Source organism: Rhodopseudomonas sp. BR0M22 (assembly GCF_010907035.1).
In the GTDB taxonomy this organism is placed as follows: domain Bacteria; phylum Pseudomonadota; class Alphaproteobacteria; order Rhizobiales; family Xanthobacteraceae; genus Rhodopseudomonas.
In genome coordinates this window covers 1-101048 of the sequence record NZ_QUMK01000006.1, presented here as the reverse complement: position 1 = coordinate 101048, position 101048 = coordinate 1, and the positions used below count along the sequence as shown (strand labels likewise).

The following is a 101048-nucleotide window of genomic DNA, read 5'->3' as shown; positions in this document are numbered from 1 at the left end:
ACAGGGTCGGCATCGACCGCGTGCCACATCTCCTCGGCGGCCTGATCGTTCGGGCCCTTGATGTCGGCTTGCAGAAGTTCGGTCATGTGATGTCTCGGCGTCGAAGACTCGGAAGGAATTCTGCGGCCGGAGACAGGACACCCAGCTCGGGCGTCGATGGCCTCGGCTTTTCGTCCGATCTAGATCTGATCGGGCTCACAGCGCGGTGTGTCGGGAATCGAGCGAAGCCGGAGCTTCGTCTGGCGCACGGCGATCAGGCGGGGCGCATCACGGCGCCTTGTGCCGCCGGTCGACGGCTCGCACGTTGGGTGATCACGGCGGCAGACGAGATCGCGGCCGACTAGGCGGCGATCGGTGGCCGAAGCTGCGGAGGCTCGCTGCGATCGAGCATCGGTTCGGCCAGCGGCAGGCGCACGCGGGTCGACGGATGACAATCGGCAGTTCTGAACGACAACGGCATCAGCGCACTGGCGCTGTCCGTGGTCATGATCTCCGGATCGTCGCTGAGATTCAGCGGCGGCACCGGCAGCGGCGTCTTGACGAATACGAGCTGCGCATGCGGCCCAGTGTCGGCCGAAGCGACCGGCGCGCTGCCGAGAACGAGCACCGCGAACGCGCAGGCGCAAATCAACGCTCCGAGCCACAGGCGTAGTGCTGCGGAGTGCGTCCGGCCGTCGCTGTTTCGTTCACAACGCATCGTCGCGCAGCGTACCCCATCTGGATCGAGACTGACAAAGGGTAGCTGCCGGCGTCCGACCGTCACATTGACCTCTATCAAGGGGGTAGCCGTTTGGCTGCGGCGGGTCGTCACAGCCGGCGCAAGGTCGCAGCGACGGCAACCAGGCACCAAGGGACTGCGCGGCAACAGCCCTCAGCACACGCTGGCGCTTGACCGCAACCGCAGGGGCGCGCAGTACGGCGACTTCCGCAAAGGCAAATCCATGACCGACTCCCCTCACCTCTCGCGGCCGACGCCGACACGGGCGCAATTGCTCGACGCCGTGCGCTTTCTGACAATCCTGCCGGTGCCGAGCGCCGACCGCGCGCCGGAGCCCGACTGGCTGATGCGGGCGATGACGTTCTTTCCGGTGGTCGGAGTCGGCATCGGCGTGGTGTCGGCGGCGGCGATGATTGTCGGCACCTCGCTGTTCGGGGCGACACTCGGCGCGCTGTTCGCGGTCACCGCCTCGATCGCACTGACCGGCGCCTTCCACGAGGACGGGCTCGCCGACACCTTCGACGCGTTTGGCGGCGGCTGGACCGTGGAACGCCGGCTCGATATCATGAAGGACAGCCGGATCGGCACCTATGGCGCGCTCGCGCTCGGCATCGGGGTCGCGCTGCGGGTCGCGGCGCTGGCGCTATTGCCGCTGTGGGCGGCGCTGGCCGCTTTGGTCGCCTGCCACGCCGCGTCGCGCGGCGCGTCCTGCCTGGTGGCGCATCTCATGAGCTACGCTGGCAACACCGCGGCGATGAAGGCGAGCTACGCCGACACCACACTGCGCAAGGACGAGCTGGTGCTCGGCGCAGTCGCGGTCGCGCTCGGCGCGCTGCCGCTGCTGTTGGTCTCGCCGATCGCGGTCGTGCTCGGCCTTGCGGCCGGCAGTGCGCTTGCCGCCGCGATGGCCGGATGGGCCAAGCGCCTGATCGGCGGCTACACCGGCGACGTGCTCGGCGCCAGCGAGCAGTTGTTCGAGATCGGCTTTCTGCTCGGCGTTGCGGCCGTGGTCGCCGGATAGGCGGTCGCCACGCGCGCCCCACCGCTTCGAGCGCCGGAACAGAACTACCCGACGATCCCCTCGCGCAGCAACCGGATCGCCGTCTTCGCCTCGGTTCGGTCGAGCGCGGCGAAACCGAGGCGAAGCCCCCTGTTGGCCGAGCCGTCCCCGAAACAGCGCGACGGCAGAAACTGCAGGCGGTTGCCGTTTCGTTCGAGCCGATCGAGCTTCCGCAGATCGCGAAACCCGAGCCAGAAAGCGAGCCCCCCGTCGGGCGGCCTGAATGTGAGTTCGTCGCCCAATTCCGCCTGCAGGCACTCTGCGAAATGCGTGCGCCGCTCGCGATAGATCCCGAGCGCCTTGCGAGCGAAACGCCTGATCTCGCCGGCGGACATCAGCGCGGCGACCGCTGCTTCAGTCACCTGATCGCCCTGGCGATCGATCAGCAGCACTTCCTGCGCGGCGCGGTCGATCACCTTGGCCGGCGCAACGATGTAGCCGAGCCGCAAGGTCGGCGCGAGCAGCTTGGACATCGATCCGATATAGAACGTCTTGTCGGGTGCCACGCTGGCGAGCGGAAACAGCGGACGATGACGGAAATGGAATTCGTGATCGTAGTCGTCCTCCACAATCGCGAAACCGAACTGATCCGACAGGCTCAACAGGCGTAACCGCCGCTCTGGCTTCATCAGCACCGTGGTGGGAAATTGATGATTGGGCGTGAGATAGATCGCACGGATCTTGTTACGCCGACACAACTGCTTGAGATGCTCGACATCAACGCCGTCCTCATCCAGCCGGACGCTCAGGATCTCGGCGCCGGCAGAGCGAAACGCCTCTCTGGCAGGCGGGTAGGTCAGTTCCTCCACCACCACCTTGTCGCCGGGTGAGGTGATGATGCGTGCGATGACGAACAAAGCCATCTGACTGCCGCGCGTGAGACAGATGTTTTCGGCCGCACTTACCAGACCGCGTTCGGCATTGAGCATCTGGGCGATCTGTGCGCGAAGCATCTCCAGCCCGCGAGGATCGCCATAGCCGAGACTGCCACGTCGGCCGCCGAACAACAGCGCCTGACGATACGCGCGCGCATAGGATTGAGCTGGAAACAGCCTGGTATCAGGAATGCCGTCGTCCAGGCAGACCGACGACGGGGTCGGATACACCGCGGGAATCTCGACGCCGGGGCGGAGCCGGCCGGCAAAGCGCGCCGGATCGCGCGACGACCTCGGCGCGGAGGAAGGCCCCGGGTCTTCGGCTATGACTGGTAGCCGGGTGGCCACGAACGTCCCCCGCGTGCCGCTGGTCGAGAGCCAACCTTGCGTTTCCAGCTCCTGATACGCGGCGATCACGGTCTTGCGGTTGATCGCGAGACTCGTAGCGAGTTCGCGGCTGCTCGGGAGAACATCCTGCGGCGCCAGCCGACCGCGCCGGATCTCTTCGATCACCGTCTGGGCGATCTGCAGATAAACCGGGGTCGCACCGTTCAGCGAAATCCGCGGTGCCAGCAGGGCTTTCCAGTCGTTCGCCACGCCGCCTCACACCGCCCCCTTGGACCATACAACAACAAAAAATTGGACCATTCACTGGTCCTAGCGTCGGGCTTAGGGTTTGGCAACGTCACGAGACAACGCATCGATGCAAGTCGTCCTGATCCCAAGCGGAAAGTCATTCTCCTGCAAGAGCGGCGAGACCATTCTGGCAGCGGCCAAGCGCCAGGCCATCAACCTGGCGAGCGCCTGCGAGAACGGGACATGCGGGGCCTGTAAAAGCGAGGTCGTGGCCGGCGTGGTCGACCACGACGACCGCGCCAGCGCCCTCACCCGGACCGATCTGGCGCTCGGCAAGGCGCTGCTGTGCTGCGCCTATGCGCGCTCGGATCTGACCATCAAGGCCACCCAGATCGCGCAGCGAAACGATCAACCGGCCGCGACGGTGCCGGCCCGTGTGGTGAGACTGCAGAGATTGTCTCCGAGCGTCTCCGGGCTGACGCTCCGGTTTCCGCCGGGCCTATCTCCGGCCTTCAGACCCGGGCAATTCGTCGGCATCGAATGGGAGGGACGCCTACGCTCGTTCTCGATCGCCAACGCGCCCCGCGCTGACGGCACGATCGACCTGCATATCGGCCGCGTCCAGAACGGCCAATTCACGGGTCACGTGTTCGAGGCGCTGACGGAAGGGGAGATCCTGAGACTGGCGGGGCCGTTCGGCGATTTCGGCATCGCCGACGACCAGCGCCCGATGCTGTTCGTAGCAGGCGGCACCGGCATGGCGCCGATCGTCGGCATGCTGCAGGCGCTGGCGCCGGCGGCTCCGCGCCAGCCGATCCGCCTGTATTGGGGCTGCAGGAACGCACGCGAGTTCTACGCGAGCAACCAGGTCGACGAAGTCGCGCCGGCATTCGCCGACTTCCGCTGCGTGCAGGTGGTGTCCGACGACGACCCGCAGTGGCGCGGACGATCCGGCTTCGTTCACGACATCGTCCGGAGCGACGTGCCGGACCTGTGCCAGTTCGACGTCTATGCCTGCGGCAACCCCTTGCTGGTCCGCGCCATGGAAGATGTCGCGATCGAAGGTGGCGTTCCGCCCGCGCGCTTCTTCGCCGACAGCTTCAACCTCGTCCCACCGCCGGCCGTAGACGCTCAGGTCCTCAACAAAGGCGCAACAGCATGACGACTATTTCGGACATCTACATCTACCCGGTGAAATCCTGTGGCGGCGCGCGGGTGACGGGCGCCGCGATCGCACCGACCGGCCTAGCGCTGGACCGGCATTGGATGATCGTCGACGGCGATGGGATGTTCGTCACCCAGCGCGAGCAGCCGCGGCTCGCTCTATTGCGCCCGACGCTGCACGACGGCGGCGTCACGCTCGCCGCGGAAGGTTACGCGTCGCTCGACCTGTCGACCGGCGAGGTCGCGGCCAACGTCGATGTGGTGATCTTCGGAGAAACCATTCCGGCGCGCGGCGTCGGCCGCGCCGCGGACACCTGGATCAGCGACTATCTCGGGGCGCCGCACCGCTTTGTCGCCCAGGAGCCGAGCTTCCTGCGCAAAGGCGGCGTGCAGTATCCCAGCCGCGACGACGCGCCGACGAGCTTCGTCGACAATTTCGGCGTCCTCGTCGTGTCGCAGGCCTCGCTCGACGACCTCAATCGTCGCCTGGACAAACCACTTCCGGTCAATCGTTTCCGGCCGAACATCGTGGTATCGGGCGTCGCCGCCTACGACGAAGACTTCTTCGCGACCGCCAGCGCCGGCGGCGTCGAACTGCGCTTCGTCGACCTGTGCTATCGCTGCAACCTCACCACCATCGATCAGGACGCCGCCGAGTTCGGCACCGAGCCGCTGGCGACGCTGACGGCCTATCGCAAGACCGAGCCAGGGGTAAAGTTCGGCAACTACGCCGCCATTGCCAAGGGCTTCGGCCATCGGCTCGAGGTCGGGCAGCAACTGAATGTGACGCTCAACTTCTGACGCCGCCCGGCTCCCGGCGCGGTCTCAGTGGCTGATCATCCAAGGCCGCGCGGTGGGGAAGCCTTTGGCGCCGCTCTTGGTGCGGGTCTGCAGCCGGGCAGGCTTCTTCAGGCCGGAGCAGCAGCCGCAGCCAGGGGCGTGCTTGGCCTTGTATTCGCCGACGCTCATCGGCGCGTTGCGGCTCTTCTCGTTGGTGGCGTGAGCGGCGCGCTGCGACGCCGGCATGCAGGAGAAGTTCGGCGCGGTCAGGATGACGCGCGGCGACGAGGTCTCGCAGCTCGGGCAGAGCTGCGGGTCGTCGCATTCGGCCATCGGCCGCAGATCGGTGAACGGCCCGCAGGCGTCGCACATGTATTCGTAGACAGGCATCGTCGTTTCCCTTGCGCTGACGATCTTGGCTCCTGCGCTGGGGCGGGGCGGCAGATACGCACCGTCCCGCCCCCGTCGCGCAGGGAAGTCTGAGAGCCCGATTGAAGACTCTCCCCGTCATTGCGAGCGAAGCGAAGCAATCCAAGTTGGTGCACTGGGCTTCTGGATTGCTTCGTCGCTTCGCTCCTCGCAATGACGTGGACGGGCCTCGGATCGGACTCTTTTCGCTTACTTGTCCGGCGAGATCGGCATGTCGATGCCGCCCTTGATCGCCTTCACCGGGCCGGCCGAGGTCGGCATCATGTCGAAGTCGAAGATCTCGGTCGGCAGCCACAGCGTGGCGCAGGCGTTCGGGACGTCGACGACGCCCGAGATATGGCCCTGCACCGGCGCGGTGCCGAGGATCGAATAGGCCTGGGCGCCCGAGTAGCCGAATTTCTTCAGATACTCGATGGCGTTGAGGCAGGCCTGACGATACGCCACGGTGACGTCGAGGTAGTGCTGCTGGCCGGCTTCGTCGACCGAGATGCCCTCGAAGATCAGGTAGTCCTTGTAGTTCGGCGTCACCGGCGACGGCTTGAAGATCGGATTCTTGATGCCGTATTTCGAGACGCCGTCCTTGATGATGTCGACCTTGATGTGCAGCCAGCCGGCCATCTCGATCGCGCCGCAGAAGGTGATCTCGCCGTCGCCCTGGCTGAAGTGCAGATCGCCCATCGACAGGCCGCCACCCGGCACATAGACCGGGAAGTAGATCTTCGAACCGCGCGACAGATCCTTGATGTCGCAGTTGCCGCCGTGCTCGCGCGGCGGCACGGTGCGGGCGCCTTCGGCCGCAGCCTTGGCCTTGTCGTCACCCTTGAGCTTACCCATGTGGGCGGTCGGCCCGAACGGCGGATTGGCGAGGCCAGGGACGCGGGTCGGGTTGGTGGCGATCAGCGCGGTCTCACGATCATTCCAGGTCGCCAACAGCTTCGGATCGGGCAGACAGCCGATCAGGCCGGGATGGATCAGGCCGGCGAAGTTCACGCCCGGGATGTGGCGCGACGAGGTATACATGCCCTTGAAGTCCCAGATCGACTTCTGTGCCAGCGGGAAGTGATCGGTGAGGAATCCGCCGCCGTTCTGCTTGGAGAAGAAGCCGTTGAAGCCCCACAGGCTCTCCTTCATCGGGCCGACGTCGAGCAGATCGACGACCAGCAGGTCGCCGGGCTCGGCGCCCTTGACGCCGATCGGGCCGGACAGGAAGTGCACGATCGACAGGTCGATGTCGCGAACGTCGTCGGCGCTGTCGTTGTTTTTGATGAAGCCTCCGGTCCAATCATAGGTCTCGACGATGAAGTCGTCGCCGGGATTGACCCACGCCGCCATCGGAATGTCCGGATGCCAGCGATTGTGGACCATCTCGTTGTCGTAAGCGGATTGCGTGAGATCGACCTTGATCAGTGTCTCTGGCATCGGAAGCTCCCTTTTGACCAGTGGACGGTGGAGAATTAAACGGACAGATATTTCGCGACCTGCGCCTCATCGACGCCAGCGCGCGGCTCGTCGCGAACGATTTCGCCGTTTTCGATCACCAGCACCCGATCGGCGACGTCGAGCGCGAAGCTCAGCACCTGTTCGGAGACGATGATCGACAGGCCGCGGCTGTCGCGGATACGCTTCAAGGTGCGCGCCATCTCGCGAATGATCGACGGCTGAATGCCTTCGGTCGGCTCATCGAGCAGCAGCACCTTCGGCCTGGTGGCGAGCGCACGCGCGATCGCCAGTTGCTGTTGCTGGCCACCCGACAGATTGCCGCCGCGACGCCCCTTCATTTCGAGCAGCACCGGGAACAGCTCGTAGATGTCGGCCGGCACTTCACTGTCGCCGGAGGCTGCAAGCCCGGTTTCGATGTTCTCCTTCACCGTCATGGTGGAGAAGATCATCCGGCCCTGCGGCACGTAGGCGAGCCCCTTGGCGACGCGCTCGTAGCTCTTCAGGCCCCCGAGTTCGGTGCCGTTCATCGCGATCGAGCCCTTGCGCTGCGGGATGATGCCCATCAGCGACTTCATCAGCGTGGTCTTGCCCATGCCGTTGCGGCCCATGATCGCGACGATCTCGTTCGGCGCGACATCGATATTGAGCCCGTGCAACACCTCGCTCTGGCCGTAGGCGACGTGCAGATCGTTGATAGCGAGCATGTCCGCCTCCTTTAGTGACCCAGATACACTTCGATGACCTTGGGGTCGTTCTTGACCGTCTCCATCGTGCCTTCTGACAGGATCTGCCCCTGGTGCAGCACGGTGACTTTGTGGGCGATGTCTTCGACGAACTTCATGTCGTGCTCGATCACCAGCACCGAGCGGTCCTTGATGATGGTGTGCAGCAGCTCTGCGGTCTTGATCCGCTCCGACACGCTCATGCCGGCGACCGGCTCGTCGAGCATCAACAGATCGGGATCCTGGATCAGCAGCATGCCGATCTCGAGCCACTGCTTCTGGCCGTGACTGAGCAGATCAGCGCTCATGCCGAGCTTGTCCTTCAGGAAGATCGCTTCGGCGACTTCCTCGACGCGCTCCCGCACCGCCGGCGTGCGCTGGAACGACAGCGCGCCGAACACCGAGCGCCCCTGCGGATAGGAGATCTCCAGATTCTCGAACACCGTGAGGTCTTCGTAGATCGACGGCGTCTGGAACTTGCGCCCCACCCCGGCCTGAACGATCTGGTTCTCCTTCATCTTGGTGAGATCCTTGCCGCGGAAGTGGATCGCACCGGCGGTCGCTTTGGTCTTGCCGCAGATCAGATCCAGCACCGTGGTCTTGCCGGCGCCGTTGGGACCGATGATCACGCGGATCTCGTTCTCTTCGACGTAGAACGACAGGTCGTTCACCGCCTTGAAGCCGTCGAACGAGACGGTGAGTCCTTCCACCGCCAGCAGGAAGTCGGGTTGTTGATGGCCGATCAGCATGGTCCCCTCCTCATTCTGCCGGTGCGCCGTCGGCGACCGGGCCGAGCGTGCCGCCATTGTGACCCGGTCCGGGCTTGCGCCTGTCGAGCAGCTTGGCGAACAACGGCTGGACGTAGTCGCGCCAGATCCCCGCCAGACCGTTCGGGAAGATCAGCACCACCGCGATGAACAAGGCGCCGAGGCCGAACAGCCAGAGCTGGGGGAACGATTCCGACAAGCTGGTCTTGGCGAAGTTGACCAGCAGCGCGCCGTAGACGGCGCCGAAAATCGACAGCCGGCCGCCGACCGCGGTGTAGATCACCATCTCGATCGACGGCACGATGCCGACGAACGACGGCGACATGAACCCAACATTGAGGGTGAACATCGCGCCGCCGACCGCCGCGAACATCGCCGCGAGGCAGAACGCGAAGATCTTGAAGTTGGCGACGCTGTAGCCGGAGAACCGCACCCGGTCCTCCTTCTCGCGCATCGCCACCAGGATGCGGCCGAGCTTGGAATGCCGCACGAACAGCGCCAGCAGGATGCAGCCGAACAGGAACGCGACCTCGACGAAGTACAACACCACCTTGGCGTGGTCGGGACGGATGTCCCAACCCTTCAGCGTGCGCAGATCGGTGATGCCGTTGATGCCGCCGGTGTAGCCCTGCTGTCCGATGATCAGGATGGTCATGATCGCGGCGATCGCCTGGGTGATGATCGCGAAGTAGACGCCGCCGACCCGGCGCTTGAACATCGCCGCGCCGATCAGGAAGGCGAACACCGCGGGCACCACCAGAATGGCGATCACCGTCAGAGTGAGGCTGTGGAACGGCTGCCAGAACCACGGGATGTGGGTGATCTGATTCCAGTCCATAAAATCCGGGATGCCCGGGGTCGATTGGATCTTGGTGTTCTCGACGCTGGAGGCCTCCAGCTTGAGATACATCGCCATGCAGTAGCCGCCGAGACCGAAGAACACCCCCTGGCCCAGGCTGAGGATGCCGCCGAAGCCCCAGCACAGCACCAGTCCGAGCGCGACGAAGGCGTAGGTCAGATACTTCGCGACCAGGTTGAGGCGGAACACGTCCAAGGACAGCGGCAGGATGACCACCAGCAGCAGGGCGAGCACGGCGAGACCGAGCAGATCGGTGCGACTGAGAAAGCGTGGGCTTTCCATGACGGTGGCTCCTGTTACTTGCGGACCTTGAGGGCGAACAGACCTTGCGGCCGCACCATCAGGATCGCGACGATGGCGAGCAGGGTCAGCACCTTGGCCATCGAGCCGGACATGAAGAACTCCATGGTCGACTGGGCCTGCGAGATACTGAAAGCGGACGCGATGGTGCCGAACAGGCTGGCGGCGCCGCCGAACACCACGACCAGGAAGGTGTCGACGATGTAGAGCTGGCCGGAGGTCGGCCCGGTCGAGCCGATCATGGTGAAGGCCGAGCCTGCGATGCCGGCGATGCCGCAGCCGAGGCCGAACGTGTAGCGGTCGACCTTCTCGGTGTTGATGCCGACAGCGCCGGCCATCACCCGGTTCTGCACCACCGCGCGCACCTGACGGCCCCAGCGCGACCAGAACAACACGTAGGACACGGCGAGAGTGATCAGCACGGTGAGCGCCATCACGAACATGCCGTTGATCGGAATTTCGATGGTGTCGGTGACCTGCTTGGAGCCGAGCATCCATTGCGGCAGCTCGACGCCGACCTCGCGCGCGCCGAAGATCGACCGATAGGCCTGCTGCAGGATCAGAGACAGGCCCCAGGTCGCCAGCAGGGTGTCGAGCGGGCGCTTGTAGAGGTGGCGGATCAACGCCCACTCCACCAGCATCCCCAGCGCCCCGGAGGCGAGAAACGCCAGGATCATCGCGATGAAGAAGTAGCCGGCGAACAGCGACGGCAGGTAGGATTGGAAGAAGTTCGACGTCATCCAGGTGACGTAGGCGCCCAGGATCATGAACTCGCCGTGCGCCATGTTGATGACGCCCATCTGGCCGAAGATGATCGCCAGCCCGAGCGCCATCAGCACGTAGACGGAAAACAGAATGAGTCCCGCGAAGCCCTGCATCGCGAAGATCGCGCCGAGATCGCTTAACGAGTAATCGCCGAACATGATTCGCTTCCCTGAGATTGAATTGATCCGGACGCTGTGAAGTCGCCGGCGCCCCTCGACACCCCCAGCGTCATCGCCGGGCTTGCCCCGGCGATCCATCTTCTCGAGAAGGAGATGGATGCGCGGGTCGAGCCCGCGCATGACGCAGTGTGCGGAGGCGGCGCCTGCCGACGCTTACTGGTAGCCCTTCGGGAACGGGTTGGGTTCGACCAGATCGGCGGTCTCATAGACCAGTTCGTACTGACCATCCGCCTTGGCGCGGCCGACGCGGGTCTTGGACCAGAGGTGATGGTTCTCGTGGATCCGCACGTAGCCTTCCGGCGCGCCCTTGAATTCGACCCCCGGAGACGCCGCCGCGATCTTGTCGACGTCGAACGAGCCGGCCTTCTCGACGGTCAATTTCCACAGCCACGGGCCGAGATAGGCAGCCTGGGTGACGTCTCCGATCACCGTCTTCGGCCCCCACATCTTGTGGAACGCCTCGACGAACGCCTTGTTGTTCGGATTATCGAGCGACTGGAAGTACTTCATGCAGGCGTAGGCGCCCGCGATGTTCTCGCCGCCGATGCCGTCGATTTCGTCCTCGGTCACCGAGATGGTCAGCAGCGTCTGCTTCGACAGGTCGATGCCGGCCGCCTTGAGCTGCTTGTAGAAGGCCACGTTCGAGCCGCCGACGATGATCGCGTAGATCACGTCCGGCTTGGTGAGCTTGATCTTGTTGATCACCGAGTTGAACTGGGTGTGGCCGAGCGGGAAGTACTCCTCGCCGACGACCTTGCAGCCCGTCAGATGGTTCTCGATGTGCTTGCGGGCGATCTTGTTCGAGGTGCGCGGCCAGATATAGTCGGAGCCGAGCAGATAGAAGCTCTTGGCGTTCTTGGTCTTGTTGACCCAGTCCAGACCGGCGATGATCTGCTGGGTGGCTTCCTGACCGGTGTAGATCACGTTCTTGGACTGCTCGAGACCTTCGTAGAAGGTCGGGTAGTACAGCATGCCGTTGTATTGTTCGAACACCGGCAGCACCGCCTTGCGCGAGGCCGACGTCCAGCAGCCCATCACGGCGGCGCATTTGTCGTTGACCAGCAGCTTCTTGGCCTTCTCGGCGAAGGTCGGCCAGTCGGAGGCACCGTCTTCCTGCACGAACTTGATCTTGCGGCCAAGCACGCCGCCGGCGGCGTTGATCTGCTCGATCGCCAGCTTCTCGGCCTGCACCGAGCCGGTCTCGGAGATCGCCATGGTGCCGGTGACCGAGTGCAGGATACCGACCGTGACCTCAGTATCCGTCACCGCGAGTCCCGTCGTATTGACCGCAGAAGTTGCAGGCACATCGGCGAACGAGGTCCGCGGCAGCATCGTGAGGGCGGGGATCGCCGCCATCCCCATCAGCAGTTTACGCCGAAGCGGCGAGTTCAGGCCCGTCTTGGTTTCGTCTGACATTAACTACCCCTTCGTGGTTCGTGGACGCGAGTACAGTCGGGGAAACGATCGACGAATTCGGCGGCTGGACCGATACGCAAGATCACGTATGTTGCATCGCAAGATCGCGACGTAGGTTTTTTGGCAAGCGCCGGGGCTTAGTCCGGTGACGCAACAACGAGCTTGAGGCCGACAAATTACGCGCGCCGTGACGGCAAAACCGGCAGTGTCGCCGGCGGATTGGCGCTAGGGTCGAGCAGAGACGAGGAGAAGCGCGTGGCGGGGCGGCAGCGCATAGATCGCGTCCGGCGCCAGTACAATCAGTGGGTCGCCAACCAGACCCTGGAGGACTACGCGCTTCGCTTCACCGCAAAGAGCTCGCGCCGGTGGTCGGCGGCGCGCGTCGCCAACACCGCGCTCGGCGCGATCTCGTTCCTGGCACTGGAAGCGATCGGCGGCACCATCACGTTGAACTACGGCGTCACCAACGCCACGGCGGCGATCCTGGTGTGCGGCGTGATCATCTTCTGCTGCGGCCTGCCGATCGCCTATCACGCGGCCAAATGCGGCGTCGACATCGACCTTCTGACCCGCGGTGCCGGCTTCGGCTACATCGGCTCAACCGTCACGTCGTTGATCTACGCCTCGTTCACCTTCATCTTCTTCGCCATCGAGGCAGTGATCCTCGCCAACGCGCTGGAACTGTGTTTCGGCCTGCCGCTGCCGGTCGGCTACTTCTTCAGCGCGGTGGTGATCATTCCGGTGGTGACCTACGGGATCACGCTGATCAGCCGGTTCCAGCTCTGGACCCAGCCGTTCTGGGTGCTGCTGCATATCCTCCCGTTCGCGGCGATCGCGATCAAGAGCCCGGAATCCTTTGTCGGCTGGACCCAATTCGCCGGTCAGCACGGCAGCCCGGACGGCAAGCTCGACCTGGTGCTGTTCGGCACTGCGGCCTCGGTGGTGTTCGCGCTGGTGGCGCAGATCGGCGAGCAGGTCGACTTTCTGCGGTTCCTGCCGCGCGATCGTCGCGCCTCGCGCGGCGCCTGGTGGATCGCGATGATCAGCGCCGGCCCCGGCTGGATCGTGCCTGGCGCCCTCAAGCTGTTGGCCGGATCGTTCCTGGCTTATTTCGCACTCAGCCGCGGTGCGCCGCCGGATCAAGCGGCCGAGCCGGCCCACATGTATCTCGAAGCGTTTCGCACGGTGCTGGATCAGCCCGGCCTGGTGCTGGCGTTGACCGGCGCGTTCGTGATCCTGTCGCAGATCAAGATCAACGTCACCAACGCCTATGCAGGCTCGATCGCCTGGTCCAACTTCTTCTCGCGGCTGACCCACAGCCATCCCGGGCGCGTCGTCTGGCTGGTGTTCAACGTGCTGGTGGCGCTGCTGCTGATGGAGATCGGCGTCTACAAGGCGCTGGAGCATACCTTGGCGCTGTACTCGAACGTGGCGATCGCCTGGGTCGGCGCGCTGGTGTCGGATCTCGTGGTCAACCGGCCGCTCGGGCTGCGCCCGCGCCACATGGAGTTCAAGCGCGCGCATCTGTACGACATCAATCCGGTCGGCGTCGGCTCGATGACGATCGCGACCGTCGTGTCGATCAGCGCGTTCTACGGCGTCTTCGGGCCGACCGCCAATGCGCTGGCACCGTTCGTGGCTCTCACGGTCGCCTTCGTCACCGCCCCGGTGATCGCTTATGCGACCGGCGGCCGGTTCTACCTGGCGCGCAATCCGAAGCGCGCCTGGCAGGGCATGGAGGCGATCAAGTGCTGCATCTGCGAGCATTCGTTCGAGCCGGAGGACATGGCCTCCTGCCCGGCCTATGCCGGGCCGATCTGCTCACTGTGCTGCTCGCTGGATGCCCGCTGCCACGACTTGTGCAAACCTCACGCACGGATCGACGCACAATTGACCGACGCGCTCGGCAAGGTCCTGCCGCAGCGCGCCTACGCGCTGCTGAATTCGCAGGTGGGGCACTATCTCACTGTATTCGCCGTTTCGACCGGACTGATCGGCTTATCGCTGCTGCTGATCTATCTGCAGGTCGGAACCGCCAACGAGGCGCAGCGGATCGAGCTGGCCGAAATTCTCTGGAAGCTGTTCTTCGCGCTCACCATCATCGTCGGTGTGGTGAGCTGGTTGTTCGTGCTGGCGCGGCTGAGCCGGCAGGCGGCGGAGGCCGAGACGCGGCGGCAAACGCAATTGCTGATGCAGGAAATCGACGCTCACCGCCAGACCGATGCCGAACTGCAGCGCGCCAAGGAGGCGGCCGAATCCGCCAACCTCGCCAAGAGCCGCTACGTCGTCGGCCTCAGCCACGAGCTGCGCTCGCCGCTCAACGCGATCAGCGGCTACGCGCAACTGCTCGAGCAGGACAACAGCCTGCCGCCGCGGCCGCGTGATCAGATCCGTCTGATGCGGCGCAGCGCCGATCATCTGTCCGGCCTGATCGACGGCCTGCTGGATATCTCGAAGATCGAGGCCGGACGGCTGTATCTGTCGCGCGACGAGGTGCGCTTCGGCGAGTTCCTGGATCAGCTCGTCGGCATGTTCCGGCTGCAGGCCGCCGCCAAGGACGTCGAGTTCGTGTTCAAGCGGCCGCAATATCTGCCGCCGATGGTCTATGCCGACGAGAAGCGGCTGCGCCAGGTGCTGATCAACCTGCTGTCCAACGCCATCAAGTTCACGCAGGAAGGCAGCGTGCATTTCATCGTGCACTACCGCAACCCGGTCGCCGAACTCGAAGTGCGCGACACCGGACCCGGCATCCACGCCGACGATCTCGAGCGGATCTTCGCACCCTTCGAGCGCGGTGCGCTCGGCGCCGCACAGCCGCACAGCGGCACCGGCCTCGGCCTCACCATCAGCAAGCTGCTCGCCGGCGTGATGGGCGGCGATCTCACCGTCGCATCGACGCCCGGCAAGGGCTCGGTGTTCCGCGTCAAGCTGCTGCTGTCGGAGGTGACCAACCCGACCCGCACCCGCTCGATCCGCGCTCCGGTGTTCGGCTATCACGGCCCGCGCAAGACCATCCTGGTCACCGACGACGATCCGGCGCAGCGTGGCCTGTTGCAGGACACGCTGGCTCCGCTCGGCTTCATCGTGCTGGTGGCGACCGACGGTTATTCCTGCATCGATCTTGCCGAACACTGCCAACCCGATTTGTTCCTGCTCGACATCTCGATGCCGGGGATGGACGGCTGGACGGTTGCGGAAACGCTGCGTACCCAAGGCCACCATCACGCGCGAATCCTGATGCTGTCGGCGAGCGCGCTGGAGGCGCACGGCACGCTGTTGTCGCAATCGTTCCACGACGCCTATCTGATGAAGCCGGTCGACATTCCACGGCTGCTCGAACTGATCGGCCAGCTCCTCAAGATCGACTGGATCTACAAGGGCGAAGCCACTGCGGCAGCGGAGAACTCCGGCGAGATTCAACACCCGCCGATGCAGCACGTCGAGGAATTGATCGAGCTCGGCAAGATCGGCTACATCCGCGGCATCGAGTCGAAGCTCGATCAGATCCACACCGATTATCCGGAGACCTGGGCGTTCGTATCTCGGATGCGAACGATGGTGGAGCAATTCGACCTCGATACCTACATGAAGACGCTGAACACGCTGTATCGCCATGAACAATGATATGAAGAAGCGCGATATCGCTCTGATCGTCGACGACTCTCCAGAGACGTTGCGGATGCTGACCGACGCGCTCGACGGCGCCGGGATGACGGTGATGGTCGCGCTCGACGGCGCTGCGGCGATGCGGATCGTCGAGCAGATCACGCCCGACATCATTCTGCTCGACGCGGTGATGCCCGGCATGGACGGATTCGAAACCTGCCGGCGATTGAAGCGCAGCCCGGGACTGTCCGACGTGCCGGTGATCTTCATGACCGGCCTGTCGGAGTCCGAGCACATCGTTCGCGGGCTGGAGGCCGGCGGCGTCGACTACGTCACCAAACCGATTGCGATCGTCGAGATGCTGGCGCGGATCCGTGTGCACCTCAACAACGCGCGGGTCAGCCAGAGCGCCCGCGCCGCCCTCGACGTATCGGGGCGCTTCCTGCTCGCGGTCGACCGTCTCGGCAAGGTGCTGTGGGCGACCCCGCAGGCACAGAAGCTGATCGCCGTCGACGATACGGCGGATGACGGCATCCGGCTCGACCTGCCTAAGCCGTGGCTGGAATGGCTGGAGCAACTGCACACCGGCCTCGCCCAGCCGAAGACGCCGATGAAGTCCTCGATGCTGCGCAACGACGAACTGCGGCTCCAATACATGGGCAAGCTCGGCCCCAACGAATTCCTGCTGCGGCTGGCGCGCGACACCGCCACCGATGCGCCGGCGCAATTCTCCGCGGAGTTCGGCTTGACAAGTCGCGAAAGCGAAGTGCTGGCGTGGCTGTCCAAAGGCAAGACCAACCGCGACATCGCGCAGATTCTGGGCCTCAGCCCGCGCACCGTCGACAAGCATCTCGAGCAGATCTACGCCAAGCTCGGCGTCGAGAACCGCACTGCCGCAGCCGCGATCGCCACCAGCGCCAGCCGTCGGGATTGAGGCTGCCATCGAACCATCGAATGGCTATTGCAGCACACGCCGCCTTTTGAGCGGTTCATCATTTGATTGAAACGATCCGACCTTTCCGAAGGCACTGAGTCCTCATCCTGACGAGACCGGCGAAGCCGGGCGTCTCGAAGGATGGGCAACGCATTCCCTGCGTCATATGGTTCGAGACGGCGCTACGCGCCTCCTCACCATGAGGTTGTGCGTGTGGCAGGCGATGCGGACCAACTCTGGTTCTATGAAAAACAGTACTGCTCTAAGAGCTGGCCGACGCGTCGTCGGCACGGCCGAGGCGGCCGGCGCAGGCTTCGATCGCGGCGTTGAACTCGCCTCCGACCAACACCACGATCGCCGTCATCCACATCCAGATCATCAGACCGATCGCCGCGCCGAGCGACCCGTAGGTCGCGTTATAGTCGGCGAAGTTGGCCAGATAATAGGACAGCACCGCCGAGCCTCCTAGCCAACTCAGCGTCGCCACTAGGCTGCCCGGCACGACCCAGCGCCACGGTGGGGACGGACGATTCGCGGCTGTTCGATACAACAGTGCAAGTCCGCAAAACGTCAAAGCCGCCAGCGCCGGCCAACGGCCGTAGTCGACCGTCACCGCCACGAGACTGCCGAGCCCGATTTGCGACAGCACGATCGGGGCCGCGATCACCAGGCCGATCGACGCCAGCACCGCGAACAGCGCTCCGCAGGTGAGCAGCAGAGAGAACGCGTTGAGCTTGATGAAGCCGCGCTGTTCCTCGACATCGTAAACCGCATTCAGCGCGTCGATGATCGCCTTGACGCCGCCATTTGCGCTCCACAGCGCTAGCGACAGGCTGATCAGGAAAGCGAAGCCGAGCCTGGTCTGGCCATTGGCGAGCACACGTCCGACCTGGTCCTCGATCACCGAATAGGTGCCTGCCGGCACGACGCCCGATAATTGTGCGAGGTGTCCGCTGATCGTGCCGGCGTCGGCGAACAGCGCATAGGAAGACACTAGCGCAGTGATCGCCGGAAACAGACCGAGCAGCCAATAGAACACCACGCCGGCAGCGACCAAGAACAGCCGATCGTCGTTGATACGCGCGTAGGTGCCGGTCGCGACTGCCTTCCACTCTCCGCTCAGGACCTGCCACGGCGAGTCGGATTGCCGCCGCGCCTCTTTCGGGCGACGACGTTCAGATGCGCGCCATGCTCGGCGCGCGGCAATGCTCGGCTCCGCAGCGGTCATTTGATCCCGACTGTTGGATGGATGTCGACTTTTAGTGCGTCTCGGAGTTCTGCCAGCGTTCCAGATCCGGCTTGTCGGGCGGATTCTGGTCATCGACCTGCGAGCTTTGTCCCGGCTTCTTCCAGGGCTCGCGCGTCCCGCTCTTCATCGCATCGTCGGGGCGATCGTCGGGTGCCTTGTCGTTTGCCATCGATCACTCCAGCCGAACGTTGTCTTCGGCCGCCTCGGCGACCCGCTTGGCCTTGGTCGCAATGTCGCGCGCCGCCGCCATCGCGGCCTCGGGCGTCAGTCCCTGGCGGCGGGCTTCTTCGGCCGCGGCATCGGCGACATCGCGCGCCATTTCGCTGGCACGCGCCGCCTGCTGCCGCGCGTATTCGCGCGCTTGAGCCTTCACCGCCTCACTGGTGTCGCCGAACAATTCGCGTTCGGTTTCGGTGGCCGGCAGCGAGGCGGCGATGCCGGCGCCGATCGCGACGCCGATCGCGCCGAGCAGCAGCGGCTGATCCTCGAACAGATCGCCGAGCTTGGTCTTGACGCTTTCGAACACATCCGCACCGGTCTCGGGAATTGCCCGCCCGAATTCAGACGCACGATCGAACGCCTCGGCGCCGCGCTCGCGCGCCAGCCGCACCGTTTCGGTCGCCGCAGTCGCGGCATTGTCGCGCACGTCCGACAACTTGTCGCCGACATCCGCGAAGCGTTCGCCGACGCGCTCGATCGCGTCGCTGGCGACGTCCGGTACGCGATCGAGGCCGCTGCCGTGCACCAGACGGGACGCGCCCGCCTTAGCGCGGTCGCCGGTGAATAGCCACAACAGCCCCATGCCGATCAGCGCGGTGGAGACCGGATTGCGTCGCATCGCGCCGCCGAGATCGGCGATCAAGGGCAAGCCATTCTTCTTGGTCATCGGATCATCTCCCCGGCCGCTTCCTTGTCGCGCTGCAACTGCTCGATCGTCATTTCGGGCTTCAGCGCCTCGGGCGACAACCTGTTGGCACCAAATCCGATCAGCAACGCCGCGAGGCCGGTGGTGCAGCCGCCGACGATCAGATACGCGATCGACGAACTGAACCCGTGCTCGACCAGCGCTGCCGCGCCCGCCATCAGCAGCACCACCAGGCCTGGAATCAAAATCACCGCGCCGGCACCGATCAGCGCGACAGCCCGACCGATCTGACCGAACTTGTCGGAGATCTCGGCGCGAGCCAGCTCGAACTCGTTGCTCACCAGCTTGGCGAACTGGGTGAAGGCGTCGCCGACCAGATCTGGGATCGAGCGATTATTCGGCGGTGTCATCGTCGAACCTCCGATTGGTATCGGCAGCGGAGACGCGATCGTCCTGCGAGGGCCGCGAACTCTTCAAGAAGCGCACCGCGCCGAAGCCGGCGAGAACTGCAAGGCCGAGAAACACCGTCGGCTGCCGGCGCGCGAAATCCTGCACGCCGTGGACCAGGTCGGACAGGTCACCGCGCTGCACGGTGTCCGAGATGTCCTCGACCTTCGCGGCCGCCTTGCGCATGTAGACACCCGCGATCGGCAGATCATCGTCGAATTCGCGCGAGGCGCGCCGGATCGCATCGGCGATGTTGGCGACGTAGTCAGCGCCGGCCTGCTTCTCTTCGTAGGCGCGGTGTTTCAGGGATTCGCCGGCCTCTGCCGCGAAGTCCTTCGCGGTTTCGGCGAACTCCTCGGCCTTGGCGCGGGCCGCTTCTGCCGAATGGCTCACAATACCCACGATCCGCTCCTTGATGTCCTGCTCGGCTTCGACGGCGCGGGACAAGACGGACCGATCCGCAGGGTCCTTCTTGGCCGGCTTCGGCGGCTGCTCGCGTCCGATACTGCCGCCGCCGCTCCCGCTGGAAGTCTTGACGATCTGCTCAGCCATCTGAGGTGTCTCCGATCAATGCTTATTGTGCGAGGGCGACGGCGCCTCGAACGAGGTGGCGGCGGCTTCGGCCACCTTGCGAACACGCTGACCGAGCTCACGGACGTTCGCGGCCAGATCCTCGCCGGTCAATCCCTGCTGCTCCGCTTCGCGCGCCGCGCCTTCGTAAGCAGCACGGCCCTTATCGACCCCGCGCGCGACCACATCCTTGGCCCGCTCGCCGACCTGCCGACCGACGCGCTTACCACCGGCGCGGACACGCGGAAAGGCGCTGGCGATCAATCCGCCGACCAGCAGACCGGCGCCGGCCACCAGCAGCGGATGATCGGTGAAGGTCTGTTTCGCCGTCTTGCCGGCCCGATCGCCGAAGTCGATCGCCTGATCGCGCAGCCGCGCCGCGGCATCGACGCCGGCATCGCGGGTGTCGGAGATGGTCTCCCGCAACCGGCTTGCCGCGTCACCGGCACGTTCCCGGACTTGATCGGCCGCATCCCGCACGGTGCCCGACACCGCACCGGCGAGCCCGGCCCCGCGCACGGCGAGCTGCTCGGCCTCGCCCGCAATCTCCGCGCCGGCAAGGCTGGCACGGCGACGCAGCTCGTCGCTACCTTGGGCCACGCTGCGGCTGAGATCCTCTCCCTTACGCTTCAGATCGACGGCGGTCTCGGTCGCAGTCTGGCGGAATTGCTCGGCGCGGCTCGCCACCACCTCACCCGCGGCATCGATCGCGCCGGACGCGTATTCCCGCGCTGCGGCAGCCGTATCGGCGGCATCGGCCGAGAAGTCGCGCGCGCGGCGTTCGAGGTCGCCGGCGAGATCTCGGGCCTTATCGGATGCGCGCTGCGTCAGCTCGTTGCCCGACCGAGTGCCGGCCAGATACAGCCCGGCACCGATCATCAGCACCGGGGTCGGGATCGCACGGACGATCTTCCACAGCGGATAGGCCAGCGTCGCTCCGACAGCCACCGCCTGCACCGGATTGTTGCGGATCGAGTCGCGGACGCCGTCGGCGATCTCTTCGCCGCGGGACTTGATGTAGCTGTTGACCTCGGCCTTGATCGCCGTCGGCGAGTATTTCTCCCGCACGTCGTTGGCGGTGTGAGTGACCGTGGCCCGCAATTGGCCTACGGTCTCGGTCAGGCCGGCCCGGGTACGCTCGGTGTCACGGCGAATTTCATCCAGGCTGCGCGTGTCGTTGGCCATAAAAGCCTCCAATTCTTGTCTGCGTCCCCAACTCGACAGTGTCGGCTATGTTCCTTGCCAGCAATCCATTCATAAAGATGGGGATTTGGGAACAGCAGGGGAAGCGGCCGGCGCACGCCGACAGCCGAAATACACCGCGCCGCCAGCACCGGCCGCCGGATCGAGCGGTAACGAGGTCGGAATACGGCCGCCGACGCGCGATCATGCTTTCAGCCTCCTCACGATGTTCGCTACAAAGCGAAGCGCGAATGCCGGCCAACCGGCGGCGCGACAATCCGGGCTCGCCGCAAACCCGCGGTCGTGACCCGTCCAGGGGGGACATGATGGCGCTTCACGACTTCACGCTGGCCGACGTCTATCGCCGCAACGCGGTGCTGTTTCCGGACCGCACGGCCTTCGTCATCGACGGCGTCCGCCTGACCCACCGCGACTATCTGGCGCGGGCCGAGCGGCTGGCGAGCGGCCTGCTGCGCGACGGCGTGCGGCCGGGCGACCGGGTGGCGATCCTGTCGCAGAATTGCATCGAGATGGTCGAACTGATCGGCGCGGTGGCGCTGATCGGCGCGATCCTGCTGCCGGTGAACTATCGATTGAATGCCGACGAGATCGCCTTCGTGCTCGGCGACGGCGCGCCCAGCGTGGTGATCGCCGGCTCCGACTATCGCGACATCGTCGCCGGAATGCTGCCCTCGCTGGGCAGCGTGCAGACCGCCTACGCGATCGGGGGCGGCAGCGGACCGTTCGCGCCGTTCACCGAGCTGTCGTCGGAGGCTCCCTTCGCCCCGGCCGAGTTCGGCGCCGCCGACGGCTTCGTCATCATCCACACTGCGGCGGTCGGCGGCCGGCCGCGCGGCGCGCTGATCTCGCAGGGCAATCTGTTGATCGGGCAAAGCTCGCTGGTCGAGGCGTGGCGTCTGACCGAAGTCGACGTCAATCTCGGCATGCTGCCGCTGTTTCATGTCACCGGGCTCGGCCTGATGCTGACGCTGCAGCAGGCGGGCGGCGCGAGCGTGATCGCCGCGAAGTTCGACCCGGCGCAGGCGGCGCGCGACATCGAAGCTCACAAAGTGACGGTGATGGCCGAGTTCGCCCCGATGCTCGGCAACATTCTCGATCAGGCGCAACCGGCGCAGCTCAAAAGCCTGCGTGCCGTGACCGGCCTCGACACGCCGGAGACGATCGAGCGGTTCGAAGCCGCCTGCCCCGACGCGACGTTCTGGGCGACGTTCGGCCAATCCGAAACCTCGGGCCTCTCGACGTTTGCGCCGTATCGCGACCGGCCGAAATCCGCCGGACGGCCGCTGTTCTGGCGCACTGTCGCGGTGGTCGATGCCGAAGACCGGCCGCTGCCGCCGGGCGAAGTCGGCGAGATCGTGCTGCGCGGCCCGACCGTATTCAAAGGCTATTGGAATAACGCCGCCGCCACCCAGCACGCGTTCCGCAACGGCTGGCACCACACCGGCGACATGGGCCGGTTCGATGCCGACGGCTATCTGTTCTACGCCGGCCGCGCGCCGGAAAAGGAGCTGATCAAGACCGGCGGCGAGAACGTCTATCCGGCCGAGGTCGAAGGCGCGCTGAAGCAGCATCCGGCGATCGCGGAGGCGGTAGTAATCGGCGTCCCCGATCCGCAATGGAGCGAAGCGATCAAGGCGGTGTGCATCTGCAAGCCGGACCAGAGCATCGACGCCGAGACGCTCGCCGAATTCGTGGCTTCGCTGATCGCGCGCTACAAGAAGCCGAAGCACGTCGTGTTCGTCGAAGCCCTGCCGAAAGACGCCAAGGGCGCGATCGACCGCGCGGCAGTGAAGGCGGCGCACGGACAGGTGTGACGCCGATCGGCCCCACGCTTCACTGCAGCGAAAACCGCACCGGCACGGTGAAGCTCAGCGACGACTGCGTGATCTCGCTCGGGAACGGCGGCAACGGCTGGGCGCGGCGGATCATTGCCAGGGTCTCGGCATCGAGCGCGGCGTGACCGGAGCTGCGGGCGAGCCGGCTGCCGAGCACCTGGCCGCTGCGGCCGACGGTGAACGACAGCATCGCGGTGCCCTGCTCGCGCGTCGCTCGCGACTCAGCCGGATATTGCTTGTAGCGCGCAAGATGCGCAGCCAGCCGATCGCGATACGACGGCAGTGCCGCGGCGGCAGCAGCCTGCCCGGCGCTCGCGGCAGCGGCGAGCGCCGCCTGCCGCTCGGCCTTCGGCGCGCCGGTGGTGCGCGGCGCCGGCGGATGTGGATGCGGTTTCGATTTTGCCGCGTCGCGCTTGATCCGCTCGCGCTTGACCTCCTCGCGCTTCGGCTTGGGCTCTTCGCGCTCCGCACGCTCGATGGCAGCGGGCGGCTGCGGCAGCACAACGTCCGGCGTTGGCAGCAGAGGCGCTGGCGGCGCGGGCTGGTCCGACGCGAATTGCTGCGGCGCTTCAGGGGCCGGTGCCGGCGGCGGCTGTTTCGCCTCCTGCTGTGAAGGCGGAGCTTCCTGCATCTGCGGCCCCGGCGCCAAATCCTGCGGCTGCAGCGCTGGTGCGGCCGAGACCGGCGCCATGTCGACCAGGATCGCTGGCATCTCGACGCCCGGCGCTGGGGCCTGCTGATACCACGCGACCGCCGCGGCGATCAGTCCAAAATGCGCCGCCACAATCGCAGCCGCCGACAGCAGCCATTGGCTGCGGCCGCGGCCCGTCGCCTCGTGCAGCACGTAGTTGTTCATGGCTGGTCCCGGCCGTCGAGCCCGACCAGCGCGACCTTCAAATAACCGGCATCGCGCAGCAGGTTCATCACCGCCATCAGCTCGCCGTAGCTGACCACCTTGTCGGCGCGCAGGAAGATCCGCTCGTCCTTGTTGCCGTTCGTTGCGCTCTGCAGCGCCGAGCCGAGTGCGTCGCGCGCCACGATGGTCTCGCCGAGCGCCAGCGTCAGGTCGGGCTGCACCGACAGATACACCGGCTTGTCCGGGCGCGGCTGCGGCGCTGCGGTCGAGGCCGGTAGATCGACGCCGATATCCACGGTGGCGAGCGGGGCCGCGACCATGAAGATGATCAGCAGCACCAGCATTACGTCGATGAACGGCGTGACGTTGATCTCGTGGGCGACCTCGAGATCGTCCTCGGTCGCTGGCCGCCGTCCGCCGAGCCGCACGCCCATCGCCTCAGCCTGCCCGCATCTGCCGCGCCGAGCGGCCGCGGTCGCGGCTCACCAGCAGCAGCACCTGCGCCGAGGCATCCCCGAGCAGCGACCGATAGCCGGCGATGGCGCGGACCAGATAGTTGTAGATCACCACCGCCGGGACCGCGGCGACGAGGCCGAGCGCGGTGGCGAGCAGCGCCTCGGCGATGCCCGGCGCCACGACCGCCAGATTGGTGGTGTGCGCTTCGGAGATGCCGATGAAGGCGTTCATGATGCCCCACACCGTGCCGAACAGGCCGACGAACGGCGCCACCGCACCGATGGTGGCGAGAATGCCGGTGCCGCTGGCGATCTTGCGCGCCATCGCCGCTTCTGCACGCTCCAGCCGTAGCGCGACGCGGTCCTTGAAGTCGGCATCGAACGTCCAGCCCGACAGGCTGCCTTCGCGCGCCGCAGTCTGAATCAGTTGCGACACCGCGTCGTGCGCGCCCTCGGCGTCGCGGCCGAGCTCGGCCAGCGTGGTATCGGTCTCGAGCTTGGCAAGGCCGTCGCGGGCACGCGCGGTCTCGCGGCGCAGCTCGATGGTCTTCGACAGCCACACCGTCCAGGTCGCGAGCGACGCCAGCGCGAGGCCGGCCATCACCACCTTCACGACGATGTCGGCATTCCGGAACATGCCCCAGGGTGACAGGTCGCGGGGCAGGCTGGCCATGTCGGCGGCGGCGTGCGCGGCGGTGGCGTGCAGCAGCGCAATCGCAGCGCCAAACACGCCGGCATGGACAAAATTGCGGATTATCGACGGGACGCGAAACGGCGGCATCATCCACTTTCGACAGACAAGACGTTCGGCGCGGGGCCGCGAGCTATCGCACGGATCGCCGGCCACTCGAAGTCAATTCTGGCGCCGCCGAACCGGTGCCAAACCGCCATCGCACAATCGCGGCGGACGTGGATTGTCCTGGCTCAAAGCGGCTCGTTTCCGGAACCGCGGTGCAATCGCCGACAATGTCTTGCCGGTGCGCTCCATGGCGCGGAATTCCCCGGCAGGTGCGGCAGAGAAGCCGTTTGCAGTCGTGCGCACGACCTGCCACACTCTGCGGAACACAACCGGCGCGATAAGCCGAGACAACAAGAAACGGGAGGATGGATGAGCTCCTACGAGACGATCCTGGTCGAGCGGCCGGATCCGGCGGTCGCACGCATCGTGATGAACCGGCCAGACGCGCGCAACGCGCAAAATCTGCAGATGACCTACGACCTCAACGCCGCGTTCGACAACGCGGTGCAGGACGACACTGTCAAGGTGATCATCCTGGCGGGCGCGGGTCCGCACTTCTCCGCCGGCCACGATCTGCGCGCCACCACCAAGAACGAAGCCGGCATCGACTTTCCGCCGGTCGGCGCCTGGGGCGGCTTTCGCGAACCGGGTGCGCACGGCCGGATGGCGCGCGAGCAAGAAATCTATCTGCAGATCACAAGGCGTTGGCGCAATCTCGCCAAGCCGATGATCGCCGAAGTGCACGGCAAGTGCATCGCCGGCGGGCTGATGCTGGCCTGGGCCTGCGATCTGATCGTCGCCGCCGACTCGGCCGAGTTCTGCGATCCCGTCGTGACCATGGGCGTGTGCGGCGTCGAATGGTTCGTGCATCCCTGGGAGCTCGGCCCGCGCAAGGCGAAGGAGCTCTTGTTCACCGCCGACAGCTGGAGCGCGCAAGAAGCCCACCAACTCGGCATGGTCAATCACGTGGTGCCCGCCGCCGAACTATCCGCCTTCACCATGGCGCTCGCGCAGCGGATCGCCGCCAAGCCGAGCTTTGCTCTGAAGATGACCAAGGAAGCGGTGAATCGCTCGGTGGACATTCAAGGGCAGCCGGCCGCGATCGATCAGGCGTTCGCGCTGCATCAGCTTTGTCACGCTCACAATCTGCAGGAGTTTGGAATGATCGTCGATCCGTCGGGACTGCATCCGTCGGTGCGTAAACAGGTGAAGGTGTAAGCGATGGATCTCACGCCGAGTGACGAACAGCGGCTGCTGCGCGAGAGCGCCGACCGCTTCATCGCCGAGACCTACACCACGAAGCTGCGCGAACAGAACGCCAAGGAGTCGTTCGGCTTCAGCGAAGCGATCTGGAAGCAGTTCGCCGATCTCGGCTGGCTGGCGCTGCCGCTGCCGGAGGCTCATGGCGGCATCGGCGGCGGCGCGATCGAAGTCGGCATCCTGATGGAAGCGTTCGGACGCGGCCTCGTCAGCGAGCCGTATCTGTCGACCGTGGTGCTCGGCGCCGGCCTCGTCGCCGAGCATGGCCGCGACGAGCAGAAGGCGGCGCTGCTGCCGAAGGTCGCCGACGGCACGCTGCGGCTCGCCTTCGCCCACGCCGAACGCGCAGCCCGCGCAGATCTCGCCCGCGTCGACACCACCTCGCGCAAAGACGGCGATCAATATGTGCTCGATGGCGCGAAGGTCGCGGTGCTGGACGGCGCGTCGGCCGATCAGTTGATCGTCTCCGCAAGGCTGGCCAACAACGGCAGCGGCTCGCTGCGGCTGTTCCTGGTGCCACGCGAAGCGGCCGGGCTGACACTCGCCGACTATCCGCGGCTTGGTGGCGGCCGCGCCTGCAATCTCACGCTGCAGAGCGTGCGGGTGCCGGCCGATGCCATGCTCGGAGGCGATGTCAATGCCTATCCGGCGGTCGAGGCGGTGGTCGATCGCGCCCTCGCCGCGATGTCGGCCGAAGCGGTCGGCATGATGCAGACGCTCACCGACAAGACGCTCGACTATACCAAGGTTCGCAAGCAGTTCGGCCGTCCGCTCGCCGCCAATCAGGTGGTGCGGCATCGCCTCACCGACATGTCGGTGCAGGTCGACGAAGCCCGTTCGATGGCGCTGCGCGCAGCGCTGAAGGCCGAGGCGGACGCGGCCGAGCGTGGCCGCGCTGCCTCCGGCGCCAAGGCCAAGATCGGCAAAGGTGCGCGCTTCGTCGCCGAGCAGTCGGTGCAGCTTCACGGCGGCATGGGCGTCACCGAGGAGCTCGACGTCGGCGCCTACTTCAAACGCCTGCTGGCGTTCGAAACCCTGTTCGGCGGCAGCACCCATCATTATCGCCGCCACGCCGCGCTCAGCGGCCGGCCGGTCTAACAAAAGCGAGGCATCGACATGGACATGACCTTCGGCGACGCCGAGCTCGCCTTTCAGCAGGAGGTCCGCGACTTCATCGCGGCCAATCTGACGCCCGACATGAAGCGGGCGGAATCACTCAACGCTTCGGTGTTCTCCGAGCCGGAGGCCGGCGTGCCGTGGCAGCGCGCCCTCAACGCCAAGGGGTGGGGTGCGCCCGGCTGGCCGGTCGAATACGGCGGCACCGGCTGGACGCCGGCGCAGCGCTGGATTTTCGAAACCGAATGCGCGCATGCCGGCGTCCCTTCCCCGACGCCGATGGGCGTCAAGATGGTCGGGCCGGTGATCATCGGCTTCGGCTCGCCCGAGCAGAAGAACTACTTCCTGCCGCGAATCCTGTCCTGCGAGGATTATTGGTGCCAGGGCTATTCGGAGCCGGGCTCGGGCTCGGACCTGTCGTCGCTGAAGACCCGTGCGGTGCGCGACGGCGACGAGTATGTCATCAACGGCACCAAGATCTGGACCACCCACGCGCACAACGCCAACATGATGTTCGCGCTGGTGCGCACCAGCGACGAGCCACGGCAGCAGGACGGCATCAGCTTCGTGCTGATCGACATGAAGAGCCCCGGCATCACCATCCGGCCGATCCTGACCATCGGCGGCGACCACGAGGTCAATCAGGTGTTCTTCGACGACGTCCGGATTCCGGCGTCGAACCTGGTCGGCGAGGAAGGCAAGGGCTGGACCTACGGCAAGTACTTGCTGGAATTCGAGCGCGGCTCCGGCATCGCCTCGGCCAAGCTCCGCAAGGCGCTGCACCGGGCGGCGGCGTTCGCCGAGTCGGAGGCGACCGGCCGAGCGATCGAGGATCCGGACATCGCGATCCGGATGTCGGAGGTCGAGGTCGACATCGACGCGCTGGAAATGACCGAACTGCGGGTGCTGTCCGCGCTGCAGAACGGACAGAACCCCGGCGCGGTGTCGTCGATCCTCAAGCTGCGCACCAGCGAGATCTACCAGGCGGTGAGCCGGCTGGCGGTCGACGTGATCGGCAACGACGGCCTCTATGTCGAGCCGACCCGGCCGCTGCACCGGCTCAACGCGCCGCCGGCGATTCCCGAGGACGAACTCGCCGTGATGCCGACGCATCTCAACGGCCGCGCCTACACCATCTTCGGCGGCACCTCGGAAATCCAGCGCGACATCATCAGCAAGCTGGTGTTGGGGCTGTAGGGACACCAACCGTCGTCATTGCGAGCGCAGCGAAGCAATCCAGCTCAGTGCACGGAGCTGGATTGCTTCGTCGCTTTGCTCCTCGCAATGACGTGGAGAGGTTGTCAAATATTCCGCTGATCCCTCACTCGCACAGCCTTGCCCTGCGAGCGCGGGACTTCGCCCGGCGCCTTCACCGCCACCTTACACGTCACGCCGATCAGCGACTTGATGTGATGCGTCACTTCGGCCGCCTTCTTGGCGAGCGCGGCCTCGTCGCGCGGGGCGTCGGGGGCGATCTCGACTTCGACCGTCATGGCGTCGAGAGCCTTCTCGCGGGTCAGGACAATCTGATAGTGCGGCGCGATGCCGGGGAAGCCGATCAGCACCGACTCCACCTGCGACGGATAGACGTTGACGCCGCGGATGATCAGCATGTCGTCGTCGCGACCGGTGACACGCATGATACGCAGATGGGTGCGGCCGCAGGCGCACGGCTCGGTGTTCAGGCTGGTGATGTCGCGGGTACGATACCGGATCATCGGCAGCGCTTCCTTGGTGAGCGTGGTGATCACCAGCTCGCCGACGGAGCCCATCGGCAGCACCTGAAGCGTTTCCGGATCGATGGTCTCGAACAGGAAGTGGTCTTCCCAGCCGTGCAGACCATTCTGCGCCACCGCGCATTCGCAGGCGACGCCCGGCCCCATGATCTCCGACAGACCATAGACATCGACCGCCTTGATGCCGAGGCGCGCCTCAAGATCGCGGCGCATCGCATCGCTCCACGGCTCGGCGCCAAACAGACCGACCCGCAGCGGCGCATCGCGCAGGTCGACGCCCATCTGCTCGGCGACTTCCGCGATGTTCAGCGCATAGGACGGCGTGCAGCACAGCACATTGGCGGCGAAATCGACGATGAGCTGCACCTGCCGCTCGGTGCCGCCGCCGGAGGCAGGCACCACGGTGCAGCCCAGCCGCTCGGCGCCGTAATGGGCGCCGAGGCCGCCGGTGAACAGGCCATAGCCGTAGGCGTTGTGCACGATGTCGTCCGGCGACGCGCCGGCGCTGACCATCGACCGCGCCATCAGGTTCGCCCAGTTGTCCAGGTCGGTCCTGGTGTAACCGACCACGGTCGGCTTGCCGGTGGTGCCGGACGAGGCATGGATGCGCGGCATCTGATTGCGCGGCACCGCGAACATCCCGAACGGATAGTTGTCGCGCAGGTCGGTCTTCTTGGTGAAGGGAAATTGCGCGAGGTCGGCCAGCGAGGTCAGATCCGCAGGCTTGACGCCGGCTTGGTCGAAGCTGGCGCGATAATGCGGAACGTCGCGATACGCCCGCTCGACCATCTTGCGCAGCCGTTCGAACTGCAGCGCCGCAAGCTGCGGCCGGGGCATCGTCTCGATGGCGCGGTCGTGCATATAGACGGTCGGTTCGCGCAATGCAGGCTGGGCGCTCATCGAAGCAATCCTTTGTCAGAAAATCAGGAGGCCGCCGCGATGGCAGGCGCCTTGGCCAGCGCGGTGCCGGCGGCCAGCGCGTCCATGTTGAGATCGAGGAAACCGCGCGGCGAGGATGCGCGCACCACATGCTCGACCGACTTGTGCTTGCAGATACCCGACAGCTCGACCAGCACGCCGAGCGCCACGATGTTGGTGACGCGCTCGCTGCCGAGCTCGATCGCGGTTCGGCTGAGCGGCAATGGGTAGCGCTTGAAGCGACCGGCTTCCGGCAGTTCCGGGCACAGCCGAACGTCGGAGATCACCAGCGCGCCGGCCTTGAGTTTCGGCCAGGACGGCTTGATGGCAATCTTGTCGAGCAGCACCAGATGGTCGAATTCGATCGGCAGCGGATAATCGACCTCGCCATGGGCGACGACGAGATCGGCATTGCAGAAGCCGCCGCGCGAGGTCGGCTCGTAGGTCTGCGATTGCGCGACGTGGCGGCCTTCCAGCGCCAGCGCGTCGGCGAGCAGCTTGGCGCTGAGCAACAGGCCTTGGCCGCCGGTGCCGCCGAAGCGCAGTTCAATGCGGGATGTCGACATGGCTGGTCTCCCCGTCACTTTGCGGCGCGCGCCGCGGCGGCGGCACGCAGCGCCGCGCCGTACTCCGGCCGGTTGTTCTGGGCCAGAATGCCGGTCGGCAAATCGGTCGAGCGGAACGGCTCGTCGACGCTGTCGCGATACGCGCTCGGGCGCATCTCGCTCTTCTGCCGCAGCACCATCTCGGCCGAAGAGCCCATGTCGTTCTTGCGGCCGTAGACTTCGGTGCAGTCCGACACCACTTCGACGAAGGCAAAGCCCGGATGCTGTAGCCCGGCCTTGATCAGCTCTTTCAGCTTCGGAACATGCCGCGTCACTTCGCGCCCGACGAAGCCCGCACCGGCGGCGGTCGCCAGCGCGCATGCGTCGAAATTCGGCTCGGAATTGCCATGCGGCGTGGTGGTGGTGAGCCGGGTCTCCGACGTGGTCGGCGACACCTGGCCGCCGGTCATGCCGTAGATCTCGTTGTTGAGCATCAGGCAGGTTAGCTTGAGATTACGCCGGCAGGCGTGGATCAGATGATTGCCGCCGATCGCCAAGCAATCGCCGTCGCCGGTGATCACCACGACGTGCAGATCCGGCCGCGCCAGCGCCAGACCGGTCGCATAGGCCAACGGCCGGCCGTGGGTAGTGTGGAAGGTGTTGGCGTCGATGTAAGCCGACAACCGTCCGGCGCAGCCGATGCCCGACACCACCGCGAGTTTGTCGCGGTCGATGTTCAATTCATGGATCGCCCACAGCAGCGCGCGCAGCGCCATGCCGTGACCGCAGCCCGGGCAGAGAAAGTGCGGCATCATCTCCTTGCGGAGATAATCGCGGACGTCGAAATGCGGCGCGTCGCTGAACATCTCAGACCTCCGAAGCGAGCTTGGTAGCAGCGGCTGCGATCTGCGCCGGCGTGATCGGCTCGCCGCTGATCAGATGCAGACCTTCGACACGGCGGTCGCGAAGCTGACGCTCGATCTCCAGCCGCAGCTGGCCGATGTTGAGCTCCGGCACCAGGATCGCCTTGGCGTTCCGGGTCGCCTCGCGCAGCGCAACTTCCGGGAACGGCCACAGCGTGACCGGACGGAACAGCCCGACCTTCTTGCCTTCGGCGCGGCAGGCATCGACGGCACGGCGGGCGGCGCGGGCACTGATGCCGATCGCGACGATCACAACCTCGGCGTCTTCGCAGCGCACGGCCTCGAAGCTGTCGATCAAGTCGCGGTGCTTATCGAGCTTGGCATAGAGCCGGCCAAGATTGCGCGTCACCGTCTCGGGGTCCTGGCTCGGAAAGCCGGTCTCGCTGTGCGTCAGACCCGTGGTGTGGGTGCGATAGCCGTCACCGGGACGCGGCATCGGCGGAATCAGGTCGGCATCGGCCGCATAGGGCTTGTAAGCCTCGCGCGGGCCGCTCGCCCATTTGCGGGTGGCATGCACCGAGGTGCGGCCGCCGAGCGCGACGGTTTCCGACGACTGCGCAATCACCTGATCGTACAGCAGGATCACCGGCGTGCGGCACAGCTCGGCAAGATCGAAGGCGCGGATGGTCTCGTCGTAGATCTCGCGTGCCGAGGCCGGCGCCAGCACGATCATCGGATAGTCGCCGTGGCTGCCGTAGCGGGTCTGGTAAATGTCAGCCTGCGACGGCCGCGTCGGCATGCCGGTCGACGGCCCCCCCGCGCATCACGTTGACGATCACGCACGGAATTTCCGCCCCAGCCGCGTAGCCGATGTTCTCCTGCTTCAGCGAGAAGCCGGGACCGGAGGTCGCGGTCAGCGATTTGACGCCGCCCATCGAGGCGCCGACCACCGCCGCCATCGCGGCGATCTCGTCTTCCATCTGGATGAACACGCCGCCTGCCGCCGGCAGCATGGTCGACAGACGCTCGGCGATTTCGGACGACGGCGTGATCGGATAGCCGGCGAAGAATTTGCAGCCGGCGTCGATCGCGCCCTGGGCGCAGGCGGCGTTGCCGGACAGCAGCTTGGCGGCGGCCTTTGGGATGTGGCGATCCGGCGCGTTCATTGCGCGGCCTCCATCGCGGGCGCTTCGGGGTCGAGATGGACGCGGATCGCAAAGTCCGGGCACAGCCATTCGCACAGCCGGCAGCCGGTGCATTTCTCAGGCGCGACCAAAGTGGCGATGCGATCGGCGTTCAGCGTCAGGCAGCGTTCCGGGCACAGCTTGACGCAGATCTCGCAGCTCTTGCACCAGGCGTCGGTGATTTCGAGCCGCGGCTGATACGGCGCGTGCACTGGTGCCGCTGCGGGTGCTGCGTCCGCCGATGGCGGCTCGTTCTTGGCCTCCGCAATCCAGTTGCGGCCGAGTTCGAACGCGGCGGAATTCACCGCGATGGTCTTCTTCGGCACGAAGGCGGTGACGGTCTTCTCCCACTCCGGCAGCGCGAATTCGAGCACGGTCGACAGCGCGCCGAGCAGCACCACGTTGGCGGCGCGCTCATTGCCGAGCTCTTCGGCCATCTTGGTGGCGTCGATCGCGTAAGCTTCGGACACGTAAGCGGCGACCTGCTCGGCGGTCTCGGTCGCGTAGCGCATCGGCGCGCCGGGACGGCGGCTGCGGCAGGCGAACGGCGGCACGATCCGTTTCGTGTCGCAGATGAACACGCCGGTGTCGCGCTTCAGATGCGGCAGCCAGCGCAGCCCTTCGGCCCATTCCAGCGCGATCAGCACGTCAGCCTCGCCCTTGGCGATGGTGGGCGACCATACCCGCGGCCCGAACCGGACGTGGCTGAACACGGTGCCGCCGCGCTTGGCCATGCCGTGCACTTCGCTCTGCTTGACCTCGTAGCCGTGCGCCTGCGCCAGCGACGCCAGCACCTTGGACACCAGGATCACACCCTGACCGCCGACACCGACGATCAGCACGTTGGTAGGCTCCGCCAGCGCAGCGTTGAACGCCGTCGGCTCGCTGGTCGCATTCAATGCGACGACATTGCTCTGCTCGTTCATTGCGTCACCGCCGGGCTCGCGATCTTGATGCAGTCGATGGTGCAGACCTGGGCGCACAGCGTGCAGCCGATGCACAACGCCGGATCGATCTTGACGCGGTGCCGGCCCTCGAACCATTCGTCGCTCCAGGTCAGCGCCGGGCAGCCGAGATTCATGCAGGACTGACAGGCAGTGCACTGGCTGGTAATGACTTCCAGCGGCGGTCCCTTGATCTTGATCGGATCGAGCACGCACGGCCGGTTCGAGATCAGCACCGCGACACCGCGATAAGCGATCGCCTCGCGCAGCGCCTGATGGGTGGCAGCAAGGTCGTAAGAATCGACCTTCTTCACCCATTTGACGCCGCACGCCTTGATCAGCGCCTCATAGTCGACCTGCGGGGCCGGCTCGCCGCGCAGCGTCTTGCCCGTGCCGGGATGCTCCTGGCCGCCGGTCATCGCCGTGATGTGGTTGTCGAGCAGCATCACCGCGATGTTGGCCTGATTGTAGACCGCGTCGATCAGCGCCGGGATGCCTGCGTGCAGGAAGGTGGAGTCGCCGATGGTTGCGACCACCGGCTTGGTCTCGCCGGCCTTCGCCATACCGATGGCATTGCCGATCGACGAGCCCATTGCCACGCAGGTGTCGATGCCGCGCAAGGGATCGAGCACCGCCAGCGTGTAGCAGCCGATGTCGCCGGCGACGCGGGCGCCGGAGGCGCGCACCGCCATGAAGCTCGAGGTATGCGGACAGCCGGCGCACAGCACCGGCGGCCGCACCACCGGCTCCGGCACCCATGCGTTGTAGGACGGCGGCGCCGGTAACAGGCCGGCCTGCACCAGACCTGCGCGCACCACTTCGGGCGAGAACTCGCCGGCGCGCGGAAACAGCCGCTTACCCTCGACCTTGAAGCCGAGCGCGGCGATCTCCTTCTCGATGATCGGCTCCAATTCCTCGACCACCAGCACCCGCTCGAACGCACTGCAGAATTCCCGCAGCACCGCTTCGGACAACGGCCAGGATGCGGCAAGCTTGAGCACAGGGGCATGCGGCAGCACTTCGCGGACATACGGATAGCAGGTGCCGGCCGTGACGATTCCGAAGCTGTCGTCACCGTGCTCCATCCGGGTGATCGGCGAGGTCGCGAAGTAGTCCTTGAGCTTGGCCTCGCGCTCCAGCACCGAGAGGTGGCGGGCGCGGGCATGCGCCGGGATCATCACGTTCTTCGACGGCTTCTCCAGGAAGCCGCGCGGCGCCGCCTCGACCCGCTCCTCGACCGTGACGGTGCTGCGAGTGTGCGACAGCCGGGTGGTGCTGCGCACGATCACCGGGGTGTCGAACTGCTCGGACAGGTCGAAGGCGAGCTTGGTGAAGTCGTAAGCTTCCTGCGCATCGGATGGCTCCAGCACCGGAACCGACGCGAGCTGGCCATAGAGTCGGCTGTCCTGCTCGTTCTGCGAGGAGTGAATGCCGGGGTCGTCGCACACCACCAGCACCAGGCCGCCGTTGACGCCGATATAGGTCGCCGTCATGAACGCATCGGCGGCGACGTTGAGTCCGACATGCTTCATCGCGCACAGCGCGCGGGAGCCTGCGAACGACGCGCCCATCGCGACATCGAGCGCGACCTTTTCATTGGTCGACCACTGCGCATGCAGGTCCTCGCTCGGATAGGTCGCCAAACTCTCGAGAATCTCGGTACTGGGAGTACCGGGATAAGCGGCGGCAACACGAACACCGGCTTCCCAGGCAGCCCGCGCGATCGCCTCGTTACCGGTCAGCGGTCGATGCTGCTTCGCGTCACTCTTCAACGCTGCGGCGGCTTGCCAAGGTGTATGCATGAAGAGCTCCCCCAAGCGCACGCCACTGCGGCGATTAGAACTGCTGTAAAGAGGCTCTCTTTCCCAAATTTACCTTCCGCCGTATTTGCGCTAAGTCAACGGACCGCACAGTTATCGATCAGCATGATCACTAAGCGCGCAGTGTTTGCCGCCGCGATTTTGTGCTGAGTCAATTCAGTGCAGTGCAGCGATGATTACTGCTACGCAGGAGCGGGTCGTGACAGATACCGCGCGCGGGTAGTTGGACTTTAGACGAACAGTGAGGACGGCATGACGACGACGGCTCCGGACAACGTCCAGCCCACCCCGGCTCCGAGCAAGCCGGCAGCAGAACGCGGGCCCGACAAGCACGTCGAAGCACGGATGGCCCGAATCGAAGCCGCGGTGCAGCGTATTCAACTCGTCATCGTGATGGTGGTCGGCGTCGGCGCGATCCTGTGGTGTCTCGACTTCGCCTCACAACTGATGCCGTTCCCGCCGTCGGCGGCATGGTACTATGGCGGTCAGGCGGTCGCGGCCCTGATCGGCATGAGCATTGCGTATGCGGTGGCCAAGCTGATCGGCTACCCGCTGGAAGTGCTGAAGCGCGCGTAGCCCGACGCGCGAGCCGAGCCATCGGGTTGGCATTGCCCAGCCCGACGCAACGCTGCGTCATCGGCTCGTAAATCTGCTAGGGTACCGCGGGCGGTCATCGTCTTTGCCCGCGTGGGACATTATGAGCCGAGCTCTCGATACACCGAAGGCCAAGCCGAGCATCGGCCCGGCCCACGACATCGTTCTGTCGCAAAACGCCGGCAGCGACGAGGCATTCCGAACCATTGCGACAGAATTGTTACGCCTGATCGCAGCGCAACAGGCCAAGGTGCGCCGCCGCGATCCAACCGGCGTGCACCAGATGCGGATCGCACTGCGGCGAATGCGCGCTGCGATCTCGGTGTTCGGCGAGTTGATCGACGGCCGCGATACTCAGCGGATGAAGCGTGAATTGAAATGGCTGGCCGGACGGCTGGCCCCGGCGCGCGATCTGCATTTGCTGGAAGTGAAAATCAAAAGCGCACAGCTCGGCAGCGGATCGCCGGCCTTTCTGAAGCGGCTCGGCTCCGACCGCGGCGCAGCCTTCGCAAGCGCAAGCGCGACGGTCGAGCTACGGCGCTTCGATAAACTGCTGATCGATCTGCAGCATTGGATCGACGCCGGCGAATGGACCAAGGCAGCGGACGGCGCTGACCGCCCCTCGGCCGTCACATTCGCCGAGCAGGTGCTGACGCGCCGCGCCCACAAGCTGAACAAGCGGCTCGCCAAACTGGAACAGCTCGACGACGAGGAGCGGCATCGGGTCCGGATCGCCGCCAAGAAGCTGAACTACGCGATCGGCTTCTTCGCGAGCCTGTTCGGCGGCAAGGCGGGAAAACGGCTGGAGCGCTTCAGGAAGCACCTGAAGAAGCTGCTCGACGCTCTCGGCGCGCTCAACGACGTCGTGGTGCACCGCAAACTGGCCGGCAAATTCAACCGCGGAACCAAGTCGAAGCTCGATCCAGACGCGGCGCGGCAGCTCGCCGACCTTGATGACGCCGAAATCCACCAACAGATGAAGGCAGCCGCCAGGGCCGCCGCAAAGCTTGCAGAGGCTCCGCTTTTCGGCGATTGACGGCGTTTGAGCCGCGCTGAAGGACACGATGCAGCCAGATCCCCACCCTCTCGTCGAGGCGGCCACCAGCACCTCGCGCTTCGCCGTGACGCGGCGATGGCTGGCGCGGGTATCCGAATGGTCGGCCAAGGCGACGTTCCGGATCAAGCGCGGCCCGCCGGCGGTGACGATCGATGAACTCGGCAAAAGCTGGGAACTGACCGAAGCGCAGCGCGCCTTCCTGCTGCAGCTCGGCGAGACCAAACCGGGTGCGACGTTCATCGACGAGAAGGTCGCCAACATCAACCGTGCGGCGTTCCATCGCTCCGCCTTCGTGCTGAACGCGGCGACGCATCTGATCTTCGTCGACCTTGCCGCTCAACTCCTGCTGTCGCTGTGGGAAGTGAAGGCCGTGCTGGTCGCCCTCAACCTGCTGCTGGCGCTGATCGCGCATGTCCAGATGCGGGAGAATTATCGGGCGCTGCTCGCCGGGCCGCGGGCACTGCCGAAGAAGCGGCGGCTGTGGGGACTGCTGCGCAACCCACGCTACAACAAGGCGGTGAAGAAGAGCTCCAGGCCTTATGCGCGCAGCGCCTGGAAGGAGCAGACGCTGTACCGCACCGCGTATTTCGCCAACGCGGTGATCATCTTTCTCGGCTCGCAGTTCATCCTGCCGGCAGAGCGGCTGATCTTCCCGTTCGGTTTCCTGGTCGGCAAGATCACCGGGCTGATCACCACCGTCGTGGTGTTCTTCGACGTCTGGCGCGGCATCCGCGCCGGCGACGACGCCCGCCTCGCCCGCGAACGCGAGGTCTCGGTGTATCGCAATCTCAAGATCTGAGAGCCCGATACACCGGCGCATCAATGATGCGCCGCCTCACTCTTGCCCCAGCTCAGGAACAGCCCGATGTCGCCTGGGATGCCGTCGGGGAAATCGACCACGCGGGCCTGCAGCACGAAGCCATGCGGCCGCAGCTCCGCCTTCCAGCGCAGATAGATGTCGGCGGCCATGCCGCGCAGCGTCGACGGCCATTCCGGATCTGGCGCATTCACGGCGCGGCCGTGGTCGGTGCACAGCTCGGCCGGAAACCGCAGCAGCAGACTTTCCTGCTCGCCTTTCTTGGCGGCGCTGCGCGCATTGCGCAGCAACCGCTGCCAGGTCTCGTCCGATAGATGCGACGCCAGCATTTCGCTGGCGAGGCGGTGGTGCTTTTCGTCGGCGAGTTCCTTGGCGTGTTTGCGCTTCTCATCCTCGTCGTGTTCGTGCTCGACGCCGAGTTCACGGAACGCGGCGGCCGACAGATCGTCAGCTGCCGGATCGTGCGACGGCACCGGCCGCGCAACGGGCCGCGTCAGCGCCGCAAGCTTGTCGGACGGCGTCGGCCAGGCATTGGGATCGTCGTGCACTGGATCTCCTCCGGTGTGGTTGAGCCCCGTCATGGTCTTGAGCAGGTCGGCCCGGCTGACGATGCCGACGATGCGTCCGTCGCGCACCACCGGCACGCGCTTGATCCGCTTCTCGATCAGCAAATCGGCGATATCGGCCAGCGCGGTGGTTTCTTCGACCGTCACCACCGGACCGACCATGACGTCCTTGGCGGTACGGGGATCCGATTTCAGGAAGCGAACATAATCGGGATGCACCGCCTCACCTTCCGACAAGATCTGCAGCCACCAATCGTGACGCGCCTCGCGATCGCTGTCGGCCCGCGGCATCAGGTCACCCTCGCTGACGATGCCGATCGGCGTCCCAGCCCCGTCGACCACCGGCACGGCGCTGATGCCGTGCTTCAGCAGCGTTTCGGCGATGGTGTGGACGGGCGTGGCGGGCTGCACCGTCACGATGGCGGTGGTCATCACGTCTGCTGCTTTCATGGGAGACTCGTCAGTGGTTTCGGCCTCGGCATGATACGCGGCCTGTATGGCGGCACGATACGCGCCGGACGCGGAACGGGATTGCCGCAGTGCAGCGGCTGACCCGGGTGGCGTCAAGCAACCGCCACATTTCACCATTGCGCTGCGGTCGATCGACGCAGACCCGCACTCCCGCCGAGCCTTGACCATTCGGCTATCATACCGACAGGCGGAAGGGGCCGCCGAAGGTCCGGCGTCATTCGTCAACCCTAACAAATGACAACGCTTTCGGTCGCAATGACGTCACCGCTATCGGCGTGCTACATGTCGACGATCGGCGCGCAAACGGTTTTGACATACCTCAACGCGCCGATGCTGACGCGTGTTCATTTGATTTTCGACAATGCAGCTCGCGGCGGGCGAAACCTATACACCTCGCGCCGGCCTGCCATGAATGGAAAGACGTAACATGGAGTATTTCTCCGCGCTCGGTCCACTGCTGATACTCATGTTGTTCGGTGGTGGCTTCGTGATCGCCGCGTATCTGACGTTCGACGATATGCGCACGCGCGGCGGCACGTTCGATGCTGCTGCCGTCACCGCCTCGATCCGTAACACCATCGATCGGGTCAAGGCGCTGCCGACGACGACGCTGATCATGGTCGGCGCGACCGTGGCTGCGGCGCTGTTCGTCTATCTGGTGTCCGCGAGCGGCTATTATGCACGGCCGGCCGCCGAGGTGACCACCGCCGTCGAGCCGGCGACCGAGGCCGCAGCCCCCGCCGCAACGGCTGCGCCCGAGCCTGCCGCCAAGGCAGCTCCGGCTGCAGCTCCTGCCGCCGCGCCCGCCCCTGCGGCGAAGACGCCTGCTGCCGCCGAGAAGCAGACCTCGATCGCAGCGCCGACCACGGTTGCCGCGGTTCGCAATGTCACCTCGACGAGCTGTGCCTCGGACGGCTGCCCGGTGACCTGCGCCGCAGACGAGACGCTGACCTCGGCCTACTGCCTCAACGGCAGCGGCGCCAAGCTGGCGGACCAGCTCACGGTCAAGGACGGCTCGGTGACGGCGAAGTGCAGCCCGAGCGCCAGCGGCATCAAGGTCGCTTGCGCCCGCAAGTGATCGGCCGCTGAGGCCCCGATCCACATCTGGACAATACCCTACCGATCGAGCCCGGCCGCTGCGCCGGGCTTTTTATTGTTGGGCCTCAACGGAAGACCGCTGGAGGCCCGTCAGCCGACGCCGCTGCGCCAGGGCTTCTTTCCCATGCCTTCTTTCCATGCCTTCTTTCCATCTCTTCGCGCCGCAAAAGACAAAGCGCCGCCCTGCTGGGGCAGGACGGCGCAAGGGGTGGACAGGTCTAATCGGACAGCGATGGACGATCAGTCGTCCTTCTTGTCCATGTTCCAGAACACCGGAGTCGCCGGGCCATCGAGCACGCCGGTCAGCTCGGTGCGCCACACCGTCGGGGTCTTGTACTGGCCGACGTGGAGATAGGTCACCTGATCGTAGACCCGCTTCTGGATGTCGGTGGCGATCTTCTTCTGATCATCGGCCGAGGTGGAGCGGACGAATTTGTCGAGCAGCGCCTCCATCTCGTCGTCCTTCGGCCAGCCGAACCAGCCGCCGGTCTTGCCCTTGCCGTTGAGCATGACGTTGGCGACCGGATTCATCACGTCCGGCACCACCCAATTGGTGAAGAACATGTTCCAGCCGCCCTCGGCCGGCGGCTTCTGGCTGGCGCGGCGCGACACCACGGTCTGCCAGTCGGTGGCCTGCAGGTCGACCTTGAAGCCGGCTTCGCGCAGGAGCTGCGCCGCCACGATCGGCTGAGCCTTCAACGTGACGACGTCGCCGGGCGCCATCAGCACCACCGGCGTGCCGTCGTAGCCGGATGCCGCGAGCTCCTTCTTGGCTTCCGCCATGTCGTCGCCCGTCGTCACCGGTGCAGAGCCGACGTCGGTGGCGAGCGGCGTGCCGCATCCGAAGATCGCGCCGCAGATCTGGTAGTAATCGGGATTGCCGACCAAAGCGTCGAGGATCGGCTTCTGGTTCATCGCCAGCAGCGCGGCGCGCCGCACCTTCGGATTGTCGAACGGCGGATACAGGAAGTTCATCCGACCGATGGTGACGTAGCCGAGCTTGTTGAGGACGTCGACCTTGAGCTCCTTGTCCTGCAGCAGCACCGGCAGAATGTCGAACGACGGATTCTCTACGAAGTCGATGTCACCCGACTGAAGCGCATTCACCGCCGTCTGCGCGTCCGGCATGGTGATCCACTCGACGCGATCGACCTTCACAACCTTGCCGCCCGCGGTCCAGCTCGGTGGCTCCTTGCGCGGCACATAGTCGGTGTTCTTCACGTACACCGCCTTGACGCCCGGCTGGAATTCCGATGCGACGAACTTGAACGGACCGGAGCCGATCTGCTCGGGGATCGCTTTGTCGGGCGGCGTTTCGGCGATCCGCTTCGGCATCATGAACGGCACGATCGACGACGGCTTGGCGATCGAATCCAGCACGAGCGCATAGGGCTCCTTCAGCTTCAGCACGATGGTCTTGGCATCGGGCGCCTCGAGGCTGGCGGTGAACTGCATCAGCTTCTGGCCCATGCCGTCCTTCTTGCCCCAGCGCTGCAGCGAAGCGACGCAGTCCTCCGCGGTGACCGGCGTACCGTCGTGCCACTTCAGGCCATCACGTAGCGTGAAGGTGTAGGTCAGCTTGTCGTCGGAGACCTTGTAATCGGCCATCTGCGGCTGGACTTTGAAATTGGAATCCATCGCCAGCAGCGTGTCGTAAACCATATAGCCGTGGTCGCGCGTAATGTAGGCGGTGGTCAGGCCGGGGTCGATTATACGCAGATCGGAATGCATAACGGCCCGGATCGTCTTGGCGTCGACGGTCGCGGGCAGCGTCAGCGATGCTGCGAGCGCGAGCGCCGGCACGACAAATTTCGACGCGGCGACCGAGCGCATCCAACGCGGTGGATGGAACATTCGTGTTCTCCTGACTTGAAACTGATCAATCACAGATGATTGCTTGTGCAGGGCGATGTGAATCCGGGCGCGGCACCACGCGATCAGTGCATTGCCGCATCCTGATAGTCGAAGACTTGCACCAAGCATGCCAAGCGTCAATCATCGGGCGACGACACCGCATGCACGCCCTCGCGTAGTCACGGGCGAATCTTTCGCTTTACAAATGCAGCGCCAATCAGTCTCGTAAGCCACCTTCAACCGAGAGCGCGTAATGAATCCGGCCAATCTTCCCTTCGACTCCGACACGATGCTGCAAGGACTACGCGCGTGGGTTGAGTGCGAGAGTCCGACCTGGGACACCTCCGCGGTCGAGCGCATGCTCGATCTTGCAGCGCGAGAGATGGCGATCATGGGCGCGACAATCGAGCGCATCGCCGGTCGCCAGGGTTTCGCCGGCTGCGTCCGCGCGCGGTTTCCGCATCCCAAGCAGGGCGAGCCGGGCATCCTGATTGCCGGCCATCTCGACACCGTGCACCCGGTCGGCACGATCGAGAAACTCTCCTTCCGCCGCGAGGGCAACAAGGCGTTCGGTCCGGGCATCTTCGATATGAAGGGCGGCAACTACCTGACGGTCGAGGCGATCCGCCAACTCGCTCGGGCCTCGTTCACGACACCGCTGCCGATCACCGTGCTGTTCACACCGGACGAGGAAGTTGGTACGCCATCGACCCGAGACATCATCGAAGCGGAAGCGACGCGCAACAAATACGTGCTGGTGCCGGAGCCGGGCCGGCCGGACAATGGCGTCGTCACCGGCCGTTACGCGATCGCGCGTTTCAACCTCGAAGCGATCGGCAAGCCGAGTCACGCCGGCGCGACCTTGTCCTCGGGGCGTTCCGCAATACGGGAAATGGCCAAGCAGATCCTCGCGATCGACGCGATGACGGGCGAGGATTGCACCTTCAGCGTCGGCATCGTGCATGGCGGCCAATGGGTCAACTGCGTCGCCACCACCTGCACCGGCGAAGCGCTCAGCATGGCCAAGCGCCAGGCCGATCTCGACCGCGGCGTCGAGCGGATGCTCGCGCTGACCGGTAGCAGCAACGATGTCACCTTCAAGGTGACGCGGGGCGTCACCCGCCCGGTGTGGGAGCCCGATGCCGGCACGATGGCGCTTTACGACAAGGCGCGCGCAGTCGCGGCTCAGCTCGGCGTCGGCCTTCCGCATGGCAGTGCCGGTGGCGGCTCCGACGGCAACTTCACCGGCGCGATGGGCATTCCGACGCTCGACGGCCTCGGTGTTCGCGGCGCCGACGCCCATACGTTGAACGAGCATATCGAGATCGACAGCCTCGCCGAGCGCGGCCGGCTGATGGCAGGATTACTCGCGACACTCGACTGAACGCGGGCCTGTGTCCGGCGCTTCGCGCGAACTCGCAGCGCTGGCACGGGACTTGCTGAACTTCGTGGTCAGCTTTCGGCCGCCGCAGCGCAGGTGATTATGACGAACCGCATCTACGAGATAAGTTTCGCTAATCGTCGATCCAAATCCATGATGGAGCGCCGATGCTCGGCTATCTGATCCGCCGTGTACTGGCGGCCATCCCGGTGATGGGCGTGGTCGCTCTATTCGTTTTCCTGCTGCTTCGGCTGACGCCGGGCGATCCGGCCGCGATCATTGCCGGAGACAGCGCCACCCCTGAACAATTGATGCGCATCCGCGCCACGCTCGGACTGAACGAGCCGCTCTACGTGCAGTTCTTCACCTGGATCGGCCGATTGCTGCACGGCGACCTCGGCGTCTCGCTGATTTCGCAGGTGCCAGTATTGAAGATGATCGGCCAGCGCATCGAGCCGACCATCACGGTGGCGCTGGCGACCATCGTGGTGTCCGTGATCGTCGCCGTCCCGCTCGGCGTCGTTGCCGCCTGGAAACACGGCACCTGGATCGACCGCTGCGTGATGGGGCTGTCGGTGATCGGCTTCTCGGTGCCGGTGTTCGTGATCGGCTATGTGCTGATCCAGGTGTTTGCGATCGAGCTGCGCTGGTTTCCAGTGCAGGGCTTCCGATCGCTGTCGCGCGGCCTGGGACCGTTCGTCGAGCGGCTGGTGCTGCCGACGCTGACGCTATCCTTCATCTACATTGCGCTGATCGCCCGGATGACACGCGCCGCGATGCTCGACGTGCTCGGCGAGGACTATGTCCGCACCGCGCGCGCCAAGGGCATCACCGAAAGCCGGGTGCTGCTGCGCCATGCGCTGCGCAACGCCGCGGTGCCGGTGATCACCGTGATCGGCACCGGCTTCGCGCTGCTGATCTCCGGCGTCGTCGTCACCGAAAGCGTCTTCAACCTGCCCGGCATCGGCCGCCTCACGGTCGACGCGGTGCTGGCACGCGACTACCCGGTGATCCAGGGCATGATCCTGTTGACCTCGGGTATCTATGTCGGCGTCAATCTGCTGATCGATCTGGCCTACACGCTGCTCGATCCCCGTATCCGGTACTGAGGGCGCGCGCACCATGGCTATCGATACCATGCCCGAACCGACCCTTCCTGTGCCGCGGCCGATGCGCCCGCGCCTCGGCTTCCTGCTCTCGACCCCGATTATCGCTGCGGCAACGATTTGCCTGACGCTGATCGTGTTGATGGCGATCTTCGCGCCGTGGCTGGCGCCGCACGATCCGATCACTCTCGCGCCGGCGCTGCGGCTGAAACCGCCGAGCGCCGAGTTCCTGCTCGGCACCGACGCCTACGGCCGCGATCTGCTGTCGCGCATCATCTATGGTGGGCGGGTGTCTCTTCTGATCGGCATCGGTTCGGCAGTCTTCGCGATCGCGATCGGCCTCGTCATCGGCCTGATCGCCGGCTTCTTCCGCTGGGTCGACGCGGTGATGATGCGGATCATGGACGGCCTGATGGCGATTCCCAGCGTCCTGCTCGCGATCGCAGTGGTGTCGTTGTCCGGCGCAAGTCTCACGACGGTGTTGATCGCGATCACGATTCCGGAAATTCCGCGGGTGGCACGGCTGGTACGCTCGGTCGTTCTGACCGCCCGCGAGGAGCCCTATGTCGAGGCGGCGATCTCGCTCGGCTCCAGCCTGCCGAAGATCATGTGGCGGCACCTGATGCCGAATACGGTTGCGCCGCTGATCGTGCAGGGCACCTACATCGCCGCCTCGGCGATCCTCACCGAGGCGATCCTGTCGTTCCTCGGCGCCGGTATCAGCCCGGAGACGCCGACCTGGGGCAACATCATGGCCGAAGGCCGGGCGGTGTTCCAGATCAAGCCGATGCTGATCTTCTGGCCGGGCCTGCTGCTGTCGATCGCGATCCTATCGGTCAACCTGATCGGCGACGCCGCCCGCGACGCGCTCGACCCGCGGATGAAACAGCGCGAGGGTTCGCGATGAAGAGGCAGCTCATCATCTCTGCTCTCTCAGCCCCACAACGCGCACCGACCTCACCTCTCCCCGCACGCGGGGAGAGGGAGCGCGCCGTACCAGACTGCGGAGCCCGACATGACCGATAACGTCCTCGAAATCGAAAATCTCGTGGTCCGGCTCGGCAAGAGCGGCAACGGCGACAAGGTGATCGACGGCATCTCGCTCACAGTCGGCGCCGGCGAAACGATGTGCCTGGTCGGTGAGAGCGGCTCGGGCAAATCGGTGACGTCGCTCGCCACCATGGGACTGCTGCCGAAGGGCGCGCTGCACGCCGCCGGCGGCGAAATCCGGCTCGCCGGCGAGAACGTCCTCGCCGCCAGCGAGCGCCGGCTGCGCCAGCTCCGCGCCTCGCAGATGGCGATGATCTTCCAGGAGCCGATGACCGCGCTCAATCCGGTGGTGCCGGTCGGCAAGCAGATCGACGAAGTGTTGCGCTTCCACACCGACCTGCCGGCGCGCGAGCGCCGCCGTCGCATCCTCGCCATGATGGAGCAGGTTCGGCTGCCCGAGGTGGAGCGGATCTTCGCGTCCTATCCGCACCGCCTCTCCGGCGGCCAGCGCCAGCGTATCATGATCGCGATGGCACTGGTGCTAGAGCCCAAGCTGCTGATCGCCGACGAGCCGACCACCGCGCTCGACGTCACAACGCAGAAGCAGATTCTGACCTTGATTCGCGAACTGCAGCAGGTTCACGGCACCGCAGTCCTGTTCATCACCCACGACATGGGCGTGGTCGCCGAGATCGCAGACCGCGTCGCGGTGATGCGCCACGGCCGGCTGATCGAAACCGGGCAGCTCGACGCGGTGCTGCGCCGCCCGCAGATGGACTACACCCGTAACCTGCTGTCGGCGGTGCCGAGCCTGGTGCCCCGCGCGCCGCGTGCGCCGCAGGCACTGTCGGTGGTGCTCGAAGCCAACGAACTCGGCAAGGTGTATCGCGAGCGCTCCTTACTCGGCCGCCAGCGCGAAGTGGTCGCGGCGCAGAACGTGACGCTGACGCTGCACAAGGGCCGTACTCTGGGCATCGTCGGCGAAAGCGGTTCGGGCAAATCGACTGTCGCGCGCTGCATCGTCCGCCTGATCGATCCGACCTCCGGCGGCATCCGGCTCGCCGGGCGGGAGATCTCGGAGCTGTCGCGAAGGCTGCTCCGGCCGCACCGCAAGAAGATCCAGATCGTGTTTCAGGACCCCTATCGCTCGCTCAATCCCCGCGTCAGCGTTGGCGAGAGCATCGCCGAGGGGCCGATCAATTACGGCATGCCGCGCGCTCAGGCGCTCGAGAAAGCACGGCAACTACTCGAACTGGTGCATCTGCCGCCCGACGCGATCGACCGCTTCCCGCATCAGTTCTCCGGCGGCCAGCGCCAGCGCATCGCGATCGCCCGCGCGCTGGCACTCGACCCTGACGTGCTGGTTGCGGATGAAGCGGTGTCGGCGCTCGACGTCTCGGTGCAGGCACAGGTGCTGAAGCTGCTCGATGAGATCCAGAGCCGGCTCGGCATCGCGCTGTTGTTCATCACCCACGACCTTCGCGTCGCCGCGCAGATCTGCGACGACGTCGCGGTGATGGAGAAAGGCCGTGTCGTCGAACAGGGCCCGGCCGCCGAGGTGCTGACCCATCCGAAACAAGCCTATACCCGCCAACTGCTCGAAGCCGCCCCCGGCCGCGACTGGGATTTCGCCAATTTCCGGCCGGTCCACGAGGCGCCGCAGGCGGCGGTGAGTTGAGACTTCCCTTCTCCAGTCATTCCGGGGCGCGAGCGCAGCTCGCGAACCCGGAATCTCCTTTCCTAACAACGTCGAGATTCCGGGTTCGCGCTCCGCGCGCCCCGGAATGACGCATCAAGAGAAACAACCATGACCCGTATCGCCGTCGGCGGATTCCTGCACGAGACCAACACCTTTGCGCCCACCAAGGCGACCTGGGAGGCGTTCGTGCACGGCGGCGGGTGGCCGGCGATGACGATCGGCGCCGATGTGCTGAAGGTGATGCGTGGCATCAATGTCGGGCTCGCCGGCTTCGTGGACGCGGCCGAGGCCAAAGGCTGGCAGCTGATTCCGACGATCGCCTGCGGCGCCAGCCCATCGGCGCACGTCACCGAAGATGCGTTCGAACGCGTCGTGACGATCATGATCGACGGCATCAAAAGCGCCGGCCACCTCGATGCGGTGTATCTCGATCTCCACGGCGCGATGGTGACCGAACATCTCGACGACGGCGAAGGCGAAATCCTCGCACGGGTTCGCAAGGTGATCGGGCCGGACCTGCCGCTGGTGGTCAGCCTCGACCTGCACGCCAACGTGACACCGCAGATGATCGAACATGCCGACGCACTGATCGCCTATCGCACCTATCCGCACGTCGATATGGCCGACACCGGCCGCGCCTCCGCCGAGCATCTGGCGCTGCTGCTGTCGAGCGGCCAGAAGTTCGCCAAGGCGTTTCGCCAGTTGCCGTTCCTGATCCCGATCTCGTGGCAGTGCACGTTCGACCAGCCAACCAAAGGCATCTACGACAAACTCGCGGCGATGCAGAGCGAAGCGGTGCCGACGCTGTCGTTTGCGCCAGGCTTTCCGGCTGCGGACTTCCCCGACTGCGGCGCATCCGTCTTCGCCTATGGCCGCACCCAGGCCGATGCCGATGCGGCGGCAGATGCGGTGGCGGCGCTGGTGACCGGCCACGAGGACGATTTCGACGGCAAGATCTACACGCCCGACGAAGGCGTAAAGTACGCGATCGAACTGGCGCGCTCCGCGGCGAAGCCGATCATCATCTCCGATACCCAGGACAATCCCGGCGCCGGCGGAGATTCCGACACCACCGGCATGCTGCGCGCGCTGGTGCGCAACAACGCGAAGGGTGCCGCGATCGGCGTGATCTTCGATCCCGACGCCGCCAAGGCCGCACATGCGGCAGGCGTCGGCGCGATGATCTCGCTGGCGCTCGGCGGCAAGTCGGGCATTCCCGGAGACGCGCCGTTCGAAGAGATCTTCGTTGTCGAACAGCTTTCAGACGGCCGCTTCATCGCACCCGGCCCGTATTTCGGCGGACGCGAGATGGAAATGGGCCCGTCGGCCTGCCTGCGGATCGGCGGCGTGCGCGTGGTGGTCGCCTCGCACAAGGCACAGCTCGCCGATCAGGCGATGTACCGTTATGTCGGCATCGAGCCGACCGCGCAGGCCATCCTGGTGGTGAAGAGCTCGGTACATTTCCGCGCCGATTTTCAGCCGATTGCGGAGCGGCTGTTGATCTGCGCCGCGCCGGGCGCAATGCCCGCCGACACCGCAGCGCTGCCTTGGAAGCGACTGCGACCGGGTGTCCGTGTCAAGCCGAATGGACAACCGTTCGCAGAAACGAACTAACAACTCGCCGGCATACTGACGTCAATCGACGCTGACGCTGCGCCCTCGTTATCGCACCAGCCGGCGATGGGATTATCATGCGCTGACGAGTCGATCGTTACGCGCTTACATGTACGTGACTACCATTCTTCTGCGCGACTCGTGAGAAGCACGCGAAACGTGGAACCTTCGCGGTTTGACGCGATTGGCTCGACAGTTCGCTCAAATCGAAGAGAGGTCGCAATGCCGTTGGTCAGCGGGCAAGCAATCGACACAGTTGCCATCGGGCAGCACCATGCACGCGGAAGCCTCGCCAATCCGGTGGCCGGCACGCGCACCGACATCACAAGCGTCGTCGGCCGGTTCGCCGTCTATGCGGACGGCACCGCGCCAGCCGATGGCGACACCACGCCGCTGCTGCTGATCCACAGCATCAACGCCGCCGGCTCGGCCTACGAGGTCAAGCCGCTGTACGACTACTACGCGCAGTCTCGCCCGGTCTACGCGATCGACCTTCCGGGTTTCGGGCAGTCCGATCGCGACGACCGCGAATACACCGCGCGGATGATGACCGACGCGGTTCACGCTGCCGTCGAACAGATCCGGCGCCTGCGCGGCGAGCAGCCGATCGACGCGCTGGCGCTGTCGCTCGGCAGCGAATTCCTCGCCCGCGCCGCCACCGAGACTCCGCAGGCGTTTCGCTCGCTGGGGTTCATCAGTCCGACCGGCTTCGAAGGACGGGCCCGCGACGCGCGCACGCCCGGCACCCGTGGCCGCTCCTGGATCATCGACGTCCTGCGCGTCAAACTGTGGGACCGCGGCTTCTTCAAGATGCTCACGGCACGGCCGGTGATCCGCAAATTCCTTGAGAAGGCGTGGGGCTCGAAGGACATCGACGAGCCGATGGTGGATTACGACTACGCCACCACGCATCAGCCCGGCGCGCGCCACGCGCCGTACTACTTCGTCGCCGGCTTCATGTTCAGCACCGACATCCTGCACATCTACGAACAGCTCCGGCTGCCGGTGTGGATGGCTCATGGCGTGCGCGGCGACTTCATCGACTACCGTCACAAGAGCCGCGTCGCCGGCCGTTCGAACTGGACCATCGTGCGATTCGACACCGGCGCCTTCCCGCACTTCGAAGTGCTGGAACAGGTGGTATCTTCATACAACCAATTCCTTGCGAAGGTGCCGCCAAGCGACTTCGGCAAACCGACGATCGCACAATCGGCTTAACTTCTCCGCGAATGCACGAGGTAACTCCACCAACCATGCACCATCAACAATAGCGTGAGTTGCCTTCGCTTCGCAGTTGAAGAAACTAGACCTGACGCGATCGATTTGAACGCGTGACTCGCGGCATAGCCGGCCTTCAAGGCTAAGTCGCGAGGACTTCAGTTGCGGAGGTTGCTGACGGAATGAACTACGCACAGCTTCTGACCAGGTCGGCCGGGACCGAGATCGCGACGGCGCCGCCGCTCACGCATCATGAAATCCTTTCGCTGGTGCAGCCGTTCACGCGGCGCGGCTATCAGGTCGATCTCGCCGCCAGCGACCGCATCGCGCGGAGGCTACTCTTCAAGCCGGTGGTGCACGACGAGGCCGGACGCGGCGGCATCGATGCGACGGAGCTGCTGCAACTCGACAGCTCTCATCCGAGCCAGCACCTGCTGACCCGGACATTGACGCTGCAAGACGGCCTCACGGCAACGATCGAGACCCAGGGCGAGGATATCGAGTCTCTGCTGCAAAGGATCGAACCGGTGCTGCCGCAGCAGCAGTTCAGGACCGTCGAAGGCACGATCGTCGCACTGAGCTATCGCCTCACCGCAAACAAGACCCCGCAGAACGGCGGCGCCACGGCGCGGCGTGAACTGCTGCGCGGCGAAGCGGAGATCGCCGGTTTCCGCGTGTTGCTGCGCGCCGCGCAGGTGCGCAGTTACCCGGCCGAGATCGACATCACCCCGCGCATGCAAGGCGTGGCCCTGCCCGAGGATCTGCTGGCGATGATCGGCTGGGCGTGGTCCCCGCTGCGCAAGAGCAAGGCCGGCTTCACCGGCAAGATCAAGGTGCGCGGCCAGGAACCTGAGCGGAGTCGCCGCGTCGAAGCCGCGTTGGAAACGACCGTGGCGCATCTGGCCCGCACGTTGACGCGGCCGCCAGCCGCTTACTACGAGACGCTGCGCGGCGCGCGCTGGAAGGTGACGTTCCGCCGTTCGATCCCGACGCTGTTCTTCGGCGGCCTGATTGCCGGCGCCGCCAGCCTGACGCTGGTCGATGTGCCTCAGGATTCGATCTTCAACCTGCTGCTGATGGGCGCGCCGCCGCTATTGATGTTCGGCGCGTTCGGAATGCGCGAGACGCCGTCGCTGGAAATTCCGCCGCTGCCTCGGCGCTGGAAGGCGACATGGCTGCCGGAGACCGAGCCGGCGCGATCGCAGATGGATGCCCAGACGACCTGACGAACGAGGACACGATCGATGCACGGCAACCCGATGAATATTCCCCCGGTCTCGATCGCCGCCGCCAAGGCCGCGCTGATCGAGCAATATGCCGAGCCGACGCTGCGGCGGCGCGCGTCAATGCTGTGGGGGACCCGCGGGGTCGGCAAGTCGTCGATCGTCCGCCAGGTTGCGGCGCATTATCAGGTGCCGCTGATCGATCTCCGGCTCACCACGATCGAACCGGTCGATATCCGCGGCGCAATCTATGCCGACGAGAACCTCGCCAAGACGGTGTGGTTTCCGCCGGAGTTTTTGCCGTCGCACGATCAGCCCGAGGGCGTGCTGTTTCTCGACGAGCTCACCGCCGCCGATCAACGGCTGCAGATCTCGGCCTATTCGCTGATCCTCGATCGCCGCGTCGGCAATTATCACCTGCCCGATGGTTGGCAGGTGGTCGCCGCCGGCAATGCCAGCTTCCACGGCGCGATCAGCCACGACATGGGCACCGCGCTCGCCGACCGCATGTTCCACTTCAACGTCCAGACCGCGATCGATGCTTTCCTCGGCCACGCCATGACCCACGACTTCGCGCCCGAGGTGATGGCGTATCTGAAGATCCGCCCCGACAAGCTCGACGATACCCAGGCGCAGCTCGCCGGCGATCATCTGATCGGCGCCAGTCCGCGCGGCTGGGAGGACATCTCCAACGTGCTGAAGTCGGGCCTGTCCGAGCACGCCAAGCGGCTGTTCGTGCAGGGACGGATCGGTGCGGCGAATGCCGCGGAATTCTTCGGCGTGCTGCGCGAGATCCAGGCCGGCACTGACGTGTTGAAGCTGCTCGCCGCGCGGCCGGGCCCGGAGACCGCCGCGCTGCTGCCGAAGTCGCTCGATGCGCTGTACGGCATGCTGTACGGACTGCTGGCCGCCTGCACCGACAAGGAGACGCTGGCGCGGGCGCTGGAGATTGTCGAGCAACTGCCCGAGGTCCGCAGCAGCGCGCCACTGCCGATCCGCGAAGCCCAGACGCTGGCGATGGAGCTGTTGATGCAGCGCGGGCTGGAGAACGGCCTCGAGGCCGCAATCCTCGACAGCCCGGTCTACGCCCGCTACGCCGACCGCCGGCAATTGGAAGCAGCCGATGCCTGAGCCGGGCGCGCCGTACAGCCACCGCGGCACTCGCGCGATCCAGCGCATGGTGGAGTTCGCGCCGTCGACCGGTGGGCTGGCACTGTGGGTTCAGCACCGCGATCTGCCGGACGATACACCGGCAGAGACGCCCGCCGCAGTGACCGACGGCACCACGGTGTACTACAGCGCCGCGTTCGAGCGGCTGCCCCTGCCCGATCAGGTCGGCCTCGTCGCACACGAGGTGCTGCACATCGCGCTGCGCCACTCGCAGCGCTTCGTCGAGCTGCAACGCACCCAAGGCGACGTCGACCTCGAACTGTTCAACATCTGCGCCGACGCCATCGTCAACACGACGCTGGCGCATCTGAACTGGCTGCATCTGCCGGACAACGCGGTGATGCTGGAGCAGATCGTGTTCAAAGCGCTCGGCCGCGAGCAGCAGCCGGAATCGGCGCTGCTGGAATGGGACGTCGAGAAGCTGTATCGCGCGATCGACGACCGCGACCGTGACGGCACCAGCGGCAAGCAGCAGTCCGGCCGAAAATCGCAGCAAGGCTCCGAGGCGGACGCTTCGGGCTCCGGCGGCAAGGATCAGGCGCAATCGCAATCCGGCACGTCGGAGCGCGAGACCGCACAGAGCAGCGACGGCGCCCGCTCCGCAAAAGTGCGGGCGCTCGGCGCCGGCGGCGCCCGCGATCTGGTGCCTAATCCGGAATCGCAATCGGCCCCCGAGCATGAAGCCGAACAGGCGCGGGAATGGAGCGAGCGCATCCTGCGCGGCCATGCCGGCGACGGCGCGTTCTCGATGCTGCGCGCGCTGATCGCCGATCTGCCGCACAGCCGCACGCCGTGGGCGCAGGTGCTGCGGGTGCAGCTCGCGCGCGGCCTGGCGCGCAAGCCGGCGCTGACCTGGTCGCGGCCGACACGTTCCTACATCGCCAATCAGGGCCGCGCCGGCAATCATCGGATGCCGTTCGAGCCGGGCTTCTCGCCGACCAAGAACGAGCCGCGACTGGCGCTGATCATCGACGTCTCCGGTTCGATCGACGATCAGTTGATGCAGCGCTTCGCCACCGAGATCGAGACCATCATCCGGCGCCAGGAAGCCGGCCTGGTGCTGATCATCGGCGACGAGCGGGTGCGGCAGGTCGAGTTCTTCGAGCCAGGCCGCCGCTTCGTGCTCAGCGACATCGAATTTGCCGGTGGCGGCGGAACCAATTTCACGCCATTGCTCGCCGAGGCCGACCGGCACAAGCCCGACATCACCGTGGTGCTGACCGACCTCGAAGGCCCGGCGGAGTTCAAGCCGCGCTGGCCCGTGATCTGGGCCGTGCCGCAGGAGCATTCCCACGCGGTGCAGCCGTTCGGCCGGCTGCTGCCGCTCGACTGAGGACTTGCGGCGACGACGAGGAGACCGACGACATGCTGCAGGTGAGAGGCATCCCGACGACCTGGGACAATGTCGCGCCGATCCCGATGGAGTGCGACGCGCCGTTCCTCGCCATCAAGGGCGAACTGCCGCGCGAGCTGAACGGCACGCTGTATCGCAACGGCGCCAACCCGCAATTCGTCTCGCCGAACGCACATTGGTTCTTCGGCGACGGCATGCTGCACGCCTTCCATCTGGAGAACGGCCGTGCGTCGTATCGCAATCGCTGGGTCCGCACGCCGAAATGGCTCGCCGAGCACGCCGCCGGCAAGCCGCTGTACGGCGAATTCAACATGCGGCTGAAGGATGCGCCGGCCTCGACGCCGCGCGACGGCAACGTCGCCAACACCAACGTGGTGTATCACGCCGGCCGCCTGCTGGCGCTGGAGGAAGCGCACCGGCCGATGCAGATCGAGCGCGAAACGCTGGAGACCCGCGGCTATTGCGACTACGGCGGGGCACTGCAGGGCCCGTTCACGGCGCATCCGAAGATCGACCCGGTGACCGGCGAAATGCTGTTCTTCGGTTACAATGTCGGCCGACCGCTCGGCCGCGGCATGCTGCACGGCGCGATCGATGCCTCCGGCCGGCTGACGCGGCTAGAGCGCTTCAAGGCGCCGTATTCGGCGATGGTGCACGATTTCATCGTCACCGCGAAGCATGTGCTGTTTCCGATCCTGCCGCTGACCGGCAGCATCTGGCGCGCGGTGCGCGGCAAGCCGCCTTATGCCTGGGAGCCGCGCAAGGGCTCGTATGTCGGCGTGATGCCGCGGAGCGGCAGCGCCCGCGACATCCGCTGGTTTCGCAGCGAGCCGTGCTTCGTGTTCCACGTCATGAACGCCTGGGACGAGGGCAACACCATCGTCGCCGACGTGATGCAGTCCGAAGCCCCACCGTTCTTCACCGACACCAACGGCAGGTCGCTCGATCCGGATAAATCTCGCGCGCGGCTGTGCCGCTGGACGTTCGACCTCGCCGGCCGCAGTGACAGCTTCCAACGCTCCTACCTCGACGACATCAACGGCGAATTTCCGCGGATCGACGAACGCCGCGCCGGGCTGCGCAGCCGCCACGGCTGGTACGCCTGCATGAATCCGGAAGCGCCGGACGTACTATCCGGCCTCGTCCATGTCGGCGGCGATGGCGAGCGCCGCGCGCGCTACTTCCTGCCGATCGGCGACACCATCGGCGAACCGGTGTTCGTGCCGCGCAGCAAGGACTCGGGCGAAGCCGACGGCTGGCTTCTCGCTGTGGTGTGGCGCGGCTGCGAGAACCGCAGCGACCTCGCCGTCTTCAACGCCTCCGACATCGCCGCCGGTCCGATCGCTCTGGTCCAGCTCGGCCACCGCATTCCGGACGGCTTCCACGGCAACTGGGTGGCGGCGGACTGAACTCTCGCCTGAGCGCTTCATCGACTGATTGAAGCGGATTTGGCCCTCGCCAAGGGGCCTAACGCCCTCATCCTGCGGAGCCCGGCAAAGCCTGGCGTCTCGAAGGATGAGGAGCCGTATGACCTGCGGCGCATGGTTCGAGACGGCGCTTCGCGCCTCCTCACCATGAGGTTGTGCCTGTTGTGAGCACGCCGAGCGTGGTGCTGTTTCTATCACAAACAGAACTACCCTAGGAAATGCAGACGCTGACCGCTGCAGGCCCCACGATTCATCAGCCGCGATCCTTGTCCTTCAGCAGGCGGCGATAGTAGGTACTCCGATCGATCCCGAGCCGGCGTGCGGCGCGCGACACATTTCCGCCGCTGGCCTCCAGCGCCGCCTGCAGCGCCGACCTTGTGTGCTCCGCGAGCGACGTCATCGGCGGCACGGAGATCTGACTGTCGCAGGCACTGGCCGCCGCGCCGATTTCGGCGGGGAGCGCGGAGACCTCGACCGGGTGTCCCGGCTCGCCGAGCACCAGAAGCGCCCGCAGCGTGCCGACCAATTGCCGGTAGTTGCCCGGCCAGTTGTAAGCGGCGAGCACGCTCTCGACCTCGGCCGAGAGCTGGACGCCCGCCTCCTCGGCGCCGAGCTGGCGCCACAGCGTCCGCACCAAAGCGAGCCGGTCCGGGTGATGGCGCACTGGCGGCCGCTCGACGACGTATTGGGCGATCCGGAAGTACAAATCCTGGCGGAAGCGGCCGGCAGCCAGCAGCGAACCGAGCGGCTGATGCGTCGCGCAGATCAGCGCGAAGTCCACCGGCACCGGACGTCCGCCGCCGAGCGGTGAGATCTGCTTGTCCTGCAGCACGCGGAGCAGCCGGCTCTGCAGCGACAGCGGCATGTCGCCGATCTCGTCGAGAAACAACACGCCGCCGTCGGCCTGGCGCAGCAGGCCAGGCGCGCCCTGCCGCCGCGCGCCGGTGAAGGCACCGGCCTCATAGCCGAACAGCTCCGACTCGATCAGCCCCTCGGGGAGCGCCGCACAATTCACCGGAACGAACGGCTTGCTACGCCGCGCGCTCTCGGCGTGAACACGGCGCGCGAAGACATCCTTGCCCGATCCGGTCTCGCCGAGCAGCAACACCGGAATCCCGGCCTCGACCAGCCGCACGGCGCGCGACAGCTGCGCCATCATCTCCGCATCGAGGATCGGTTCGACCTCGCCAGCCGGCGATGCCGGCGCCGGAGCGGCGACGGCTGCGGCGGCGGGCACACGGGAGCTGCGCCGCGGCGGCTCGATCAGCCGGCCCCACAGCCGCGTGCCGCGCGGGCCACGCAGCATTTGAATCTGCTCGGAGGGACGGACACCGGGCAGCAGCGTTTCGAGCCGTGCGAGGTCGAGTGCCGGCCAATCCAGATTCATCAGATCGAGACCGTGCCGGTTGGCACCGACCAATATGCCGTCCGCGAACGCCAGCACGCCCTCGCGCGGCGTGCCGAGCAGTGCCCGGTCGGTGTGCAGCCGCAGCATGGTGCAGCGTTCGAAACCTTCCGAGAAGAACCGGTGCTCGATCTGCTCCGCAGCGAGCCGCATCAGGCCGAGCGCATGGACGTGGCGGATCGCCGCCGGCCCGGTCATGTCGAGCGCGCCGGCGACCCTGCCGCGCGGATCGATCAGCGGCGCGGCCGCGCAGGCGAGAATCCGGTGCCGCTCGAAGAAGTGCTCGGCGCCGTGCACCGCAATCGGTTGGCGTTCGACCAGCGCGGTGCCGATCGCATTGGTGCCGGTGTCGGCCTCGCTCCACGACACGCCGGGCCGCAGCGCCACTTGCGCCGCGCGCCCGGCAAACGCGCCGTCCCCGATCATGTCCAGCACGACGCCGGCCGCATCGGTGAGAATGACGACGCTGCCGGTCAGGCGAGCATCGCCTTGCAGTGCATTCAGCTCCGGCCGCGCGAGGCGGCCGAGCCGGTCATGGCGTTCGTGTAGTTCGCGCAGTTCGCGGGCGGTGGGGGGCTCGACCAGCGGTGAGCGGCTGACGTCCAGCCCTTGGCCGGCGCAGCGTTGCCACGACCGCAGGATCGGGGCTGCGAGCATTCCGTCGACGGAGCGGCCCTCTCCGAAGAATCGGCGGCGCGCAGTGACGACGGCATCACGGCTTGATGCGATTGACATGAGCGGATCCTCGGAGTGTTGGATTCTGCAACAGGTGTCGCGTCCAACTGCTGCAAGTATCACACGCAGCCCGAGGTGCTGTCCAGAGATCACCACCCGGAGCACGCGCACTCCGATCTAGAATCCTCCCAGTCTTTTCAACGAACTGATCAGCTCGGAGGCCAATGGCCGCAGGCGTCCCGCACACCTGGCATGCGTTGTGCGTAGTTCCATCCGCTTCAAAACAAACGGGAGGAAGCCATGAATCTCATCACAACGATGCATCCGGACGCCAGCACGGTATTCAAAACCCGCTACGGCAATTTTATCGGCGGCCGCTGGGTGGAACCGGTCGATGGACGGTATTTCGACAACACGACGCCGATCACCGGTGCAAAACTGACTGAAATCCCGCGCTCGCAGAAGGAAGATGTCGAGCTCGCGCTTGATGCAGCGCACACCGCAAGTATCAGCTGGGCTAAGACCACGACGACAGAACGGTCACTCATTCTCAATCGCATCGCCGATCGGATGGAAGCCAATCTCGATCTCCTGGCGATCGCCGAGACCCTCGACAACGGCAAGCCCATCCGCGAGACGCGCGCCGCCGACCTGCCGCTGGCGATCGATCACTTCCGCTACTTCGCGGGCGCACTCCGCGCCCAGGAGGGCTCGATCTCGGAGATCGACCACGACACGATTGCGTATCACTTTCATGAACCGCTCGGTGTCGTCGGCCAGATCATTCCCTGGAACTTCCCGCTGCTGATGGCCGCCTGGAAGCTGGCGCCGGCGCTCGCCGCCGGCAACTGCGTGGTGCTCAAGCCCGCCGAGCAGACCCCGGCCTCGATCTTGGTGTGGGCCGAGCTGATCGGCGACCTTCTGCCGCCCGGCGTCGTCAACATCGTCAATGGCTTTGGCGTCGAAGCCGGCAAGCCGTTGGCCTCCAGCCCGCGCATCGCCAAGATCGCCTTCACGGGCGAGACCTCCACCGGCCGCCTGATCATGCAATACGCCAGCGAGAACCTCGTGCCGGTGTCGCTCGAACTCGGCGGCAAGTCGCCGAACATCTTCTTCGGGGATGTCGCCGCCGAGGACGACCCGTTCTTCGACAAGGCGATCGAAGGCTTCGTGATGTTCGCGCTCAACCAGGGCGAGGTGTGTACCTGCCCGAGCCGCGCGCTGGTGCAGGAGTCGATTTACGAGCGCTTCATGGAAAGGGCACTCGCCCGCGTCGCCGCAATTCGCCAAGGCGACCCCCGCGATCCGGCGACGATGATCGGCGCGCAGGCCTCGCAGGAACAGCTCGAGAAGATCCTGTCCTACATCGACATCGGCCGGCACGAAGGCGCCGAGCTGCTCGCCGGCGGCGCCCGCGCCGAGCTGCCGGGCGATCTCGCCGGCGGCTACTACGTGCATCCGACCGTGTTCCGCGGTCACAACCAGATGCGCATCTTCCAGGAGGAGATCTTCGGACCCGTCGTGTCGGTCACCACCTTCAAGGACGAGGCCGAAGCGCTCGCGATCGCCAACGACACCCAGTACGGTCTCGGCGCCGGCGTCTGGACCCGCGACGGCACCCGCGCCTATCGGTTCGGGCGCGCCATCGCGGCAGGCCGAGTGTGGACCAACTGCTACCACGCCTATCCGGCGCACGCCGCCTTCGGCGGCTACAAGCAGTCCGGCATCGGCCGCGAAACCCACAAGATGATGCTCGATCACTATCAGCACACCAAGAACCTGCTGGTGAGTTACGGCACCGGCCCGCTCGGGTTCTTCTGACCCGTCACGACGTTATCGGCCAGTGCTCAGCAATTGGCCGCAGCCATGCCGGGCGGCGTCTCGCGCCGCCCGGGCAGCAGGGTACTGCCCTGCGAATCCGCGCGGATCCGTTCCGGCGCATCGCCGGCCGGACTGCTCATCGACCACCGACCAACAACAAACGCAGGTAGGAAACACCAATGACCGCAACGACCTTTTTCATCCCCTCTCTCAACCTGTTCGGCGCCGGCTGCGTGTCGAGCGCCGCAGACCATGCCAAGGCCCGCGGCTTCAAGCGCGCGCTGATCGTCACCGACAGCGGGCTGCACAAGCTCGGCGTCGCCGACCAGATCGCCTCGATGCTGATCGAACGCAACGTCACCAGCGTGGTGTTCCCCGGTGCCAAGCCGAACCCGACGATCAAGAACGTCGAGGACGGACTCGCGCTGCTGACACAGGAAAACTGCGACTGTGTGATCTCGCTCGGCGGCGGCTCGGCGCACGACTGCGCCAAGGGCATCGCCCTCACCGCCACCAATGGCGGCAGCATCAAGGACTACGAAGGCGTCGACAAGTCGGAGCACGCGCAGCTTCCGCTGATCGCCGTCAACACCACCGCCGGCACGGCGAGCGAAATGACGCGGTTCTGCATCATCACCGACGAGGCACGTCAGGTGAAGATGGCGATCGTCGATCGCCACACCACGCCGATCCTGTCGGTCAACGATCCGGTGCTGATGCTCGGCAAGCCGGCGGCGCTGACGGCCGCCACCGGCATGGACGCGCTGACGCATGCCATCGAGGCCTATGTGTCGATCGCCGCCACGCCGATCACGGACGCCTGCGCGCTGAAGGCGATGTCGATCATCTCCAACAGTCTGCGCACCGTCGTCGCCGAAGGCCAGAACCTCGCCGCCCGCGAGGCGATGTCGTATGCCGGCTTCCTCGCCGGCATGGCCTTCAACAACGCCTCGCTCGGCTACGTGCATGCGATGGCGCATCAGCTCGGCGGCTTCTATGACCTGCCGCACGGCGTCTGCAACGCGGTGCTGCTGCCGCATGTGCAGGCCTACAACGCGCAGGTCGCGGCGGGCCGGCTGAAGGACGTCGCCCACGCGCTCGGCGTCGACGTCACCGGCCTCACCGACGCGCAGGGCGCCGACGCCGCCATTCACGCCATCCAACGGCTGTCGACCGATGTCGGCATCCCGTCCGGGCTCGGCGGGCTCGGTATGAAGGAAACCGACGTGCCGGTCCTCGCCGCCAACGCGCTGAAGGATGCGTGCGGCTTCACCAATCCGAAGCAGGCGACGCAGTCCGAGATCGAGACGATCTTCCGCGCCGCGGCCTGACGCACTCCGGGGCCGCTCGCGCGGAGCGACCCCGGAATTCACCCCGGCGCGGCTGTTACGCCGGCAAGACTGCCGTGGTTAAGACGCAACCAGAGGGGCAACGGATTTCGGGTTCGCGAGCTTCGCTCGCGGCCCGGATGACACGGACTCCTCACCGCCCCCAGCGGTCCTGCCAGACCTTTTCGCCGATCAGGCACGACACCCGTGCCGGGTGCTGCTCGTCGGCGATCGGGACGATGCGGGCCGGCGGGACGCGGCCGGCGACCTCCATCACCAGCTTGGTGTGGATCGCTTCCTTGAACTTGGCGCGGTCCTTGATCGTCACCACGAACGCTCCGGGGCCTCCGATCACGCAATCCTCGTAGTAGTAGTCCAGGTTCTCGATATCCATCATCGAGTAGGACGGCTCTTTCACCATGATCGGCAGGCCGTTGATGACGACGCCCTTGGCGACCGCAGCGTCGCGCGCAATCGTCACCGGCTCGCCGTTGTTGTTCGGCCCGTCGCCGGAGATATCGATCACCCGGCGCAGCCCGTGATACGGGTTCTGCTCGAACAGCGGCAGCGCGAAGTTGATCGCACCGGAGATGGAAGTGCGCGAGGCGCGGCGCAGCGGCGCCTTCATGATCTCGGCCGCGACCGCGTCGGCCGACTCCGGCCCGTCGATGATCTGCCACGGCAGAATGATCTTCTGATCGCTGGAGGCGGCCCACTCGAAATACGTCACCGCGATCCGACCGTTGGGGCCGGTCTTCAGGGTTTTGAGGAACTCGCTGGACATCAACGCCTGAGCATAGCCTTCGCGTTGCACCGCGAGTTCATCGACGTCCATCGAGTAGGAGACGTCGACCGCCAGCACCAGTTCGACATCGACCTGCTTGGTATCGTCACGCCCGGCTGCGGATTGCGGTGCATGGTTGGGCGCGGCGACAGCGGCGACGCCAGCGGCGGCCGCGACAGCGAGCATGCTTCCGATCGAGACCCACCAGCGCATCAGCAGCCCTCCGGTCGACCATCCACGATGGTGACATGCAACTGGCGTGACGGAAAGCAGGCGAGCCGGTTCCATCCCGATCACTTTCCAGTCACCAGCCATCATGGTTCGTGATCAGGTGGCCGCCGGTTTCGCCACCGGCGACGACGCTGTACAATGTCGCCGACGATTAGTTCACCGGCGAGCGACGGGTCTGACAGCGAATGAGCAACACCGACCTGAAGCCGAAGACCAAGGCCAAAATCAAGGTCGAGCGGCCGAAGCTGCACAAGGTCATTCTGGTCAACGACGATTACACGCCGCGCGAATTCGTGGTCTCGGTGCTGAAGGCCGAGTTCCGGATGACCGAGGACCAAGCCTATAAGGTGATGCTCACCGCGCATCAGCGCGGCGTCTGCGTCGTCGGCGTTTTCACCAAGGACGTCGCAGAAACCAAGGCCACCCGCGCCACCGACGCCGGCCGCGCCAAGGGCTACCCGCTGCTGTTCACGACAGAGCCGGAGGAGTAGAGCCGACGGCGTAGTATCAAAACCGTTGCGCTTGCTAACCGAACAGCGTCATCGCCGGGCTCGACCCGGCGATCCATCCTCTGCAAGACAGCTCTTTCATACGTGCGCTGACGCGCACGATGGATCCGCGGGTCAAGCCCGCGGATGACGCTCGGCAACTTAATGGTTCAGCGTCTCACAGCCCTTCGGCGGCGAGCGGGGTTTCGTCGGTCAGGCCATGCACACGTTCGGCGTGGGAGAAGCCGGCCATCGGGAATTCGCCGAGGTCGCTCCAGCCTTCCGAGCACAGCCCGACGAAATCGCTGGACGCGACCACGGTGCGGCCGAGCCGGGCGGCGAGCCGCTCCAGCCGCGCGGCGAGGTTCACCGCCGGGCCGATGCAGGTGAAGTCGAGCCGGTTGCCGCCGCCGATATTGCCGTACAGCACCTGGCCGACATGCAGCGCGACGCCGAAGCGGAAGCTCTCGATGACATGGTTGCCATCGACGAAATTCAGCGCCGCGATGCTGGCGCGGCATTCATTGGCGGCGGCCAGCATCCGGCCGCAGACTTCGGCGGCGTCGGCGCCGTCGTCGATCGGAAACACCGCGAGCAGGCCGTCGCCCATGAACTTCAGCACCTCGCCGCCATGTCCCGCGATCGCGGCGACCTGACAGTCGAAATAGGCGTTCAGTACCTTGACCATCACCTCCGGCGGCAGCCCGTCCGACAACGCCGAGAAGCCGCGCAGATCGGACAGCCAGATCGCAGCGCGCAGGTGATCGGCGTGGCCACGGCGAATCTGGCCGGCGAGAATCCGGGCGCCGGCGCGGTTGCCGACATAAGTGTCCAGCAGATTGGTGGCGATGTCGCGCAGGCTGATCACTTCGACCAGCCGCGACAGCGGCGGCATCATCGCCCGCAACGCACCGAGCTGAGCGTCGGTGAAGCCGCCGGGCTGCTTGGTGGCGAAACTCGCCGCATGATAGGTGCCGTCGAGAAACCGCAGCGGCAGCGCGGTGTAATCGGTGACGGCTTCGGCGCGCAGATCCTCCAGGAAAGGGAAGTTCTTGCTCTCCGGATCGTCGAGCCGGAAGCGGACCTCGACGCCGTAGTCGTACAGAATCTTCAGCGGGCTGCGCTGATACTCTTCCGACATCTCGACGTCCTGGGTGGTCGAGCCGACCTCGACCTCGCCGTCGGCGCGCCAGATGAAGCGGTGGCCGTAGATGTCGGGGTGCAGGGTCTCGACGAACACGCCGACCCGGTGCAGCGGCAGGCCGGCAGCGACGAGCTGCTCGCATGTCAGCTTCATCTTCATGGCCGGGTCCGGCTCGGAGCGCGCGCCGTCGCTCAGCCAGTCGAGAATGCCGCGGATCTGTTCGGAATGCATGGCAGCACTCTAGCCGCCCGACGTGGCGATTTGTAGCAGGGCCGGACTCATGGCAGTCATCCGCCCGACTCCCGCGGCGGAAGTGAGGCCGTGAGCGGCCCGATCTGCAATCAGCCGCCGATTTGGCCGCGGTGGCGCAGCAGGTGATCGGCCAGCACGCAGGCGACCATCGCCTCGCCCACCGGCACGGCGCGGATACCGACGCAGGGGTCGTGACGGCCCTTGGTCAGGATTTCCGTATCGTGGCCGGCGCGGTCGACGGTCTTGCGCGGGGTCAGGATCGACGAGGTCGGCTTGACGGCGAACCGCGCCACCACCGGCTGACCGGTGGAGATACCGCCGAGGATACCGCCGGCGTGGTTGGACAGGAAGGCCGGCCCATGATTGCCGGTGCGCATCTCGTCGGCGTTCTGCTCGCCGGTCAATTCGGCGCTGGCAAAGCCGTCGCCGATCTCGACGCCCTTGACCGCATTGATGCTCATCAGCGCCGCGGCGAGGTCGCCGTCGAGCTTGCCGTAGATCGGCGCGCCGAGCCCGGCCGGCACGCCCTCGGCGACGATCTCGATCACCGCACCGATCGACGAGCCGGATTTACGGATGCCGTCGAGATAGTCGGCGTAGAACGCCGCCTTGTCCTTGTCCGGGCAGAAGAACGGGTTGTTGCCGATCTCGTCCCAATCCCACTTGTCGCGATCGATCTTGTGGGGCCCGATCTGCACCAGCGCGCCGCGCACCGTCATGCCGGCGATCACCTTGCGGGCGACTGCGCCGGCCGCGACCCGGCTCGCGGTCTCGCGCGCCGACGAGCGGCCACCGCCGCGATAGTCGCGGATGCCGTACTTCGCCTCGTAGGTGAAGTCGGCATGGCCGGGGCGATACTTGTTCTGGATGTCCGAATAGTCCTTGGAGCGCTGGTCGGTGTTCTCGATCTGCAGCGCGATCGGGGTGCCGGTCGTCACCTGCACGCCGGTCTCGGGGTGCACCATCACGCCGGACAGGATCTTCACCTGATCGGCTTCCTGGCGCTGGGTGGTGAAGCGCGACTGGCCCGGCCGCCGGCGGTCGAGATCGCCCTGGATGTCGGCCTCGGTCAGCGGGATGAGCGGCGGGCAGCCATCGACCACACAGCCGATCGCCACCCCGTGGCTCTCGCCGTAGGTGGTGACGCGAAACAGATGGCCGAAGGTATTGAACGACATGGCGCGGACCGCCCCTTTTGGATTGCGCCGGTGTGGTAACGCGCCGGCCGGACACGGTCAAACCGGCCTTAGACGCCACCTGTTCGAGAGAGGCGGGCTCAGCTCACGATCTCGAAGCCGCCGTTGCGGAAGACGTAGACGGCGCCCTGCTGGATCGGGCCTTCCAGCGCCTCGTGCGGGGTCTTCAGGCTGAGCGCGACGAACAGGGTGCGGCCGGTGCCGACATGGCCGACCGCGACCGTATCGCGGGTCAGCGAGGCGACCCAGTCGGTGATGAAGGGCAGCCGCTGGGCATAGCTCTCGCCGCGCGGCGGGGCGACCGACCAGCGGTCGGCCTGACGCGCGGCGTAGATCGCCGGGTCCGAGCGCTCCATCTCGGCCAGCGTGAAGCCTTCCCAGGCACCGTAGGTGATCTCCCGCAGCCGGTCGTCGATCGTGTAGTCCTGCGCCGGCAGGCCGAGCGCCCCGCGCACCAGCTCCATGGTGACGCGGGCGCGGCCGAGCGGGCTCGCCCGGTAGTCCAGCTCCGCCGGTTGCCGGCCATCGCGCGCGAGCAGACCGCCGAGCACGCCGCCGGCCGACGTCGCCTGCCCCCGCCCCTTGTCGTTGAGCGGAATGTCCTGCGTGCCCTGATAGCGCCCGGTCGCGTTCCAGTCGGTCTCGCCGTGGCGGATGAAGTAGATGGTGGGCATGGGCAGTAATCAGGCCTCAACGTCATTGCGAGGAGCGAAGCGACGAAGCAATCCAGCTCCGTGCACCGGGCTGGATTGCTTCGCTTCGCTCGCAATGACGGGATAACTTCAGTGCGCAAACCCCGCGCATGACGATCCCTTTGAACTAATCCTTGCCGCCCAGCGAGATATCCGGCGCGTCGGGGTTCTTCATGCCGACGACATGGTAGCCGGAATCGACGTGATGGACTTCGCCGGTGACGCCGCGCGACAGGTCGGACAGGAAGTACAACGCGCTGTCGCCGACCTCGTCGATCGTCACGGTGCGGCGCAGCGGTGCGTTGTATTCGTTCCACTTCAGAATGTAGCGGAAGTCGCCGATGCCGGAGGCGGCCAGAGTCTTGATCGGGCCGGCGGAGATCGCGTTGACGCGGATGTTCTTCTCCCCGAGGTCGGCGGCGAGATAGCGCACGCTGGCTTCCAACGCGGCCTTGGCGACGCCCATCACGTTGTAATGCGGCATCCACTTCTCGGCGCCGTAATACGTGAGGGTGATGATCGAGCCGCCGTCGGTCATCAGCTTCTCGGCGCGCTGGGCGATCGCGGTCAGCGAGTAGCACGAGATCAGCATCGACTTGGAGAAGTTCTCCGGCGTGGTGTCGACGTAGCGGCCGTCGAGTTCATCCTTGTCGGCGAACGCGATGGCGTGGACCACGAAATCGATCTTGCCCCACTTCTCCTTCACCACATCGAACACCGCGTCGATCGTGGCGCCGTCGGTGACGTCGCAGTGCCCGAGAACGAGACCGCCGAGCTCGGCTGCGAGCGGTTCGACCCGCTTCTTCAGCGCATCGCCCTGATAGGTCAGCGCAATCTCGGCGCCCTGGGCGCGGCAGGCTTTCGCAATGCCATAGGCGATCGAACGGTTGTTGGCGACGCCGAGAATGACGCCGCGCTTGCCCTGCATCAGGCCGGAAGCTGTCGACATGGAGGATCCTATCGTCTTGCAATCGGCCTTCGACCTACACCACCGCCCGGGCCGGGTACAGCCCAATGTCCACCTGCAAATTCAACCATTTGGGCAAGGAGGCGGACGCGCAAGGAGGTGCTGAATCGAGCTGGTCGACGATGCGCTTAAAGCCGCGCGCTGTTGCAGCGCGCGGCCTGTTCATCAAGCGATCCGGCTCAGCCGAGATCGCCGCGCGGATTGTAGGGGTGGCTGTCGCGCCACTTCTGCATCAGCTTTTCCAGCTCGGCATCGTGGCCGTCGGGGAGGATGATGCGGGTGGTGACGAACAGATCGCCGGTCGCGCCGCCTTTCGACAGCCCCTTGCCCTTGAGCCGGAAGATGCGCCCGCTCGAGGTATTCTTCGGGATCGACAGCTCGATCGCGCCTGTCAGCGTCGGCACCCGCACTTTGGCGCCGAGCACCGCTTCGTACAACGTCAGCGGCAGCTCCAGCTTCAGATCGTTGCCGTCGATCTTGAAGTAAGGATGCGGGGCGATGTTGACGGTGATCAGCAGGTCGCCGGCGCGGTGGCCGGGCGCGCTCTCGCCCTGCCCCTTCAGCCGGATCTGCTGGCCCGCATTGACGCCGGCCGGAATCTTGACGTTGAGTTCCTTGCCGCTCGGCAGCCGCACGCGCTTTTCGGTGCCGCGCACGGATTCCTCCAGCGTCACCGTCATCGACACCGACTGATCGAGATCGGGCGCAAAGCCGGTGTCGAAATCGAAACCCTGGGTCCGGCCACGCGCGCCGGCACCGCGCGCGCCGGCCGCGCCGCCGAACATCGAGTTCAAAATATCCTCGAACCCGGCCGCGCCGCCGAATCCGCCCCCGGGGGCGCCGCCGCCGCTGCGGAAGGAATATTGCTCGAACCCGCCGGCGCCGCCCGCGCGGCCACCGCCGCCGCCAGGAAAGCCCTGGAAGCGCGGCTTGCCTTCGGCATCGATCTCGCCGCGGTCGTATTGCTTGCGCTTGGTCTCGTCGCCGAGGATTTCGTTGGCGGAATTGATTTCAGAGAAGCGCGCGGCGGCTTTCGGATCGTTCTTGTTGCTGTCGGGGTGATGCTTCTTCGCCAGCTTGCGATAGGCGCTTTTGATCGCCGCAGCGCTGGCGTCCCGCTGCACCCCCAGGACCTCATAGGGGTCGCGCATCCGTCTCGTCTCCTTCAGGAATTCGAACTGTGGGCGAACGCCCGTCGGTAGTCATCTGGGGGTTTCATGTCGTTTTTGCAACCGGAATCGGCTCGATTGCCGATGCAATCGACCGGTTTAGCCGCGCCGCCACGGTTTGAGCGCACGGACTTCCCAATGGCCGCGCGGGGTGCGGCAGGCTGCGCCCTGCATCCAGCTCTCGGTCTGGTCCCTCACATAGGAGGCGAGAAAATCCCGACAGGTCCGCCCTTCGTTGCTGTAGGCGGCCGCCAGCGGCGTCACCGAGCCACGCGCACCGGTCGCCGGATTCTCCCACGGCTGGCTCGAATCCTTGTCGCCTTTGGTCAGGACATCGGAGGCGGCCATCCGCGCCAGCGCCAGATCGGCCTCGGTCGGTCCGTCGTCCTTGGCCGGCAGGATCGCGCCGATCGAGCCGGTGAAGTCGCTCGAATCCATCTGCGCGAACGGTCCGTCGCGCCCGGTCATGCCGCAGCCGCCGAGCGAGGCACCGATTAGAATCGCTATCATTGCCGAAGCAGGCTGCAGGATCGCCGATAGGCCAATGCGTTGCGGTGCCCTATATAGGTCGAACCTACATAGAACCTGCAGCGCGTTCCGGACCGCGGTGAAGCACAATTCGGATTTCCTCGCATGAGCGACCCTACGATCAGACCACAAAGTGAGTTAACGTCCGGTGATTTCACCGCCGCAGAGAATCCGTTTGCGCTGTTCGCCGAATGGCTTGCCGAAGCGAACCGGTCCGAACCCAACGATCCGAACGCAATGGCGCTGGCGACCGTCGATGCCGACGGCCTGCCCGACGTGCGCATGGTTCTAATGAAGGGCTATGACGACCACGGTTTCGTATTCTACAGCCACATCGCCAGTCAGAAGGGCCGCGAACTCGCCGGCAATCCGAAGGCGGCGCTGCTGTTTCACTGGAAATCGCTGCGCCGGCAAATTCGGATTCGCGGCACGGTAACGCCGGTGACCGACGCCGAGGCCGACGCCTATTTCGCCACACGGCCGAAACAGGCGCAAATCGGCGCCTGGGCGAGCAAGCAGTCGCAGCCGTTGGAAAGCCGGTTCGCGTTCGAGCAGGCGATCGCCAAGGTCGCCGCGCGCCATCTGGTCGGCGAGGTTCCGCGGCCGCCGGGCTGGAGCGGCTGGCGGATCACGCCGAGCCGGATCGAATTCTGGCACGACCGTCCGTTCCGCCTGCACGACCGTATCGAATTCTGCCGGGACACCCCGGATCACCCCTGGATCAAGACAAGGCTGTATCCATGAGCCCCGACTCACTGAAGCCGCGCCCGCCCGAGAGCAACGCGCCGCGCCGGACCATGATTCTGACCGGCGCCAGTCGCGGCATCGGCCATGCCACGGTGATCCGCTTCTCCAGCGCCGGCTGGCGAGTGATCACTTGCTCCCGTCACCCGTTTCCGGAGCAGTGCCCGTGGGGCGCCGGCCCGGAAGACCACATTCAGGTCGACCTCGGCGACCGCGCCGACACGCTGCGGGCGATCGATGAGATCCGCGAGCGGCTCGACGGCGGCGTGCTGCATGCGCTGGTGAATAACGCGGCGATCTCGCCGAAGGCGGCGGGCGGTTCCCGTCTCGGCACCATCGACACCGAACTCGACACCTGGGAGCATGTGTTCCGGGTGAATTTCTTCGCGCCGATCATGATGGCGCGCGGACTGATCGAGGAACTGAAGGCGGTCAAGGGCTCGGTGGTGAACGTCACCTCGATCGCCGGCTCGCGCGTGCACCCGTTCGCCGGTGCCGCCTATGCCACCTCGAAGGCGGCGCTCGCGGCTCTGACCCGGGAAATGGCGGCCGACTTCGGCCATGTCGGCGTCCGGGTCAATTCGATCGCGCCGGGCGAGATCGACACCTCGATCCTGTCGCCGGGCACCGAGAAGATCGTCGAGGAGCAGATCCCGATGCGCCGGCTCGGCACCCCGGACGAGGTCGCCAAGATCATCTACGTGCTGTGCACCGAAACCTCGTCCTATGTGAACGGCGCCGAGATCCACATCAACGGCGGCCAGCACGTCTGATCCTGCGGCCGGCCTTCCGCCCGCCCCCCCCAAAACGTCAACGCCCCGCTTCCGATCACATCGGAAACGGGGCGCTGCAGACGATCGCATCGATTTTGCCGCATGCGGCGCGGCGGCTCGCGGCCGCTACGCCGGTCGTCATCAAATCAATCTGCGCGGAACACTCGCGTCGGCCTCCGGCCGGCCGGCGACTGGAGGGCGACGCCGGCGCTCGAACAATCATCCTCCGATTCGTCATCGAGCAGCGCCGCTCCGCAGTGTCTGCACCGGCGCCCCTCGTCTCCCCGGAGGCCGAGCGGCTTGGCTCGGTAGCTGGCGAGATCGACGACGTTTCGGAGATCCGGGTTCAAGACTTTTTCAAGCATGCTGTCCTCGTGGCGTAGACCCACGTTATCGCAGCAAACCGATCTGCCAAATGTTCAGCCGAATACTCAAATTTTACCGGCCGGCCGCCGTCACGTCAGATGCTTTCCAAAGAACTGCGTCGCACGAGTCCACGCCAGTTCCGCCGCCGCGCGATCGTGCACCGCCGCGCGCTGCTCGTTGACGAAGGCGTGGTCGGCCTCGTAGCGGAAGAACTCGGCCGACTTGCCGGCATCCTTCAGCCCCTTCTCGAACGCGTCGACCACCTGCGGAGTGCACCAATCGTCGCGATTGGCGAAATGGCCCTGCATCGGCACCCGCACTTCCGACGGCTTGGCGGCCTGCTCCGGCGGAATGCCGTAGAACACCACGGCGGCGCTCAGTTCGGGAATCTTGCACGCGCCGATCACCGTCACCGCGCCGCCGAGGCAGAATCCGGTGAGGCCGACCTTGGCGCCGTTGCGCGACAGATAGTTCACCGCGCCGCGCACCGTCTGGGTGGTGGCGTCCATGAAGTCGAGCGAGGTCATCTCTTTGTTGGCCGCATCCGTGTCGTGATACGGCACCACCGTGCCGTTGTAGAGGTCGGGCGCGAGCGCATCGAAGCCGGCATGCGCGAACCGATCGGTCAGTCCCTTGATCTGCTCCGACAGTCCCCACCACTCCTGAATCACCACCACGCCCGGCGCATTGCCGCTGGCGGAATTGGCCAGATAGCCGCTGGCTTCCTTGCCGTCCGGACGTTTGAAAGTGATCAGCGTGCCCATGGTGCCTCCCCGCGAGTTAGATGCGAATGCTTTTGATTATTTTGTCCGGTGCGGCCGCCGGATGCAATCGCTGCGGCGCATCGCGGGCTGGATGCAGACAACAAAAAAGCCCCCGAAGGGGCTTTCCTGTCTCGTTCGCGATGGTCGGTCCGGTTAGTGGACGTTCGACCACACCTTGCGCTTCACGAAGTACAGCAGGCCGGAGAGGATGATCAGGAAGATCATCACCTGCAGACCGAGGCGCTTGCGGGCCTCCATGTGCGGCTCGGAGGCCCACATCAGGAACGAGGTCACGTCCTTGGCGTACTGCTCGAGCGTTTCCGGCGTACCGTCGTCGTAGCTCACCATGCCGGACTGGATCGGCGGCGGCATCTTGATCGAATGGCCCGGGTACCACTTGTTGTAGAACGAGCCGTCCGGGAGACTGAAGCCTTCCGGCGGGGTGTCTTCGTAGCCCTGCAGCAGCGCGGCGATGTAGTTCGGGCCCTGCTCCTGGAACTGAGTGAAGAAGTCGAAGATGAACTGCGGGAAGCCGCGCGAATAGGTGCGTGCCTTCGCCAGCAGCGACATGTCGGGCGGAGCCGCACCACCGTTGGCCGCGCGAGCAGCCTGCTCGTTCGGGAACGGCGAGTGGAAGGTGTCGGCAAGCCGGCCGGGACGCTCGAACATCTCACCCTGATCGTTCGGGCCGTCCTTGATCTGAGCTTCGGCCGCGATCGCCTTGGCCTGCTCGACGGTGAAGCCCGGGCCGCCCGGCTCGGCGAGGTTGCGATATTGCAGCAACTTCAGCGAGTGGCAGTTGGAGCAGACTTCCTTGTAGATCTTGAAGCCGCGCTGCAGCTGGGCGCGATCGTAGGTGCCGAACGGACCCGCGAAGCTCCACTGCAATGACGGCGGGTTCTCACCGCCTTCGTTGGCCTTGGCCGGCTGCACGCCGCCGACCATCAGGCCGCCCGCGAACAGCACCGCCACGAGGCCAGCCACCGCCTTGGTCACCTTGCCCTTGTTGAGCACGTCTTCGGCGATCGAGTTCGGCAGCGGCAAGGTCTTTTCCATCCGACCCAGCACCGGGAGCACGATCAGGAAGTAGGCGAAGTAGAAGAAGGTGAACACCTGACCGAGCGTGGTGTAGATGCCCTCCGCCGGCTTCGAGCCGAGCCAGCCGAGCACCAGGCAGGTCGCCACGAAGCCCCAGAAGAAGCGCTTGGCGATCGGCCGATAGCGCGACGAGCGCACCTTGCAGCTATCCAGCCAGGGCAGGAACAGCAGCACGATGATCGCGCCGAACATCGCGATGACGCCCAGCAGCTTGTTCGGGATCGAGCGCAGGATCGCGTAGAACGGCAGGTAGTACCATTCCGGCACGATGTGCGGCGGGGTCACGCCCGGGTTGGCCGGAACGTAGTTCTCGGCGTCGCCGAGGTAGTTCGGCATGTAGAAGATGAACCAGGAGTAGAACACCAGGAAGCACGACATGCCGAACACGTCCTTGAGGGTCGCGTAAGGCGTGAACGGAACGGTGTCCTTTTCGGTCTTCGGCTCGACGCCGGCCGGGTTGTTCTGGCCAGTGACGTGCAGCGCCCAGACGTGCAGCACGACGACGCCGGCGATCACGAAGGGCAGCAGGTAGTGCAGCGAGAAGAAGCGGTTCAGGGTCGGATTGCCGACCGAATAGCCGCCCCACAGCAGCGTCACGATGCTGTCGCCGACCACCGGGAACGCCGAGAACAGGTTGGTGATCACGGTGGCGCCCCAGAAGCTCATCTGGCCCCACGGCAGCACGTAACCCATGAAGCCGGTCGCCATCATCAACAGGTAGATGATGACGCCGAGGATCCACAACACTTCGCGCGGCGCCTTGTACGAGCCGTAGTACAGACCGCGGAGCATGTGGACGTAGACGGCGATGAAGAACATCGACGCGCCGGCGGCGTGCATGTTGCGCAGCAGCCAACCGTAGTTGACGTCGCGCACGATCCGCTCGACCGAGTCGAACGCCAGATCGACGTGCGGGGTGTAGTGCATCGCCAGCACGATGCCGGTGACGATCTGCACCGCCAGCATCATCGACAGGATGGCGCCGAACGTCCACCAGTAGTTCAGGTTACGCGGCGTCGGGTAGGCGATGAAAGACGAATGAACGAGGCCCGCGATCGGCAGGCGCTGCTCCAGCCACTTCATCAAGGGGCTTTGTGGCTGATAGGTCGAGGGTCCGCTCATGATGCGATCCTAGTAAGCAATGGTACGGCGCGCGGGAACGTCAGCCGATCTGGACTTTGGTGTCGGAGACGAATTGGTAGGGGGGAATCGGCAGGTTGAGCGGCGCCGGCCCCTGACGGATGCGGCCGGAGCTGTCGTACTGCGAGCCGTGGCACGGGCAGAAGAAGCCGTCGTACTTGCCCTCGTGCGCGATCGGAATGCAGCCCAGATGGGTGCAGATGCCGACCACCACCAGCCAGTTCTCGTGGCCTTCCTTGGTCCGCGCCTGATCGGTCTGCGGATCCTTCAGATCGGACAGCGGCGTGTTGCGCGCTTCCTCGACCTGCTTCGGGGTGCGGTTCATGATGTAGATCGGCTGACCGCGCCAGAACACCTTGATGTCCTGCCCCTGAGCGATCGGAGTGAGATCGACTTCGATCGGAGCGCCGGCGGCGATGGTCGACGCGTCCGGGTTCATCTGCGAGATGAACGGCCACACCGCGGCCGCCGCACCGACGGCGGCAACCGCGCCGGTTGCGATGTAGAGAAAATCACGGCGTGTCGGTTCCGCCGAAGCCTCTGTCGTCACGATCCCAAGCCCTTTCATCTCTGCGACCGGCACAGCGCTCTCGGCAAATTTGCGAGATCATTGCCCGGGGAGGTCGCGAGATCGGCGGCCTTCAGATGCCCCGGGCCGCTTGTCATGGCCGGTCGGGTAGAACAGACAGTCCAGAATCGTTCTATTGGCACCCTTGCCGGTAGAGCGCAAGCCCGCGAACGGCTAATTGGCGCGCCTCAAACGATTCAAGGGCGTGTCAGAACACAGCGCACGTTATCGTTCAGTTGATTGGGAGCATTACGGGATGCGGATCGCCTTGTTTCAACCCGATATCCCGCAAAACACCGGCACTATTCTTCGGTTTTGCGCCTGTTTGAACGTCGAAGCCCACATCATCGAGCCGGCCGGCTTCCCGACTTCCGATCGGCATTTCCGCCGCGCCGGGATGGACTATCTGGATCAGGTCAGCATTATCCGGCACGATTCCTGGCTAAAATTCGAGCAATGGCGGGAAAACACCGGCTGCAGGCTGATTTTACTTACGACCAAAGGAGAAAGACCTTATTTCCAACAGCGTTACCAGCCGACTGACGTACTGATGCTCGGCCGCGAAAGCGCCGGCGTCCCGGACGAGGTCGCGGCCGCCGCTGACGCCCGGTTAGTAATTCCCATGCAGCCCGGCCTGCGCTCACTGAACGTCGCGATGGCCGCCGCGATGGTGACCGGCGAGGCGCTGCGGCAAATCCAATTCGCAGAGTAAGGACAAACGCGGGTGAGCTACGCGGTTAAGGAAATCTTTCTGACGCTGCAGGGCGAAGGCGCCCATGCCGGCCGCGCCGCCGTATTCTGCCGGTTCGCCGGCTGCAATCTATGGACCGGCCGCGAGCAGGACCGTGACCAGGCGACCTGCAAATTCTGCGATACGGACTTCATCGGCACCGACGGAACGCTCGGCGGGCGCTACGCGGAGGCCGACCTGCTCGCCGATACGATCGCGGCGCAATGGAGCGGCGATGCGCGCGACCGCTACGTCGTGATCACCGGCGGCGAGCCGCTGCTGCAGCTCGATTCCGAACTGATCGCTGCGCTGCACGCGCGCGGTTTCGAAATCGGCGTCGAGACCAACGGCACGATCGCGCCGCCGGACGGCATCGATTGGCTGTGCGTCAGCCCGAAGGAAGGCGCCGAGCTGCGTATTCGCAGCGGCGATGAATTGAAGCTGGTGTATCCGCAGCCGGGCGCGATGCCGGACGACTTCGCCGCGCTCGATTTTGCGCGGTTCTCACTGCAGCCGATGGACGGCCCAGAGCGCGACGACAACACCACCCGCGCGATCGCTTACTGCCTGCAGCATCCGCAATGGCGGCTCAGCCTGCAGACCCACAAAATCACCGGCATCCGGTAGCTCGCGCCGGCGTGATCGGGCTGTCATGACGAATCGCTAGGCTCGCCCCAAGGTCAACAACCGAGTGGGAGCCGACCATGGACTTGAAACCGGGCGATATCGTCATGCTGAAATCCGGCGGCCAGGCGATGACGGTGGCGGAAGCCAATGCCGACAGCGCGACCTGTCTGTGGATGGGCGAGGACGGCGATCTGTTCCGCGAAACCTTGCCGCTCGCCGTGCTCGACTCGATCGCCGTCGAAGTCGGCGACGATGATGACGATGAAGACGAAGACGACGATCTGGACGACGAGCAGACCAAGGTCGCCTGAACGAGCAGGCTGTCTTCGCCTTGACTGGCGCAGTCGCGGGTCATTGCGGCTGCGCACTTTCCTAAATGCGCCGGACGCGCGCAGTCGCCGCGAGCCTCATTCTCTTCGGTGATAATCGCCGCTTCCGCGACAGCCGCCCAACTACAACAGATGATCGCGCGCAAACCGCGCCGCGGTCTGATCGGCGATGGTGCGGAGTGCGGCCGGATCGAGCGGAAAGTCGGCGGCGAGCCAGGCATCTTCGGCCAGTGTCAGGACGTGGCCGAGCGCCGGACCGGCGGCGAAGCCGCGGGCGAGAAAATCGGCGGCCTTGAGCGGAAACGTCGGCGCCTGCCAGCGCTGCGGCAACGCGATCTGCCGATGCCACGGCGCCGGATCGGCGGTGCGGCCGGCGCGCGCCCAGGCCAGCATCATGCGATCGTGAAACCGCGCTTCGCCGAGCCGATACAGCCGCCGCCGTGCGGTGGCTTCGTCCATGCCGGCGAGCCGCCACCAGCGGTGCCCCATCGAGTCGAGCCGCTTGGCTTCCACGTTCGACAGCCGCAGCCGCTGTGCCAGGCGCTTCGCGTCCTCGGTCACGGCGACCGCCAGCGCGCCGAGCCGCCGCACCGGATCAGCGTCGAGCCCGAGCGCGCGTTCGGCGCCGATCATCGCGGCGAACGCGCCGAGATAAGTGACACCGCCGAGCACCGCGAGCAGCAGCCCGCCGTCGGCCATCGCCACCACCGAGGCTTCGGCGCCGTCGGCGATCATCAGCTTCAGCATCTCCATCCGCAGCCGTTCGGCGGACAATGTCGAAAGGCCGCTGCGACCACGGATACAGGCCAAATACGCATCGCGGTCCGGGGCGCCGACGCCGTAAGCGGCGTGGATGCGGAAGAACCGCAGGATGCGCAAGTAATCCTCGGCGATCCGCTGATCCGGATCGCCGATGAAGCGGACCCGCCGGGCCGCGATGTCGGCGAGGCCGCCGACGTAATCGTGTACCGTGCCGTCGGCCGACATCGACAGCGCGTTGATGGTGAAGTCGCGGCGCTGCGCGTCGCGCTCCCAATCGCGGCCGAACGCCACCTTGGCCTTGCGGCCGAAGGTCTCGACGTCCTCGCGCAGCGTGGTGATTTCGAAGCCGTGACCGTCGAGGACCAGCGTCACGGTGCCGTGCTCGATCCCGGTCGGCACCGCCTTGATGCCATCGGTCTTGGCGCGGCGGATCACGTCTTCCGGAACTGCGGTGGTGGCGATATCGATGTCGCCGATCGGCTGGCCCAGCAACGCATTGCGCACGGCACCGCCGACAACCCGTGCCTCTTCGCCGTCGCCGTTGAGCAGCGCGAGCACCCGCGCCGCCGGTCCCGTGTGCAGCCACGGTGCATTATTGCGCACCGGCACGTCGGTCATTTCTCGTCCCCAGGCACCAGCCTGCCGTTCTCAAGATGCGCCGGGACATAGGTCGATCCCGGCGGTGCGCCCGAATATTGCACCAACAGCAGCAAGCTCAGGATCACCAGCACCAGAGCCGCAGCCGTCAGCCACCCGACCACGCGCAGTGGCCAGGAGGCAGGATGCAGCATCGCCTCCCGCGTGGCGATCAGGAAGATCGCGTAGAGCACGAAAGGTATGAGGAATATTCCGACCTCGGTGAGGACCGCACGAATCATGGCAGACAGACTCGCTCGTACAACGCGCGCAGGATGCCGGCGGTCGCTCCCCAGATGTAGCGCTCGGCGAACGGCATCGCGTAGTAGGAGCGCTGCACGCCGCGGAACTCCTTGCTGTGCAATTGATGATTGCCGGGGTCCATCAGAAACGCGAGCGGCACTTCGAAGGCGTCGTCGACTTCCGACTTGTTGATGGTGAGCGCGAACCCTGGTCGCACCCGTGCCACCGTCGGCAAGATCCGAAAACCGAAGGCCGTGCCGTAGACATCGAGATAGCCGATCGGCTCCACATACGACCGATCGAGGCCGATCTCTTCTTCGGCCTCCCGCAGCGCCGCGTCGAGCGGCGAGTTGTCTGTGGCGTCGATCTTGCCGCCGGGAAACGCGATCTGGCCGGCATGATCGTTGAGATGCGCCGCCCGCATCGTCAGCAGCACGGTCGGTTCGGCGTGTTCGACAACCGGAATCAGCACAGCGGCGGGGCGGATCGGCCGCTCCTGCGCGATCGTGCGCAGCATCTGGTCGTTACCCGCATCGCCGGTGGCCGGAATCACGGCGGCGTCGGTGAGCGCCGGCGGCACGTCGAATCGCAACCGCCGCAGGGCCCGATCGAAGAAGTCCGCCGAACTGATGCTGCTACTGGCAGACTGCGTTCCCGTCGTCGGTCCGATCAATGCGCTTCCCTCATCAGCTCGGCATCGGCCATGGCGAAGAATGTGCCGCCGGAGGCAATGCCGAACATCGAGTGTCCATCGACCACCCGCTCCACACCGATGTCAACCAGATCGTAATACACCGCCCGTGTCACCTTCGCCCATAAATCGGCACGTACATGAAGGTACGGTGTAACTCCGCCGTCCGCGGCGACCTCGAACCTGAGCCTGTGATCAGCGTCACAAGCGACCCAATCGTCGACATTGGTCCGGAAGCGCAGCAGCGGGCCGCGATCGTCCTGATCCTTCACCATTTCGACAGCGAGAAACGGCGCGTCATCGACCGTGATTCCGACCTTCTCGACCGGCGTCACCAGAAAGTGCTTGTCGCCTTCGCGCTTCAGAATGGTCGAGAACAGCCGCACCAGGGCCGGTCGGCCGATCGGCGTGCCGAGATAGAACCAGGTTCCGTCGGTGGCGATGCGCATGTCGAGATCGCCGCAGAACGGCGGATTCCACAGATGTACGGGCGGCAAGCCCTTGCCCTTGGCGGCGCTCGCCGCAGCGTCCCGCGCGGCCGCGGTGAGGCCGTCGAGATCGTGCGATGAACTCTGCCCTTGCTTCGCCATTGTTTACCCTGACCTTCGATTTACGCCCTGGCACGATAGCTGCACCATTTCGCCATGCGCAGCATGATTTAACTCTCCACAACGTGATCCGCGCCAACCCGCGATGTTCATAATGTGGGGAAAGATTTGGCGAATGAAACCAGGGCCTTCGCTGTATCGCGACGAACAGCCTAACATGGCTGAGGCGAAAACAACCGGCCCGGCGGCGACGGGTGTGGACAGGAGAGACGGGATATGGCCGGCGCAGACAGTGTCGAGAAGCTGGAAGATGTCATCGTCCGCTCGGCCGAGCAGGTCGCGGGCGAAGTGCGCGCCGCCAAGGAGGCGATCTCGACCGTGATCTTCGGTCAGGATCGCGTCGTCGAAAATACACTGGTGACAATTCTGTCCGGCGGCCATGCGCTGCTGATCGGCGTGCCCGGACTCGCCAAGACCAAGCTGGTGGAAACACTGGGCGTCACGCTCGGTCTCGACGCCAAGCGGATCCAGTTCACGCCCGACCTGATGCCGTCGGATATTCTCGGCGCCGAAGTGCTCGACGAGACCACCGCCGGCAAGCGCTCGTTCCGTTTCATCGCTGGCCCGGTGTTCGCGCAACTCTTGATGGCCGACGAAATCAACCGCGCCAGCCCGCGCACCCAATCGGCGCTGCTGCAGGCGATGCAGGAGCAGCACATCACCGTCGCCGGCGCCCGCCACGATCTGCCGAAGCCGTTTCATGTGCTCGCCACGCAGAACCCGCTGGAGCAGGAAGGCACCTATCCGCTGCCGGAAGCCCAGCTCGACCGCTTCCTGATGGAGATCGACGTCGACTATCCGGATCGCGATGCCGAGCGCCGCATCTTGTTCGATACCACCGGCGCCGAGCAGAGCGCACCGAAAGCGGCGATGAGCGGCGAAACGCTGCTGTCGGCGCAGCGGCTGGTGCGCCGGCTGCCGGTCGGCGATTCCGTGGTGGAAGCAATCCTGTCGCTGGTGCGCTCGGCGCGTCCGAGCCCCGAGGCCGGCGAACTCGGCAAGCTGATCGCCTGGGGCCCCGGCCCGCGCGCCAGCCAGTCGCTGATGATGGCGGTGCGCGCCCGCGCGCTGCTCGACGGCCGCCTCGCCCCCTCGATCGACGACGTGCTCGACCTCGCCGAGCCGGTGCTGAAGCATCGTATGGCGCTGACGTTCTCGGCGCGCGCCGAAGGCCGCACGATTTCGGACGTGATCCAGAAGCTCAAGAGCCGGATCGGCTGATGGCGCAGCCGGCCGAGCATCGCACCCAGGAGACGCTGGCGGTCCGCCGCGCGGACGGCGAGAGCCGCACGCTGGCGGCGTCGCTGCCGCGGCTGATGCTCGAGGCCCGCCGGATCGCCAACAACGTCACCCATGGCCTGCACGGCCGCCGCCGCGCCGGCGCGGGCGAGAATTTCTGGCAGTACCGCCGCTTCGTGTCCGGCGAGCCGGCGCAAAACGTCGATTGGCGCCGCTCGGCGCGCGACGATCATCTCTACGTCCGCGAGCTGGAATGGGAAGCCGCGCATACAGTGTGGCTGTGGCCGGACCGGTCGCTGTCGATGGCGTTCGCCTCCAAGGGCGCGCGCGACAGCAAGCTGGAGCGCGGCCTGATCGTGGCGTTCGCGCTGGCCGAATTGCTGGTTGCCGGCGGCGAGCGTGTCGGCATTCCCGGACTGATGAACCCGACCTCCAGCAACAACGTCGTCGACAAGATGGCACAGGCGATCCTGCACGACACGCGCACGCGCGACAGCCTGCCGCCGTCCTTCGTGCCGTCGTCGCTGGCCGAAATCGTGGTGCTGTCGGATTTCTGGTCGCCGGTCGGTGAGATCCGGCAGATGCTCGCCGGTCTGTCGGCGTCCGGTGCGCACGGCACATTGGTGCAGATCGTCGACCCCGCCGAGGAGAGCTTCCCGTTCTCCGGGCGGGTCGAGTTCGTCGAGCCGGAAGGCGGCGGCGCGATCACCGCCGGCCGCGCCGAGAAATGGGCGACCGACTACGTCGCGCTGGTCGCGGCGCATCGCGATGCGATCCGCGCCGAGACGGCGAAGCTCGACTGGCTGTTCTCGACCCACACCACCTCGCGCTCGGCCGCCGAGCTGCTGCTGTTCCTGCACGCCGGCATGACCACCGCCAAGGATGCCGGCGGCAAAGCGGGACGCGGCGCATGATCGGCGCCCTGCCCCTTTCGTTCGCCCAACCGCTACTGCTGATCGGCCTGCTGGCGCTGCCGGCGCTGTGGTGGCTGCTGCGGGTGATGCCGCCGCGGCCGCGCCGGGTCGATTTTCCGCCGACCCGGCTGTTGTTCGAGATCGCCCCCAAGGAAGAAACCCCGTCGCGCACGCCGTGGTGGCTGACCGCGCTGCGGATGCTGGCCGCGGCGCTGGTGATCATCGCGCTTGCCGGCCCGATCTGGAATCCGCAGACCGCCGCCGGCGGCAGCCGGGCGCCGCTATTGATCCTGCTCGACGACGGCTGGAGCGCAGCGGCGAGCTGGGACGCGCGGATCAAGGCCGCCGACGAGCTGATCGCCGAGGCCGACAGCGCCCGCCGCCCGGTCGCGCTGGCGCCGCTGTCGGAGACGACGCGCGATCCGGCGCTGATGCCGGCCGGCACCGCGCGGGTGTCGCTGCGCCAGCTTGCGCCGAAACCCTATGCGGTCGAGCGGGTCGAGGCGCTGCCCGGGATCGAGCGGTTCCTGAAGGCCACCGGCGATGCCGAACTGGTGTGGCTGACCGACGGCGTCGATACCGGCCGCGGCAGCGACTTCGTCGCCGGCCTCAACAAGCTGGTGCAGAACCGCAGCGTCACCATCGTCGAGGGCGGCGCCCCGCCCGCGCATGCGCTGGCCGCCGCCGACAACGCCGCGGCGAAGATGACCGTCAAGGTGCTGCGCGCCGGTAGCGGCGGCGTCGATGCCGGCGTGGTCCGCGCGCTCGACGCCAAGAGCGCGCCGATCGGCGAAGCCCGCTTCAGCCTCGCCCCGGGCGCCACCGAAACCGAGGCCTCGTTCGACCTGCCGGTCGAGCTGCGCAACGACATCGCCCGGCTGGAGATCGCAGGCGAACGCTCTGCCGGCGCCGTTCAGCTCCTCGACAAGCGCTGGCGCCGCCGCGCAGTCGGCATCGTCTCCGGCGCCAGCAGCGACACCGCGCAGCCGCTATTGGCGGCGACGTTCTATCTGACGCGTGCGCTGTCGCCGTTCGCCGATCTGCGCCAGGGCGACCGCGGCGCGCCGCAGCAGGTGATCGCGCAGTTCCTCGACCAGAAGCTGCCGATGATCGTGCTCGCCGATGTCGGCGCGCTGTCGCCGGAGATCCGCCAGCGGCTCGACGCCTGGATCGAACAAGGCGGCGTGCTGGTGCGGTTCGCCGGCCCCCGCCTCGCCCGCCAGGACGACGACGATCTGGTGCCTGTGAAGCTGCGCAAGGGCGGCCGCAGCCTCGGCGGCAGCCTGACCTGGGAGAAGCCGCAGAGCCTGGCGGCGTTCTCCGCAGATGGCCCGTTCGCGGGGCTCGCCGTGCCGACCGACGTCACCGTCAACCGCCAGGTGCTGGCCGAGCCGGACGCAACGCTGCCCGGCAAGAGCTGGGCCTCGCTTGCCGACGGCACGCCGCTGGTCACCGGCGAACATCGCGGCAAGGGGCTCGTGACGCTGTTCCACGTCAGCGCCGACATGCGCTGGTCGAACCTGCCGATGTCCGGCACCTTCGTCGAGATGCTGCGCCGGCTGGTCGATCTGTCCGGCTACACCTCCACGCCCGGTGCCGGCGTCGCCGCCGATCCGAACGCCGCCGAAACGGTGTCGCCGCTGCGCACGCTCGACGGCTTCGGCGCGCTTGGTCCGCCGCCGGCCTCCGCCAAGCCGATCCCGGCCGATTATCGTGAGCGCGGCACCGCCGAACATCCGCCCGGCTTTTATGGGCCGGCCGACGGCCCGATCGCCGTGAATGCGCTCGCTCCCGCCGACCGCATCGCGCCGCTCGACACCTCTGCGATCGACGCCCGGCGCGCCGCCTACAGCAACGCCGAGCCGCGGGACCTGCGGGGCATGCTGCTGGCCTCCTCGCTCGGCCTGTTCGGGCTCGACGCGCTGATCGTTGCCGTGCTCGGCGGCGGGCTGGCGGCGCTGTTGACGCGCCGGCGCCGCGCCGCCACCGCCGCGTTGGCGCTGATCGTCGCGCTGCCGCTGGCGTCGCTGCCGGCGCCGCTGCATGCGGAGTCCGCCAAGGACGAGTTCGCCATCAAGGCGACAGCGCAGACCCACCTCGCTTACGTGATCACCGGCAATGCCGACGTCGATGCCATCGTCAAAGCCGGGATGACCGGCCTGACGCTGTTCCTGGCGCAGCGCACCGCGCTCGAAGCCGGCGAGCCGATCGGCGTCGATCCGGCACGCGACGAGCTGTCGTTCTTCCCGCTGATCTACTGGCCGGTGGTCGCCGGCGGCCCGAAGCCTCCGCAGGCCGCGCTCGACAAGATCGACGCCTACATGAAGCAGGGCGGCACCGTGATCTTCGATACCCGCGATGCGATCGAAGCGACGCCCGAACCGAACGGCGCGTCGCAGACGCCGGGCATGGTGACGCTGCGCGGGATCCTGTCGTCGCTCGACGTGCCGGAGCTGGAGCCGGTGCCGCGTGAGCACGTGCTGACCAAGACGTTCTATCTCTTGCGCGATTTCCCCGGCCGTTTCACCGCAGGTCAGACCTGGGTCGAAGCGCTGCCGCGCGAGAACGACGACGACGACACCGCCCGGCCGGCGCGCGGCGGCGACGGCGTGTCGCCGATCATCATCACCTCCAACGATCTCGCCGGCGCCTGGGCGATGCGCCCCGACGGCCAGCCAATGCTGCCGCTGACACCGGGCGAACCGCGCCAGCGCGAATTCGCCTTCCGCGCTGGCGTCAACATCGTGATGTACACCCTGACCGGCAACTACAAGGCCGACCAGGTCCACGCGCCGGCGCTGATCGAACGGTTGGGGCAGTAGGTTACTATTGACAATAGTAAGTTACTATAATAGCTTCCTATCGTTTCTTAGCGATGGGTTTTCGTCATGAGCAAGTATGAGCCGTTACCTCGGTTCCTGGGCTCCGTTGGCCGTGCCGCCCACCGGATGTCCTTCAGCGAAATCGAGCGCATTCTCGGATTCAAACTTCCCAACAGTGCTTACCAGCACGAAGCTTGGTGGAGTAACAATGCGACCGGGCATTCTCATGCGCGCGCTTGGCTTCAATCCGGGTGGCGAACCGAGGCGATTGACTTGGCCGCACGCAAGGTCACGTTCCAACGCCGCGGCGATATCACTGAGGAAAGCGCGCGTCCCTCTTCTGGAGGTGATCCCTGGGGCTGCATGGCCGGCACGATCACCATCATGCCGGATTTCGACGTGACGATGCCGACAGGCGATGATTGGAACGCCGAGCAAGGGAGATTGCTTAGTGAGTGATCTGCTGCTCGACACATGCGCGGTGCTCTGGCTCGCGCAGGGCGCGGAAATGACTCCCGCATCGCGATCGGCCATCGCCAGCCGGCCGTTGAGCGTGTCGCCGATCAGCGCCTGGGAGATCGCCAATCTTGTGCGCAAAGGGCGCATCGCGGCCACGCTTCCAGTGGCCAATTGGTTTCACCAGGCCATCGGCAAAATGGCCGCAAGGATGCCGCCTTTGAGCGTTGAGATACTCACCGGGTCATGCAGTTTGCCTGGCTCTCCGCCGGAGGATCCGGCAGACCGCATCATCATCGCGACGGCCCGTGAAGCCGACCTGACCGTGGTGACGCGCGATCGCAAGATCCTCGACTATTCGCGCGCTGGGCACGTGCGCACATTGGCGTGTTGATCATGCACTACGGCATCGCCTTTGCGCCTCTGGTCCCCACCCTCGTGCTGTGGGTCGCGATCGCTGCGATCGTGCTGATCGCGGTGGTGCTGCTGGTCGGGCGGTCGCGCGGCGCGGCGATCCGGATCGCGGCGCTGGCGCTGATCGTGCTGGCGCTGGCCAATCCGTCGTTCACCCGCGAGGAGCGAGAGCCGCTGTCGTCGGTCGCCGCCGTGGTGGTCGACAAGAGCCCGAGCCAGAATTTCGGCAAGCGTACCGAGGAAGCCGAACAGGCCAAGGAAGCGCTGGTCGATCGGCTGAAGCAGATCAAGGGCCTCGAGGTCCGCGTCGTCGAGGCCGGCCAAGCGGACGGCGAGACCGACGGCACCAAGCTGTTCGGCGCGGTGACGTCGGCGCTGTCCGACGTGCCGACCGACCGCGTCGCCGGCGCGTTCCTGATCACCGATGGCCGGGTCCACGACATCCCGGCGAACGCCCAGGCGCTCGGCTTCCAGGCGCCTGTGCAGGCGCTGATCACCGGCCGCAAGGACGAGCGCGACCGCCGCATCGCGATCCTGGCGGCGCCGCGGTTCGGCATCGTCGGACAGACCCAGACCATCACCTACCGGCTCGACGATCAGGGCATCACCGGCGACCGCGCCCGCGTCGTGGTGCGGCGCGACGGCGAGGTGCTGAACCAGCGCACCGTGCTGAGCGGCCAGACCGTCAGCGTCGATGTCGACATCAAGCACGCCGGCCAGAACATCGTCGAAATCGAAGCCTCGCCGGTCGAGAACGAGCTGACGCTGGTCAACAACCGCGCCGTGGTGTCGATCGACGGCGTCCGCGACAAGCTGCGGGTGCTGCTGGTGTCGGGTGAGCCGCATTCCGGCGAGCGCACTTGGCGCAACCTGCTCAAGTCCGACGCCAGCGTCGATCTCGTCCACTTCACCATCCTGCGGCCGCCGGAGAAACAAGACGGCACGCCGATCAACGAATTGTCGCTGATCGCGTTTCCGACCCGCGAGCTGTTCCAGCAGAAGATCAACGAGTTTCAGCTGATCATCTTCGACCGCTACGCCCGCCAGGGCGTGCTGCCGATGGCGTATTTCGACAACATCTCGCGCTATGTCAGGAACGGCGGTGCGGTGCTGGTGTCGGCCGGGCCGGACTACGCCTCGACCACCTCGATCTGGCGCACCCCGCTCGACACGCTGCTGCCGGCCGAGCCGGTCGGCGTCACCGAGAAACCGTACTACGCGCGGCTGTCGGATGCCGGCAAACGCCACCCTGTGACACGCGGTCTGGAAGGCTCGAACTCCGAGCCGCCGCATTGGAGCCGGTTCTTCCGCACGGTCGACACCCGCAACACCACCACGCCGCCGCTGATGACCGGCGCCGACAACATGCCGCTGCTGCTGCTGTCGCATTACGGCGAGGGCCGCGTCGCGCTGCTGCTGTCCGATCACATCTGGCTGTGGGCGCGCGGCTACGAGGGCGGCGGACCGCATCTCGATCTGCTCAGGCGGATGTCGCACTGGCTGATGAAGCAGCCGGACCTCGACGAGGAGGCGCTGCGGCTCAAGGCCGACGGCAAGACCCTCGAAGTGTTGCGGCAGACCATGGGCGACAACGTGCCGCCCGTCACCGTCACCTCGCCGTCCGGCAAGACCCAGGAACTGACGCTGAAAGCCGGCGATCCCGGGATTTGGCGGGCGAGCCTGCCGGCCGACGAACTCGGGCTGTGGTCCGCGACCGACGGCACGCTGAAGGCGCTGATCAATGTCGGCCCGGTCAATCCGAAGGAATTCGCGGAAGTCACCTCGACCACCGACGCGCTGAAGCCGCTGGCACAGGCGACCGGCGGCGACGCGCGGCGGATCGCCGAGAACGGCAGCGTCGAGCTGCCGCGGATCGTACCGGTGACGTCGTCGACGATCTTCCGCGGCGACGGCTGGCTCGGGGTGCGGATGCGCGACGCCAGCGTGGTCACCGGCGTCGGCGTGCTGCCGGTGTTCACCGGGCTGATCGGCCTGTTGCTGCTGCTCGGCGCGTTCGCCGCGACTTGGCTGCGCGAAGGCCGCTGATCCTCGTTCGCAACGAAGAGCGAGCGGCGCTTACCAGCGCAGCTCGCGGGTCAACGCCAGCGGCGGGTGGCCGAACAATTCGTTCACCGCGGCGGTGTCGAGCCGGTCGATCCCCTCGAACGCATCGGCATGGATGCCGCGGGTGACGAACAGCAGGTCGATGCCGTAGCCCTGTGCGCCGGCCAGATCGGTCCGCACCGAGTCGCCGATCGCCAGCACCCGCTCGGCCGGCGTATCCTTGCCGCGAATGTCGCGGGCCAGCGCCATCGCCCGGTCGTAGATCGGCCGGTGCGGCTTGCCGTAGAAGATCACCTCGCCACCGAGTTCGCGATACAGCTCGGCAATCGCGCCGGCGCAGTAGATCAGCCGGTCGCCGCGCTCGACCACGATGTCCGGATTGGCGCAGACCAGCGTCAGCTTGCGCGCCAGCGCCTGCCCCATCATGTCGCGATAGTCTTCGGCCGACTCGGTCTCGTCGTCGAACGGGCCGGTGCAGATGATGTAGTCGGCTTGTTCGAGCGGCGTCAGCTTGGCGTCGAGGCCGCGATAGATCGAGTTGTCGCGGTCCGGGCCGAGCCAATAGACCGACTGGCCCGGATGTTCGGCCACATAGATCCGGGTGAGATCGCCCGACGACACGATCGCGTCGTAGCAATCGTCCGGCACGTTCAGCTTGCGCAGCTGACGCTGCACCGAATCCGCAGGCCGCGGCGCATTGGTGATCAGCACCACGGTGCGGCCTTCGTCGCGCGCGGTCTTCAGCGCCGCGCAGGCGTCGGGAAACGACTCCAGGCCGTTGTGCACCACGCCCCAGATGTCGCTGAGCACGACGTCGACCGAGCCGACGAGCTCGTGCAGATGCTCGACAAAACGCAGTGTGGTCATCGGATGAAACGATCAGAACGGGCCGGCGGCACGGCGAACCAAAGCGGCATTGCCGGTGACGCGTGGCGGCTCGATGCGGGCGAGCGAGGCCTGCGGAAGCTTGCCTGGATCAAGATTGAAGTCCTGCTGGGCCGGGGCGGCGGAGGCCGGCGCGGCCACGGTGGTGGCGGTCTCGGGCCGCAGCGGACGGGGCGCTGCGAACAAGAATCCCTGCCCAAACCGCACATCGTAGTCAAGCAGGTCGACCACCACGCGCTCGCCCTCGATGCGTTCGGCAATCAGATCGATCCCGAAGCGACCCAGCAGATCGGACAGATCGACCGGGTGGATGTCGGCGGACGCCGCATCCTGCGCGGCCAGCAGCAGCGGAGCCGGAACCTTGATGAATCGAACGCCGCGATCGGCGAGCTCGCGCGGCTCGAACCGCAGATCGGTGACGTGATCGATCGAGAACCGGAAGCCGCGCTGCGCCAGCGCTGCCAGATGCTCGGCCTCGATCGGGCCGAGCTTGCGCAAGGTGCTCTGCTTGAATTCGAGCACCAGCGACGGCGCCAGCGCACGGTTGGCTTCGAGGAAGTCGAGGCATTGCGCGAAGGCTGCCGTGTCGGCGAGTGTGGCGCCGGCGATATTGACGAACAGGCCGACCTCCTTGTTGCGCACCAGCAGGCGGCGGACCACCTGCACGGCGCGAAGCAGGATCGCGAGATCGATCCGTCCCATCAGGCCGGCGGCATCGGCGATCGGCAGATAATCGTCGGCCGCGATCGACTTGTCGGCTTCGTCGCGCAGCCGGGTGACCACCTCATAGGCGCGCACCTTGCGCTGCGGCAAGGTGACCATCGGCTGCAAATGAAGATCGTAGCGCTCCGCCTCGACCGCACTCTTGACCGCCTTCAGCAGCCGCGCCGCGTCGGAATGCGGCGCCGGGTCGGGAGCCGGTGCGACTTCGGCCGGGACCACGACGGTTGGTGCGGTCACGTCGGTTGCGGTGACGTCCGTTGCAGTTCGGGTTGCCACAGGCGCCGGAACGGCGGCAGCCAGAGCGGGCACGACCTGCGTGGCGGGAACCGCAGGCGCCGCGACCGGCTCGCCGAGTTCCAGCGGCGGCGGCGCCTCGGCGTGGATCACGTTCCGCGCGGCGACGGTCAGGAGTTCTTCGTGGGAGGCGACCGAGGCGGCGAGCTGCTGCACCAGGGCGCCGAGTTCGTCGATTTCGTTTGAGACGTGCTGCACGCGGTCATGCTGGGTGGACTGCGCCGAGACCAGCTTGGCCTCGACCACCGCGAGCCGGCGCCCGAAATCACCGACCTGACGGGCCAGATCGGCGGTGCCGCGCGACAGGTCGGCGATCTGGTGGCCAGCCTCGGCGCGGTCGCGCATCCGCATCGCAACCGCCTGATACAGCACGAAAAGGGTCAGCGCCGTCAGGCCGACCAGTCCGGCCTGCGCGGCGCTGAATCCAGCGGCCGCATACACCACCATGCCGAGCGAGGTGGCGATCAGCACCATGCAGACGGCGATGAAAATGGTCGAGATGCGGATCATTTAAGCCGGTGGTTGCCTGCCGATCCGCCATCTTTGTCGATTCGGCGGACGAGTCCACTGGATTCGTCCGCCATCCCAAGGGGATATCGGGCGGCTATCAGGCGACCGCGCGGATCACCTTACCGACCTTGTCGACGATCTCACCGATATGGTCTTCGCTGAGGATCAGCGGCGGGGTCAGCGCCAGGGTGTCGCCGGCGATCCGCAGCATCAGCTCGTGATCGTGGAAGGCGGCATTCATCGACTCGAAGCCGCGCTTGCCGGGCGCATCGGCGATCGGGGCCAGATCGATGCCGGCGGTCAGGCCGACGGTGCGGATGTCGACCACGTTCGGCGCGTCCTTCAGCGACATCACCGCCTCGGCGAATTTCGGCTCCAGCGCCTTGGCTCGCTCGAACAGCTTTTCGTCGCGATAGATGTCGAGGGTCGCGATGCCCGCGGCGCAGGCCAAAGGATGCGCCGAATAGGTGTAGCCATGGGCCAGTTCGACCGCGTGCTCAGGGCCGGTCATGAAGGCATCGTGGATCTCGGCGGAGGTGATCACGCCGCCCATCGGCACCGCGCCGTTGGTGACGCCCTTGGCGAAGGTGATCATGTCCGGGGTCACGCCGTAACGTTCGGACGCGAAGGCGTGGCCGAGACGGCCGTAGCCGGTGATGACCTCGTCGAAGATCAACAGGATGCCGTGCTTCTTGGTGATCTCGCGCAGGCGCTTCAAATAGCCCTTCGGCGCCGGCAGCACGCCGGTGGAGCCGGCCATCGGCTCGACGATCACCGCCGCGATGGTGTTGGCGCCGTGCAGATTGACGAGGCCCTCGAGCGCGTCGGCGAAGTGCGCGCCGTAGTCCGGCTCGCCCTTGGTGAAGGCCTGCTTGTCGCGATCATACGTCGCAGGCAGATGATCGACGCCGTTCAGCAGCGGGCCGAACATCTTGCGGTTGTTGCCGATGCCGCCGACCGCGGTGCCGCCGAAGCCGACACCGTGATAGCCGCGCTCGCGGCCGATCAGGCGGGTCCGCGAGCCCTGGCCCTTGATCTGCTGATAGGCGACCGCGATCTTCAGCGCGGTGTCGCCGGCTTCCGAGCCCGAATTGCAGAAGAACACGTGATCGAGGCCCTGCGGCGCCAGATCGGCGATCCGGCTGGCGAGTTCGAACGCCTTCGGCTGGCCGAACTGGAACGGCGGCGAATAATCGAGCTCGTCGGCCTGCGCCTTGATCGCCTCGGCGATCTCCTTGCGGCCGTGGCCGGCATTGGTGCACCACATGCCCGAGGCGGCGTCGATGATCTTGCGGCCGTCGGTGGTGATGTAGTGCATGCCCTCGGCTGCCACGACCATCTTGGGCGCGCGCTTGAAGGCCCGGTTCGCAGTGAACGGCATCCAGAACGCGTTCAAATCGTTCGGCGCGTTGACGGCGGACGTGGGCTTGATCTTGTCTAACATGGGGCTCCTCATGCACTGCGCGGCCGGGGGTGAAGGCGCGGCACGGTATCAGCTTCGCGCCCTGACGGGAACGCTGCCAGCCAGCAAATTTCCGTGGGGCTTCCATCTGTTAATGGACGCCACCGGCGCTGGATTTGCGCTGGATCATGCAACCCCGCCTTGCTGCGACGGACAGCGGCTGATACCAACCCGGCCCTGACTTGGAAGGCGACGATGGCTGAAAAACCGAAAAAACCCTCGAAACTGCGCGCCCGACTGCCGCGCGGCCTCGCCGATCGCGGCCCCGCCGAGATCGCGGCGACGCGCGCCATGGTGGAGAAGATCCGCGAGGTGTACGAACGCTACGGCTTCGAGCCGGTCGAGACCCCGGCGTTCGAATACACCGATGCGCTCGGCAAATTCCTGCCCGATCAGGATCGCCCCAACGAGGGCGTGTTCTCGCTGCAGGACGACGACGAGCAGTGGATCAGCCTGCGCTACGACCTGACCGCGCCGCTCGCCCGCTACGTCGCCGAGAATTTCGACGCGCTGCCGAAGCCGTATCGCAGCTACCGGTTCGGCTGGGTGTTCCGCAACGAAAAGCCCGGCCCCGGCCGCTTCCGCCAGTTCATGCAGTTCGACGCCGACACCGTCGGCGCCCCGACCGCCGCCGCCGACGCCGAGATGTGCATGATGGCGGCGGATACGATGGAAGCGCTCGGCATCCCGCGCGGCAGCTACGTGGTGAAGGTGAATAACCGCAAGGTGCTGGACGGGGTGCTGGAGAGCATCGGGCTCGGTGGCGACGAGAATATCGGGCGTCGACTTACGGTCCTGAGGGCGATCGATAAGCTTGATAAGTTCCCTGCTGACGAGATCAGAAAACTTCTTGGCCCGGGACGATGGGATGGAGGGGAAGAGGGAAAGGGCGATTTTACGAAAGGCGCTGAGCTAGATTTCGCGCAAATCGAATCTTTGATGCAGTTTGTGAACTGGAAGGCGCTTGCCTACGTGCATGAATCCAGAGCCGATGGTTCAATCGAGACTAAGATCGAACGAGATACAATCTCACCCAACGAAAATGTCGTCGATGCCTTACGAGCCGTTTTTGGTGCTGAGGCGACGACCGGTGCTGGTCTGGATGAACTTTCGGAAATTGCGAGATTGGTGCAAGCTTCTGGATACGAGAGCAGAGTCCGCATCGATCCTTCCGTCGTCCGTGGCCTCGAGTACTACACGGGCCCGGTTTACGAGGTCGAACTGCTGCTCGACACCAAGGACGAGAAGGGCCGCCCGGTGCGGTTCGGCTCGGTCGGCGGCGGCGGGCGCTATGACGGCCTGGTGTCGCGCTTCCGCGGCGAGCCGGTGCCGGCGACCGGATTCTCGATTGGCGTGTCGCGGCTACAGGCGGCGCTGACGCTGATCGGCCAGCTCGACAACAAGCCGCAGCCCGGCCCTGTCGTGGTCACCGTGTTCGGCGGCGACATCGCCGGCTATCAGAAGATGGTCGCGAGCCTGCGCCAAGCCGGCATCCGCGCCGAGTTGTACTTGGGCAATCCCAAGCACTCGCTCGGCCAGCAGATGAAATACGCCGACAAGCGCAACTCGCCCTGCGCCATCATCCAGGGCTCGGACGAAAAGCAGCAGGGCATCGTGCAGATCAAGGACCTGATCCTGGGCGCCGAACTGGCGTCGCTGGAGAAGGACCGCGACGAGTACTTGAAGAAGCAGGCCGAGGCGCAGTTCTCCTGCAAGGAAGAAGAACTGGTCGCCAAGGTGCAGGAACTGCTGCAGCGCCGCGGGGTGATTTGGAACTAAGCCTCCGCCCCTCATGGTGAGGAGGCGCGCAGCGCCGTCTCGAACCATGAGGCCGCGGCGACGCCAAGGGTCGCTCGCAGCGCATCCTTCGAGACGCCCGGCTTCGCCGGGCTCCTCAGGATGAGGCCCGGAATGAGGCCGCTACGAGATTCCGGGTTCGCGCTTCGCGCGCCCCGGAATGACGAGAAGAAAAACATTGTAGCAAGGGAAGAAACCACCGATGCCCGAGATCACCGTCAACATGGCCATGGGCCGCACCGACGAGCAGAAGGCCGGGATGATGCGCGACATCACCCAGGCGCTGGTGACGCATCTCGGCGTCGCCGCCGAGGACGTGGTGATTCAGATCAACGAAGCCCCGCTCACCAACAAAATGAAGGGCGGCAAGACCTTCGTGGAGCGCAAGGCCGCCCAGGGGAAGTAGGTCATCCTGCCCCATCCGTCGTCATTCCGGGGCGCTCACGACGTGAGCGAGCCCGGAATCTCGCGCTGTCGAATGGTCGGCCGATCACTTCGGGATTCCCGGTTCGCCGCTCGCGCGGCGCCCCGGAATGACGAGGGTGCTTCGGGGCAATTAGCAAGGAAGACTGCGAATGGACGCACGCGACTTCATCACCGTCGGCATGAGCGCCGAACGGCTGACCATAGTGACGCAGGACATCACCGTGCAGCACTTCGTGCCGCACATGCCCGCGGTGTTCGCCACTCCGATGATGATCCTGGTGATGGAGATGACCTCGGGCGACGCGATCGCGCCGAAGCTTCCCCAAGGCTGGGTGACGGTCGGCAGCGAAGTCGACATTCGCCACTTGGCGCCGGCCTTCGTCGGCCAGACGGTGCGGACCACCGCGGTGGTGAGCGCGGTGGAGCGCCGGGTGATCCGGTTCGAGGTCGCCTCGTTCCTCGGCGACCGCAAGGTCGGTGACGGCCGCCACGCCCGCGGCCTGGTCGACGTGGCGCTGTTCACCAAGCGCTTCGCCGAAGGCTGAGCCTCACCCTGCTGCAAAAAACAAACGCGCCCCTCGATGAGGAGCGCGTCGGAAAGCCGTGCGGAAGACGAAGGGTCGGCCGGCTTACGCCGCGACGTGATCCGGGAATACCGCCTCGATCTTGGTCTTCAGGGTCGCCGCGTTGAACGGCTTGACGATGTAGTTGTTGACGCCCGCTTTCTTGGCCGCGATCACGTTCTCGGTCTTCGATTCCGCCGTGATCATGATGAACGGGGTCTGCGACAGATTGGGGTCGGCGCGGACTTCCTTGAGCAGGTCGTAGCCGGTCATCGGCTCCATGTTCCAGTCGGAGATCACCAGGCCGTACTTCTTGGTGCGCATCTTGGCGAGCGCTGCCGAGCCGTCGCTGGCGTCATCGATATTCTCAAAACCAAGCTGCTTGAGAAGATTACGAATGATCCGGATCATGGTGCTGTAGTCGTCCACCACCAGAACCGACATCGACAAATCAACCGCCATCTTCAACTCCCCAAGGCGCCGCAGGGTGGCTCGACCACCGCCCGACCGGCCGGCTAACGCAGGTTCTTTCGAAAGTCCTGGCGTGCAACCGCCGGTCTTTCACAAGCCAAGAACTAGCATCGGGGGTTAAACAGCGCGTTAATCGACGCGCGGCAGCCGCACAGGTCTAATTCGCTTGTCTTTTCAATATATTTGCTCGGCACATCGAGGCGGAACCGGCGCTCCCCCGGTATTGCTACCAGGGCGCGAAACAGACATTCCCGAACGGCAGCGGAACCCTCCGCACCGGCAAATCGACGCGGGTCGCGGCACCTGCGCGCGCGTTTCGGGCGCGTGAGCACCGGTGCGCGCCGAGAATTCGCGTCAAAATGCAACGACAGCTCCGGTTCTGATTCAATCAGGAGCCGAAATGCTCTACGGCTCAGCGCATGAATTATCGTCACGCCTTCCACGCCGGCAACTTCGCCGACGTCATCAAGCATGTCGTGCTGGTCCGGATCCTGACCTATCTGCAGGACAAGCCGGCCGCATTCCGGGTGATCGACAGCCATGCCGGCGCCGGCCTGTACGATCTGACCAGCGACGAGGCCCGCCGCGGCGGCGAGTGGGCCACCGGCATCGCCCGGGTGCTGCAGGCGCGGTTCTCCGATCCGGCCTACGCGCTGATCGCTCCCTATCTCGACATCGTCCGGGCGTTCAATCCGCAGCGCGAGCTCACCGCCTATCCAGGCTCGCCGCTGATCGCGCGCGCCCTGCTCCGTCCCCAGGACAGCCTGGTGGCCTGCGAGCTCGAGCCGGTGGCGCGCAAGCAACTGATCAGCGCGCTGCGCCACGATCCGCAAGGCCGGGTGGTCGACCTCGACGGATGGACCGCGCTCACCGCCTTCGTGCCGCCGAAGGAACGCCGCGGACTGGTGCTGATCGACCCGCCGTTCGAACGCAAAGACGAGTTCGAGCAGATGGCCGCCAAGTTCGCCGCAACCTACGCCAAGTGGCCGACCGGCGTGTATCTGATGTGGTATCCGGTGAAGAACCGCCGGGCGACCGAAACCCTCGCGGCGGCCGTCGCCTCGACTACCGCTGCAGCGGGCGCCGACAAGTGCTTGCGCCTGGAGTTCAGCGTCGCGCCGCAGCAGCCGAACGGCGCGCTGACGTCGACAGGGTTGCTGATCGTCAACCCGCCATGGACTCTCGCCGATGAGCTGAGAACCGTTCTTCCCGAGCTGGAGCGACCACTCGGGCTCGGTGGGGTCGGACGTTACCGCCTCGAATTCCAAAAGCCCTGATTACTCATCTGCTGCCTGCATCAGCTTGCGAAAAGTCACAACTCGACCGTAGGCAATCAGTGTATTTCCGTATTATGCTAGTTCCATTGGACTGGCTTTACGTTCCGCTTCCGCAAATGGGGGCGGCGGAGTGACAAGGCCTCAAGCGTAGTTGCTTGGACCGGCAATCAGTCGCAGGTCCCGCTCTCGGCCAAGCTATCCGGCAAGCGAAATGCCAGGTCGCACCGTCGCGCTGGCGCGCCACGGAAAGCATGCTGGGAGGAGTTTCCGGAATGGCAATGACGGGAACGGTGAAGTTCTTCAACGGGGAACGCGGCTACGGCTTCATCAAACCTGATGACGGCGGTCGCGACGTGTTCGTTCACATTACCGCGGTCGAACGTGCCGGCTTGAAGGACCTGACCGAAGGGCAGCGTATTACGTTCGAGGTGGAACCCGACAAGAAGGGCAAAGGCCCGAAGGCGGTCAATCTGGTCGTATCGTAGCGCCGCCGACACGCGCTGGCAGCGGCCGCGCGGCGCGGTCGCCGCAGCTTGGCGATGCACGAACGATGCGCGCGACTGGCGATGCGAAAGGTCGGGCAGCGTTGCCCGAGACGTAGAGGTTTGCGCCCGAACATCACACCATCGCGAGCCGGCCAAGCCGCCGGCCGGGCAACGTGGCTTGGAGCAACGTGCTTTGGGCAGCGAGCCTTTGGGCGGCGTGCCTTGGGGTAACGTGCCTTGGTGTAAGGTGCTTCGAGCAACCTGCTTCGGGCAACTCGTCCGCGTGGCAGGTAACAAGCTCGTCCGGCCGGTGGCCAGGTTTCGACAAGGCACCTGTCCGGCCACCAATCAGCGCGTCTCACACAAAGAAAATCCCGGCCGCGCACGGCCGGGAGTTGTGATCGACGAGTTTCTTGATCGCGAAGGTTTCGTCGCGGCTTAGAAGTGGTAGTTGATGCCGGCGCGGACCACGCCGAAATTGTAGCCGTTCGGCATGTTGGTGATGAAGAAGTTGCTGGTCGACAGGCTGCCGTACAGATACTCGACCTTGGCGCTCAAGCGCGGCGCGAAGGCGAATTCGGCACCGGCACCGACCGTCCAGCCGGCGCTGCTGTGGCTCTCGCTGGAGAGCAGATTCTGGCCCTTGAGCTGTCCGAACGCCAGACCGCCGGTAGCATAGAGCAGCACGTCGTTCATCGCGTAGCCGAGGCGACCGCGGGCGGTTCCGAACCAGGGGTTCGAGAACTTGTAGGGCGCGAAGGTGTCGTCGGCGGTCGAGAACTGGATGTCGCCCTCGAGACCGAACACGATGTTGCCGGACTGCCAGTTGTAGCCGCCCTGCACGCCGCCGGAGAAGCCGGACGGCTTGGTGATGTTGTTGGTGACGTTGCCCCAGGAGTAGCCGAGGTTGCCACCGAGATAGGGGCCGGCCCAACTGAACGCATTCAGCGGCTGGTTGACCGTGTAGGGGGCGTTCGACCGATAGTACCCCATGTCGGCCGCCTGAGCCGTCGAAACGCTTGCGGCAATCACGGCCGCCGCTGCCAGTGTAACTTTACGCATCTTACTCTCCTCGACGACACGGCCCGCGCCAGCGGCGGCGCGATCAGCGTCCGGTCATCGGCCGCCCGAGGGCCGATAGGAAAATGTCCCGAATGGTTACGGCTTTGCTCACTTTTCCCGTCGAATTTATCGAGAGTTTTAAGTTAAGCGGTTCTTAACCCGCCCCCGGTTCCAAGGTGCATCGTTAACAAAATCTTACTCCCCGGCCATCGCGGCAACAGCATGGCGGGGCAGGGAAATTTCCCGCAGCCCCGGTTTCGCGCCGGCGCCTCGCGCTGGCACCGGCGGGGCCGAGCGCATAGGTTGGGGCCGCCATGATTCACGATCCCGCCGCGCAGCAGACGGCCGCGGCCGAACCATCCGCCGACGCCCCCTCCTCCGCCACGGCCGCGCCCGCCGCGGAGGCGCGCCCGGCCGCCGGAACGCAGGACATCGACGCCGCGACCGCTTCGCTTGCGGTCGAGGAGGACGACGAGGCGCGCCTGCCCGAGGCCGAGGACGAGCCGGATGCGGAGACGGCCGCGCCCATCGCCGCCGGGCCGATGGCGGTCGGCCGCTCGGCGATCGCCCGCGCGGTGCGGCTGGCCCCGACCTCGCCCGGCGTCTACCGGATGCTGAACGCCGACCGCGACGTGCTCTATGTCGGCAAGGCCAAGAACGTGAAGAAGCGGCTGGCGTCCTACGCCCGCCCGACCGGCCAGGTGCTGCGGATCGCCCGCATGATCGCCCTCACCGTCGAGGTCGAGGTGATCTCCACCACCACCGAGACCGAAGCGCTGCTGCTCGAAGCCAACCTGATCAAGCAGCTCCGGCCGCGCTTCAACGTCCAGCTCCGCGACGACAAGTCGTTCCCCTATATCCTGATCACCGGCGACCATTGGGCGCCGCAGATCCTCAAGCACCGCGGCGCGCAGAGCCGCCCCGGCCGGTACTTCGGTCCGTTCGCTTCGGCGGGCGCGGTGAACCGCACCATCACGGCGCTGCAGCGCGCGTTCCTGGTGCGCTCCTGTACCGACTCGTTCTTCGAGAGCCGCACCCGGCCCTGCCTGCTGTACCAGATCCGGCGCTGCGCCGGCCCGTGCACCGGCGAGGTCGACTTTCCGGGCTATTCCGAGCTGGTCCGCGAGGCGACCGACTTCCTGTCCGGCCGCAGCCGGGCCGTGAAGCAGTTGCTCGCCGCCGAAATGGAGAAGGCGTCGGACGAGCTCGAATTCGAGACCGCGGCGCTGTACCGCGACCGGCTGGCGGCGCTGTCGGCGATCCAATCACAGCAGGGCATCAATCCGCGCACCGTCGAGGAAGCCGACGTGTTCGCGATCCATCAGGACGGCGGCTATTCCTGCGTCGAGGTGTTCTTCTTCCGCACCGGCCAGAACTGGGGCAATCGCGCCTATTTCCCGCGCGCGGAGAAGACCTTCACGCCCGAGGAGGTGCTCGGCGCATTCGTGGCGCAGTTCTACGACGACAAGCCGCCGCCGAAGCTGATCCTGTTGTCGCACGAGATCGAAGAGGCCGAACTGCTCGGCGACGCGCTCAGCGTCAAGGCCGGCCGCAAGGTCGAATTGTCGGCGCCCAAGCGCGGCGAGAAGAAGGAACTGGTCGCCCACGCCCAGACCAACGCCCGCGAAGCGCTCGGCCGCAAGCTCGCCGACACCGCCACCCAGGCCCGGCTGCTGGAGAACCTCGCCACCACGCTCGGCCTGCCGAAGGTGCCGCAGCGGATCGAGGTGTACGACAACAGCCACATCCAGGGCACCAACGCGGTCGGCGCGATGATCGTCGCCGGCCCGGACGGCTTCATCAAGAACCAGTACCGCAAATTCAACATCCGCTCCGAAGGGCTGACGCCGGGCGACGACTACGCAATGATGCGCGAAGTGCTGCAGCGGCGGTTCAAGCGGCTGGTGACGCCGCCGGCGGAGGGCGATGCGCCCGCCAAGCCGAAGGACGACGACGTGCCGCAATGGCCGGACCTCGTCATCATCGACGGCGGCCGCGGCCAGCTCAACGCCGCGCGCGAGGCGCTGGCCGGTATCGGCTTGACCGATCAGGTCACGCTGCTCGGCGTCGCCAAGGGCCCGGACCGCGACGCCGGGCGCGAGACCCTGTTCCTGCCGGAACGCGACGCCATCAAGCTCGAGCCGCGCGACCCGGTGCTGTATTTCATCCAGCGGCTGCGTGACGAGGCGCATCGCTTCGTGATCGGCTCGCACCGCACGCTGCGCAAGAAGGACATCCGCGAAGCCGGCCTGCAGGAGATCCCCGGCATCGGCCCGACGCGCAAGCGCGCCCTGCTCTTGCACTTCGGGACGCTGAAGGAGATCGAGCGGGCGTCGATCGCCGACCTCGGCAAGGTTCCGGGAATCAGCGCCGAAAGCGCGCGGCGAATCTTCGAGTTCTTCCATGCTCGGCCCGGATGATGCGCAGCGCCCCCCGACCAAAGTCGGCGGCACCTGGAGCCGCCGCGCCCCATGCGGATTTCACCTTTTCCTGATACGGAACGGAGACGCCGGCACCGGAGGTTGACCTTCTGCTGCGGGCAGTATTGGTAAGCTGCGATGAACAACGTTTCGACCAGAGCGCCGGCGCGGGGAACGAAGACGTCGCTGACGCTTCCGAACATCCTCACCTACGCGCGTATCGCCGCAATTCCGGTGGTGGTCGGCTGCATCTTCGCGCAGTCGATCCTCGGCGGCCCGCTGGCGCTGCGCTGGGTCGCGCTCGCCGTGTTCATCGCGGCGGCGATCACCGATTTTCTCGACGGCCATTTTGCCCGGATCTGGGACCAGCACTCGGCATTCGGCCGGATGCTCGATCCGATCGCCGACAAGCTGCTGGTAGCATCCTGCCTGCTGATGCTGGCCGCAGACAGCATCATCCATGGCTGGACGCTGTGGGCCGCGATCGTGATCCTGTGCCGCGAAATCCTGGTGTCGGGCCTGCGCGAATATCTCGCCGCGCTGCGCGTCAGCGTGCCGGTGACGCGGCTGGCGAAATGGAAGACCACCGCGCAGCTCGTCGCGATCGGCTTTTTGCTCGCCGGCGAGGCCGGCAACCAGATCCTGCCCTTCACCACAGAAATCGGCGTCTCGCTGCTGTGGCTGTCGGCGCTGCTGACGATGTACACCGGCTACGATTACTTCCGCGCCGGCATCCACCATCTGATCGAAGAGGATCAGGCATGAAGGTGAAGTATTTCGCCTGGGTGCGCGAGCGGATCGGGGTCGACGAAGAGATCGTCGAACCGCCGCCGGCCGTAGCCACCGTCGCCGACCTGATCGGCTGGCTGGCGGCGCGCGGCGATGGCTATGCGCTGGCGTTCGAAAAGCCCGGCGTGATCCGCGCCGCGATCGACCGTGCCCACGTTCGCGCCGAGACGCCGATCGCCGGCGCCCGCGAAGTTGCGTTCTTCCCGCCGATGACCGGCGGCTAATGCCATTCGCGCACGGCATGATCCGATGACCGTTCCGGTGACCATCCGCATTCAGGACGCCGATTTCGACATCGCCGCAGAAATCACGGCGATGACGAAGGGCCGCACCGACATCGGCGCGGTGGTGTCGTTCACCGGCCTGTGCCGCGGCATCGAAGGCGACGACACCGTCGCGGCGCTGACGCTCGAGCACTATCCCGGCATGGCCGAGGAGGAGATCCAGCGCCACGCCGACGAGGCGATCAGGCGCTGGCCCGCGGTCACCGCGCTGACGATCGTCCACCGCGTCGGCCGGCTGGTGCCGGGCGACAACATCGTGCTGGTGCTGACCGCCTCGGCGCATCGCCAGGCCGCGTTCGCCGCAGCGGAATTCCTGATGGACTATCTCAAAACCAACGCGCCGTTCTGGAAGCGCGAGGAGCGCTCTGGCGAGTCGCGCTGGGTCGAGGCGCACAGCCGCGACGACGCAGCGCTGGCGCGATGGAGCAAGGATTAATGGCGAAGAACACAAAAGCGAAAGCCGCCAAGGCAGCTAGGCCGAAAGCTGCGAAGACGGCTGTCGCGAAGACCAAGCCCGCCAAACGCAGCGTTGCGGCCAAGGCTGCGGCCGCCAAGCCGCCGAAGGTGGCGCCGGGCGAACTGGTCACGCTGCTCGATTTCGTTCGCTACGCCGTCAGCCGCTTCGCCGAATCCGGCGTGGTGTTCGCGCACGGCACCACCGATCCGATCGCCGAAGCCGTGTTCCTGATCGGCGAGACGCTGCATCTGCATCCCGATCAGTTCGAGATGTTCGCCTCCGCCCGCGTCACCGCGCGTGAAGCCGCCGCGATCCTCGGCCTGATCGAGCGCCGCATCGCCACGCGGTTACCCGCGGCGTATCTGGTGAACAAGATCTACATGCGCGGCGTGCCGTTCTATGTCGACGAGCGAGTGATCGTGCCACGCTCCTTCATCGGCGAACTGCTGGACTCGCATTTCGACGGCGGCGACACCTCGCTGATCGACGCGCCGGAGGCGGTCGAGCGCGTGCTCGACCTCTGCACCGGCTCTGGCTGCCTTGCGATCCTGGCGGCCTACGCCTTCCCGAATGCGACCATCGATGCCGTCGATCTGTCGAAGGATGCACTCTCGGTCGCGGCCCGCAACGTCGCCGAGCACCGGCTCGACGATCGCGTCAGCCTGTATCAGGGCGACCTGTTCGGTCCGCTCGGCGAGGAGCGTTACGACCTGATCATCACCAACCCGCCTTATGTCGATGCCGACGGAATGGCCAGCCTGCCGGCCGAGTGCCGCGCCGAGCCGGCGATGGCGTTCGACGGCGGCGACGATGGTCTTTCCATCATCCGCCGCATCCTCGCCGAGGCGAAGGATCACCTCAACCCGGAGGGCGGCCTGCTGTGCGAAGTCGGCCGCTGCCGCCCGCAGATCGAAGACGAGTTTCCGCAGCTTCCGCTGCTGTGGCTCGACAGCGAAGATTCCGAAGCCGAAGTATTCTGGATCGCCGCGGCGGATTTGTAACTTCCGACGCGCACCGTCATTCCGGGGCGCGAACGCAGTGAGCGAACCCGGAATGACGTCGAAAAAACGGACTACTCGCCCGCCCCGAACCGCAGGAACGTGAACTCGGTGTCGTCATAGGCGCGGCGGTCGAGTTCGGTGTAGCCGGCAGGCGCGGCGAAGCCGGCGTCCTTGGCTTCCTCGACGATCACCAGCGCGCCCGGCAGCAGCCAGCCGCCATCGCGTAGCGAGGCGAGCGAAGCCTCCGCGAGCTGCTTACGGTACGGCGGATCGAGGAATGCGACGCCGAACGGTTCGACCGGATGCGCCGGGCCCAGATTGGCGGCGTCGCGGCGATACACTTTGCTGACGCCGCCGAGCCCGAGCGCCTCGACATTGGCGCGCAGCAATGCGCGCGCCTCGGCGCCGTTGTCGACGAACAGCACGAACTTGGCGCCGCGCGACGACGCCTCGATGCCGAGCGCGCCGGTGCCGGCGAACAGGTCGAGCACCCGCGCATCGAGCAGCGGATTCTCGTAGGCGTGCATCAGGATGTTGAACACCGACTCGCGCAACCGGTCCGCCGTCGGCCGAATCTCCCGCGACGACGGCGCCACCAGATTACGCCCCCGCAGCCGCCCCCCGATCACGCGCATGGGAG

The 101048-nt window shown here is 65.9% G+C and carries 96 protein-coding genes; 48 read left to right on the top strand and 48 right to left on the bottom strand.

The features are described from left to right. Positions 1-344 (top strand): hypothetical protein (locus DY468_RS24580; RefSeq protein WP_205511866.1); only part of this gene is annotated, 344 nt, incomplete at its 5' end. On the opposite strand, the gene DY468_RS03405 is transcribed toward DY468_RS24580, so the two are convergent. Beyond that, positions 341-811, bottom strand: coding sequence for a hypothetical protein (locus DY468_RS03405; protein ID WP_349644238.1), 471 nt, complete (start codon positions 809-811; stop codon positions 341-343). The genes DY468_RS24580 and DY468_RS03405 overlap by 4 nt on opposite strands. A gap of 130 nt (positions 812-941) precedes the next feature. Between DY468_RS03405 and cobS the strand changes: the two genes are divergently transcribed. Further along, positions 942-1739: an adenosylcobinamide-GDP ribazoletransferase gene (gene cobS / locus DY468_RS03400; protein ID WP_164602406.1), complete on the top strand. Its 798-nt coding sequence runs from the start codon at positions 942-944 to the stop codon at positions 1737-1739. A 44-nt stretch (positions 1740-1783) separates the two neighbouring features. Here cobS and DY468_RS03395 read toward each other — a convergent pair whose 3' ends face one another. Further along, on the bottom strand, positions 1784-3250 hold the full coding sequence (locus tag DY468_RS03395; protein WP_164602404.1) for an aminotransferase-like domain-containing protein: 1467 nt from the start codon (positions 3248-3250) through the stop codon (positions 1784-1786). Between the two features lie 106 nt (positions 3251-3356). Here DY468_RS03395 and DY468_RS03390 point away from each other — a divergent pair, with 106 nt between their 5' ends. Beyond that, positions 3357-4391, top strand: coding sequence for a 2Fe-2S iron-sulfur cluster-binding protein (locus DY468_RS03390; protein ID WP_164602402.1), 1035 nt, complete (start codon positions 3357-3359; stop codon positions 4389-4391). Further along, positions 4388-5194: an MOSC domain-containing protein gene (locus DY468_RS03385; RefSeq protein ID WP_164602401.1), complete on the top strand. Its 807-nt coding sequence runs from the start codon at positions 4388-4390 to the stop codon at positions 5192-5194. The genes DY468_RS03390 and DY468_RS03385 overlap by 4 nt, the downstream gene beginning before the upstream one ends. Before the next feature lie 24 nt (positions 5195-5218). On the opposite strand, the gene DY468_RS03380 is transcribed toward DY468_RS03385, so the two are convergent. From DY468_RS03380 to urtA, 7 genes are all read right to left on the bottom strand, one after another. Further along, on the bottom strand, positions 5219-5563 hold the full coding sequence (locus DY468_RS03380; RefSeq protein WP_164602399.1) for an FmdB family zinc ribbon protein: 345 nt from the start codon (positions 5561-5563) through the stop codon (positions 5219-5221). Between the two features lie 228 nt (positions 5564-5791). Beyond that, positions 5792-7021 (bottom strand): formamidase, encoded by a 1230-nt coding sequence (gene fmdA, locus DY468_RS03375; protein ID WP_164602397.1) that lies wholly within the window; start codon positions 7019-7021, stop codon positions 5792-5794. Positions 7022-7056: 35 nt separating this feature from the next. Next, positions 7057-7746, bottom strand: a complete 690-nt coding sequence (urtE, locus tag DY468_RS03370) for an urea ABC transporter ATP-binding subunit UrtE (RefSeq protein ID WP_164602396.1) — start codon at positions 7744-7746, stop codon at positions 7057-7059. A gap of 11 nt (positions 7747-7757) precedes the next feature. Beyond that, positions 7758-8513: an urea ABC transporter ATP-binding protein UrtD gene (gene urtD / locus DY468_RS03365; RefSeq protein ID WP_164602394.1), complete on the bottom strand. Its 756-nt coding sequence runs from the start codon at positions 8511-8513 to the stop codon at positions 7758-7760. A 10-nt stretch (positions 8514-8523) separates the two neighbouring features. Next, entirely contained in the window at positions 8524-9672 is a 1149-nt protein-coding gene (gene urtC / locus DY468_RS03360) for an urea ABC transporter permease subunit UrtC (protein ID WP_164602392.1), read from the bottom strand. Between the two features lie 14 nt (positions 9673-9686). After that, on the bottom strand, positions 9687-10613 hold the full coding sequence (gene urtB, locus DY468_RS03355) for an urea ABC transporter permease subunit UrtB (RefSeq protein WP_164602390.1): 927 nt from the start codon (positions 10611-10613) through the stop codon (positions 9687-9689). A gap of 174 nt (positions 10614-10787) precedes the next feature. Continuing rightward, a complete protein-coding gene (gene urtA / locus DY468_RS03350) occupies positions 10788-12050 on the bottom strand; it encodes an urea ABC transporter substrate-binding protein (RefSeq protein ID WP_164602388.1) in 1263 nt (420 codons plus the stop codon). A 255-nt stretch (positions 12051-12305) separates the two neighbouring features. Here urtA and DY468_RS03345 point away from each other — a divergent pair, with 255 nt between their 5' ends. Together DY468_RS03345 and DY468_RS03340 are read left to right on the top strand one after the other, a co-directional pair. Next, positions 12306-15674, top strand: a complete 3369-nt coding sequence (locus DY468_RS03345; protein WP_164602386.1) for a hybrid sensor histidine kinase/response regulator — start codon at positions 12306-12308, stop codon at positions 15672-15674. Continuing rightward, on the top strand, positions 15664-16590 hold the full coding sequence (locus tag DY468_RS03340) for a response regulator transcription factor (protein ID WP_164602384.1): 927 nt from the start codon (positions 15664-15666) through the stop codon (positions 16588-16590). The genes DY468_RS03345 and DY468_RS03340 overlap by 11 nt, the downstream gene beginning before the upstream one ends. Before the next feature lie 262 nt (positions 16591-16852). Here DY468_RS03340 and DY468_RS03335 read toward each other — a convergent pair whose 3' ends face one another. From DY468_RS03335 to DY468_RS03310, 6 genes are read right to left on the bottom strand one after another with little or no spacing between them, the layout of a single operon-like run. Next, a complete protein-coding gene (locus DY468_RS03335) occupies positions 16853-17818 on the bottom strand; it encodes a YihY/virulence factor BrkB family protein (protein ID WP_164602382.1) in 966 nt (321 codons plus the stop codon). A gap of 31 nt (positions 17819-17849) precedes the next feature. Continuing rightward, complete coding sequence (locus DY468_RS03330; protein ID WP_164602380.1) at positions 17850-18008, bottom strand: hypothetical protein; 159 nt, start codon at positions 18006-18008, stop codon at positions 17850-17852. A gap of 3 nt (positions 18009-18011) precedes the next feature. After that, positions 18012-18725: a hypothetical protein gene (locus tag DY468_RS03325; RefSeq protein ID WP_164602379.1), complete on the bottom strand. Its 714-nt coding sequence runs from the start codon at positions 18723-18725 to the stop codon at positions 18012-18014. Beyond that, positions 18722-19114, bottom strand: coding sequence for a phage holin family protein (locus tag DY468_RS03320; RefSeq protein WP_164602376.1), 393 nt, complete (start codon positions 19112-19114; stop codon positions 18722-18724). Before DY468_RS03320 ends, DY468_RS03325 begins: the two co-directional genes overlap by 4 nt. Further along, entirely contained in the window at positions 19098-19703 is a 606-nt protein-coding gene (locus DY468_RS03315; RefSeq protein WP_164602374.1) for a hypothetical protein, read from the bottom strand. Before DY468_RS03315 ends, DY468_RS03320 begins: the two co-directional genes overlap by 17 nt. Before the next feature lie 15 nt (positions 19704-19718). Next, on the bottom strand, positions 19719-20906 hold the full coding sequence (locus DY468_RS03310; RefSeq protein WP_164602372.1) for a hypothetical protein: 1188 nt from the start codon (positions 20904-20906) through the stop codon (positions 19719-19721). 323 nt (positions 20907-21229) lie between these two features. Here DY468_RS03310 and DY468_RS03305 point away from each other — a divergent pair, with 323 nt between their 5' ends. Beyond that, entirely contained in the window at positions 21230-22738 is a 1509-nt protein-coding gene (locus DY468_RS03305) for an AMP-binding protein (protein ID WP_205511862.1), read from the top strand. A gap of 19 nt (positions 22739-22757) precedes the next feature. Here DY468_RS03305 and DY468_RS03300 read toward each other — a convergent pair whose 3' ends face one another. From DY468_RS03300 to exbB, 3 genes are read right to left on the bottom strand one after another with little or no spacing between them, the layout of a single operon-like run. Then, the gene (locus DY468_RS03300; RefSeq protein ID WP_164602368.1) at positions 22758-23615 is read right to left on the bottom strand and encodes an energy transducer TonB family protein; all 858 of its coding nucleotides are present in this window, start codon (positions 23613-23615) and stop codon (positions 22758-22760) included. Next, positions 23612-24049, bottom strand: a complete 438-nt coding sequence (exbD, locus tag DY468_RS03295; RefSeq protein ID WP_164602366.1) for a TonB system transport protein ExbD — start codon at positions 24047-24049, stop codon at positions 23612-23614. The genes DY468_RS03300 and exbD overlap by 4 nt, the downstream gene beginning before the upstream one ends. A gap of 4 nt (positions 24050-24053) precedes the next feature. Beyond that, on the bottom strand, positions 24054-24854 hold the full coding sequence (exbB, locus tag DY468_RS03290; protein ID WP_164602364.1) for a tonB-system energizer ExbB: 801 nt from the start codon (positions 24852-24854) through the stop codon (positions 24054-24056). A gap of 324 nt (positions 24855-25178) precedes the next feature. On the opposite strand from exbB, the gene DY468_RS03285 reads away from it, so the two are divergent. Genes DY468_RS03285 through DY468_RS03275 form a run of 3 tightly spaced genes read left to right on the top strand, consistent with a single transcriptional unit; the run spans position 25179 to position 28382 of the window. Continuing rightward, positions 25179-26027, top strand: a complete 849-nt coding sequence (locus DY468_RS03285; protein ID WP_164602362.1) for an enoyl-CoA hydratase — start codon at positions 25179-25181, stop codon at positions 26025-26027. A gap of 3 nt (positions 26028-26030) precedes the next feature. After that, positions 26031-27167 carry an acyl-CoA dehydrogenase family protein gene (locus DY468_RS03280; protein WP_164602360.1) on the top strand — a complete coding sequence of 379 codons (1137 nt, stop codon included), beginning with the start codon at positions 26031-26033 and terminating at the stop codon, positions 27165-27167. A gap of 18 nt (positions 27168-27185) precedes the next feature. Next, a complete protein-coding gene (locus DY468_RS03275; RefSeq protein WP_164602358.1) occupies positions 27186-28382 on the top strand; it encodes an acyl-CoA dehydrogenase family protein in 1197 nt (398 codons plus the stop codon). A 104-nt stretch (positions 28383-28486) separates the two neighbouring features. Here DY468_RS03275 and DY468_RS03270 read toward each other — a convergent pair whose 3' ends face one another. From DY468_RS03270 to iorA, 7 genes are read right to left on the bottom strand one after another with little or no spacing between them, the layout of a single operon-like run. Then, complete coding sequence (locus DY468_RS03270) at positions 28487-29821, bottom strand: phenylacetate--CoA ligase family protein (RefSeq protein ID WP_164602356.1); 1335 nt, start codon at positions 29819-29821, stop codon at positions 28487-28489. A 23-nt stretch (positions 29822-29844) separates the two neighbouring features. Then, on the bottom strand, positions 29845-30405 hold the full coding sequence (locus tag DY468_RS03265) for a 2-oxoacid:acceptor oxidoreductase family protein (RefSeq protein WP_164602354.1): 561 nt from the start codon (positions 30403-30405) through the stop codon (positions 29845-29847). Positions 30406-30419: 14 nt separating this feature from the next. Beyond that, the gene (locus DY468_RS03260) at positions 30420-31250 is read right to left on the bottom strand and encodes a thiamine pyrophosphate-dependent enzyme (protein WP_164602352.1); all 831 of its coding nucleotides are present in this window, start codon (positions 31248-31250) and stop codon (positions 30420-30422) included. Position 31251: 1 nt separating this feature from the next. Next, entirely contained in the window at positions 31252-32046 is a 795-nt protein-coding gene (locus tag DY468_RS24890; protein ID WP_283808722.1) for a hypothetical protein, read from the bottom strand. After that, complete coding sequence (locus DY468_RS24885) at positions 32021-32413, bottom strand: hypothetical protein (RefSeq protein ID WP_283808721.1); 393 nt, start codon at positions 32411-32413, stop codon at positions 32021-32023. The genes DY468_RS24890 and DY468_RS24885 overlap by 26 nt, the downstream gene beginning before the upstream one ends. Beyond that, a complete protein-coding gene (locus tag DY468_RS03250; protein ID WP_164602350.1) occupies positions 32410-33357 on the bottom strand; it encodes a 2-oxoacid:acceptor oxidoreductase family protein in 948 nt (315 codons plus the stop codon). Before DY468_RS03250 ends, DY468_RS24885 begins: the two co-directional genes overlap by 4 nt. Continuing rightward, complete coding sequence (gene iorA, locus DY468_RS03245; protein ID WP_164602348.1) at positions 33354-35177, bottom strand: indolepyruvate ferredoxin oxidoreductase subunit alpha; 1824 nt, start codon at positions 35175-35177, stop codon at positions 33354-33356. Before iorA ends, DY468_RS03250 begins: the two co-directional genes overlap by 4 nt. Before the next feature lie 270 nt (positions 35178-35447). Here iorA and DY468_RS03240 point away from each other — a divergent pair, with 270 nt between their 5' ends. The 3 genes from DY468_RS03240 (at position 35448) to DY468_RS03230 (ending at position 37645) form a co-directional block, all read left to right on the top strand. Continuing rightward, positions 35448-35771: a hypothetical protein gene (locus DY468_RS03240; protein WP_164602346.1), complete on the top strand. Its 324-nt coding sequence runs from the start codon at positions 35448-35450 to the stop codon at positions 35769-35771. 121 nt (positions 35772-35892) lie between these two features. Then, the gene (locus DY468_RS03235) at positions 35893-36825 is read left to right on the top strand and encodes a CHAD domain-containing protein (protein ID WP_164602344.1); all 933 of its coding nucleotides are present in this window, start codon (positions 35893-35895) and stop codon (positions 36823-36825) included. A 28-nt stretch (positions 36826-36853) separates the two neighbouring features. Then, positions 36854-37645, top strand: coding sequence for a hypothetical protein (locus DY468_RS03230; protein WP_164602342.1), 792 nt, complete (start codon positions 36854-36856; stop codon positions 37643-37645). A gap of 20 nt (positions 37646-37665) precedes the next feature. Here the strand turns inward: DY468_RS03230 and DY468_RS03225 are convergent, their stop codons facing one another. Then, positions 37666-38679, bottom strand: a complete 1014-nt coding sequence (locus DY468_RS03225; RefSeq protein ID WP_164602340.1) for a CBS domain-containing protein — start codon at positions 38677-38679, stop codon at positions 37666-37668. Between the two features lie 448 nt (positions 38680-39127). Here DY468_RS03225 and DY468_RS03220 point away from each other — a divergent pair, with 448 nt between their 5' ends. Then, a complete protein-coding gene (locus tag DY468_RS03220; protein WP_164602338.1) occupies positions 39128-39778 on the top strand; it encodes a hypothetical protein in 651 nt (216 codons plus the stop codon). A gap of 260 nt (positions 39779-40038) precedes the next feature. On the opposite strand, the gene DY468_RS03215 is transcribed toward DY468_RS03220, so the two are convergent. After that, entirely contained in the window at positions 40039-41652 is a 1614-nt protein-coding gene (locus DY468_RS03215) for an ABC transporter substrate-binding protein (RefSeq protein ID WP_164602336.1), read from the bottom strand. Between the two features lie 253 nt (positions 41653-41905). On the opposite strand from DY468_RS03215, the gene DY468_RS03210 reads away from it, so the two are divergent. The 10 genes from DY468_RS03210 (at position 41906) to DY468_RS03165 (ending at position 54816) form a co-directional block, all read left to right on the top strand. Continuing rightward, positions 41906-43036 (top strand): M20/M25/M40 family metallo-hydrolase, encoded by a 1131-nt coding sequence (locus DY468_RS03210; protein ID WP_164602335.1) that lies wholly within the window; start codon positions 41906-41908, stop codon positions 43034-43036. Positions 43037-43200: 164 nt separating this feature from the next. After that, a complete protein-coding gene (locus tag DY468_RS03205) occupies positions 43201-44142 on the top strand; it encodes an ABC transporter permease (protein WP_164602333.1) in 942 nt (313 codons plus the stop codon). A gap of 13 nt (positions 44143-44155) precedes the next feature. Further along, entirely contained in the window at positions 44156-45046 is an 891-nt protein-coding gene (locus tag DY468_RS03200) for an ABC transporter permease (RefSeq protein WP_164602331.1), read from the top strand. Between the two features lie 108 nt (positions 45047-45154). Beyond that, a complete protein-coding gene (locus DY468_RS03195; protein WP_164602329.1) occupies positions 45155-46807 on the top strand; it encodes an ABC transporter ATP-binding protein in 1653 nt (550 codons plus the stop codon). A 129-nt stretch (positions 46808-46936) separates the two neighbouring features. After that, complete coding sequence (locus DY468_RS03190; RefSeq protein WP_164602326.1) at positions 46937-48442, top strand: M81 family metallopeptidase; 1506 nt, start codon at positions 46937-46939, stop codon at positions 48440-48442. A 222-nt stretch (positions 48443-48664) separates the two neighbouring features. Continuing rightward, entirely contained in the window at positions 48665-49660 is a 996-nt protein-coding gene (locus DY468_RS03185) for an alpha/beta fold hydrolase (protein ID WP_164602324.1), read from the top strand. Positions 49661-49842: 182 nt separating this feature from the next. After that, on the top strand, positions 49843-50886 hold the full coding sequence (locus DY468_RS03180) for a hypothetical protein (RefSeq protein WP_164602322.1): 1044 nt from the start codon (positions 49843-49845) through the stop codon (positions 50884-50886). Positions 50887-50904: 18 nt separating this feature from the next. Continuing rightward, positions 50905-52014 (top strand): AAA family ATPase, encoded by a 1110-nt coding sequence (locus DY468_RS03175; protein ID WP_164602320.1) that lies wholly within the window; start codon positions 50905-50907, stop codon positions 52012-52014. Further along, positions 52007-53386 carry a vWA domain-containing protein gene (locus tag DY468_RS03170; protein WP_164602318.1) on the top strand — a complete coding sequence of 460 codons (1380 nt, stop codon included), beginning with the start codon at positions 52007-52009 and terminating at the stop codon, positions 53384-53386. Before DY468_RS03175 ends, DY468_RS03170 begins: the two co-directional genes overlap by 8 nt. 32 nt (positions 53387-53418) lie before the next feature. Next, complete coding sequence (locus tag DY468_RS03165) at positions 53419-54816, top strand: carotenoid oxygenase family protein (protein WP_164602316.1); 1398 nt, start codon at positions 53419-53421, stop codon at positions 54814-54816. 271 nt (positions 54817-55087) lie between these two features. Here the strand turns inward: DY468_RS03165 and DY468_RS03160 are convergent, their stop codons facing one another. Continuing rightward, positions 55088-56974 (bottom strand): sigma-54-dependent Fis family transcriptional regulator, encoded by a 1887-nt coding sequence (locus tag DY468_RS03160; RefSeq protein ID WP_164602314.1) that lies wholly within the window; start codon positions 56972-56974, stop codon positions 55088-55090. 258 nt (positions 56975-57232) lie between these two features. Between DY468_RS03160 and adh the strand changes: the two genes are divergently transcribed. Both adh and yiaY read left to right on the top strand, forming a co-directional pair. Beyond that, the gene (gene adh / locus DY468_RS03155; protein WP_205511874.1) at positions 57233-58735 is read left to right on the top strand and encodes an aldehyde dehydrogenase; all 1503 of its coding nucleotides are present in this window, start codon (positions 57233-57235) and stop codon (positions 58733-58735) included. 179 nt (positions 58736-58914) lie between these two features. Continuing rightward, positions 58915-60066, top strand: coding sequence for an L-threonine dehydrogenase (gene yiaY, locus DY468_RS03150; RefSeq protein WP_164602310.1), 1152 nt, complete (start codon positions 58915-58917; stop codon positions 60064-60066). A gap of 151 nt (positions 60067-60217) precedes the next feature. Here yiaY and DY468_RS03145 read toward each other — a convergent pair whose 3' ends face one another. After that, a complete protein-coding gene (locus tag DY468_RS03145; RefSeq protein WP_164602308.1) occupies positions 60218-61060 on the bottom strand; it encodes a DUF1194 domain-containing protein in 843 nt (280 codons plus the stop codon). A gap of 203 nt (positions 61061-61263) precedes the next feature. Here DY468_RS03145 and clpS point away from each other — a divergent pair, with 203 nt between their 5' ends. Further along, on the top strand, positions 61264-61569 hold the full coding sequence (gene clpS, locus DY468_RS03140; protein ID WP_164602306.1) for an ATP-dependent Clp protease adapter ClpS: 306 nt from the start codon (positions 61264-61266) through the stop codon (positions 61567-61569). Positions 61570-61744: 175 nt separating this feature from the next. Here clpS and DY468_RS03135 read toward each other — a convergent pair whose 3' ends face one another. From DY468_RS03135 to DY468_RS03110, 6 genes are all read right to left on the bottom strand, one after another. After that, positions 61745-62941 carry an adenylate/guanylate cyclase domain-containing protein gene (locus DY468_RS03135; protein WP_164602304.1) on the bottom strand — a complete coding sequence of 399 codons (1197 nt, stop codon included), beginning with the start codon at positions 62939-62941 and terminating at the stop codon, positions 61745-61747. Positions 62942-63051: 110 nt separating this feature from the next. After that, the gene (aroC, locus tag DY468_RS03130) at positions 63052-64140 is read right to left on the bottom strand and encodes a chorismate synthase (protein ID WP_164602302.1); all 1089 of its coding nucleotides are present in this window, start codon (positions 64138-64140) and stop codon (positions 63052-63054) included. Positions 64141-64238: 98 nt separating this feature from the next. Beyond that, a complete protein-coding gene (locus tag DY468_RS03125) occupies positions 64239-64832 on the bottom strand; it encodes a histidine phosphatase family protein (RefSeq protein WP_164602299.1) in 594 nt (197 codons plus the stop codon). 145 nt (positions 64833-64977) lie between these two features. Next, positions 64978-65799 (bottom strand): enoyl-ACP reductase FabI, encoded by an 822-nt coding sequence (fabI, locus tag DY468_RS03120; protein WP_164602297.1) that lies wholly within the window; start codon positions 65797-65799, stop codon positions 64978-64980. A 197-nt stretch (positions 65800-65996) separates the two neighbouring features. Beyond that, positions 65997-66968, bottom strand: coding sequence for a DnaJ C-terminal domain-containing protein (locus DY468_RS03115; RefSeq protein WP_164602295.1), 972 nt, complete (start codon positions 66966-66968; stop codon positions 65997-65999). 117 nt (positions 66969-67085) lie between these two features. Then, positions 67086-67496 (bottom strand): RT0821/Lpp0805 family surface protein, encoded by a 411-nt coding sequence (locus tag DY468_RS03110; RefSeq protein ID WP_164602293.1) that lies wholly within the window; start codon positions 67494-67496, stop codon positions 67086-67088. A 123-nt stretch (positions 67497-67619) separates the two neighbouring features. On the opposite strand from DY468_RS03110, the gene pdxH reads away from it, so the two are divergent. Together pdxH and DY468_RS03100 are read left to right on the top strand one after the other, a co-directional pair. Beyond that, positions 67620-68258 (top strand): pyridoxamine 5'-phosphate oxidase, encoded by a 639-nt coding sequence (gene pdxH / locus DY468_RS03105; RefSeq protein WP_164602291.1) that lies wholly within the window; start codon positions 67620-67622, stop codon positions 68256-68258. Then, complete coding sequence (locus tag DY468_RS03100) at positions 68255-69031, top strand: SDR family NAD(P)-dependent oxidoreductase (RefSeq protein WP_164602289.1); 777 nt, start codon at positions 68255-68257, stop codon at positions 69029-69031. The genes pdxH and DY468_RS03100 overlap by 4 nt, the downstream gene beginning before the upstream one ends. Positions 69032-69486: 455 nt before the next feature. Here DY468_RS03100 and DY468_RS03095 read toward each other — a convergent pair whose 3' ends face one another. From DY468_RS03095 to petA, 3 genes are all read right to left on the bottom strand, one after another. Beyond that, positions 69487-70161, bottom strand: a complete 675-nt coding sequence (locus DY468_RS03095; protein ID WP_164602287.1) for a dienelactone hydrolase family protein — start codon at positions 70159-70161, stop codon at positions 69487-69489. A gap of 153 nt (positions 70162-70314) precedes the next feature. Then, complete coding sequence (locus DY468_RS03090; protein ID WP_164602285.1) at positions 70315-72381, bottom strand: cytochrome c1; 2067 nt, start codon at positions 72379-72381, stop codon at positions 70315-70317. A 40-nt stretch (positions 72382-72421) separates the two neighbouring features. Beyond that, entirely contained in the window at positions 72422-72949 is a 528-nt protein-coding gene (gene petA, locus DY468_RS03085; RefSeq protein ID WP_164602282.1) for a ubiquinol-cytochrome c reductase iron-sulfur subunit, read from the bottom strand. 274 nt (positions 72950-73223) lie between these two features. On the opposite strand from petA, the gene DY468_RS03080 reads away from it, so the two are divergent. From DY468_RS03080 to DY468_RS03070, 3 genes are all read left to right on the top strand, one after another. Then, positions 73224-73679, top strand: a complete 456-nt coding sequence (locus DY468_RS03080) for a tRNA (cytidine(34)-2'-O)-methyltransferase (protein ID WP_164602412.1) — start codon at positions 73224-73226, stop codon at positions 73677-73679. 12 nt (positions 73680-73691) lie between these two features. After that, positions 73692-74324, top strand: a complete 633-nt coding sequence (gene queE, locus DY468_RS03075) for a 7-carboxy-7-deazaguanine synthase (protein ID WP_164602280.1) — start codon at positions 73692-73694, stop codon at positions 74322-74324. A gap of 77 nt (positions 74325-74401) precedes the next feature. Further along, the gene (locus DY468_RS03070; RefSeq protein ID WP_164602278.1) at positions 74402-74635 is read left to right on the top strand and encodes a YodC family protein; all 234 of its coding nucleotides are present in this window, start codon (positions 74402-74404) and stop codon (positions 74633-74635) included. Between the two features lie 141 nt (positions 74636-74776). Here DY468_RS03070 and DY468_RS03065 read toward each other — a convergent pair whose 3' ends face one another. From DY468_RS03065 to DY468_RS03050, 4 genes are read right to left on the bottom strand one after another with little or no spacing between them, the layout of a single operon-like run. Next, positions 74777-76033, bottom strand: a complete 1257-nt coding sequence (locus DY468_RS03065; protein ID WP_164602276.1) for a CCA tRNA nucleotidyltransferase — start codon at positions 76031-76033, stop codon at positions 74777-74779. Next, positions 76030-76293, bottom strand: a complete 264-nt coding sequence (locus tag DY468_RS03060; RefSeq protein WP_164602274.1) for a DUF6111 family protein — start codon at positions 76291-76293, stop codon at positions 76030-76032. The genes DY468_RS03065 and DY468_RS03060 overlap by 4 nt, the downstream gene beginning before the upstream one ends. Continuing rightward, positions 76290-76925, bottom strand: a complete 636-nt coding sequence (locus tag DY468_RS03055; RefSeq protein ID WP_349644239.1) for a CoA pyrophosphatase — start codon at positions 76923-76925, stop codon at positions 76290-76292. The genes DY468_RS03060 and DY468_RS03055 overlap by 4 nt, the downstream gene beginning before the upstream one ends. Before the next feature lie 38 nt (positions 76926-76963). Then, complete coding sequence (locus DY468_RS03050) at positions 76964-77575, bottom strand: DUF1285 domain-containing protein (RefSeq protein ID WP_164602270.1); 612 nt, start codon at positions 77573-77575, stop codon at positions 76964-76966. A 234-nt stretch (positions 77576-77809) separates the two neighbouring features. On the opposite strand from DY468_RS03050, the gene DY468_RS03045 reads away from it, so the two are divergent. The 6 genes from DY468_RS03045 (at position 77810) to DY468_RS03020 (ending at position 85484) form a co-directional block, all read left to right on the top strand. Continuing rightward, positions 77810-78814, top strand: coding sequence for an AAA family ATPase (locus DY468_RS03045; RefSeq protein ID WP_164602268.1), 1005 nt, complete (start codon positions 77810-77812; stop codon positions 78812-78814). Then, positions 78814-79746, top strand: coding sequence for a DUF58 domain-containing protein (locus tag DY468_RS03040; protein WP_164602266.1), 933 nt, complete (start codon positions 78814-78816; stop codon positions 79744-79746). The genes DY468_RS03045 and DY468_RS03040 overlap by 1 nt, the downstream gene beginning before the upstream one ends. Beyond that, positions 79743-82568 (top strand): DUF4159 domain-containing protein, encoded by a 2826-nt coding sequence (locus DY468_RS03035; RefSeq protein ID WP_164602264.1) that lies wholly within the window; start codon positions 79743-79745, stop codon positions 82566-82568. The genes DY468_RS03040 and DY468_RS03035 overlap by 4 nt, the downstream gene beginning before the upstream one ends. 66 nt (positions 82569-82634) lie before the next feature. Then, on the top strand, positions 82635-83027 hold the full coding sequence (locus tag DY468_RS03030) for a DUF7662 domain-containing protein (RefSeq protein WP_164602262.1): 393 nt from the start codon (positions 82635-82637) through the stop codon (positions 83025-83027). Continuing rightward, complete coding sequence (locus DY468_RS03025; RefSeq protein ID WP_349644237.1) at positions 83020-83418, top strand: type II toxin-antitoxin system VapC family toxin; 399 nt, start codon at positions 83020-83022, stop codon at positions 83416-83418. Before DY468_RS03030 ends, DY468_RS03025 begins: the two co-directional genes overlap by 8 nt. A 2-nt stretch (positions 83419-83420) precedes the next feature. Further along, positions 83421-85484: a hypothetical protein gene (locus DY468_RS03020; RefSeq protein WP_164602257.1), complete on the top strand. Its 2064-nt coding sequence runs from the start codon at positions 83421-83423 to the stop codon at positions 85482-85484. 30 nt (positions 85485-85514) lie between these two features. Here DY468_RS03020 and DY468_RS03015 read toward each other — a convergent pair whose 3' ends face one another. From DY468_RS03015 to aptA, 3 genes are all read right to left on the bottom strand, one after another. After that, on the bottom strand, positions 85515-86369 hold the full coding sequence (locus tag DY468_RS03015) for a TIGR01459 family HAD-type hydrolase (RefSeq protein WP_164602256.1): 855 nt from the start codon (positions 86367-86369) through the stop codon (positions 85515-85517). A 12-nt stretch (positions 86370-86381) separates the two neighbouring features. After that, the gene (locus tag DY468_RS03010) at positions 86382-87914 is read right to left on the bottom strand and encodes an EAL domain-containing protein (protein WP_164602254.1); all 1533 of its coding nucleotides are present in this window, start codon (positions 87912-87914) and stop codon (positions 86382-86384) included. A 97-nt stretch (positions 87915-88011) separates the two neighbouring features. Then, on the bottom strand, positions 88012-89358 hold the full coding sequence (gene aptA, locus DY468_RS03005; RefSeq protein WP_164602252.1) for an omega-aminotransferase AptA: 1347 nt from the start codon (positions 89356-89358) through the stop codon (positions 88012-88014). A 213-nt stretch (positions 89359-89571) separates the two neighbouring features. Here aptA and hisS point away from each other — a divergent pair, with 213 nt between their 5' ends. From hisS to DY468_RS02990, 3 genes are all read left to right on the top strand, one after another. Continuing rightward, complete coding sequence (gene hisS / locus DY468_RS03000) at positions 89572-91155, top strand: histidine--tRNA ligase (RefSeq protein ID WP_164602410.1); 1584 nt, start codon at positions 89572-89574, stop codon at positions 91153-91155. Between the two features lie 220 nt (positions 91156-91375). Continuing rightward, positions 91376-91579 (top strand): tautomerase family protein, encoded by a 204-nt coding sequence (locus DY468_RS02995; RefSeq protein ID WP_164602250.1) that lies wholly within the window; start codon positions 91376-91378, stop codon positions 91577-91579. A 169-nt stretch (positions 91580-91748) separates the two neighbouring features. Further along, positions 91749-92144, top strand: a complete 396-nt coding sequence (locus DY468_RS02990; protein ID WP_164602248.1) for a thioesterase family protein — start codon at positions 91749-91751, stop codon at positions 92142-92144. 84 nt (positions 92145-92228) lie between these two features. On the opposite strand, the gene DY468_RS02985 is transcribed toward DY468_RS02990, so the two are convergent. Further along, complete coding sequence (locus DY468_RS02985; protein WP_011156739.1) at positions 92229-92624, bottom strand: response regulator; 396 nt, start codon at positions 92622-92624, stop codon at positions 92229-92231. 428 nt (positions 92625-93052) lie between these two features. On the opposite strand from DY468_RS02985, the gene DY468_RS02980 reads away from it, so the two are divergent. Together DY468_RS02980 and DY468_RS02975 are read left to right on the top strand one after the other, a co-directional pair. Continuing rightward, positions 93053-93910 (top strand): 23S rRNA (adenine(2030)-N(6))-methyltransferase RlmJ, encoded by an 858-nt coding sequence (locus DY468_RS02980; protein WP_164602246.1) that lies wholly within the window; start codon positions 93053-93055, stop codon positions 93908-93910. Positions 93911-94182: 272 nt separating this feature from the next. Continuing rightward, entirely contained in the window at positions 94183-94395 is a 213-nt protein-coding gene (locus DY468_RS02975; protein ID WP_016844477.1) for a cold-shock protein, read from the top strand. Between the two features lie 438 nt (positions 94396-94833). Here DY468_RS02975 and DY468_RS02970 read toward each other — a convergent pair whose 3' ends face one another. Then, complete coding sequence (locus DY468_RS02970; protein WP_164602244.1) at positions 94834-95457, bottom strand: outer membrane protein; 624 nt, start codon at positions 95455-95457, stop codon at positions 94834-94836. Positions 95458-95771: 314 nt separating this feature from the next. Between DY468_RS02970 and uvrC the strand changes: the two genes are divergently transcribed. The 5 genes from uvrC to prmB all read left to right on the top strand — a co-directional run bounded on the left by uvrC (position 95772) and on the right by prmB (position 100408). After that, positions 95772-97877, top strand: coding sequence for an excinuclease ABC subunit UvrC (uvrC, locus tag DY468_RS02965; protein ID WP_164602242.1), 2106 nt, complete (start codon positions 95772-95774; stop codon positions 97875-97877). A gap of 138 nt (positions 97878-98015) precedes the next feature. After that, the gene (gene pgsA / locus DY468_RS02960; RefSeq protein ID WP_164602240.1) at positions 98016-98642 is read left to right on the top strand and encodes a CDP-diacylglycerol--glycerol-3-phosphate 3-phosphatidyltransferase; all 627 of its coding nucleotides are present in this window, start codon (positions 98016-98018) and stop codon (positions 98640-98642) included. Next, on the top strand, positions 98639-98890 hold the full coding sequence (moaD, locus tag DY468_RS02955) for a molybdopterin converting factor subunit 1 (RefSeq protein WP_164602238.1): 252 nt from the start codon (positions 98639-98641) through the stop codon (positions 98888-98890). The genes pgsA and moaD overlap by 4 nt, the downstream gene beginning before the upstream one ends. A gap of 25 nt (positions 98891-98915) precedes the next feature. Further along, entirely contained in the window at positions 98916-99386 is a 471-nt protein-coding gene (locus DY468_RS02950) for a molybdenum cofactor biosynthesis protein MoaE (protein WP_164602235.1), read from the top strand. After that, on the top strand, positions 99386-100408 hold the full coding sequence (gene prmB / locus DY468_RS02945) for a 50S ribosomal protein L3 N(5)-glutamine methyltransferase (RefSeq protein WP_164602233.1): 1023 nt from the start codon (positions 99386-99388) through the stop codon (positions 100406-100408). The genes DY468_RS02950 and prmB overlap by 1 nt, the downstream gene beginning before the upstream one ends. Before the next feature lie 71 nt (positions 100409-100479). Here prmB and rsmD read toward each other — a convergent pair whose 3' ends face one another. Beyond that, entirely contained in the window at positions 100480-101043 is a 564-nt protein-coding gene (gene rsmD, locus DY468_RS02940) for a 16S rRNA (guanine(966)-N(2))-methyltransferase RsmD (protein ID WP_164602408.1), read from the bottom strand. Between the last annotated feature and the right edge of the window lie 5 nt (positions 101044-101048).

Bases quoted from the DNA above. Each gene is read 5' to 3' on its own strand.
- cobS (WP_164602406.1), top strand. From the start codon at position 942: ATGACCGACTCCCCTCACCTCTCGCGGCCGACGCCGACACGGGCGCAA.
- DY468_RS03390 (WP_164602402.1), top strand. From the start codon at position 3,357: ATGCAAGTCGTCCTGATCCCAAGCGGAAAGTCATTCTCCTGCAAGAGC.
- DY468_RS03385 (WP_164602401.1), top strand. From the start codon at position 4,388: ATGACGACTATTTCGGACATCTACATCTACCCGGTGAAATCCTGTGGC.
- DY468_RS03380 (WP_164602399.1), bottom strand. From the start codon at position 5,563: ATGCCTGTCTACGAATACATGTGCGACGCCTGCGGGCCGTTCACCGAT.
- fmdA (WP_164602397.1), bottom strand. From the start codon at position 7,021: ATGCCAGAGACACTGATCAAGGTCGATCTCACGCAATCCGCTTACGAC.
- urtE (WP_164602396.1), bottom strand. From the start codon at position 7,746: ATGCTCGCTATCAACGATCTGCACGTCGCCTACGGCCAGAGCGAGGTG.
- urtD (WP_164602394.1), bottom strand. From the start codon at position 8,513: ATGCTGATCGGCCATCAACAACCCGACTTCCTGCTGGCGGTGGAAGGA.
- urtC (WP_164602392.1), bottom strand. From the start codon at position 9,672: ATGGAAAGCCCACGCTTTCTCAGTCGCACCGATCTGCTCGGTCTCGCC.
- urtB (WP_164602390.1), bottom strand. From the start codon at position 10,613: ATGTTCGGCGATTACTCGTTAAGCGATCTCGGCGCGATCTTCGCGATG.
- urtA (WP_164602388.1), bottom strand. From the start codon at position 12,050: ATGTCAGACGAAACCAAGACGGGCCTGAACTCGCCGCTTCGGCGTAAA.
- DY468_RS03340 (WP_164602384.1), top strand. From the start codon at position 15,664: ATGAACAATGATATGAAGAAGCGCGATATCGCTCTGATCGTCGACGAC.
- DY468_RS03335 (WP_164602382.1), bottom strand. From the start codon at position 17,818: ATGACCGCTGCGGAGCCGAGCATTGCCGCGCGCCGAGCATGGCGCGCA.
- DY468_RS03330 (WP_164602380.1), bottom strand. From the start codon at position 18,008: ATGGCAAACGACAAGGCACCCGACGATCGCCCCGACGATGCGATGAAG.
- DY468_RS03325 (WP_164602379.1), bottom strand. From the start codon at position 18,725: ATGACCAAGAAGAATGGCTTGCCCTTGATCGCCGATCTCGGCGGCGCG.
- DY468_RS03320 (WP_164602376.1), bottom strand. From the start codon at position 19,114: ATGACACCGCCGAATAATCGCTCGATCCCAGATCTGGTCGGCGACGCC.
- DY468_RS03315 (WP_164602374.1), bottom strand. From the start codon at position 19,703: ATGGCTGAGCAGATCGTCAAGACTTCCAGCGGGAGCGGCGGCGGCAGT.
- DY468_RS03310 (WP_164602372.1), bottom strand. From the start codon at position 20,906: ATGGCCAACGACACGCGCAGCCTGGATGAAATTCGCCGTGACACCGAG.
- DY468_RS03305 (WP_205511862.1), top strand. From the start codon at position 21,230: ATGGCGCTTCACGACTTCACGCTGGCCGACGTCTATCGCCGCAACGCG.
- DY468_RS03300 (WP_164602368.1), bottom strand. From the start codon at position 23,615: ATGAACAACTACGTGCTGCACGAGGCGACGGGCCGCGGCCGCAGCCAA.
- exbD (WP_164602366.1), bottom strand. From the start codon at position 24,049: ATGGGCGTGCGGCTCGGCGGACGGCGGCCAGCGACCGAGGACGATCTC.
- exbB (WP_164602364.1), bottom strand. From the start codon at position 24,854: ATGATGCCGCCGTTTCGCGTCCCGTCGATAATCCGCAATTTTGTCCAT.
- DY468_RS03285 (WP_164602362.1), top strand. From the start codon at position 25,179: ATGAGCTCCTACGAGACGATCCTGGTCGAGCGGCCGGATCCGGCGGTC.
- DY468_RS03280 (WP_164602360.1), top strand. From the start codon at position 26,031: ATGGATCTCACGCCGAGTGACGAACAGCGGCTGCTGCGCGAGAGCGCC.
- DY468_RS03275 (WP_164602358.1), top strand. From the start codon at position 27,186: ATGGACATGACCTTCGGCGACGCCGAGCTCGCCTTTCAGCAGGAGGTC.
- DY468_RS03270 (WP_164602356.1), bottom strand. From the start codon at position 29,821: ATGAGCGCCCAGCCTGCATTGCGCGAACCGACCGTCTATATGCACGAC.
- DY468_RS03265 (WP_164602354.1), bottom strand. From the start codon at position 30,405: ATGTCGACATCCCGCATTGAACTGCGCTTCGGCGGCACCGGCGGCCAA.
- DY468_RS03260 (WP_164602352.1), bottom strand. From the start codon at position 31,250: ATGTTCAGCGACGCGCCGCATTTCGACGTCCGCGATTATCTCCGCAAG.
- DY468_RS24890 (WP_283808722.1), bottom strand. From the start codon at position 32,046: ATGCCGACGCGGCCGTCGCAGGCTGACATTTACCAGACCCGCTACGGC.
- DY468_RS24885 (WP_283808721.1), bottom strand. From the start codon at position 32,413: ATGAACGCGCCGGATCGCCACATCCCAAAGGCCGCCGCCAAGCTGCTG.
- DY468_RS03250 (WP_164602350.1), bottom strand. From the start codon at position 33,357: ATGAACGAGCAGAGCAATGTCGTCGCATTGAATGCGACCAGCGAGCCG.
- iorA (WP_164602348.1), bottom strand. From the start codon at position 35,177: ATGCATACACCTTGGCAAGCCGCCGCAGCGTTGAAGAGTGACGCGAAG.
- DY468_RS03240 (WP_164602346.1), top strand. From the start codon at position 35,448: ATGACGACGACGGCTCCGGACAACGTCCAGCCCACCCCGGCTCCGAGC.
- DY468_RS03235 (WP_164602344.1), top strand. From the start codon at position 35,893: ATGAGCCGAGCTCTCGATACACCGAAGGCCAAGCCGAGCATCGGCCCG.
- DY468_RS03230 (WP_164602342.1), top strand. From the start codon at position 36,854: ATGCAGCCAGATCCCCACCCTCTCGTCGAGGCGGCCACCAGCACCTCG.
- DY468_RS03225 (WP_164602340.1), bottom strand. From the start codon at position 38,679: ATGAAAGCAGCAGACGTGATGACCACCGCCATCGTGACGGTGCAGCCC.
- DY468_RS03220 (WP_164602338.1), top strand. From the start codon at position 39,128: ATGGAGTATTTCTCCGCGCTCGGTCCACTGCTGATACTCATGTTGTTC.
- DY468_RS03215 (WP_164602336.1), bottom strand. From the start codon at position 41,652: ATGTTCCATCCACCGCGTTGGATGCGCTCGGTCGCCGCGTCGAAATTT.
- DY468_RS03210 (WP_164602335.1), top strand. From the start codon at position 41,906: ATGAATCCGGCCAATCTTCCCTTCGACTCCGACACGATGCTGCAAGGA.
- DY468_RS03205 (WP_164602333.1), top strand. From the start codon at position 43,201: ATGCTCGGCTATCTGATCCGCCGTGTACTGGCGGCCATCCCGGTGATG.
- DY468_RS03200 (WP_164602331.1), top strand. From the start codon at position 44,156: ATGGCTATCGATACCATGCCCGAACCGACCCTTCCTGTGCCGCGGCCG.
- DY468_RS03195 (WP_164602329.1), top strand. From the start codon at position 45,155: ATGACCGATAACGTCCTCGAAATCGAAAATCTCGTGGTCCGGCTCGGC.
- DY468_RS03190 (WP_164602326.1), top strand. From the start codon at position 46,937: ATGACCCGTATCGCCGTCGGCGGATTCCTGCACGAGACCAACACCTTT.
- DY468_RS03185 (WP_164602324.1), top strand. From the start codon at position 48,665: ATGCCGTTGGTCAGCGGGCAAGCAATCGACACAGTTGCCATCGGGCAG.
- DY468_RS03180 (WP_164602322.1), top strand. From the start codon at position 49,843: ATGAACTACGCACAGCTTCTGACCAGGTCGGCCGGGACCGAGATCGCG.
- DY468_RS03175 (WP_164602320.1), top strand. From the start codon at position 50,905: ATGCACGGCAACCCGATGAATATTCCCCCGGTCTCGATCGCCGCCGCC.
- DY468_RS03170 (WP_164602318.1), top strand. From the start codon at position 52,007: ATGCCTGAGCCGGGCGCGCCGTACAGCCACCGCGGCACTCGCGCGATC.
- DY468_RS03165 (WP_164602316.1), top strand. From the start codon at position 53,419: ATGCTGCAGGTGAGAGGCATCCCGACGACCTGGGACAATGTCGCGCCG.
- DY468_RS03160 (WP_164602314.1), bottom strand. From the start codon at position 56,974: ATGTCAATCGCATCAAGCCGTGATGCCGTCGTCACTGCGCGCCGCCGA.
- adh (WP_205511874.1), top strand. From the start codon at position 57,233: ATGCATCCGGACGCCAGCACGGTATTCAAAACCCGCTACGGCAATTTT.
- yiaY (WP_164602310.1), top strand. From the start codon at position 58,915: ATGACCGCAACGACCTTTTTCATCCCCTCTCTCAACCTGTTCGGCGCC.
- DY468_RS03145 (WP_164602308.1), bottom strand. From the start codon at position 61,060: ATGCGCTGGTGGGTCTCGATCGGAAGCATGCTCGCTGTCGCGGCCGCC.
- clpS (WP_164602306.1), top strand. From the start codon at position 61,264: ATGAGCAACACCGACCTGAAGCCGAAGACCAAGGCCAAAATCAAGGTC.
- DY468_RS03135 (WP_164602304.1), bottom strand. From the start codon at position 62,941: ATGCATTCCGAACAGATCCGCGGCATTCTCGACTGGCTGAGCGACGGC.
- aroC (WP_164602302.1), bottom strand. From the start codon at position 64,140: ATGTCGTTCAATACCTTCGGCCATCTGTTTCGCGTCACCACCTACGGC.
- DY468_RS03125 (WP_164602299.1), bottom strand. From the start codon at position 64,832: ATGCCCACCATCTACTTCATCCGCCACGGCGAGACCGACTGGAACGCG.
- fabI (WP_164602297.1), bottom strand. From the start codon at position 65,799: ATGTCGACAGCTTCCGGCCTGATGCAGGGCAAGCGCGGCGTCATTCTC.
- DY468_RS03115 (WP_164602295.1), bottom strand. From the start codon at position 66,968: ATGCGCGACCCCTATGAGGTCCTGGGGGTGCAGCGGGACGCCAGCGCT.
- DY468_RS03110 (WP_164602293.1), bottom strand. From the start codon at position 67,496: ATGATAGCGATTCTAATCGGTGCCTCGCTCGGCGGCTGCGGCATGACC.
- pdxH (WP_164602291.1), top strand. From the start codon at position 67,620: ATGAGCGACCCTACGATCAGACCACAAAGTGAGTTAACGTCCGGTGAT.
- DY468_RS03100 (WP_164602289.1), top strand. From the start codon at position 68,255: ATGAGCCCCGACTCACTGAAGCCGCGCCCGCCCGAGAGCAACGCGCCG.
- DY468_RS03095 (WP_164602287.1), bottom strand. From the start codon at position 70,161: ATGGGCACGCTGATCACTTTCAAACGTCCGGACGGCAAGGAAGCCAGC.
- DY468_RS03090 (WP_164602285.1), bottom strand. From the start codon at position 72,381: ATGAGCGGACCCTCGACCTATCAGCCACAAAGCCCCTTGATGAAGTGG.
- DY468_RS03080 (WP_164602412.1), top strand. From the start codon at position 73,224: ATGCGGATCGCCTTGTTTCAACCCGATATCCCGCAAAACACCGGCACT.
- DY468_RS03070 (WP_164602278.1), top strand. From the start codon at position 74,402: ATGGACTTGAAACCGGGCGATATCGTCATGCTGAAATCCGGCGGCCAG.
- DY468_RS03065 (WP_164602276.1), bottom strand. From the start codon at position 76,033: ATGACCGACGTGCCGGTGCGCAATAATGCACCGTGGCTGCACACGGGA.
- DY468_RS03060 (WP_164602274.1), bottom strand. From the start codon at position 76,293: ATGATTCGTGCGGTCCTCACCGAGGTCGGAATATTCCTCATACCTTTC.
- DY468_RS03050 (WP_164602270.1), bottom strand. From the start codon at position 77,575: ATGGCGAAGCAAGGGCAGAGTTCATCGCACGATCTCGACGGCCTCACC.
- DY468_RS03045 (WP_164602268.1), top strand. From the start codon at position 77,810: ATGGCCGGCGCAGACAGTGTCGAGAAGCTGGAAGATGTCATCGTCCGC.
- DY468_RS03040 (WP_164602266.1), top strand. From the start codon at position 78,814: ATGGCGCAGCCGGCCGAGCATCGCACCCAGGAGACGCTGGCGGTCCGC.
- DY468_RS03035 (WP_164602264.1), top strand. From the start codon at position 79,743: ATGATCGGCGCCCTGCCCCTTTCGTTCGCCCAACCGCTACTGCTGATC.
- DY468_RS03030 (WP_164602262.1), top strand. From the start codon at position 82,635: ATGAGCAAGTATGAGCCGTTACCTCGGTTCCTGGGCTCCGTTGGCCGT.
- DY468_RS03020 (WP_164602257.1), top strand. From the start codon at position 83,421: ATGCACTACGGCATCGCCTTTGCGCCTCTGGTCCCCACCCTCGTGCTG.
- DY468_RS03015 (WP_164602256.1), bottom strand. From the start codon at position 86,369: ATGACCACACTGCGTTTTGTCGAGCATCTGCACGAGCTCGTCGGCTCG.
- DY468_RS03010 (WP_164602254.1), bottom strand. From the start codon at position 87,914: ATGATCCGCATCTCGACCATTTTCATCGCCGTCTGCATGGTGCTGATC.
- aptA (WP_164602252.1), bottom strand. From the start codon at position 89,358: ATGTTAGACAAGATCAAGCCCACGTCCGCCGTCAACGCGCCGAACGAT.
- hisS (WP_164602410.1), top strand. From the start codon at position 89,572: ATGGCTGAAAAACCGAAAAAACCCTCGAAACTGCGCGCCCGACTGCCG.
- DY468_RS02995 (WP_164602250.1), top strand. From the start codon at position 91,376: ATGCCCGAGATCACCGTCAACATGGCCATGGGCCGCACCGACGAGCAG.
- DY468_RS02990 (WP_164602248.1), top strand. From the start codon at position 91,749: ATGGACGCACGCGACTTCATCACCGTCGGCATGAGCGCCGAACGGCTG.
- DY468_RS02985 (WP_011156739.1), bottom strand. From the start codon at position 92,624: ATGGCGGTTGATTTGTCGATGTCGGTTCTGGTGGTGGACGACTACAGC.
- DY468_RS02980 (WP_164602246.1), top strand. From the start codon at position 93,053: ATGAATTATCGTCACGCCTTCCACGCCGGCAACTTCGCCGACGTCATC.
- DY468_RS02975 (WP_016844477.1), top strand. From the start codon at position 94,183: ATGGCAATGACGGGAACGGTGAAGTTCTTCAACGGGGAACGCGGCTAC.
- DY468_RS02970 (WP_164602244.1), bottom strand. From the start codon at position 95,457: ATGCGTAAAGTTACACTGGCAGCGGCGGCCGTGATTGCCGCAAGCGTT.
- uvrC (WP_164602242.1), top strand. From the start codon at position 95,772: ATGATTCACGATCCCGCCGCGCAGCAGACGGCCGCGGCCGAACCATCC.
- pgsA (WP_164602240.1), top strand. From the start codon at position 98,016: ATGAACAACGTTTCGACCAGAGCGCCGGCGCGGGGAACGAAGACGTCG.
- moaD (WP_164602238.1), top strand. From the start codon at position 98,639: ATGAAGGTGAAGTATTTCGCCTGGGTGCGCGAGCGGATCGGGGTCGAC.
- DY468_RS02950 (WP_164602235.1), top strand. From the start codon at position 98,916: ATGACCGTTCCGGTGACCATCCGCATTCAGGACGCCGATTTCGACATC.
- prmB (WP_164602233.1), top strand. From the start codon at position 99,386: ATGGCGAAGAACACAAAAGCGAAAGCCGCCAAGGCAGCTAGGCCGAAA.
- rsmD (WP_164602408.1), bottom strand. From the start codon at position 101,043: ATGCGCGTGATCGGGGGGCGGCTGCGGGGGCGTAATCTGGTGGCGCCG.